This window comes from Rathayibacter sp. AY1F8, from assembly GCF_002932165.1.
Classification (GTDB): domain Bacteria; phylum Actinomycetota; class Actinomycetes; order Actinomycetales; family Microbacteriaceae; genus Rathayibacter.
The window spans coordinates 1-112,822 of record NZ_PSVB01000011.1 but is presented as its reverse complement, the minus strand read 5'-3'; the positions used below and the strand labels follow the sequence as shown (position 1 = coordinate 112,822).

The following is a 112,822-nucleotide window of genomic DNA, read 5'->3' as shown; positions in this document are numbered from 1 at the left end:
GGAAGACAGGACTAAAGACTGTCGGAGCTGACCGGTACTAATAAGCCGATAACTTGATAATCACTACACTCATACCGTTGTAAAGGCTGGTAGGAGTGGCCAGAGATTGCTTGCGTCCACTTTGTGGTTCCCAGAAGACGGGCACCCCGCATCCTCCTTCGGGAGGAGCGGAACAATTGAATACACGCACGGCGTGTAACCCAGATTTGACCATGTGCCCTCGGGTGCGTGTGTCGCCAGGGTTACGGCGGCCATAGCGAGAGGGAAACGCCCGGTCACATTCCGAACCCGGAAGCTAAGACTCTCAGCGCCGATGGTACTGCAGGGGGGACCCTGTGGGAGAGTAGGACACCGCCGGACACCATTCACGATGGCCACCCAGAAATGGGTGGCCATCGCTGTTTAACCGGTCGGTCTCTGTTCGAGGAGGAACAGGGCCGGCCGGAGCGACGATGACCGTCGTCGCCCGACTCCGGAACGAGGAGCAGCGATGACTCAGCACGACCCGACGCCCTCTCCGGAATCGAGGCCGCTCCAGAACGGCTTCGACGCCGTGGAGGAACACGTCCTGTCAGACGAGCTCCTCCGGATCGAGCAGACTCCGCTCAACGAGAGGGCAGCCGGATACGTCCAGCTGCAGGAGCAGCTGCGCATCCGACTCGAGAACGCCGACCGCGACCGATGACCGAAGACTCGCGACTCGACTCGGCTCTCGCCGAACGGGGCATCGCCCGGTCCCGCACCCATGCCGCTCGGATGATCGCCGACGGTCTGGTGACGGTGGACGGCGTCCCTGCACTGAAGCCCTCGATCCGCGTCCGCGACGATCAGGACGTCGCGGTCGCCGGCCTCGACCACTACGTCAGCCGGGCCGCCCACAAGCTGCTCGCCGCCCTCGACACCTTCGCGACGGTGCGAGTCGCCGGCCGGAACGCTCTCGACGTCGGGGCGTCGACGGGCGGGTTCTCGCAGGTCCTGCTCGAGCGCGGCGCCGCCTCGGTGATCGCCCTCGACGTCGGGCACGCGCAGCTCGCTCCCCGGATCCGGTCCGACGATCGCGTCCACGTGGTGGAGGGGTTCAATGCGCGGGATCTCACCGCCGCCCGGCTCGCCGAAGCCGCCAGGACCGAGATCGTCCCGGACCTGGTCGTGTCCGACGTGTCCTTCATCTCCCTGCGGATGGTTCTGCCTCCCGTCGCCGCCTCCGTGGATCCGCTCGCCGACTTCGTGGTGCTGGTGAAGCCGCAGTTCGAGGTCGGCCGCTTGGGAGTGCGGGAGGGGATCGTCCGGGATCCGGAGCTGCGTCGCGAGGCCCTCTCGGACGTCCTGTGGTCGGCGTGGGACCTGGGGCTCGGCGTCGTCGGGCTGGCCGAGTCGCCACTCCCGGGGGGCGCTGGGAATCGCGAGTATCTGGCGCACCTCCACCGCGACCGCGGAACGATTCCGACAGAATGGAGGGACGCGGTCACCGCGCTCACCACCGGATGACGCGATCGTGTCCGCCGCTGTCGACCGACCAGAAGGACACACCCTCGATGCAGTCCCCTCGTGACGAGCGCAACATCCTCGTCGTCGCCCACACCGGACGGACGGACTCCCTCGATGCGGCGGTCCTCGTCGTCGAGCGCCTCCGGAACTCCGGCGCCCACCCCGTCCTCTGCGCCGACGACAAGGGCGACATCGTCGCGGTCGCTCCGGATCTGAGCGACGTCGCCGTGCTCGGGTCCGACGTCCCGCTCGAGTCCATCGAGCTCGTGTTCGTGCTCGGCGGGGACGGGACCATCCTCCGCGCAGCGGAGATCGTCCGGTCCGGGACGGCCCCTCTGCTCGGCGTGAACCTCGGCCACGTCGGGTTCCTCGCGGAGAGCGAGCGGGACGATCTCGACGACGCCGTCGCCCGTGCGCTCGACGGCGACTACGCGGTCGAGGAGCGGATGACCCTGCAGGTGCGCGTCAAGATCGACGAGGCCGTCGTCTACGAGACCTGGGCGCTCAACGAGGCGACCGTCGAGAAGGGCAGCCGCGAGCGGATGCTCGAGGTCATGGTGGGCGTCGACGGACGTCCGCTGTCGAGCTTCGGCTGCGACGGCATCGTCGTGTCCACTCCGACCGGTTCCACCGCTTACGCCTTCTCCGGGGGCGGCCCCGTCGTGTGGCCGACCGTCGAGGCGATGCTCCTCGTTCCGCTCAGTGCCCATGCCCTCTTCGCGCGGCCCCTCGTCGTGGGCCCGTCGTCGAGCCTCGCCGTCGAGGTCAAGGAGAGGACCGACGGCGTCGGCGTCCTCTGGGCCGACGGCCGGCGCGCCTACGAGCTGCCGCCGGGAGCGCGCGTCGTCTACCGGCGCTCGCCCGTGCCCGTGCGCTTCGCACGCCTGCACGACGCCCCCTTCACCGATCGACTCGTGCACAAGTTCGGTCTCCCCATCCGCGGATGGCGGGGGTCGGCGGAGACGGAGTAAGGCCCGATGCTCGAAGAGCTGCAGATCCGCGACCTCGGAGTGATCGCCGAGGCGACGCTCCCGCTCGGACCGGGCTTCACCGCGGTCACCGGCGAGACCGGCGCCGGCAAGACGATGGTGGTCACGGCGCTCGGCCTCGTGCTGGGCGCGCGCTCGGACGCGTCCGCGGTGCGCTCGGGAGCGAAGCAGGCCTGGGTGTCGGGGCGCTGGCTGGTCCCCGAGGAGGGCCCGGTCGCCGAGCGCGTCCACGACGCCGGCGGCGATCTCGACGGCCCGGAGCTGCTCCTCGCGCGGTCCGTCTCGGCGGAGGGACGCGGGCGAGCCGTCGTCGGCGGCCGGAGCGCACCGGTCAGCGTGCTAAGCGAGCTCGCCGATCAGCTGGTCGTCGTGCACGGGCAGTCGGACCAGATCCGCCTCCGCTCCGCCGCGGCGCAGCGCGAGGCGCTCGACCGGTTCGGCGGACCCGGTCTCGCCGACGCCCTCCGCGACTACGCGAGCGCCTTCGAGCGTTGGCGGGCCAACCGGGAGGAGCTCGACTCGCTCACCGAGGCCCGGGAGACGCGCGCCCGCGAAGCCGAACGGCTCCGCTCCGCCCTCGCCGAGATCGAGGTGGTCGCCCCCCAGCGCGGGGAGGACGTCGAGCTCGCGGCGCAGTCCGCCCGGCTCGGGAGCATCGAGCAGCTCCGGCTCGCCGCCGGCGAGGCCCGCGAGGCGATCTCGTCCGAGGAGCTGGACGGGCGGGACGCGCTCGGGCTCCTCGAGACGGCGCGGCGCGTGCTGGAGCGGGCGGCCGAGCACGACGCCGCCCTGCAGCCGACGGTCCAGACGCTCGGCGAGGCGGCGGTGCTCCTCGTCGACGCCGCCGGCGGGCTCTCCTCCTACCTGGCGGAGCTCGACCTCGACGGCGCGCACGACCTGGAGCTGATCGAGAACCGGCGGGCGGAGCTGTCCCTGCTCGCCCGCACCTACGGACCGACCCTGGACGACGTGCTCGACCTGGTGGACTCCTCCGGACTCCGCCTGCTCGAGCTCGACGGCGACGACGAGAGGATCGCGGCTCTCGAGGCCGACACCGCGGCCGACGCGGACCTCGTCGACCGCCTCGCGACCCGGCTGACCGAGCTGCGGACCGCGGCGGCCGCCGAGCTGGGGGAGCGGGTCAGCGACGAGCTCACCGCGCTGGCCATGGCGGATGCGCGCCTGCACGTGAAGGTGACGGCCGCGGGGGAGCCGAGCGTCCACGGGCGCGACTCCGTCGAGATGCTGCTCCAGCCGCACACCGGGGCCGCACCCCGGCCCCTCGCCCGCGGAGCCTCGGGAGGCGAGCTCTCGCGGGTGATGCTCGCGATCGAGGTCGTGGTCGCCGCCAACGACCCCGTGCCGACGTTCGTCTTCGACGAGGTCGACGCAGGGGTCGGCGGAGCGGCGGCGATCGAGATCGGCCGACGGCTCGCGCGGCTCGCCGAGACGTCGCAGGTCATCGTGGTGACCCACCTCGCGCAGGTCGCCGCATTCGCCACGAACCACCTCCGCGTCGAGAAGGGCTCGGACGGCGCGGTGACCTCGAGCGCCGTGACGCAGCTCGACTCCGAGGAGCGGGTGTCCGAGATGGCGCGCCTGCTCTCGGGGCTCACCGACTCCGCCAACGCTCTCGCTCATGCGCGGGAGCTCCTCGAATCGAGTCGGCGGGGCTGATCGCGAGCGGCCCGGGACGACATCGATCCGTCCCGGGCGGTCCGCCGCCGCCGTTCTGCTGTTACGGTGGAACCCCGTGGTGGACTTTACGAACGCGGGCCTTTCCTCTTCTTCTCCCTCGGATCCCGAGGGCTCCTCCGGGTCCTCGACCCGGAACGCTTCGACGGCCGGGCAGGACGCCCCCTCGAAGATCACGAAGCACATCTTCGTCACCGGCGGTGTCGTCTCCTCGCTCGGCAAGGGACTCACGGCCGCGAGCCTGGGCAACCTGCTGACCGCGCGCGGGCTGCGCGTCGTCATGCAGAAGCTCGACCCGTACCTCAACGTGGACCCGGGGACGATGAACCCGTTCCAGCACGGCGAGGTCTTCGTGACCGACGACGGCGCCGAGACCGATCTCGACATCGGCCACTACGAGCGCTTCCTCGACATCAACCTGAACCAGGCCGCGAACGTCACGACCGGCCAGATCTACTCGCGGGTCATCGCGCGCGAGCGCGCCGGCGAGTACCTCGGCGACACGGTCCAGGTCATCCCGCACATCACGGACGAGATCAAGCGGCGCATGCGCCTCCAGTCGGAGGACGACCCGCAGCCGGACGTCATCATCACCGAGATCGGCGGCACCGTCGGCGACATCGAGAGCCAGCCGTTCATCGAGTCGGCCCGCCAGGTCCGCCACGAGCTCGGCCGCCGCAACGTCTTCTTCGTGCACGTCTCGCTGGTGCCCTTCATGGGCGCCTCCGGCGAGCAGAAGACCAAGCCCACCCAGCACTCCGTCGCGGCGCTGCGCTCGATCGGCATCCAGCCGGACGCGCTGGTGCTGCGGAGCGACCGGCCCGTCTCGGAGTCGAACAAGCGCAAGATCGCGCTGATGTGCGACGTCGACGAGCAGGCCGTGGTCAACGCCAAGGACGTCGCGTCGATCTACGAGATCCCGCAGATGCTCAACGAGCAGGGCCTCGACGCCTACATCATCGACCAGCTGGGCCTCCCGGCCGGCGAGGTCGTCTGGGACGGCTGGTCGCGACTGCTCGAGGCCGTGCACGAGCCCAAGCACGAGGTCACCATCGGCCTGGTCGGGAAGTACATCGACCTGCCCGACGCCTACCTCTCCGTGACGGAGGCCCTGCGAGCCGGCGGCTTCGCGCAGCAGACGAAGGTCGCCATCCGCTGGATCGCCTCCGACGGGCTCGAGGACCCCGAGGCTGCGGCAAAGGCGCTCTCCGAGCTCGACGGCATCTGCGTGCCCGGCGGCTTCGGCATCCGCGGTATCGAGGGCAAGCTCGGCGCGCTGCGCTTCGCGCGGGAGAACGGGATCCCGACGCTCGGGCTCTGCCTCGGCCTGCAGTGCATGGTCATCGAGTACGCCCGCAACGAGGCCGGCCTCGAGGGGGCCTCGTCGTCGGAGTTCGATCCGGAGACGGAGTTCCCCGTCATCGCGACGATGGCCGAGCAGGTCGAGATCCTCGCGTCCGGGGACATGGGCGGCACGATGCGCCTCGGCCTCTACACGGCCGAGCTCGCCGAGGGCTCGATCGTCGCCGAGGTGTACGGCGCACCTGAGGCTGCCGAGCGCCACCGTCACCGCTACGAGGTCAACAACCGCTACCGCGACCGGATCGCCGAGGCGGGGCTCTGGTTCTCGGGCCTCTCGCCCGACGGCCACCTCGTGGAGTACGTCGAGCTGCCCCGCGAGAAGCACCCCTACTACGTGGGCACGCAGGCGCACCCGGAGCTCCGCTCGCGCCCGAACGCCGCGCACCCGCTCTTCCGCGGCCTCGTGACCGCCGCCCTCGAGCGCCAGGAGGCCTCGCGCCTCTTCCCGGCATCGGAGGCGGGCGCCGATGAGTGAGCCGCTGTCGGACGAGCTCGTCGAGCCGGAGGTCCTGACCAGTGAGCGCGTCTTCGACGGGATGGTCTGGGGCGTCCGCGCGGAGACGTTCCGCTACGGCGGCGGCGAGCTGCGCCGGGAGTTCCTCGATCACACGGGAGCCGTCGCGGTGCTGGCCCTCGACGACGAGGACCGCGTCGCCCTGATCAAGCAGTACCGGCACCCGGTCCGCACCCGCGAGTGGGAGATCCCGGCCGGCCTGCTCGACGTGGAGGGCGAGGATCCGCTGGTCGCCGCTCAGCGGGAGCTGGGCGAGGAGACGGACCTGCAGGCCGAGCGCTGGGACCTGCTCTCGGAGTTCGCCACTTCGCCGGGCGGCAGCGACGAGGTCATCCGGATCTACCTGGCCCGCGGGCTCTCGTCCACAGGCTCCGCCTTCGACCGCGAGGCGGAGGAGGCCGACATGGAGCTGCGGTGGGTGCCGCTGGACGAGGCGGTCGAGGCGGTCCTCGCCCGCCGGGTGCAGAACCCCTCGCTGACGATCGCGGTGCTCGCGGCGCACGCGTTCCGCTCGCGCGACTGGGAAGGGCTGGGCGACGCGTCCTCGCCGTGGACGCGCCACCCGCGGGTCCGCCACCCCCGGGGGTGAGCCCCCGCGCCTGCGCCGAGGCGTACCTCCGGCAGGCGAGCGTGGAGCGCGGGCTCTCGGCGCACACGCTCGCGGCCTACCGGCGCGACCTGGAGCTCTACCTCGGCTGGCTCGAGGAGCGCGGGACCGTCGATCTGGCGCAGCTCGGACGGGTCGACGTGGGGGAGTTCTCCTCCTGGCTGGCCGCACGCCCGGAGCGGCCGCTCGCGGCGAGCTCGCGCGCACGGATCCTCTCGAGCGTCCGAGGGCTGCACCGCTTCGCCCTCGAGGAGGGGGTCGTCGCGGACGACGTTGCCCGGGACGTGATGCCGCCGAAGGTCCCGATGACCCTGCCGAAGGCGGTCACGGTCGAGCAGATGGCGGCACTGCTCGACGCGGCGCGCGGCGAGGAGCTCGCGGACCTGCGGGACCGGGCCCTGCTGGAGCTGCTCTACGCGACGGGCGCGCGCATCTCGGAGGCGGTGGACCTGAACGTCGACGACGTGGTCGCCGCGGAGGTGGTGCGGCTGACGGGCAAGGGGTCCAAGCAGCGGATGGTGCCGCTCGGCCGCTTCGCCCGCGAGGCGGTCGACGAGTACCTTGTGCGTGCGCGGCCCGAGCTCTCGCGGAGGGGACGCGCGACGCCGGCGCTCTTCCTGGGGGTCCGCGGGAGCCGCCTGTCGCGGCAGAGCGCCTGGCTGGTCATCCGCGCCGTCGCCGAGAAGGCCGGGCTGGACCGGGAGATCTCGCCGCACACCTTCCGGCACTCGTTCGCGACCCACCTGCTCGCGGGCGGCGCCGACGTCCGCGTAGTGCAGGAGCTCCTCGGGCACGCCTCGGTGGCGACGACGCAGATCTACACGCTGGTGACGGCGGACACGCTCCGGGACGTCTACACGTCCGCGCACCCGCGAGCGCGGCGCTAGAGCCGCGGACCCGCGCGGCGGGGCGCGGCGGCCGGGGAGCGGGGCGCCGGTACACTCGTCGGAGGCCGCGCGGGAGCGCACGCCGCCACGGAAGCGAGGACGACGCAGGTGACACGCAAGACGGACGACAAGGCCGAGCTCACCGGTCTCGAAGCCCCGACGCTCGGCCCGACCGGCCGCCCCCTGCGCGACTTCCCGCTGCCGGTGGAGCTCACCGGTCACGGCCCCGCTCGGATCATCTCCCTCTGCAACCAGAAGGGCGGCGTCGGAAAGACGACGACGACCATCAACCTGGGCGCGACCCTCGCCGAGTACGGCCGCCGTGTGCTGGCCATCGACTTCGACCCGCAGGGCGCCCTCTCGGCCGGCCTCGGGGTCACGACCTACGACGCCATCACGATCTACGACCTGCTCCTCGGCACCGTGAAGGACCCGGCCGAGGCGATCCGGAGGACCCGCGTGCCGGGCCTGGACGTCATCCCGGCCAACATCGACCTCTCCGCCGCCGAGGTCCACCTCGTCAACGAGGTCGCGCGCGAGCAGATCCTCGCCCGGGTACTCCGCAAGGTGAGCGCGGACTACGACGTCATCCTGATCGACTGCCAGCCCTCGCTGGGCCTGCTCACGGTCAACGCGCTCACCGCGAGCCACGGCGTCCTCATCCCGCTCGAGTGCGAGTTCTTCGCGCTGCGCGGCGTCGCCCTGCTGATCGAGACGATCGACAAGGTCCGCGACCGGCTCAACCCGGTGATCGAGCTCGACGGCATCCTGCCCACGATGTACGACTCCCGCACCCTGCACTCGCGGGAGGTGCTCGACCGGGTGGTCGACGCCTTCGGCGACAGCGTGCTCGAGACGGTGATCGGCCGCACGGTGAAGTTCCCGGACGCCAGCGTGTCCGGCGTCCCGATCACCCAGTTCGCGCCCGAGCACAACGCCGCGAAGGCGTACCGCAAGCTCGCCAGGGAGCTGATCTCGCGTGGCGCGGTCGCCTGAGGTCCTCCTCGAGGAGCGCACCGCTCCCACCGGGTTCCACCTCGCGCTGACCAACTTCGAGGGTCCGTTCGACCTCCTGCTGAGCCTCATCGCGAAGCAGCAGGTCGACATCACCGAGATCGCGCTGAGCGCCGTGACGGACGAGTTCCTCTCGTACCTGCACGGGATCGACTCGCTCGAGGGGCTGGACCGCGCGTCGGAGTTCCTCGTCGTCGCCGCGACGCTCCTCGACCTGAAGATCGCCGGACTCCTGCCCCAGGGCGAGCTCGTGGACGCGGAGGACGCGGCGCTGCTGGAGGCGCGAGACCTGCTCTTCGCCCGGCTCCTGCAGTACCGGGCCTTCAAGCAGGTGTCGTCGTGGTTCGCCGAGCGGATCGCGATCGAGACCGCCCGTCATGTGCGCGACGTGCCTCTGGAGGAGGAGTACCGGTCCGCGAAGCCGGAGCTCGTCTGGACCCTGTCGCCCGCCGACTTCGCCGCCCTCGCGACCGTCGCCCTCGCTCCGCGCGAGCTGCCGACGGTGGGCCTGGACCACCTGCACGCCCCGCAGATCAGCATCCGGGAGCAGGCCGCCCACGTCGTGGCGATGCTGCGCGCCCGCGGGAGGGCCACCTTCGGCGAGCTGATCGCGGACGCCGACGAGAAGGGCGTGATCGTCGCGCGCTTCCTGGCCGTGCTCGAGCTCTACCGGCACGCTGCGATCTCGTTCGACCAGCCGGAGCCGCTCGGCGAGCTCACGCTGCGCTGGGTCGCCGAGCAGTGGAGCGATGCGAGCCTCGCCGCGCTCGGAGCCGACTATGACTCCTGACGCCGGCCCCGGGACCGTCGCGTTCGAGATCGACCGGGCGATCGAGGCGATCCTGATGGTCGCGGACGAGCCGCAGCCGCTCGCCTCCCTCGCGACCGCGCTGTCGAGGCCGATCGCCGTGGTCCGCCAGTCGATCGAGCGCCTGGTCGCCGACTACGACGGCGCCGACGGGGCGACCCGACGGGGCTTCGAGCTGCGCGAGGTCGGTGCCGGCTGGCGGATCTACGTCCGCCGCGAGTACGACCCGGTGGTCAAGGACTTCGTCCTGACGCAGAACCCGACGCGGCTCTCGCAGGCGGCGCTCGAGACGCTCGCCGTGATCGCCTACAAGCAGCCGGTCTCGCGCGGTCAGGTCGCGCAGATCCGCGCGGTCAACGTCGACTCCGTCGCGCGCACCCTCCTCGGCCGCGGCCTCATCGCGGAGGTCGGCCACGACCCCGAGACGGGCGCGGTCCTCTACGGCACCACCGAGCAGCTGCTCGTGCACCTCGGCCTCACCTCGCTCGACGAGCTGCCGAAGATCTCCCCCCTACTGAGCGACGGAAGAGACGGATTCGATGAGCGCGCCTGACAGCGGCCCCGACGGCGAACGACTGCAGAAGGTCCTCGCGGCAGCGGGGGTCGCCTCCCGACGAGTGGTCGAGGAGATGATCGTGGCGCGGCGGATCCGCGTCAACGGCGAGGTGGCGGACGAGCTCGGCCGCCGCATCGATCCGGCGACCGACCGGATCGAGGTCGACGGGGTCGCGGTGCAGCTGGACACCTCGCGCCGCTACGTGATGCTCAACAAGCCGATCGGCGTCGTCAGCTCGCTGGCGGACGAGAACGGACGCACCGACCTCAGCCTCTACACGAAGAACTTCGAGGAGCGGCTGTTCAACGTCGGGCGCCTCGACGCCGAGACCTCGGGCCTGCTGGTGCTGACCAACGACGGCGAGCTCGCCCACGTCCTCGCGCACCCGTCGTTCGGAGTGACGAAGACCTACATCGCGAAGGTGCACGGGCAGGTGCTCCCGCAGACGATCGCGACGCTGACCTCCGGGATCGAGCTCGACGACGGACCGGTGGCCGCCGACAAGGCGCGTCTCCTCGGCCGGCCGGAGGGCCGCTCGAACGCCTCGCTCGTCGAGATCACCCTGCACTCCGGTCGCAACCGGGTCGTGCGCCGGATGATGGCGGCGGTCGGCCACCCGGTGATCGAGCTCGTCCGGCGCCAGTTCGGGCCGCTGCACCTGGGCACCCTGCGCTCGGGCGATCTGCGCGACCTGACCCGGGAGGAGCTGGGCGCGCTGCTCACGATCGCGCGGCAGGGCGGCGAGGCGGTGGCGGCCGCTCCCGCGGTCCCCTCGAAGAAGGCGAGCGCGGGTGCGCGGCGGCCCCGGCCTGACAGCGGCGAGCGCGTCGCCCCGGCGGAGCGCGGCTCGGCCGGACGGTCGTCCGACCGCGGCGGATCGGCCGGACGGTCGTCCGATCGCGGCGGCTCGGCGGGACGGTCGTCCGATCGCGGCGGCTCCGCCGGCGGCGGGCGGAGCGACGGTCCTCCGCGCCGGTCCGGCGCCGACAAGCAGCGCCGCGCCGATCGCTAGGCTGTCGGGGTGAACGAGCTCCTGCACCCCGCGCCGCCCGCGATGCGGACGACCGGGACGGTGCGGGTGGTCGGCTCCGGACTGCTCGGCGCCTCCATCGGCCTCGGCCTCGCCTCCCGCGGGATCGACGTCGTCCTCGACGACGCCTCGCCCGCGAGCCTCTCCCTCGCCATCGACTACGGGGCCGGCCGCGCCGCCTCCGCCGACGACCGGCCCTCCGTCGTCGTCGTCTGCGTCCCCCCTGACGTCACCGCGAGCGTCGTCGAGCGCGAGCTCGCGGAGCACCCCGGAGCCGTCGTCACCGACGTGGCGAGCGTCAAGACCCAGCCGCTGCGCGAGCTGCGCTCCCGCGGCGTCGACCTCGCCCGCTACATCGGCTCGCACCCGATGGCCGGCCGCGAGCGCGGCGGACCGGTCGCCGCGCGGGGAGACCTCTTCGTCGGCAGACCCTGGGTGATCTGCCGCGACGGCGAGACCGCGCCCGACGCGCTCGCAAGGGTGGAGGGCCTCGCTCTCGACCTCGGCGGCACCATCGTCGAGATGGACCCGGAGGAGCACGACCTGTCGGTCGGCCTCGTCTCGCACGCCCCGCAGGTGATCTCGTCACTGCTCGGCCAGCGCCTCCTCGACGCCCCGAACGCGGCGCTCCGCCTCGCCGGGCAGGGCGTCCGCGACGTCTCGCGCCTGGCGGCCTCGGCCCCCGAGCTCTGGATGCAGATCCTGGCCGCGAACCGCGAGCACGTCGTCGCGGTGCTCGACGCCTTCCGCGACGATGTCGCCGCGGTGGCCGACGCGCTTCGCGACCTCGAGGCGCCCGGCTCGCGCCGCGTGCTCGCCGAGCACCTCGCCGCGGGCAACGCCGGAGTGGCGCGCCTGCCCGGCAAGCACGGCCAGGACCAGCGCTTCTCGACCCTGATCGTCCTCGTCGACGACTCTCCCGGAACCCTCGCGCGGCTCCTGGTGGAGATCGGCGAGGCGGGCGTCAATCTCGAGGACGTGCGCCTCGAGCACGCGCAGGGGCGCCGAGTGGGTCTCGCCGAGATCTCGGTCGTGCCCGAGGCGGTCGCGCCGCTGACCGAAGAACTGACCATACGCGGCTGGAGGATCGCCGGATGAGCACCGAGCAGAACAGGCAGGAGGGCGGCCTGAACAGGATGACGCCCGCCCGCCGGGCACAGCAGAGCATCCCGGAGGACGGGGGCGCGGCTCCCGAGCGCGAGGCGCGCTCCGAGGCCGCCGAGCAGGGCGACTTCGGCGAGGCCGTCGTGGTCGCCATCGACGGCCCGGCCGGCAGCGGCAAGTCCAGCGTGTCGAGGGCTGCCGCCCGCCGCCTCGACTTCGAGTTCCTCGACACGGGAGCGGCCTACCGCGCGCTCGCCTGGCACGGGCTCGACCGCGGCCTCGACTTCGAGGACCAGGACGCGATCGTCGACGCGCTCGACGGCTTCGACTACTCCATCGGCACCGACCCCGAGTCGTACTCGGTGTGGGTCGGTCCGACCGAGGTGACCGCCGCCATCCGCGAGCCCCGGGTGACCGCGCGCGTCTCGGCCGTGGCGAAGGTCCCCGAGGTCCGTCGGAGGATCACCCTGCTGTTCCGGAGGATCATCGGCGAGACGCGTCGGGAGGGCATCATCGTCGAGGGCCGCGACATCACGACGGTCGTCGCACCGACCGCTCCGGTCCGGATCCTGCTGACGGCGAGCGAAGAGGCTAGAATGGCCAGGCGTTCGCGCGAGGTCACCACGGAATCCGCCGAGGCGACGGGTCAGGCGCTGCGGTCGAGGGACCGCGCCGACTCGCAGGTGGTCGACTTCATGAACGCCGCAGAAGGAGTCACTCTTCTCGACTCCACTCATCTCGACTTCGAGCAGACCGTCGACGCGGTCGTCGCCGAGGTCCGAACTTCGAGAGCAAGGGCCGGTCATGGCACAGGACACGCACGTCGGTGACGACGAGCTGAACTTCGGAGACGACGACCTCGTCGAGCGCCTCGGCGACCTCGACGAGCAGCTCGCCTCCTCACGCGCGCAGGCGCTCCGGAGCGGACTCGAGGACTACGACCTCGACGAGGAGGACCTCGACCTCCTCGAGTTCGCCGGGGAGGACTCGGACGAGGTCCGCTACCTCCCCGCCCTCCCGGTCGTGGCGATCGTGGGCCGCCCCAACGTCGGCAAGTCCGCGCTGGTGAACCGCATCCTCGGCCGCCGCGAGGCCGTCGTCGAGGACACCCCGGGCGTCACGCGCGACCGCGTGTCCTACAAGGCGGAGTGGATCGACAGGGCGTTCACCATCGTCGACACCGGCGGCTGGGAGCCCGACGCCCGCGGCATCGACGCCTCCGTCGCCATGCAGGCCGAGATCGCCATCGACCTCGCCGACGCCGTCATCTTCGTCGTCGACGCGAACGTGGGCGCGACCGCGACCGACGAGCACGTCGTGAAGCTGCTGCGCAAGACGAAGAAGCCGGTCTTCCTCGCCGCCAACAAGGTGGACGACGCCCGCCAGGAGCCGAACGCCGCCTCGCTGTGGTCGCTCGGCCTGGGCGAGCCCCGCCCCGTCTCGGCCGTCCACGGCCGCGGCGTCGCCGACCTTCTCGACGCGGTGGTCGAGAAGCTCCCTCTGGAGTCGGCCGTCGCCAAGCGCGAGGTCGGCGGGCCGCGCCGCGTCGCGATCCTCGGCCGCCCGAACGTCGGCAAGTCCAGCCTGCTCAACAAGGCGGCGGGGGAGGAGCGGGTCGTCGTCAACGAGCTCGCCGGCACCACGCGCGACCCGGTCGACGAGCAGGTCGAGATCGCCGGCAAGGTCTGGCGCTTCGTCGACACCGCGGGCATCCGCCGCCGCGTGCACCTCCAGCAGGGCGCCGACTTCTACGCGTCGCTGCGCACCTCGACGGCGCTCGAGAAGGCCGAGGTCGCCGTCGTCGTCCTCGACGTCTCGCAGCCGATCTCGGAGCAGGACGTCCGCATCATCGACCTGGTGCTGGAGTCGGGCCGGGCGCTCGTGCTCGCCTTCAACAAGTGGGACCTCCTCGACGACGAGCGCCGCCGCTACCTCGAGCGCGAGATCGAGACCGACCTCGCCCACGTGGCGTGGGCGCCCCGCGTCAACATCTCGGCCCGCACCGGCCGACACCTCGAGAAGCTCGTGCCGGCGCTCGAGCTCGCCCTCGAGTCGTGGGACACGCGCATCCCGACGGGCAAGTTCAACGCGTTCCTCGCCGAGCTCACCGCGGCGCACCCGCACCCCCTCCGCGGAGGCAAGCAGCCCCGCGTGCTCTTCGGCACGCAGGCTTCGTCGCGCCCGCCGACATTCGTCCTCTTCACGACCGGGTTCCTCGACCCGGGCTACCGCCGCTACATCGCGCGCCGCCTGCGCGAGATCTACGGCTTCCAGGGGTCGCCGGTGAACGTCAACATGCGCGTCCGCGAGAAGCGCGCGCGCTGAGCGCAGCCGTACCGTGTCCGGCCCGTGGGAGCTCCTCCCGCGGGCCGTCCGCGTCTCCGGGAGGAGCGGTCGTCGAGCCGAGGGGGCGGATGCTGCTGCCGAGGCGTCACGGCCGAGCGGGACAGCTCTCTCGAGAGGGAGCGAGGAGCCGCGCGGTCCGGCTTGCGGAGTTGCGGCCGCCCTCGAGCCGAGCGGTCGACTCTCTCGGCGAGCGTCTGCGCAGCGGCGCCCGACGAGGCCGGTCAGTCGCCGGTGGCGAAGGGCCACCACGGCGGCAGGAGCCGTCGGTAGGCGGCGAGGTAGCTGCCGGGATCGCGGGGCGCGGGCAGACGGAGCCACTGCTCCATCAGGCCGACGGAGCCCGCCGCGAGGAACGAGGCCGTCGCGTCCTCGAGGAAGCCGAGCGGTGCGTCCGCGGCCGGGACGTCGAGGATCCCCGTGTCGAGCGTCGCGGAGACGGCGGTGCGGAAGTGCCCTGCCAGCATCGCGCGGAGGCCCGAGTCCCCGCCGGGGGCGTCGAAGGCGCGGAGGTAGAGGTCGCGGTGGCCGTCCAGGTGGCCGAGGACGCGGGAGGTGCCCTCGCGGATGCTCGCGTCGGTCGCGGCACCGCTCCGGAGCTGCTGGAGGTAGCCCTCCCGGATCGCGTCGAGCTCGTCCTGCAGGGCGGCGCAGAGCAGCTCCGCGGCGGACGAGGCGTGGGCGTAGAAGGTGGAGCGGTTCACGCCGGCGAGATCGGTGATCTCGGAGACGGTGAGGGTGGCGACGTCGCGGCCGGTCGCGAGTTCGACGATCGCCCGGTGCAGGGCCACCTGTGATCGCTTCTGCCGCGCATCCACTGCTGACGCCTCCCGAGCTGCCGACGGCGCGTCGACCCGTGCCGACGCGTTCCGCCCAGCGAGTCTACGGGGCCCGCTCGTTTTCACTTCCGGCGTCGGCATCCGCTAAGGTAGTCGAGTTGCCCGGGCCTCGGCCCGGTCTGCCACGGGCTGTGGCGCAGCTTGGTAGCGCACTTGACTGGGGGTCAAGGGGTCGCAGGTTCAAATCCTGTCAGCCCGACGGAAAGCCCTGATGAGACCACTGGTCGTCGTCAGGGCTTCCGTCGTTTCCGGGCCTCGTCGTGACGCTGCGGACCGCTCACCGGAGCGCTGCGGCGACCTCGGCGAAAGCCACGCGACGTCGAGCGGAGCGCGCCTCCCGCTCGGCGGGATCCCGTGCCCAGAGCGCCTGTCGCGACGGATGGAAGGTGCGGATCACCGTGAGGCCGCGCTCGCGCTCGATCGCCGGGTGCCGCCTGAGGAGGCGCCGCCAGCCGTGATCGGCGTCGCCGCCCTGCAGGAGGACCACCTCGACGTCGGGGGCGAGCGCGAGCAGATGCAGGACGGTCTCGACGCCGGCGTCGAGCTGCTCGGCGTTCGGGGCCCGGTTGATGTACCAGGGGTAGGCGTTCCACGGCAGCAGGTCGGCGGGGGCGAGGCCCACCTCGTCCATCAGCCCGGCCATGAGCTCCGCCGTCGGGTCGTCGTTCTCGGTGCAGAGGAAGCCGCTTCCGATGCCGTCCTGAGTGGCGGGGCCGGGATCGCGGAGGACGCTGAGGACGCGCGCCTCCACTCCGCCGTGCAGGGGCGCGACGTAGGGCAGCCAGCCGCGTCCGTAGGGGTTCCGCAGCTCGTCGACCCAGCGGTTCACCCAGCCACGTGCGGTGCGTAGCGCTGCTCCCACTGGGCGCGGCGGAAGGAGAGGTCGGCCATGGAGCGGGGCATGTCCGCACCCTAGAGGGTGACCGGGGCGGCGCGGCACCCTTCCTGGTCGTCGGCCGTGCCGGCGGCGTCCGGACTGAGAGGCCGGAGCGGCATGCACGGCGTCTCCCCGACCGCCCGCAAGGGCGGCGGCAGGCCGGCTCCCTAGCGTCGGTGGACGTGACCCACTCCGCTCCGCTCGCCCGCTGGTGGCGCGAACGCTGGTGGGCGCGGCTCACGCTCCTCGCGATCCTGTGCGGTTCGACGGCCCTCACCGGCTGGAATCTCGCCCGGGGCGGAGACGCCGTCTTCTACGAGGCGGCGGCACGGTCGATGTCGGAGTCGTGGCACGCGCTGGCGTTCGGAGCCTTCGATCCCGCCGCCACGGTGACGCTGGACAAGCTGGCGGGGTTCGCGGTGCCGCAGGCGCTGAGCATCCGGCTGTTCGGCATGTCGACGTCGTCGATCGCGCTGCCGCAGCTGATCGAGGGGCTGATCACGGTCGCTGCGTGCTCGGTCGTCGGGCTCCGGTGGGGCGGCCGGGGGCTCGGGCTGGTCGCGGCGGCAGCGGCGGCGAGCACGCCGATCCTCGTGTCGATGTTCGGGCACCCGATGGAGGACGGGCTGCTCACGGCGGCACTCGCCGTGGCGCTGGTGTGGTGGCAGCGCGCGGTGCTGACGGAGCGGTGGTGGCCGCTGCTGATGACCGGGCTGTCCATCGGGATCGGCTTCCAGGCGAAGATGATGCAGGCCTGGTTCGTCCTGCCGGCGCTCGTGGTGGCGACTCTCGTCGGGGTGCGCGGGTGGCGCCGAGCGCTCGCCTGTGCGGGCGGGCTCCTGGCCGTCGCGGTGGGCGCCTCGGTGGCGTGGATGGTCGCGATGCAGGCGGTGCCGGCAGGGGACCGGCCCTACATCGACGGGTCGACGGGGAACGACGTCTTCGCGATGGTGTTCGGGTTCAACGGGCTCGACCGGCTGATCCCAGGAGCGGTGCCCGGCGCCGTCGTCGCTTCCGCCCACGTGGCGACGATGGGCGGAGCAGCGGGGTCTTCGCCGGCCAAGCTGCTGCTGGCGCAGTACGCGACGCAGGTCGGCTGGCTGTATCCCGCGGCGCTCGCCGGGCTGGTGCTCGGCGCCGTGCGCTGGTGGCCGCGGCGGGGGAGGCGGGGAGGTGCCCGCGGTGCCTTCGCCCTCCTGGTCTGCCTCGCGGTGTGGCTGGTGACAGCGGCGGGCGTGCTCTCGGTGGCGACGGTGCCGCACATGGCGTACGTCGCGGCGATCGGCGTGCAGCTGGCGCTCCTCGCCGCGCTGGGCTGGGCGGAGGGGGTGCGGCTGCTCGCGTCGCCCCGGGTCGGCGCGCGGCTGGTGCTGCCGCTCCTCCTGGTCGGGCAGACGGCGTGGAGCGCGGCGCTCGCCGTGGGCGGGCAGCTGCCGTCGGTGCTGGGCCTGCCGCTCGCGGCGCTCGCCGGAGCAGGGCTCGTCGTGGTCGCGGTGGCGGCCCGGTGGAGTAGGGGCGGTGCGGCGGCGAGCAGAGGCGCGGCCCGGCATCGTTCGATCGCGCTCGCAGCGGCCGTCGTGATCCTGGCAGGGCCGATCGCGTTCAGCCTCCAGGTGCTCGACGCGTCCCTCGACGGGTCGGGCGGGGACGCGCTCGTCGGCCTGCGCTTCCCGCAGAGGGCCGAGACCTCGGCTCCGTTCGCGGTCTCGTCGCCGGACGCGGTCGGCGGGCACGACTCGATGACCGCCGACGAGACCGCACTGGTCGCCGCTGCTCGTGCCGCCGGCGGCGGGGTGGACGGAGCGCCCCTGTTCCTCACCGACTCCTGGGCGATCTCGGCGCCGATCATCACGGCGACCGGCGCGAGCGTGCTCACCGACGGCGGCTACTCCGGCCAGGCGCGGGTCTTCACCGAGCAGGACGTCGCCGGGATGATCGCGGCAGGACGCACGCCTCTGCTGGTTCTGAAGAACTCGGCGCCACCGACCGAGTCGGTGCGGAAGGCCGTGGTGGCGGACGGATGCACACAGCTGCAGGAGTGGGGGCCGGCGGCGACGGAGTCGGGAGAGCACGCCTCCGCGGTCACCGGGTTCTCGTTGTGGCGGTGCGTGGCGATGCCGCACGGCTCGGCGGGCGGGGTGTCGGGTGCCGGCCAGTGACGCCGTAGGGCAGTTCTCGCCTGGACGAGATCGGCTCCCGCCGGAACGATCGCCCTCGTCCTTGCGCTCGACGGGTCAGGCCAGGCCGAGGAGGTCGAGCGTCCAGGCGTGAGCGAGGACGTTCTCCTGGTGGGACTCCTCGGGCGTCAGTCCGCTGAGGTGACCGCCCGAGGTCGCACGGAGGACGACGTGCGCGGGATCGTCGCGCTCAGCCACTGCCCGGTAGGCGCTTGCGAATTCCGCGATCGCCGACGCGTCGACTCGGGCATCGCGGAGACCGGCTCGAATCCACGCGCGCGGAAGCGGTCGGCTCCGCCCCACCATTGTGGCGATCGTCGCGAGTGGAGATAGCCCGCTCGCGAGGATCCAGTCAGGGTCACCGAACTCCTCACGGTCGGACGCCGCCGCGGCTGCGGAGCGATCATCGAGCGCGCCGACGGGATCGAGGAAGGGATGCACGAGGTGGAGGCCACGGAGTTCTGCGGGGCGACGGAGGCAGACCGTCGCAGCGACCAGCGCGCCCGCGCTCGCCGCGGTGAGAAGGAGCCGGTGCGAGTCGATCCCTGGAAGCTCACGAAGCAACGCCAGGCAGGCGAGGAGGTCCTCGATCGGGCGCTCGCGGCCGAGGCCGGTCGCCTGCCGATGCCACTCCGGGCCGTTCTCTCCGCCCCCGCGGACATGGCAGTAGGCGATCGCGGCTCCGCGCGCGAGGAGGTCGTCCGTGAAGGGATCGAACGGCCCCTCGAGGCTGATGCCGTAGGCGCCGTAGACGTGGACGACGACGGGACAGCTGTCGGCGCCGTCAGGAGTCATCAGGGTGAGCGGGACGAGGGTGCCGTCCCGGCTCGGCGCAGTGAGTGACGTGACCTTCATCCGTTCTGTGACCTCGGTGGCGAGTGCCTTACCCGGTACACGGGTGACGCAGTGGGCGCGGTGAGCAGGGGAGGAGACGAGCATGATCGGGTGGCGGGTGATCGGATCGACGGCGGGAACAAGGGTCCCGGCCGCCGGCGCGAGCCAGAGCGCGTCTGCCCCGCCGCCGGGCAGCCACACCGCTCTCCTGCCGGACGACCGACCGAGTACGAAGAGCTCACCCTGGGCCTCCTGCAGGTGCTCCGCCTGAAGGGCCTTCGGAACGGGAACCTCGAGAGGACGCGTCGAGCCGGTCATCCGGACGACTCCGTGCCGTCGATACAGGACCGCGAGGCCGCCCCTGCAGGCGGAGACATCCGCGTTCTCCGTGCCGAGGTCGAGGCGACGGCACGTCGGGGGACTGCTCTCCTCTCCGGTCAGCACCCAGTACCGGGAGTCGCGCGCCCCTCTCGATGCGAGTACAGCGATCGCCCCGGCGACGCTGCGCAGATCGAGCCTCCGAGCCTGATCGGGCTCTTCGAGCAGCACGTGGGGAGTCGTCAGGCTGCGATGCCACCAGACCGCCTGCCAGGGCCGACCCGCGTCGTTCCGCCTTATCCAGAGGAATCCGTCCGAGAACGATCGGATGCGCGGGGAGACGGGGCGCTCGTCCTGAACGATCTCGACGGCTCCGCTCCTGGTCGCGACGGCGACGCGGATGCGGTGATGCTCATCACCGTCCTGATCGCTCACAAGTGCGAAAGCGGCGGCGCCCGGCGAGAGCACCAGAGACTCCTGCGGTGCGATGACGAGGGTGTGCTGCACGGGGCGCCCGTCGGGATCCCGGAGGAGCACCTGCCGGGGGCCTGTCGGCTCCGCGGCTGCGCTCGACGGCTGCAGAGCTGCGAGATGTCGCAGCCGTCCGGCGATCGCAGAAACCCGAGGCGGCAGTGCGTCGCGACCCGTGATCACGTCAGACACCCTGCTCACGCAACCTCGGTCCAGGGGGACGGCGAAGCCGAGCCTGCGCGGGAATCAGGAGGATCAGCGAGAGCACGATCCACGAGCCGATGAGGCCGAGAACGACGCTCGGGACCGGCCAGATCACTACCCCTTCGCCCAGTGCTGCGCGACTGACGAGCCAGCAGACCGCGCCGGTGGCGGCGACGGGTGCGGCAGCTGCTGTGGAAGCGGCGAGGGACATCGCGAGGCTCTCGGAGACGACGAGCCCGATGATCTGTCGGCGCTGCAGGCCCGCTGCCTGGAGCAGGGCGATCTCGCGCTCGCGGTTCTGCGCAGAGAGAGCGACGACAGTGGCGCTGGTGGCGAGCATCGACACGGCTACGACTGCGACGATCGTCAGAACATCGGTGAGATCGGCGCGGGTCCCGGGCCGGACCGCCGTCGTCATGGCGACGACGGACTCCACCGCGCACAGGAGCACGGCGATCGCCCCCAGCCCTGCCGTGAGCGGCGCGATCGTGGCGGTGCTGACCTGCACCCGGGCTGCTGCCGCGCGGATTCCGAGAGCCGCGACGACGAGACCCGATCGGGCGGAGAGCGCGTGCAGAGCCCGGAAGACGAGCGCGATCACCTCCGGGCAGAGGAGGTAGACGGCCACGAGGACGCTGCCTCCCACGTCGACGGCCAGGTTGAACATCGGCGCCGGTCCGGTCGCTCCGAGTTCTCGAGCAGAGGCGGATGCCGTGACAAGGCCGGAGGCGATGAGGAGGAGGGCGATGCCGCAGCCGATCCGCACCGCGCGCATCGCCGTACCCGGTCGACCGCTCCCGACTTCACGCAGCGCGGCGCTCGGCGGCGTGCGGGCGGCGCGGCGCGCGGGCAGGACTCCGCCCGCCAGAGCGGTGAGCGTGCCGAGCGCCAGCGTGACCACCGGAGCCCAGGGCGCGAGCGAGAAGCTCGGAAGATCGACCTCGGACGAGACGGCACCGTTGAATGCGGGAACCGTCCAGAACGCCAGCAGTGTCGAGAGGAGCGCTCCGATGCCGGCGCCGAGGAGACTCGCGATGCCGAGCACGAGGAGAGTGACGACGAACACCTGGGCTCGGGAGGCGCCCAGCAGGAGCCAGAGCGCGTGCGTGCGTCCTGTGGCCAGAACGCTCGCTCGGCCGACGATCGTCAGGGCGACCCAGCCGACGAGCGCCACGACAGTGTAGATCGTGATCGAGAGGATCCGGAACTCCCCGAGCGCGACGCCGGCCTCCGTGACAGCGGCGGTGAATGCGGGGTCGCCGGTCCAGGCGAACTGCTGAACGCACAACCCGATCAGCGTCGCCATCAGGGCGACCACAGCGATCGCGGGAGACCATCGGCGCCACTCGTCGGCGAACAGGCGTACGACGTAACGGGACACGAGTCAGGCCCCGGCCTCTTCGAGGATGCTCAGCAGCTCATGGCTGGTGCAGCGTCCGGTCGTCCGCACGGTCCGACCATCGTGCATCACCACGACCGTGTCCGCGAGGGCTGCGGCGTCGAGATCGTGCGTGACCATCACGATCATCTGGCCCTCGTCCGCCATCGTCCTCAGAGTCGACAGGACGACCCGCGAGCTCTGCGAGTCGAGGGCGCCGGTCGGCTCGTCGGCGAAGACGATGCCGGGCCGCCGTGCAAGGGCGCGGCAGAGAGCGGTCCTCTGCTGCTCACCTCCCGAGAGCGTTCGCGCCGGCGCACGGCGCCGGTCGCGCAGGCCGAACGATTCCACGAGTCCACCGATCAGGTCGTGCGGCACGGGTGATCGGTCGAGCCTGAAGGGGAGCGCGATGTTCTCCTCGACATCGAGGAAGGGCACGAGGTTGTACTGCTGGAACACGAACCCGATCTGGGCGCGGAGCATGCGAGCGCGATCGGCCGCTGACAGCCTGTTCACGTCCCGGCCGTTGACCTCGACGACGCCGGACGTCGGCCGGTCCAGTCCGCTGAGGCACATCAGGAGAGAGGACTTGCCGGAGCCGGAGCGGCCGACGACAGCGGTGAGCCCGCCCCCTTCCAGATCGATGTCGCAGCCCCGCAGGACGGTCGTCCGCTGCCGGCCTACGGTGATGACCTGCTCGACGGCTCGAGCCTGGAGAGTGGGGATCATGAGCGTTTCTCCTCGACGAAGGTGGGGACGTCTTACTCGTGAGACGCCCGCGATCCACGTCATGCTGGATCGCGGGCGCCCGGTAGCGACTATCAGCAGTTGCCCCACGTGATCGAGCTGGGCCAGCCCGGGCACGGCGAGATGACGCTGAAGGTGCTGACGCGCGCGGCGTCGTGCGCGTCGGCCTCACCTTCGAGGGTCTGGAAATCGAGGATCCGGTTCATGTGATCACCTCCTCTCCTCGTCTCGGGCCGACTCGGTCAGAGTCCGAACGGCAGGGCGGAGCGTCCGGTCTCGAGCTCGTCGAGCGCTGCGAGCACTCCGAGCGAGCCGGTCAGGTAGTCCGACGAGAGTCGGAGGTTCTGGTTGCCGCGGAAGAAGACGCCGGTGTCGTCGAGCACGGCGTGCAGGCGCAGCGACCGGACGTGCGAGCGGAGGACCTCCTCGAGTTCCGCGCTCGGGCGGTGCAGTACGCGGCGGCGGAGGTAGACGAGGAATCCGGACAGACCGTGGGCGAGTGAGGCCTGCGCGCACTGCTGGTAGGACGCGGCGGCGTCAATGGACGCGAGGGGATCGGCGAAGAGCTCCTCGCCCGTGACCCGCCGCAGCTCCAGGATCGCCAGGCCGGGCCCGGTCGAGCCGATCCCCAGGTAAGGAAGAGTCCTCCATCCCTCATCGAACTCGAGAGTGTTGTTCCGGGTGATCGCACAGCGCGCCAGATCGGCGTCGACGGCTCGTATCGCGAGCGTGATGTACAAGTCGTCGCCAGTGGCTTCGTGGAGTCGGGCGAACAGGATCGCGGCCGCAGACCATCCGTGCAGGAGGCCGACGGAGGCTCCTCGGACGTCCTCATCGAGCAGCGTGGTGAGATGGTGGGCCGCCTCCGACGGGTCCCCTCCGTCTGCGAGCTCGGCGAGCCCTGCACCGGCCCACCCCGACCACAGCGTCGGACCTGAAGGGGCGGCCGAGGGCCTGCGGTCGAGGACCTCGAGTGTGCGCGCGAGTCCTGCCTGGCGAGCCGCGTAGCGAATTCCCTCGCGTCCGCAGAGACCACGCGACCGCACCTGGGCCACGTGAGCGGCGAGCCAGTGATCGGCGGCCTCGAGGTCGACATCTCCGGATCGTCCTAAGACAGCGACGACTCCAGCCGCGCCGTAGGGGAATCCGGCACGGTGGTCCGCGCTGTCGCGGGCGAGGACAGGGATGTCTCCGGGAACGACCGGCGAGTCGTCCGTCCACTGAAGCACCGATGCGACACCGCGGGCGATCTGGCCGCGCAGCTGGTCGTCCGAGAGGGCGGCGAGTCGACCGACGTCTTCGTCGATCGACCTCTGACCGGAGGCGGGGAGTACGTCGAGGGTGGAGGTCCTGATCGACCGCAGCACGGCGGGCGGAACGGCGAGATCGTCTGCGGCTGCTCGGAGGAGCTGCTCGATCTTCGCGACGTTGCCCTGGTCGGCGATCGTCGCTTGGGGGAAGAGGAGATCGAGTTCGAGGATGCCGAGCGACCACTCGTCCGCTTCCGTCCCCTTCAGGCCTTCCAGGGGCTCGTAGCCGGGCGCTCCCTGGCGACAACGCCACTCCGGATCCATTCGATGCGCGAACTCGAAGTCGAGGAAGCACGGGTGCGTGCCGTTCCGCATGATGACGTTCTTCGGGTGGATGTCGCCGAGCAGCCACCCTGCGCGGTGCACGGAGGCGAGAGCGGCGTCGAGGCGAGCGACGGTCGTGGTCAGCCAGGAGGTGTATGCAGGGTCACCGACGCGCCACGGTGCTGGTCGGAGCAGCGGAGTCCTCGTCATCCATTCGCGCTTCAGATCGTTCCCCTCGATGTACTCCATGACCAGGTATCGGTGCTCCCAGGCCGTGAAGGATCCGTAGAAGACGGGTACGCAGTCCAGGGACTGCAGATCGACGAGCACCTCCTCCTCATGAGCCAGGCGAGTCACGGCGTCGACTCCGTCGGCGTCCAACCCGGCGTGCGGGCGCGCCTCCTTGAGGACCACGATCGTCCCGATCGGCACGAATTCGTCGGTCGTCGCTTCAGCGAGATAGACACCACCACCGTTCGAGAAGTGCAGCGCTGAGAGCATCGTGAAGCCGAAGGCGACCTCTTCCTCGTTCTCCGCCCCGACAGTGACGGACTCCGGTAGTGAAGCCCACGGGGGAGGTGTGAACGTCGGCCGCCGGACGTCCTCCACCTCGTTCCCGTCCGGGTCGAGCACCGTCGAGACGAAGCCGCTCTCCGTCTCGGACGGGACGAAGGCGCCGTAACGGAAGTGCACAGGCCCGGACTTCCACCGCCGGTCGGACAGTACGTACGGGCCTCTGAACCCGCGAAGACGGACGTCGAGGTCCTCCAGCGCTCGGGCGAACTCGTCGTCCGAACCGGGATACACGGTGATGAACTTCCCAGCTCCCGCTCGATCGGCGTACTTGCCGTTCTGCATCAGAAGGTGAGAGGTGGTCGAGAGATGCTTGAAAGGCAGTCGGGAGGCGAAGCAGTAGCGTGCAGCAGCGGCGAGGACCTTCTCCGCGTCATCGAGTGTCGACGAGAGGTGGAGCTTCCATCCCTGACGAGGGAGGAGGCAACCGTCCGGCATCCAGTTCCGCCACGGCCGCGACTCCCTCACCTGCCAGTCCTCCGGAGCGAAGGACGCGACGTCGAAGGCGTCGCCATCGATGTCGTCCCCCTCCTCGGCGACCGCGTAGAACGGGTTGCCCGGGCGGCAGTACCGGAGATATTCGAGGTCGAGCGGCATCGCTTCCCTTTCCTGTCCGACTTGTCTGGCGGTGCGGGATGCGGCTCCCGGCGCTGACTTCGAGGCTAGGAAGGTCCGCAGTCGACCACCTCCCGCCGAAGTCACGGATGAGGATGACCGGAGTCACGGTGAGGGCGTGACTGCGGTCACGGGTCGGCATCCCGGAGTCGGAGCTACAGTTGTCGACATGGGCTCAACTCCGGAGACGGCGGCGGAGATCTCTGCGCCGTCAGCGGCAGGACACGAGCGGGTCGCGGTCGCGCCGTCCCTGTCGAGCACCGTGGACAGGACCGTCATCGCACTTCAGGCGATCGCCCTGTGCTGCCTCGTCCTGGCAGGGATCCTGGGCGTCGTGGACTCCGCGCAGAGAGGCACGGGTGCAGCGGTCGCGGTCACATGGCTCGCGCTGGTGCCTGTGATCGCCGGGCTCTGGGCCGTCCGGCCCCGACTGATCCGAGCGGGACACGGGGTCGCCGTGACGACGGTGTCCATCGTCGCGGCGACGCCGGTCGTCGTCTTCGGCCGGCTCGATTTCACGATCCCGGTCCTCCTCCTCGTCGTGGCGTTCGCGGTGGTCGACGTCTCGCTCCGCGCAGGGGCGCACGCGATGATCTGGATCGCCTCCGTCGGACTGGCCCTCCATGTCGGGGGCGCCGTCGGCTCGGGGAGGGCGCTGCTCTCCGGAGTGCTCGACGGTCTGCTCAACGTGGTGCCCGTGGCCGTGCTGATGTGCTTCGGGATCGCCCTGGGACTCTCTCTTCGCGGCTTCGAGAGCGAGCGATCCGCCGACCAGCGTGTGATCAGGCGGTTGCATCGCGCCTCCGAGACGGAGAAGGAGCTGCTGCTGTCGGACGAGCGCGCCCGGAGCGCACGCGAGCTCCACGACGGCCTCGGGTACAAGCTGACCCTCGTCTCGATGAGTCTCGAGCTCGCTGATCGCCTGCGCTCCGCCGATGCCGAGCAGGCGTGGGCCGAGGTCCGCACCGCCCGATCCACGTCGAGCGAGGCTCTCGCGGACATGCGGATGTGGGTACGAGCGCTCAGTCCCTTCCGGGACGCGGGCGCCCGCGGCCTGGCTGCGCTGGAGTTGATCGCGGAGTCCTTCCGCGGCACGGGCGTGACCGTGGATGTGGTCGGCGACGAGGCGTCGGACCGTGTGCTCACCAGCGACGATGAGACCGCGCTCGTCGTCTACCGAGGCGTGCAGGAAGGGCTGACGAACGCTCTGCGGCACGGCGCTGCCCGCAGAGTCCGCATCGATATCGAGACGGACGACGTCCGGCTCGAGCTCTCGCTGCTCAGCGACATCGGCGCGGGAAGGAGCAACGGGATCAGCGACGGCGAGCCTGTGCTGGGGTTCGGGCTGCGCGGCCTCGACGATCGCGCGACGGCTCGCGGAGGTCGGTTGACGGCGCGGCGCATCGGCGACCGGTTCCTCCTGCGCCTCTCGATCCCTCTCGGAGGCGCCGACGGGGAACGGGAGAGCCGCGCCTCGTGACGGAGACGACACCGAGGCGAGTGCTGCTGGTGGAGGACCAGCAGATGATCCGCCGTGGGCTGGTCATGCTCCTCTCGACGGTCGAGGGTGTCGTGGTCTCGGCCCAGGCCGAGAACGGACAGGCTGCTCTGCACATTCTGCGCACGACGGAGGTGGACGTCGTCGTCACCGACGCGCGGATGCCGGTCATGGGCGGCGTGGAGCTCGCCGCCGAGTGTGCGCAGCTCCATCCGCGTCTGCCCGTCCTCCTTCTGACGACCTTCGACGACGACGCGCTCGTGCAGGCGGCCCTCTCGGCCGGCGCTTCCGGATTCCTCCTGAAGGACACCTCGGTGGAGGGTCTCGTCGTGGCCCTCGACGCGGTGATCGCCGGCGGGATGGTGATCGATCCGCGCGTCGCCCGGCCGGCCGTCCAGCCGGGTCGCACCGGCGAGAGCCCGCTGACGCTGCTCACGCGGAGCGAGCGGGTGGTCGCCGAGCTGGTGGCCGAAGGGCGGAACAACAGGGAGATCGCGGCCGCCCTCGTGCTCGCCGAGGGCACCGTGAAGAACCACGTCTCGGCGCTGCTGCGCAAGCTCGGCCTCCGCGACCGCACCGCCCTCGCGCTCACGCTCTACAAAGGCTTCCGCCCCGACGGCGCCTGAAGGCGCTGGTCGGATTGCGGCCCAGGCGCGGCCGTCCTCGGGCGCCCGACCCGCCGCCTATCCTTGAGGGCGATGTCGAACTCCCGCGCCGAGGCCGCCTACCTGCGCTCCCTCGGCGCCTTCCGGACGCCGACCCTGGATCTCCTCCACGGCCGGTACGCCCCGTTCGTCGTCGCCGCCCTGTCGCTCGTGTTCACCGTCGACCGGCAGGCCGTGGCGGTCGCCGACGCGCACGCCGAGGTGGGGGAGCTGCTCGAGGAGCTGCGCTCGGCCGGGTACGACGAGGGCGAGCGCGCTCTGCCGAGCGGCACGGCGCGCGAGGTGTGCCGCTACTGGGTCCGCGTCGGCTGGCTCGTGCCGCAGATCGAGGGCGAGGCCGAGGTCTACCGGCTGAGCGCCCACGCCGTGAGCGCCCTCGAGATCACCGGGCGCACCGGAGGTGGACGCACGCGCGTCTCGAACTCGCGGGTGCGCACCCTGCTGGAGGCGGTCGAGCGGCTGGCCGCGGACGTCGATCCCGACCCGGAGGCCCGCCTCTCGCGGCTCCGCGAGGAGCGGGCGCGCCTGGACGCCGAGATCGCCGCACTCGAGGAGGGCGCCGGTCTCGAGCCGGCCGACGACGAGCAGCTCCTGGAGGAGGCCGAGAACGTGGTGCACCTCGCCCGCGAGCTGCCGGCCGACTTCGCGCGGGTGGCGGAGTCGATCAAGGCGATGCAGCGCGACGTGGTCGCGGACCTGCGCCGCGACGTCCGCCCGACCGGCGAGGTGCTGCGGGAGTACCTCGAGCGAGGTCAGCACGTGATGCAGGCCACCAGCGAGGGCCGTGCGTTCGCCGGAGCCCTCCGCCTCCTGGGCGACCCCGAGCGGATCGACGCGCTCGCCGATCAGCTGCACACCGTGCTCGTGCAGCCGTTCTCCCGCCTGATGGACCCCGCCCAGCGCGCGGAGCTGGCCGCGATCGGCCGCCGGGTGGAGCTGGGCGTGCAGGAGGTCCTGACCGCGCAGCGCCGCGCGTCCCACGTCATCACGGGCCAGGTCCGCACCCACGACCCGGCTCGCGACCGCCAGGTGGACGAGCTGCTGCGCGACGTGATGGCGGGGCTCCAGGAGTGGACGGGCGGGATCTCGCCGGACGCGCCGGTCGCGCCGCTGCGGCACCTGCCCGTCGCCGGGATCGGCCACCTGCGCCAGACCCTGGGAGACGTGCGTCCGGCCGGCGGGCCGGCGCCCCTGGCCGGAGACGACGGCGACGCCGAGTTCGTCGGCGACGACAGCCGGGCCTGGGGCGGTCCCCGCTACGCGGAGCTGGAGGCCTACGTGGCGGAGCTCGGCGACGAGTTCGATCTGGCGGACGCGTTCAGCGCGGCTCCGGAGGACACGCGACGGCCCGTCGACCTGCTCGGGCTGCTCGAGATCGCGCACCGGACGGGCCTCGTCGACCGCGAGGGCTACTCCGTCGTGAGCACGCGCCGACCCGACGGGACCGTGCGCCGCTTCGCCTTCGGATCCGTGACCGCCCGCACCGAGGAGGAGACCGACGATGAGTGACACCCTGGCGACCGACGGGACCGCCGCCGATCCGTTCATCGCGCCCGTGTCGATGGAGGAGGACCCCGACGAGCTCTTCCCCGGCGACCGCGGCGTCCTCGACACCGAGGTGCGCCGGGTGCTCGTGCACGTGCTGCAGCGCCGCTTCCTCCTCGCCGACCGCCACCGCGAGCAGTGGGCCGTGCTCCAGGAGCACCGGCAGCTGATCGAGTCGCGGCTGAACGACCTGTTCGTGCGGCTCGTCGTCGACCACGAGCGCGGGGTCGCCTACAAGCAGCAGGTGCGCTCCGACGAGGTGGAGATGCCGGTGCTGCTGCGCGACCTCCCCTACACCCGCGCCGAGACGCTGGTGCTGGTGCACCTGCGCACGGTCCATCAGCGGGAGTCGGCGGCCGGCGAGGCGTCGGCGCGCGTGGACGTCGAGGAGGTCGAGCAGACGGTGCTCAGCTACTTCGCCGACGCCGAGCGCGACACCGCCCGCCGGCAGCGCATGGTCCGCAAGGCGCTGGAGCGGCTCGGCCGCGACGGCATCGTCGACGAGGAGTCCGCAGGGCGGTACCGGATCAGCCCGATCGTGGAGATCGTGCTGAGCGCGCCGAAGCTGCGGGAGCTGAGCGACTGGCTGCGCGGGCGGGCGGGCGAAGACGCTTCCTCGGTGGTCGCAGAAGCGGCGCCCGCCGAGGAGCCCGGCTCGGACGATCCGGAGCAGGCTGACGACGACGCGCTCGAGGACGACGGCCTCGACGAGGACGCGGACCCGCCCACGGACGGCGTCCTGCCCGGGACCGATGTCGCGGACGACGAGCCGGCCGACGACGAGCCGCTGGACGACGAGCCGACCGACGACGACACCCCCGACCCGGAGGACGACCCCCGATGACGATGCTCGACACCCTCTTCGGCCTGATCCCCGCCGCCTCCCGCGGTCAGCAGTGGCTCGCCGAGGACCTGCAGCTGGTCAACTGGGGCGGCTACGACGGCGCGCACCGGGTCCGCTTCTCGCCGGGGGCCACACTGCTCTGCGGCGGCTCCGGCTCCGGCAAGTCCACGCTGATGGACGCCTACATCGCCCTGATGATGCCGCACACCACGCCGTTCAACGGCGCCTCGAACGGCGGAGTGACGGGCCGTCCGCGCGGCGAGGACCAGCGCAACATCCTCTCCTACGCGCGCGGCAAGCTCGACGAGTCGCGCACGGACGAGGGCACGACCATGCGCGTCCTGCGCGGGGACGGAGTCGACACCTGGACCGCCGTCGCGATGACCTGGGTCGACCACGACGGCTCGCGCTTCAGCGCGGTCCGCGCCTGGTACGTCCCGGCCGGCTCCCGGGTGCTCGAGGAGACCGTGCGGATCCGCGCGAGCGCCGAGGGCCCGGTCGACCTCGCCGCGCTCGACCGGGCGGCGGCGCACCGCTTCTCCGACGCGTCGCTGCGCGCGGCGGGCCTGGATCCGCTCGGCACCGATCGCGAGTTCTCGGCGCGTCTGCACGCGGTGCTCGGCATCGGAGCGGCGGGAGCCGGATCGAAGGCGATGAGCCTGCTCGCCCGCATCCAGGCCGGTCAGCAGATCACGACCGTCGACGACCTCTACAAGCGGCTCGTGCTCGAGGAGCCCGAGACCCTGGCCTCCGCCGACGCGGTCGTCGCCCACTTCGACGAGCTCGAGAGCACCCGGCAGCGGATGCTCACCGCGCGCCAGCAGGTCGCGGCACTCGAGCCGTTGCGGGGCCTGCGCCTGCGCATCGCCGCGTCCGCGGAGCGCGTGCGCCTCATCGACGCACTCGGGGAGTTCGATGCCCCGGTGTCGCCGGCGGCTCTGTGGCGCGCTGAGCAGCGCCTCGGCCTGCTGCGCGACGTCGAGGCCGAGCTGCGCGAGCGCACCCGCGCCGTCGACGCCGTGCTCCGCGAGAAGCGGGCCCTCGCCGAGGCGGCGGAGTCGGAGCGGGACGGGCTCGCCGAGGTGCTGCGGGCCTCCGGCGGCGACCGCCTCGAGACGGCCCAGCGCGAGCTCCGCGAGGTGGAGCGGCGGCTGGGCGCGGCGCGCGAGAACCGCGCCCGGCTCGAGGAGGACCTGCACGCTCTCGGCGAGCCGGAGACCACCCGCGAGCGGTTCGAGGCGGTGCTCGCCCGGGCGGCGAGCGCGGCCGACGCCAAGCGCAGCACCCGTGCGGCCTGGTCGGACGCGGTCGCCGAGCGGAAGGCCGCGGCGCGCGAGCTCGCCGAGCTCGAGGCGGAGCAGCGCTCGGCCTCGGACCGTCGGGACAGCATCCCCCGGCCTCTGCACGAGGCGCGGGAGCGGATCGCGGAGGCAGCCGGCCTCACCGCCGACGACCTGCCCTTCGTCGGCGAGCTGGTCGAGGTGCGTGCCGAGTTCGAGCCCTGGCGCGAGGCGTTCACGCTCGCCCTCGGCGGCTTCGCGACGACGCTGATGATCGACTCCGCCCACCTCGACCGCTTCCGCCGCGCCATCGACTCCCTCCGGCTCCCGGTCCGGCTCCGCTACGAGGGCGTGGAGACCGGGCTCGAGGAGGTGCGGGGCCTCGACCCGCAGTCGCTCCCCGGGCGCCTCGACTACCGCGCCACCGCCTTCACCGGCTGGCTGCAGGACCGGCTCGAGGACCGCTTCGGCTACGTGTGCGTCGACAGCGCTGCGGAGCTCGGACGCCACCGGCTCGCCCTGACCCTCGCCGGTCAGCTCTCGCAGGGGCAGCGCGGTGCGCACGGCGGCCACGGCGCCGCGAACGTCCTCGGCTTCTCCAACACCGGTCGTCTCCGCGAGCTGAACGCCCTGGTCGAGGCGGCCCGGGCCCGCAGCGCGGCGGCCGTCTCGGCGGCGTCGGCGGCGGAGGAGGCCCTCGATGCGCTCGACGACCGGATGACGCGCCACGCCCGCCTCGCGCTGGTGAGCTGGGAGACGGTCGACGTCGAGTCGCTGCTCGCCGAGCAGGAGCGCTGGGAGGCGGTCGGCGCCGAGGCGGCGGAGGCGAACCCCGAGCTCGCCGGCCTGCAGGAGCAGATCGACGGGCTGCGCGGCCGCCTCGAGCGCCTCCGCCAGGAGATCGCGCGCGCCGGTGTGGAGCGCGAGCGGATCGAGGCGGAGTGGGCCGTCGTGGTCGACGACGTCGACGCGAGCCAGGCGGTTCTCGATGCGGCGGAGCAGGCAGGACGCGAGCTCGACGACGACCAGCGCGCCTTCCTCGACGCCCGGTTCACGCTGACCGAGGCCGCGGCGTCCGGCAGCGCCTCGGACGTCCTGGTCCGCTTCGACGCAGCACTCGCCACGGCGGCGCAGCGACTGGCGGAGGACCGCCGCTCCGCGGCCGAGGCGCACGAGCAGCAGCGCGAGAGCGCCGGCCGGATCATGGCCGGCTTCCTCGAGCGCTGGCCGAATCCCAACCTGCTCGCGGACCCCGAGGCGTCCGCGGGCGACTTCGAGCGGCTGCTCGACGCCCTCGAGACCAGCGGCCTGCACCGGCTCGAGACCGAGTGGCGCGACAGCCTGCTCACGCTCTCCGGCAACGACCTCACGAGCTTCGACTCCACGCTCGGCCGCTCGCTGCGGGAGATCCGCGAGCGGATCGAGCCGATCAACGTGATCATGCAGGATCTGCCGTTCTACGACGACGGCCACCGCCTGCAGATCACGACGCGCGAGAACCAGTCGGAGGTGCGCCGTCGCTTCCGCCGCGAGCTCCGCGAGGTGCGCGCGCAGATCCAGGCCGTGTCCGCGGAGGAGGAGCGCGAGCAGGTCTACCGGCGGATGTCCCGGCTCATCCAGCGGCTGCGGCGCACCGCGCCCGACTTCGGCGACCTCGTCGACGTCCGCAACCACGTCCGGGTCAGCGCCGAGCGCGTGGACGCCGTCACCCGAGCGCACGTGGCGCTGTACGACCACATCGGCGAGAAGTCCGGCGGGGAGTCGCAGGAGCTGATCGCCTTCATCGTCGGAGCAGCGCTGCGCTACCAGCTCGGCGACGCGGGAGCAGACCGCCCCCGGTACGCCCCGGTCTTCATGGACGAGGCGCTGATCAAGGCCGACGCCCACTTCACCAAGCGGGCGATCGGTGCGTGGCGCGGTCTCGGCTTCCAGCTCGTGATCGGCGCCCCGAACGACAAGTACAGCGCGATCGAGCCGCACGTCGAGGTGGAGTACGACATCCTCAAGGACACGCGCGGACGCTCCTGGGCCAGGCCGAAGGTGGGCCTGGCCCCCTAGGGCTGCGTGCCGATCTTCGCGTGGCTGCGCGAGTAGGCGAAGTAGATCGCGAAGCCCACGGCCAGCCAGATCAGGAAGCGCAGCCAGGTCTCGATCGAGAGGTTGAGCATCAGGTAGGTGCAGATCAGGGCCGAGAGCAGCGGGAGCCACGGGTTCAGCGGGACCCGGAAGCCGCGCTTCAGGTCGGGCCGCTTGCGGCGCAGCACCACGACGCCGACCGAGACCAGCACGAACGCCGAGAGCGTGCCGATGTTGACCATCTCCTCGAGCACGCCGATCGGAGTGAGCCCGGCGAGCAGCGCGACGACGATGGTCACGACCACGGAGGTGAACCACGGCGTGCGCAGGCGCGGGTGGACGGTGGCCAGGCGCCGGGGGAGGAGTCCGTCGCGCGCCATCGCGAAGATGATGCGCGTCGCTCCGATCAGCAGCGTCAGCACGACGGTGGTCAGACCGGCGACGGCGCCGGCCGAGATGACCGTCGCCATCCAGGTCTGCCCGTGGTAGGCGAACGCGTTGGCGAGCGCGGCCGACGGGTCGAGCTCGCGGTAGGGGACCATGCCGGTCACGACGAGGGCGACGGCGCAGTACAGGACCGTGCAGATGATCAGCGAGGCGATGATGCCGATGGGCAGGTCGCGCTGGGGGCGGCGGGTCTCCTCCGCGGTCGTCGCGACGACGTCGAACCCGATGTAGGCGAAGAACACCAGGGAGGCGCCGGCGATGATGCCGCCGACCCCGAACGTGGCCGGCTCGATGCCCGAGAGGAACTGGAGCAGCGGCTGGGTCAGACCGGACGCGGACTGCGAGGGCTCGGCGGCGGGGACGAACGGGGTGTAGTTGGCAGTGTTCACGAACTGCAGGCCCGCGATGATGACGAACAGGACGATGAACAGCTTGATCGCGACGAGCACCAGGTTGACGCGCAGCGATTCCTTGATCCCGAAGGTCATCAGCGCGCCGAGCGCGAGGACGAGCAGGATCGCCGGCACGTCGACCACGCCGCCGTAGGTGAGCGCCGGCGGGAGGGTCACTCCCAGCTGCTGCAGCAGCGACCCGAGGTACGCGCTCCACCCCTGCGCGACCACGCTCGCTCCGAGGAACAGCTCGAGGATCAGGTCCCAGCCGATGATCCAGGCGAAGAGCTCGCCGAGGGAGGCGTAGGAGAAGGTGTAGGCGGAGCCCGACACCGGGACCGTGGAGGCGAACTCGGCGTAGCACATGGCCGCGAGGGCGCAGGCGAAGGCGGCGACGACGAAGCTCAGGACGATCGCCGGTCCGGCGATGTCGTGGGCGGCGCGGCCGGTGAGGGTGAAGATGCCGGCGCCGATGACGACTCCGACGCCGAAGACCGTGAGATCGAGCGCGGTCAGCGACTTCTTGAGCTTGTACTCGGGCTCATCGGTGTCGGCGATCGACTGCTCGACGGACTTGGTGCGGAGGAGGCTCACGGTGGTTCTCTCTGTGGGCTGCGGGGTGGAGGCGCGAGGGCCACTGGGGAGGATAGCGGGGCGGGCGCCTCTGCCGCGCCGGGCGTCGCGCGAGTACGCTTCCCGGCCATGAGCAGGATCTTCTCCGTGGCGTTCGCCGACGTGCACCCCCTCTACGTGGCGAAGGCGGAGCGCAAGGGCCGGACGAGGGAGGAGGTCGACGAGGCGGTCCGCTGGCTCACCGGCTTCTCGGACGAGGAGCTGGCCCGGCACCTCGAGAGCAGGACGACCTTCGAGGAGTTCTTCGCGGCGGCGCGCCTGCCTCCGGAGGCCTCGGCGATCACGGGGGTGATCTGCGGCGTGCGGGTCGAGACGATCGAGGATCCGCTGATGCAGCGCATCCGGTACCTCGACAAGCTGATCGACGAGATCGCGAAGGGACGGCCGATGGCGAAGGTGCTGCGGGCTCCCGCGGCCGGCTGAGCCGCCGGACCCGGGCGCTCCTCCACAGGCGCCGATCCGCTCCGGTTCTCCCCGGTCCGGGCCGGCGGGATCCTGCGCCGCCGGCGACGCGAGCAGGGTGTCGGGCATGACATCCACACAGCGAACCCCTGCTCCTCCGTCCCGCCGCCGCGATCCCGAAGTCCTGCGGGCGAGCGCGATCCAGGACCTCCTGGCGGCCGTCCCCTCCATCATCGGCATCCGTCCGGAGGAGTCCGTCGTGGTGGTGCCGTTCCTCGGCACGCGCGCCGGGGGAGGCTTCCGGATCCCGCTCCCGGAGACGCTGCGCGGGATGGAGGCGGAGGCGCTGGCGGGCGGCTGCGCGGCCATGATGGAGACGATGCCGCGGGCCACCGGTGTGCTGGTGGTGGTCTGCACCCGTGCGGGCTACGCCGAGGAGCGGGGGATCCCGCATCTCGACCTCGGCCGCGCGGTGCTCCGGCGCCTGGAGCGCACGCGCCTGGACATCATCGCCGTGGCCTGCATCGCCGCCGACGGATGGGGGCGCTACACGGACGCCGAGGAGTGCCGCAGGCCACGTCCGCTCCTCGAGATCGAGCGGAGCGAGACCGGCGTCCTCGCCCGAGCGGTGGCCGACGAGCCACTGGACATCGACGCGCTCTCCGTGCTGCCGCCGGTCGCCGAGGAGGATCGCGCGCTCGTCGCGGAGGTGCTCCGCCGGCCGCCCCTGGTCGGCGACACGGAACGGCTCGTCGAGCGCTGGCTCAGCGGACCGCGGGACGTCCGCCGCGAAGGACTGATCGTGCGGACCCTGCAGTCGCCGCCCCTCCGCGACCGGGTGACCGTGCAGATCGCGCGGAGCCCGCAGGCAGGAGTGGGAGTGCCGCCCGGCGCGGTGGGCGACGCCCGCGCCGGAACGGACGACGACCACGACCTCGAGCTGTCGGCCCTGCTGCTCGGCAGCGGGCGTGCTCCGGAGCGCGGCCGTCTGGCGCGGGCGACCGGGCTCCTCGCCCGCGCCGCCGCGCTGGCGCCGGAGGAGGCGCGCTCCTCCGTGCTCACCGTTCTCGCGTGGTGCTGGTGGGCGAGGGGAGTCTCGAGCCTCGCGGGGCTCCACCTCGACGAGGCGCTGCGGCTCGACCCCGACGACTCGATGGCCCGGCTCTACGCCTCGCTGTTCGCGGCCCGCCCCCTGCCGGACTGGGTGCTCGCGGCCGCTGCCGAGGCCCTCGATGCCGCGAGCGCCTGAGGTCGGGCGCGGGCCGGTGCGCTCGCCCGGAGACGGATGCTCTTGCGCGGGGGAGGGGACGGCCCTAATGTGCAACCACATGGTTGTACGAATGGACGCCGACATCGACCTGCTCTTCCGGGCGCTGGCCGACAGCACCCGCCGCGACATCGTCGCCCGGGTGATGGTCGGCGAGCAGTCCGTCTCCGCACTCGCGGCGCGCTACGAGATGTCGTTCGCGGCGGTGCAGAAGCACGTGACCGTCCTCGAGCGGGCGGCACTCGTCCGCAAGCGGAGGAGGGGGCGGGAGCAACTGGTGCAGGGCGAGGTCGCCGCAGTGCGGCGGGCGTCGCGCCTGCTCGACGCCTACGAGCAGCTGTGGGCGGGGAGGATCGACCGCATGTCGGACCTCCTCGACGAGGAGTGACACCCGCGAGCCGACCGGCGCGCGGGATCTGCTGGAGGGAGAGGCGCGATGAGCGTGCTGCAGTCCGTGAAGGACATCGAGGAACTGACCCTGACCGTGACCGCCGAGTTCGACGCGGGGATCGAGCGCGTCTGGCTCCTCTGGACGGATCCGCGCCGCCTCGAGCGCTGGTGGGGGCCGCCGACCTGGCCGGCGACCTTCGAGCGGCACGAGCCGGTCGAGGGCGGACGGAGCGTCTACGTCATGACGGGACCGGACGGCGAGCAGGCGCGCGGCTGGTGGCGCGTGACCCGGGCGGAGGAGCCGACGCGGTTCGAGTTCGAGGACGGCTTCGCCGACGAGCGCGGCGACCCGGTCGACGCGCTGGGGATCACCCGGGCCACGGTCACCCTCGACGAGATCGAGCCGGGGCGCACGCGGATGGTCCTCAGCAGCCGTTTCGAGTCGGTCGAGCAGCTCGAGCAGATGGTCCAGATGGGCATGGAGGAGGGACTCCGCCAGGCGATGGGGCAGATCGACGCGATCCTGCTCGAGGACTGAGTCGGCGCCGTCGCCCCGGAGGCCTCGGCGCTCGCCGCGCCGAGCCTCCGTGTGGAGGGGCCGCCCGCGCTACTGCTCGGGGTCGGTGAGGGCGGCGGCGTAGGCGCGGACGGAGCGCTGGTACCGGGGGAGCCCCGGAGCCAGCGCCTCCAGCGCGATCCGCAGGGCCTCGTCGACGCGCCCGCCGCTGTGCAGGGCGAGTGCGAGGAACACCTCCCGCGCGGAGCCCACCGCGGGGTGCGCGGCGGCGCCGGCGAGGAGGTCGATCGCCTCATCGGTGCGGCCGAGGTTCCGGAGTGTCGAGGCGTACTGGATCGTCAACCGCGCCCGCCGCTCGTCATCCAGGCCGGCTGCGAGGGCGCGCTCGTACTCGACCGCCGCCTCCGCCTCGTGTCCCGCGCTGTCGAGGGCGCCGCCCAGCTCGAAAGCGGCGACTCCGTCGTGTCCCGGGTAGCGGGCTGCGAGGACGCGCATCCGCTCGACGACGCCGTCCGGGTCGTCCTGAGCGTCGAGGCGCTCGACCGCCGCGAGCCAGAGGGCGAGCGCGTCGGTCTCGGGGCGATCGGGGTCGGAGGCGCGTGTCTCGATCACGCCTCCGACGCTACCGCGCCCGCACAGTGCGGCGGAGCGGGGCTACGAGGCGGTCGAGTCGGCGCCGTCGTCGTCCGACCCGCCGTCGTCGGAGCCGGAGGTGCCCGCTCCGACCGGCGCGGCGCGTCGCCCGGCCTCGATCAGGGCGGTCGACGCAGCCGCTCCGCCGATCAGGGCGAACAGCGCCCAGCCGGCTCCCCACTTGCGCTTGCCGATCAGGGCGTCGAACGAGAGCGCGCCGGGGCCGTCCGCGACGATCGCGGCCGTCGCCGCGACGAGGACGGCGTTGTACTCCCACCCGCCGCCCGCGTTCCACAGGCCGTTGCTCCAGTGCACCTTGCGCACGGCGGTGACCATCGTGGCGACGAGTCCGGCGGCGGCGAGCGGAGTCGCGGCGCCGAGGGCGAGAGCGGCGCCTCCGGCCGTCTCGGTCACCGCTGCGGCGACGGCGTTGCGCCGGGCCGGATGCATCTCCAGGCTCGACATCATCTGCTCGGTGCCGTCGAGGCCGGGGCCGTCGAACGAGCCCCGCAGCTTCTGCAGACCGTGTCCGACGAAGAGCCCGCCGACGGCGAGACGGAGAACGAGTGAGCCGACCTTCATGGTGACCTCCGGGGTGGGGTGGGGACGTGTAGTGCGAGGGTCCCGGCTGCGCCGCGCCCGGTCAAGGGGTCGCGCCCGGTGAGCGGGCCGCGCGGGAGGCGTGCGCGCTCGGGGAGGGCTCAGAGCAGCGCGTAGGCGGAGGCGTCCATCATCACGGTGCCGTCGGTGCACACCTGGAGCTCGGCCGGGGCGCGGACCGCGCCGTCCGGGGCGTCGAGGACCTCGGCGACGAGGAACGCGGAGGTCCCGACCGCGCAGCCGTAGGCGCCGGGGGAGTGCCAGGCGACCCGGACGTCCGCCCGGGCGCCGGGGACGAGGATCACGGGAGCATCGGGGTTCGGGCCGGACGCGTCGGCGACCGCGCTGATCCGGTTCCCGTCGGCGTCGGTCGCGTAGACGCCGGGGATGCCCGCGAGAGCGCAGTCCGAGGAGGAGGTGCTGGTGAGCACGAGGTCGAAGGCGCTGTTCCCGGCACCCGACGCGTCGGGGTCGGGGCGGTACTCCATCGTCAGGTCGGAGCCCGTGCAGCGCGCCGCCGCCGGATCCGCGGCGGGAGAACCGGTCGACGAGGGCTCGGGGGTCGCCGTGACCGTCACGGTCACGGTGGGAGTCGGCGTCGGAGCGGGAGTCGGCGAAGAGGTCGCGGTCGCGGTCGGCGTCGGGAGCGGCGTCCGCGCGGACGGGGCTCCGCCGCTGCCCGCGCAGCCGGAGAGGACGAGGACGAGTGCTGCTGCTGCCAGCGCGGAGGCGCCGGTCCGGTGCGAGAACGTGCTCATGTCCGCAGTCTGCCACCGCCCGGACCGATCGGCCCCGCGGATCCGCGAGCATGCTCGGAGGTCCCGGTCAGGGAGGCGGAGGACGGATGCGGCGGGCGTCCGGAGGTGCCCCTCCTCGCGCCCGCCGCACCGGGGTCGGCGCTAGACGCGGACGACCATCTTCCCGGTGTTGCCGCCGCGCATCATCGAGAGGAACGCGTCCACGGCGTGGTCGATGCCGTCGACGACGGTCTCGTCGTAGGCGATCTCTCCGTCGGCGAACCAGCCGGCCATCAGCCGGTTGAACTCCGGCGCGTGGTCGAGGTAGCCGGACAGCGTGAATCCGCGCAGCGTGAGACCGCGGGTGATGATGTTCGCCATGTTGTCGGGGCCGGGCGTCTTCTCGGTGCTGTTGTAGCCGGCGATCGCTCCGCAGAGCGCCGCGCGGCCGCCGTCGCGGAAGGCGTCGAGGGCCGCTTCGAGGTGGTCGCCGCCGACGTTGTCGAAGTACACGTCGATCCCGTCGGGCGCGGCCTCGGCCAGCTGCTCGCGGACCGGGCCGGAGTGGTAGTCGAAGGCGGCGTCGTAGCCGTACTTCTCGGTGAGCAGGGCGACCTTCTCGGCCGAGCCCGCGGATCCGACGACCCGCTCGGCTCCGAGGAGGCGCGCGATCTGACCGGCGGCCGAGCCGACGGCTCCCGCGGCGCCCGAGACGAAGACGGTGTCGCCCTCCTTCATGCCCGCGATGGCGGTGAGCCCGACGTACGCGGTGAGTCCGGTCATCCCGAGGATGCCGAGGCGGAGCGAGAGCGGCACTCCGGGGATCTCGGGGACGACGCGGAACTGCGACGACTCGGCCTGCACGACGTCGCGCCAGCCGAGCTGGTGCAGGACCGCGCTGCCGACGGGGAACGCGGGGTCGTCGGAGACGGTCACCCGGCCGACGGCACCGCCGGTCATGGTCTCGCCGAGGGCGAAGGGCGGGGTGTAGCTCTTCACGTCGTTCATGCGGCCGCGCATGTAGGGGTCGACCGAGAGGAAGGCGTTCTCGACGCGGATCTCGCCCGCAGCGGGATCGCCGTACTCGACGGTCGCGGTCCGGAAGTCCTCGGCGACGGGCCAGCCGTCGGGGCGGCGGACGAGCTGGATCTGGGTGCTGGTGACGGTGCTCATAGGACCTTTCGTGGTGGATGAGGGGATCAGAGTGAGAGGCCGACGGCGAGCGCGATCACCGCGAGCAGACCCGGGGTCATCTGGGTCAGCGCGGCGCGGCGCTTGGTCGGAGCGGAGAGGAGCAGGACGAGTGCTGCGGCGACCATCGATCCGGCGCCGGCGAACACGAGGGCCGCGCCGACGGCGGTGGCGCCGATCGCGACGGCGACGATGCCCGCCACGGTGACGACGGCGAGGAAGAGGTTGTAGAAGCCCTGGTTGTAGGCCATCTCCTTCGTCGCCTCCGCCTCGCCGGCGGTCGTGCCGAACGTCGAGCGGGCGCGCGAGGTCGTCCAGAGGACCGACTCGAGCACGAAGATGTAGACGTGCAGCGCCGCGGCGAGAGCGGCGAGCACCAGTCCGAGAACGATCACGGCGGGCCTCCAGGCGATGGTCGTGATGCGGAGGGCTCCGCACCGATTGTGTAACGACCAGTCCACAATATACTGGAGCGAGCGGTCCGCGCCAGTGCGGCGCCGCAGCTGTCACCCCTCAGGAGGAGCACCGTGGGTCGCACGCAGGGCTTCGACACCGAGCAGGTCGTCCGCGCCGCCCGCGCCGTCTTCTGGGAGAGCGGCTTCGAGGAGGCGTCGCTCCCGGACCTGGAGTCCGCGACCGGACTGCGCCGCTCCAGCCTCTACCACGCCTTCGGCAGCAAGCGCGGGCTCTTCGACGCTGCCGTGCAGAGCTACCTCGACGAGGTGGTGCGGCCCCGGCTCGCCCCGCTCGTCGATCCGCGAGGGGCGTCGCCGACGGCGCTCGAGGAGTACTTCGCCGGGCTGCGGGCGGCGCTCGCCGACTCCCGCACGCTCTCGGCGAGGAGCGGCTGCCTGCTGCTCAACGCCGCGGGCGCGCCGATCGCGCGCGACGACGCCGTGCGCGAGGTGATCGCCGACTACCGGGCCGAGCTGCTGGGCGCACTGCGCACCGGAGCGCTGGCCCGCTGGCCCGACGCGCAGGCGTGGGCGTCGGCTCAGGCGGACGTCCTCGTGTCGCTGCTGGTGGCCGCGCTCGTGCTGGCCCGCGTCGATCCGGCGCAGTCGCTCGCCACCGTGGACGCCGCGCTCGCGCTCGTCCGGTCCTCCGCGCCCTGACGGCCGGCGCGACGAACGCCGGAGCACCGCTCTCGCGCCGGGCCCGCCCTCGCACCCGGCGCGCCGGGTCGGTCCGCACAGCACGACGCCCCCGTGCGCCTCGCGTCCCCGTGGGACGGATGCGCGCGGGGGCGTCGGGCGGGCGGGTTCAGTCGGTTCCGGCGTCGAACGCCGCACCCTCCGAGGCCAGGTCGGTGGCGCGTCCGAGCGCATCGGCCGCTGCGGACCCGCCGCCCTCGGTGATCGCGTCGGCCTCGCCGATCTCGAGCTCGCCGACGAGCTCGGCGGTCGGACCGCCGACGAGGCCGGCGGCCGCGTACTGCTCGAGCCGCGAGCGGGAGTCGGCGATGTCGAGGTTGCGCATCGTGAGCTGCCCGATGCGGTCCTCGGGGCCGAAGGCGGCGTCGCCGACCCGCTCCATCGAGAGCTTGTCCGGGTGGTAGCTCAGCGCGGGGCCGGTCGTGTCGAGGATCGTGTAGTCGTCGCCGCGGCGCAGACGCAGGGTGACCTCCCCGGAGACGGCCGAGCCGACCCAGCGCTGGATGGACTCGCGCAGCATCAGCGACTGCGGGTCGAGCCAGCGGCCCTCGTACATCAGGCGGCCGAGACGGCGGCCCTCCGAGTGGTACTGGGCGACGGTGTCCTCGTTGTGGATCGCGTTCAGCAGGCGCTCGTAGGCGATGTGCAGCAGCGCCATGCCGGGGGCCTCGTAGATGCCGCGGCTCTTGGCCTCGATGATCCGGTTCTCGATCTGGTCCGAGACGCCGAGCCCGTGGCGTCCGCCGATCGCGTTCGCCTCGAGCACGAGCGCGACGGCGTCCGAGAACTCGACGCCGTTCAGCGCGACGGGGCGGCCGGCCTCGAAGCGCACCGAGACGACCTCGGAGGCGATCTCGACCTCGTCGCGCCACGACGCGACCCCCATGATCGGCTCGACGAGCTCGAGGCCGCTGGAGAGCTCCTCGAGGCGCTTGGCCTCGTGGGTGGCGCCCCAGATGTTGGCGTCGGTCGAGTAGGCCTTCTCGGTGGCGTCGCGGTAGGGGAAGCCGCGGGCGACCAGCCACTCCGACATCTCGGTGCGGCCGCCGAGCTCGTTGACGAACTGCACGTCGAGCCAGGGCTTGTAGATGCGCAGGCGGGGGTTGGCGAGCAGGCCGTAGCGGTAGAACCGCTCGATGTCGTTGCCCTTGTAGGTCGAGCCGTCGCCCCAGATGTCGACGCCGTCCTCGCGCATGGCGCGGACGAGGAGGGTGCCGGTCACGGCGCGGCCGAGGGGGGTGGTGTTGAAGTAGGTCTTGCCGCCGGAGCGGATGTGGAAAGCGCCGCACTGCAGGGCGACGAGCCCCTCCTCGACCAGCGCGCTCTTCGCGTCGACGAGGCGCGAGATCTCGGCGCCGTACTGGGCCGCGCGGGACGGGACGCTCTCGATGTCGGGCTCGTCGTACTGGCCGATGTCGGCCGTGTACGTGCAGGGCACCGCGCCCTTCTCGCGCATCCAGGCGACGGCGACGGATGTGTCGAGGCCTCCCGAGAATGCGATTCCGACACGCTCGCCCACGGGCAGACTGCTCAACACTTTCGACATGCCTCCGATTTTAGGAGGAACGGGGACCTCCTCCGTGCCGCGGGAGGTCCGAGCCGCCTCCCGGGGCGCCCGCGCGGGGTGCGCTCCGGCCGTGGGAGCACGTCCTCCGTCGATCCGCGTCGATCGCCGCCGCCCCCGACCGGGGCGCGCGAGCCGGGCGGAGGCTCCGTGGTCCGGAGGCGGCGCCCGCGCAGCCGGCGCGGATCGCCCGCTCCGGCTGAGTGGTTCCGCGCGGCCCGGATGGACGGCCGTGGCGAGCGCGTGCCAGGCTCCGCTCGACCCCGGCTTCCGCCGCCGCCGCCTCCGAAAGGGCTCTCCGTGCCACGACCTCCTCATCGCCTCGCGGCGATGGCCCTCGCCTGCCTGCTCGCCGCGGGCGGTTCCGCCGCTCTGGCGCCGTCCGCCCTCGCGACGCAGGCCGTCGCCGAGACTCCGACCGCCTTCGTCCCGGGGGAGACTCCGCCCGCAGAGGCGCGCGGATCGCAGACCTACACGAACGCCCTCCTCGGCGGCGACTCGCTCGACGCGGGCGAGCGCATCTTCTCGAACGGAGACTCCGCGAGCTTCGAGATGCAGGCGGACGGCAACGCCGTGATCTACGACGCCGGGCGCCGCCCCGTCTGGAGCACCAGGACCCAGGGCACCGGAGCGACCACGGTGCGGATGCAGGAGGACGGCAACCTCGTCGTCGTGACCGGCTCCGGCACGCCCGTCTGGGCGTCCGGGACCGCGGGAGAGACCGGCGCGCTCGCCCTCATCCAGGACGACGGGCAGCTCGTGCTCGTCCGCCCGAACGGGGACACGGCCTGGTCCTCGGCCGACGAGCAGGAGCCCGAGCCGGAGCCGATCGCCGACGTCCTCGACAGCGGGCGCGAGCTCTCTCCGGGACAGCAGCTGACCGCCTCCGACGGCCGCTCGCGCGCCGCGATGCAGAGCGACGGCAATCTCGTCGTCTCCGTGGACGGATCGCCGCGCTGGAGCTCCGTCACCACCGGAGCGGGCAACCGCCTCGCGATGCAGACCGACGGGAACGCGGTGGTCTCGGCCCCCGGGTCCGGCGTGCGCTGGCAGGCGGGAACGCCCGGGAACCCGGGCGCGCGGATGCGGATGCAGAACGACGGCAACCTGGTGATCACCGCCGCCTCCGGACGGCCGCTCTGGGCGAGCTCGACCTCGCGCGCGCCTGAGATCCGCGACGTCCTCTCCTCCGGCTCGCGGCTCAGCCGGGGACAGCAGCTCACCTCGCCGGACGGCCGGTCGCGCGCCTCCCTGCAGGGCGACGGCAATCTCGCGGTCTACTCGCGGGGGGACGTCCGCTGGGGCGCCGGCACCCAGGGCGAGGGCGAGACGCTCTCGATGCAGTCCGACGGCAACGCCGTGGTCACCTCCGCCTCGGGCCGACCCCTCTGGGCCTCGGGTACGGCGGGCAACCCGGGATCCCGCCTGCAGATGCAGAACGACGGCAACCTGGTCGTCTACTCCGCCTCGGGCCGCGCGCTGTGGGCGAGCGACACCCCTCCGGCGTCGCCCGCGCCCGCCGTCCGGGACACCCTCTCCTCCGGGAGCCGGCTCACCTCCGGACAGCTGCTGCGCTCCTCCGACGGAGGGAGCGAGGCGGTCATGCAGGGCGACGGCAACCTCGTCGTCTACTCGCGCGGCTCGGCCCGCTGGGCGGCCGGCACGTCCGGAGGCGGCAACCGGCTCGAGATGCAGTCCGACGGCAACGCCGTGGTCTACGCGGGCTCCGGAGGAGCACGCTGGCAGTCCGGCACGGCGGGCAGCCCGGGCTCCCGGATGGTCATGCAGAACGACGGCAACCTGGTGATCTACTCGCCGCAGGGCCGCGCACTCTGGGCGAGCACGCAGGCCGCGGCACCGGCGCCGGCACCGGCGCCCGGCCCGGGACGACCTGCTTATCCCGGCGACGCTGTGAACTGCGACGACTTCCCGGACCAGGCCTCAGCTCAGCGGTACTTCGACCTGTACTACCCGTACTACGGCGATGTCGCAGGGCTCGACAGGGACGACGACGGGTTCGCCTGCGAGTCCAACTGAAGGCAGCGTAGGTCCGCCCCTGCCGGAGGGGCCAGGCCCGAGCGGTCCCCTGCAGGCCTCCGGGCCGCGCCCGCGGGTCTCGAGTGGTGAACACGACCCGCCTGCGCGAGAGGCTCTCCGGCGGACGACCATCGACAAGGCGCCTCGCGCACTGATGCTCCGCTGCCGCCCGAGCTCCCGCGCCGCCGGGCGACCCGGCATGCTGGGGCAGGACTCCGCCGACGACGCGGATCGGAAGGACGCCATGACCCCGACGACCCCCTCCAGCCGCGAGAGCCTGCTGGTCACCCCTGACGAGCTCGCCGAGCTGATGGCCTCCACCGAGCCGCCGCTCGTCCTCGACGTGCGCTGGCGCCTCGACCGGCCCGACGGCCGCCCGGAGTACCTCGCGGGTCACCTGCCCGGCGCGGTGCACGTCGACCTCGATCACGAGCTGGCCGCCCACGGCGAGCCGGAGGAGGGGCGCCACCCGCTGCCTCCGATCGAGGTGCTGCAGGAGGCGGCGCGCGGCTGGGGGCTCCGCCGGGGCCGGTCCGTCGTCGTGTACGACGACGCGCGTAGCGTCCCGGCCGCGCGGGCCTGGTGGCTGCTGCGGGCGACGGGAGTGGAGGACGTCCGCCTGCTCGACGGGTCGCTCGCCGGCTGGATCCGCTCGGGGCGGGAGCTCGAGACGGGCGACGTCCCGCGCGAGCGGGGCGACGTCGAGCTGGCCTACGGTCGGCTCCCGGTGCTGGACATCGACGAGGCGGCGGCGCTGCCCTCGGCGGGCGTCCTGCTCGACGCCCGCGCCCCTGAGCGGTACCGCGGCGAGGTCGAGCCGATCGACCCGCGGGCGGGCCACATCCCCGGCGCTCGGAACGCTCCGGCGTCCGCGGCGCTCGACTCCGAGGGGCGGTTCCGGCCCGCCTCCGACCTGCGCGCGGGATTCGAGGCGCTCGGCGTACGGGAGAACGCCCCCGTCGGCGTGTACTGCGGCAGCGGCGTCTCGGCCGCGGTCGACGTCGTCGCGCTCACGCTCGCGGGCTTCGCGCCGGCGCTCTACCCGGGCTCCTGGTCGCAGTGGTCGAGCACGCCGGGCCGGACGGTGGCGACCGGGTCGGAGGCCTGAACCGCCTTCTTCGGATCGCCCGCGGAGCTCAGCTGAGGCGGGAGTGCTCGCCGAGGTGGTGCCAGGTGCGGTTGTGGTAGACGAGCGGCGCCGTGGTCTCGGAGTCCTCGGGCACGTGGGCCTCGAGGGCGTGCACGGCGACGATCGTGGACGATCCCGCCTCCATGCGGTTGATCACCGTGCCGCGGATCCAGGCGGCGGCGCCCGGGAAGAACGGCTCGCCCGTGGGCAGCCGCGACCAGAGCGACGTGTCGGCGAAGCGGTCGATGCCGCTGGTCGAGCCCAGGCGCGCCAGGTCGAGCTGCTCCGCCCCGAGCAGGTGCACGACCAGCGTCTCGGACGCCTGGATGGCCGGAGAGCTGGACGAGGCGGACGAGAGTGAGAAGACGAACAGCGGCGGCTCGGCGCTCACCGAGAAGACGGAGGTCGCGGTCAGGGCGACCGGGCCGGTGCCCGGGTCGGCGGTGATCAGCGCGACTCCGGCGGCGTGGTTGCGGAACGCGAGCTTGAAGTCCTCCGGGGAGAGTCCGGCGAAGGCGCGGTGCTCCGGCTCGCGGTCCGGGGTGGTGGCGAGGTTCTCGCGGCTCATCGGAGACTCCTGATCGATCGAGGGTGCGGCATGGGGTGGTGGCCCGCCGTCGCGCCGCAGCACGGCTCCTCCAGACTGGCGCACCGGCCGGGGGAGGGCCGCCCCATTGCGGAGTATGACGCCGCCACCTCGGGGAACGCCGATCCGCCGCTCCCTGTTCCCGATCACGCCGGATCGGGTGCGCGTCGTCGGCGCCGGCGTCCGCGCACCCGTCGCTCGCCCTCAGCGCAACCCGTCGTCGCGGCCGCGGTCTGCGCGCAGACTCGAGGGCATGGCCCACCGTCAGCGCACGTCCACCGCGCACCCCGAGAGCAAGACCTGCGCCTCCTGCGGTCGCGAGATCGAGTGGCGCGCGAAGTGGGCACGGGACTGGGAGGACGTCCGCTACTGCTCGGACGCCTGCCGCCGTCGCGGAGTCGGACCGGAGGAGGCGCGCCTCGAGGAGGAGATCCGCACCGTCCTGCTCGCGCGAGCGGCGTCGTCGACGGCGTGCCCGTCCGAGGTCGCGCGCCGGGTCGGCGGCGAGGAGTGGCGGCCGCTGATGGAGCCCGTCCGCCGGGCCGCGCGCCGCCTGGTCGACCGGGGCGAGATCGACATCGTGCAGGGCGGACAGGTCGTCGACCCCTCGCGGGCGAAGGGCCCGATCCGGCTGCGGCGACGCCCCGGAGGACCCCTGTCGCCGGGCGGCGCCGCGGGCTAGCCTCAGCAGATGCCCAGCAGCGACGCCGTCGTCCTCACCGTCCCCGGACCGCACGGCGACCGGGAGGTGCGGATCTCGAGCCCCGAGCGCGTGCTGTTCCCGGAGCCGGGCATCACCAAGCGCGAGGTCGCGGAGTACCTGATCGCCGTCGGCGAGCCGTTCGTCGCGGCGAACGGCGGCCGCCCCGTCTCGCTGCAGCGGTTCTCCTCCGGGATCGAGGGCGAGCAGTTCTTCTCGAAGAACCCGCCCAAGGGCGCGCCCGAGTACGTCCGGTCCGTCCCGGTGACGTACCCGAGCGGGCGGGTGCATCCGCAGCTCGTGATCGACGAGCCCGCGGCCGCCGTCTGGGCGGCGCAGATGAACACCGTCGTCTTCCACCCGTGGGCGTCCCGCGCCGATGCGCCCGACCTGCCCGACCAGCTCCGGATCGACCTCGACCCGCAGCCCGGCACCGACGTCGCCGACGCGGTCGTCGCCGCGCACGCGCTGCGGGAGGTCCTGCGGGAGGCCGGCCTCGACCCGTTCGTGAAGACGTCCGGCAACCGCGGCCTGCACGTCTTCGCGCCGATCGTCGCCGAGCACGAGTTCCTCGACGTCCGCCACGCGGTGATCGCCGCGGCGCGCGAGCTGGAGCGGCGGATGCCCGAGCAGGTCACGACGGCGTGGTGGAAGGAGGAGCGCGGCGAGCGGATCTTCGTCGACTTCAACCAGGCCAACCGCGACCGCACGATCGCCGGTGCCTACAGCCCGCGGCCGCTCGCGCACGCTCCCGTCTCCACTCCGCTGGACTGGGACGAGCTCGACGGCGTCGACCCGCGGGCCTTCACGATCCGCACGGTCCCGGCGCGCCTCGCCGAGCGCGGTGATCCGTGGGCCCGGATGCACGACGCCCCCGGTCACCTCGACGCCCTGCTCGGCTGGTGGGAGCGCGATGTCGCCGCCGGCCTCGGCGAGCTGCCGTTCCCGCCCGACTTCCCCAAGATGCCGGGCGAGCCGCCCCGCGTGCAGCCCAGCCGCGCGAAGAAGGCCTAGCCGAGGACGTCGCCGAGGTCGTACGCGGTCGGCTGCTCCAGCTGCTCCATGGTGCAGGAGGCGGCGTCGCGGTCCGGGCGCCAGCGCTCGAACTGCACGGTGTGCCGGAAGCGGTCGCCCTCGCGCTGGTCGTAGCGGACCTCGAGCACGAGCTCGGGACGCAGACGCACGAAGGAGGTGTCGCGGCCGCTCGAGAACCGGCTCCGCTCGCCCTCGCCGCGCACCGGCGCTCCCCCCGCGTCGCGCTCGACCGCGGGTGCGAGCTCCTCCAGCAGCTGCACGCGACGCTCGTCGCTGAAGGCCGAGGCCCCGCCGACCTGGCGGACCTCTCCGTCGTCGCCGTGCAGGCCGAGCAGGATCGAGCCCACGCCCGGCTTGGAGGCGTGCTCGCGGTACCCGATCGCGATCACGTCGGCCGTGCGGTGGTGCTTGACCTTGAGCACGGCGCGCTTCCCGGGGGAGTAGGGCGCGGCCAGGGGCTTCGCCACGACGCCGTCCAGTCCTGCGCCCTCGAAGCGCTCCAGCCAGTCGCGCGCCAGGGCCTCGTCGTCGGTGGCGCGGCCGAGGTGCAGCGGATGCGGGACGCCGGCCATCACCGCGGCGAGCGCCTCCCGCCGCGCCGAGTACGGCTCCTCGAGCATGCTGCGCCCGTCGACGGCGAGCAGGTCGAAGGCGACGAGCATCGCCGGGGTGGTCTCCGCCAGCATCTTCACGCGGCTCGCGGCCGGATGGATGCGCTGCGAGAGCAGGTCCCAGTCGAGCCGCTGGGCACCCGGCTCGCCGGTCGCCAGGACGATCTCGCCGTCGAGCACGCAGCCGTCGGGGAGCAGCCGGAGGAAGGCCTCGACGAGCTCGGGGAAGTACCGGGTCAGCGGCTTGGAGCCGCGGCTCCCGATCTCGCACTCCCCGCCGGAGACCGAGACGATCGCGCGGAACCCGTCCCACTTCGGCTCGTAGGAGTATCCGCCCGCGACGGCGGTCTGCTCCGGCACCGCAGGAACGGCCTTGGCGAGCATCGGGGCGACGGGGAGCGCGAACGGGAGGTCCATGCCCTGATCATCCCGGCCGCGGTCTCGGACCGCACCCCCTTCCGGAAGGCTGTGGACCGGGACGTTCCCGGCCCGCCGCGGAGGTTCGAGGCGTAGCGTTCCCGGCATGAGCATTGACTGGAAGCGCTGGACGCCCGTCGCCGTCGTCCCCGCGGTCGTCGTCGCCGCGGCCGTCGCCCTCCCCCTCTCGGCGAGCGCCGCGGGAGACCTCCCCGAGAAGTCCGCCGCCGACCTCCTCGCCTTCGTCGCCGAGAGCGACACCACGGCGTTCTCCGGCGAGATCCGGCAGACCTCGGACCTCGGCCTGCCCGACCTCTCGGCGCTCGGCGGCTCGGCCGGCTCGGCGTCCGCCGACCCCGCCGACTCCCTCGTCGAGCTCGCCACGGGCTCGCACCAGGCGCGCGTGTACGTCGACGCCGAGAAGGGCGCGCGCCTCCAGGTGCTCGACCGGCTGGCCGAGCGCGACGTCGTCGCCTCGACGACCGACGGAGTCTGGATCTACGACTCGAGCGCGAACACCGCCACCCACCTCGTGCCTCCCGCGGGCGGAGCCCCCGAGGCCTCGCCGGGCGATCAGGTCGTCACGCCGTCGTCCGCCGCCGAGCAGCTGCTCGCCGCGATCGACCCGACGACCACGGTCGCGGTCGGCTCGGACGTCAGCGTCGCCGGGCGCGACGCGTACGAGCTCGTGCTCACGCCCCGCGACGGCGGCACCCTCGTGGGCTCGGTGACCGTCTCGGTCGACGGCGAGACGGGCCTCCCGCTCGGAGTGGCGGTGACGGCCCGCGGGGGCACCGCGCCCGCGTTCAGCGTCGCGTACACGAGCATCGACTTCTCGACGCCCGACGCGTCCCTCTTCTCCTTCACGCCCCCGGCCGGCGCCGAGGTGACGGAGCAGGCCGCTCCGGTCGACGACGCGGCGGACGCCTCCGACGCGCCCGCCGCGGGCACGGCCGAGCACTCCGACGTCGCCACCACGGGCTCCGGCTGGACGAGCGTCGTCGAGCTGCCCGCCGGTGACGCCGACGCGCTCTCCTCGCTCGACGCGGTCACCACGCCGGTCGACGGCGGCCGCATCCTCTCCTCCGCCCTGCTGACCGTCCTCGTCACCGACGACGGACGCGTCCTCGCCGGAGCGGTCCCGGCCGAGACGCTCCGCGACGCGGCCTCCGCTCGGTGACGGCGGGCGAGCTCGCCGTCGAGACGCGGGGCCTCACCAAGCGCTTCGGGCGCCAGGAAGCGGTCTCCGGTCTCGACCTCGCCGTTCCCCGCGGCGCCGTCTTCGGCTTCCTCGGCCCGAACGGCTCGGGCAAGACCACGACGATCCGGATGCTGCTCGCCCTCGCCGCGCCGACCGCGGGCAGCATCACCGTCCTCGGGCAGGCCATGCCCCGGCGCGCGGCCGAGGTCCTGCCCCGAGTGGGGGCGCTGGTCGAGGGGCCGGGCTTCTACCCGTTCCTCTCCGGAGCGGCCAACCTCCGGCGCTTCGACGCCGCGGAGGCGGGCACCTCGTCCCGCACCCGCGACGCCCGCGCGAAGGAGGCCCTCGCCCGCGTCGGCCTCTCGGCCGCGGCGCGCAAGAAGGTCGGCTCCTACTCCCTGGGCATGAAGCAGCGGCTCGGCATCGCGGTCGCCCTCCTCTCGCCGCGCGACCTGATCGTGCTGGACGAGCCCACGAACGGCCTCGACCCGCAGGGCACCCGCGAGGTCCGCGCCCTTGTGCGCGGACTGAACCAGGACGGCACGACCGTCCTCGTCTCCAGCCACCTCCTCGCCGAGATCGAGCAGCTCTGCACCCACGCCGCCGTCATGCGCACAGGGCGCCTCGTCGCCCAGGGCGGGCTGGACGAGCTGCGCGGGGACGCCGCCTCGGTCGAGCTGCTGACGCCCGACCGCGAGCGCGCGATCGTGGCCCTGCACACCCGGGGTCTGGAGCCGCGCACCGCGCCGGGCCCGCACCCCGCCGATCCGCCGCTGGTCGTCGCCGCTCTGCCGCCCGGGCTCGCGGCCGAGGCGCTGGTCGCCGACCTCGTGCGGGCCGACGTCCGCGTCCGCGGGTTCTCCGTCCGCCGCCCCTCGCTCGAGGAGCGCTTCGTCGAGCTGACCGGGGAGGGCTTCGATGTCGAGCGCTGACGCGACCGTCCGCCGCGCAGGGATCGGGTCCCTGCTCGCCTCCGAGCTCGCCCTGCTCTTCCGCCGGCGCCGCACCTGGGCGCTGCTCGCGGCCCTGGCCGCCATCCCGATCCTGCTCGCCGTCGCAGTGCGGCTCTCGGGCGGGGACGGAGGCGGGCCCTCTTTCGTGGGCGCGATCGCCGGCAACGGCCTCTTCACCGGCTTCGCGGCCATCACGGTCGCCGTCCCGCTGTTCCTCCCGCTCACGGTCGGGGTCGTTGCCGGCGACGCGATCGCGGGCGAGGCCTCGCTCGGGACGCTGCGCTACCTGCTGGTCAGCCCCGTCGGCCGCGTGCGGCTGCTCGCGGTGAAGTTCGCCGCCTCCCTCGCCTTCTGCCTCGCCGCAGCACTCACCGTCATGGTGGTCGGGATCCTGATCGGCCTGGCACTCTTCCCGGCGGGACCGGTGACGCTGCTCTCCGGCAGCACCGTCCCGCTCGGCGACGCGATCGGCCGGGCCCTGGCGATCGCCGTGTACGCGGCGCTCTCGCTGGTCGGGCTCTCGGCGATCGGCCTCTTCATCTCGACGCTGACCGATGTGCCGGTCGGCGCCATGGCGGCCACCGTCGTCGTCTCCATCGCGGCGCAGATCGTCGGCTCGCTCTCGCAGCTGGACGCCCTCCACCCGTTCCTGCTGACCGACCGGTGGTTCGACTTCGCCGACCTCCTGCGCGACCCGATCGCGTGGAGCTCCTTCGGCGAGAACGCGCTGCTCCAGCTCGCCTACGTCGCCGTGTTCGGGTCGCTCGCGATCGGCCGCTTCACCACCCGCGACATCCTCTCCTGATCCTGGGACGACGGAGGCCGCCCTCCCGCACTGCGGTGGGGGCGGCCTCCGATGTCGACGGGGTCAGTCCTGGGGAGCGATCCCGAAGCTGATGGAGCCGCCCTCGTCCACCTGCGCGTCGAGGACCTTGTCGCCGAGAGCGACGGAGGCGGCGACGTCGAGGAACACGCGCGCTCCGTCCTGCTCCACGACGGCGTCCGTCGTCTCGGGGGCCGCGGCGACCGCGACAGCGAAGTTGCGGGCGTCGAGATCGGTGCCGCTGATGCGCAGGCCTCCCTCGACGGGGGTCTCGGTCTGCCCGGTGATGGTCTTGACGACGGTGCTGGCGTTGTCGGTGAGCGTGAGCATCGGGTCGTTCCTTCCGTCCGTGGTCGATGAGGGGGCCACGTTGCCGGGATCCGGCGGCACCCTCAAGGCGGCGGAGCGGATATGGAGGGGATGCACACCTGGACGGTCCGGGGAGTCACGGCGCTCGCCGGAGCCTCGCCGGGCCGGGGGCGCCGCATCGCCTGCCACACTGGCCGGATGCATCCCGCCGACTCCTGCCCCTGCGGAAGCCGCCGCCACTACGCCGACTGCTGCCGCCCCGCCCACCTCGGCGAGGAGCCCTCGCCGACGGCGGAGCGCCTGATGCGCAGCCGCTACAGCGCGAACGTCCTCGGCAGCGCCCCCTACCTGCTCGCGAGCTGGCACCCCTTGACCCGGCCGCGCCGCATCGACCTCGATCCCGACGTCCAGTGGCGCCGGCTCCAGATCGTCGACATCTCGTTCGGCGGGGAGGGCGACGAGGAGGGCCTGGTCGAGTTCCGCGCCTCCTACCGCTCGCCCGCCGGCCCCGGCCTCGTACACGAGCGCAGCCGCTTCCTGCGCGAGGACGGGCGCTGGCTCTACGTCGACGGCGAGATGCTCGGCGACGAGGCCTGATCCGTCCGGGCCGTCCTACTCTGGAGGCATGGCCAAGGACTTCCGCCGGGCGGACGACGCGTCGCGCTACGAGCTCCACCTCGACGGCGCCCTGGTGGGCGTCCTCGACTACCGCGAGGCGCCCGGCAGCGTCTCCCTCGTCCGCTCCTTCACGACCCCGCCCTTCCGCGGCCGCGGGCTCGCAGGGGAGCTCGTCTCCTTCGCCGTCGACGACATCGAGGCCGCCGGCGGGCGGAGCGTCGTGCCGATGTGCTGGTACGTCGGGCAGTGGTTCGAGCAGCACCCCGAGAAGGCGCACCTCCTCGCTCCCTCCTGAGCCGCTCGCTCACTCGCGGACCGCGGGCTCCACTCCGGCCAGGTCCGGGCCGAGGCCGATGTCGACCAGGCGCAGACGGCCCGCGTAGGAGTCGCCCGGAGGCAGCAGCAGACCGGCCTTGATCGCGCCGAAGGCGACCGTCACATCGGCGCGCAGCACGGTGGGATCGGGGACCGACCCGTCGTCGGGATGGATTCCGCTCGGCAGGTCGACCGCGACGACCACCGGGCGCTCGGCCCGCCGCTCCAGCGCGTCGAGCACCGCCTCGACGACGACGCGCGGCCGCCCCCGCAGCGCGGGCTCCTTCGCTCCGATGCCGAGGATCCCGTCGACCAGGACATCCGCCCGCGCCACCGCCGCGGCGAGGCCGGGCGCGTCGTCGGCCGGCACCTGCCCGCAGCCCTCGTCGAGCGCCACGGCGAGGCCCCGGCGGTGCACCCGCTCGGCCGTGAGGACGAGGACGACGTCGGTTCCGGAGGAGGAGAGCTCGGCGGCCGCGTAGAGCGCGTCACCGCCGTTGTCGCCCGGACCGACCAGGACGAGCACCGAGCCCGGACGGGAGCGGTCGGAGCGCCCGGCGAGCACGAGGCGAAGCTCGCGGGCGAGGCCGTCGGCGGCGCGCTGCATCAGCGGCTCCCGCCGGGCCAGGTGCGGAGCCTCGGCGGCCCGCACCTGCGCGGACGTGTATCCCTCGACCATGCGCTCCACTGTGCGCGCGGCGCTGCGGGCGTGCAACCCCGTCAGCTCTCCTGGACCGCCCGGTCCGACTCCTCGACGATCGCCCGCATCGCGGCCTCCGCAGCGTCCGCGTCGCCCGAGGCGACGGCGGCGGCCACCGCCCGGTGCAGCCGCACCGCGGTGGAGTCGGCCTCGCGCGGCATGAGCGCGTTGCGGGTGCGGCCGGCGAGGACCTCGGCGACCAGATCGCCCAGCTGCGCGAGCATCAGGTTGCCGGACGCGGCCAGGAGGGAGCGGTGGAAGGCGGTGTCGGCGGCGAGGTAGGCGGACTGGTCGGCTGCACGGGAGTGGGTGGAGAGGGCGTCGCCCGCCTCCGTGAGCGCCCGCCGCTGCTCCTCGGTCGCGTTCGCCGCGGCGAGCCGGGCGGCGAGCGGCTCCACCCCGAGTCGGAGCTCGCTGAGCTGGTGCAGCTGGCGCCGCCGGTCCGGGCCGTCCAGTCCCCACGCGACGACCCGCGTGTCCAGGGCGTTCCAGCACTCCGGAGGCTGGACCCGCGTCCCCGCGCGGCGGCGGGACGTCACGAGCCCGAGCGTCTCGAGGACGCGCACCGCCTCCCGCATCACCGAGCGGGAGACCCCGCGCCGTTCCGCACGCTCGTCGGCGCTGAAGGTGGTGCCCGGCGCGAGCTCGCCGCGCACGATCTGCGAGCCGAGCTCGTCCAGCACCGAGTGGTGCAGCGAGGGCGTCGGCGCGGGCATGCGGTCATCCTGCCATCGCCGGAGTCGCGTCCCGGCCGATCTTCGGGCATGATCGGGACACACGCAGGTTATGTCGGACAAAAGCCGGCCGCTGGCCGTCGGCTCGACCAAGGACGCTCATGACACCGACCCTCCTCCCCGCCCTCCGCGCCGCCGCCGGGGACGCCCCCGCCACCACCGCCGGGCAGGGGCAGCTGATCCTCGCCGCCGTCGTCGGCATCGCCGTGATCGTCGTGCTGATCACCTGGCTGAAGCTGCACCCCTTCGTCTCCCTGCTGATCGGAGCGCTGACGACGGGCCTGATCGCGGGGCTGGCGGCGGCGGACGCGGTCGCCAGCTTCGCGCTGGGGTTCGGCAACACCATGGGCGGCGTCGGCATCCTCATCGGCCTCGGCGCGATGTACGGCAAGCTCCTCGCCGACTCGGGCGGCGCGGACCGCATCGTGGACACCCTCATCGCCCGCTCGAGCACTCGCGCGCTGCCCTGGATGATGGGCTTCGTCGGCGCGCTGATCGGGCTGCCGATGTTCTTCGAGGTCGGGCTCGTGCTGCTGATCCCGGTCGTGATCCTGGTCGCCCGCCGGAGCGGTCTGCCGCTGATGAAGGTGGCGATCCCGACGCTCGCCGGCCTCTCGGTGATGCACGGCCTCGTCCCGCCCCACCCCGGACCGCTGGTCGCGATCGACGCACTCGGCGCGAACCTCGGCGTGACCCTCGCGTTCGGCGTCCTGGTCGCGATCCCCACCGTCGTCGTCGCCGGCCCGCTCTTCGGCCGGGTCGCCGCCCGCTGGGCGCCGGTGGAGACGCCGCCGCTCTTCGGCGAGGGCGCGAGCGAGACGCGCGAGCACCGCCCGGGCTTCGCCGCCGCCGTCGCGAGCATCCTGCTGCCGGTCGTGCTGATGCTGGGCAAGGCGATCGCCGACATCGCGGCCCCGGGCTCCACGGACGCCTGGAAGGGCGCCCTCGACTTCCTCGGCACGCCGACCATCGCGCTGGGGATCGCGCTCCTGGCCGGTCTGGTCCTGCTCGGCCGCGGCGGCCGGATGAACCGCACCGAGCTGCAGGCCTCGCTCTCGAGCTCGCTGCCGCCGATCGCGGGCATCCTGCTCATCGTCGGCGCGGGCGGCGGTTTCAAGCAGGTCCTCGTCGACACCGGGATCGGCGGGGTGGTCGCCCAGCTCGCGGAGGGGAGCGGCGCCTCGGCGCTGCTGCTCGCCTGGCTCGTGGCCGTCGTGATCCGCGTCGCCACCGGCTCCGCGACCGTCGCCACCGTGACCGCCGCAGGGATCCTCCAGCCGCTGACCGAGACCATGGACGGGCCGATGGTCGCCCTCATGGTGCTCGCGATCGGCGCCGGCTCGGTGTTCCTGTCGCACGTCAACGACGCCGGGTTCTGGCTGGTGAAGGAGTACCTCGGGCTCAGCATCGGCCAGACGCTCAAGACCTGGACCGTGATGGAGTGCCTGGTCTCGGTGACCGGGCTCGCCGGGGTCCTCCTGATCGGTCTCTTCGTAGGAGGTATCTGATGACCGCTCTTCCCACCGTCCCCGTCCGCGCCGTCGTCGTCATGGGCGTCTCCGGCAGCGGCAAGTCGACCGTCGCGTCGCTCCTGGCGCGCCGACTGGGCTGGGAGTTCCTCGAGGGGGACGACCTGCACCCGCAGGCGAATGTCGACAAGATGCACGCCGGCATCCCGCTGACCGACGAGGACCGGGCGCCCTGGCTGGCCGAGATCGCCCGCGTGGTGGACCAGCGGATCGCCGCGGGCGGCTCGGTCGTCGTGACCTGCTCTGCCCTGCGCCGCCGCTACCGCGACGTCCTGCGCCGCGACGACCTCGTCTTCGCGCACCTCGCGGGATCGAGAGACCGTATCGCCGGGCGGCTCGCCTCGCGGGTCGGCCACTTCATGCCGACCACGCTGCTCGACTCGCAGTTCGAGGCGCTCGAGCCCCTCGGCGACGACGAGCTCTACGTCACGGTCGACGTGGGCGGCGCTCCGGAGGAGGAGATCGCCGAGATCCTCGGGGGGCTCGGCCTCGCGCCCGCGGGCGCCTAGAGCAGCAGCGACTCCACCGGCACGGCCGGGAGGTCGAAGGCCGCGGCGACGGCGGTGTTCGTCACCCGGCCGTCGTGGGTGCTCAGGCCGCGGGCGAGCGCCGGGTCGGCGGCCAGGGCGGCCCGCCACCCGCGGTCGGCCAGCGCGAGCGCGTAGGGGAGCGTCGCGTTGGTGAGCGCGCGGGTCGAGGTCTCGGGGACGGCGCCGGGCATGTTCGCGACGCAGTAGTAGACGCTCCGGTGCACGGGGAACACCGGGTCGTCGTGCGTGGTCGGACGCGAGCCCTCGAAGCAGCCGCCCTGGTCGATCGCGATGTCGACCAGCACCGAGCCCGGCTTCATCGTGGCGACCATCTCGTCGGTCACCAGCTTGGGCGCCTTGGCGCCCGGGATGAGGACGGATCCGATCACGAGGTCGGCGTCGGCCAGCTGCGCGGCGATCTCGTAGGCCGAGGAGGCGCGGGTCTGGATCGCGCCCTGGAAGCGGTTCTCGAGCTGCGCAAGGCGGGGGAGCGAGAGGTCGACGATCGTGACGTCGGCCCCCATGCCGAGGGCGTTCGCCGCGGCGTGCTCGCCGGCCGTGCCGCCGCCGATCACGACGACCTTCGCCTTCGGAGTGCCGGGGACCCCGCCGAGTAGCGTGCCCCGTCCGCCGACGGCACTCATGAGGTGGTAGGCGCCGACCGTGATCGACAGGCGCCCGGCGACCTCGCTCATCGGCGAGAGCAGCGGCAGCCGCCGGTCGTCCAGCTGGACCGTCTCGTAGGCGATGGAGGTCGTCCCCGCCGCGAGCAGCGCATCGGTGCACGGGCGGGAGGCGGCGAGGTGGAGGTAGGTGAAGAGCACCTGGTCGCGGCGCATCCGCGGGTACTCGGCCTCGATCGGCTCCTTGACCTTGAGGACCAGCTCGGACTCGCCCCAGACCTCGTCGGGCCCGTCGACGACGCGGGCGCCGGCGCGGCGGAAGTCGTCGTCCGACACGCGCGAGCCCAGGCCCGCGCCGGCCTCGACGAGGACCTCGTGGCCGCGGCGCACCAGCTCGTGGACGCCGGCCGGAGTGGCGGCGACCCGGTTCTCGTTGTTCTTGATCTCGGTGGGGATCCCGACGCGCACGGCGGCTCCTTCGCTGCGGCCCGCGGGGCGGGCGGTGGGCGCCGATCCTGCACCGGCTCTGCCCCCATCGTGCGAAGATCGTGCCCGGAGCGGAGGAACTCCGCAGGATCGGTCGGAAGTCACCGCACGGGCCGAAGGTTCGTCGGCGGAGTGAGGGAGCGGGCGCATGCCACCGAAGGATCTGCACGACCTCGACGACCTGGATCCGGTCGATCGGACCCTGGTGCGCCTCCTCCGCGCCGACGCGCGGACGCCCAACAGCCGGCTCGCCGAGCGCGCCGGCATCGCCCCGTCGACCTGCGTCGCACGCGTCCGGGGCCTCGTCGAGCGCGGCGTCATCACCGGCTTCACCGCCGAGCTCGACCCGGCGGCGCTCGGCCTGACCCTGCAGGCGCTGATCAGCGTCAGCATCCGCGTCGGCCAGCGCCAGGCGATCACGCGCTTCGCGGAGGAGATCCGCGCGCTGCCCGAGGTGGTGCAGGTGTTCTTCCTCGGCGGCTCGGAGGACTTCATCATCCACGTCGCGGTCCGCGACTCCAGCGACGTGCGGGACTTCGTGGTCTCGAACCTCTCGGCGAATCCGGCGGTGGCCTCGACGCGCACGAGCCTGGTGTTCGACCACCACCGCAAGGGCCCGGCGGTCCCCGAGTAGCGCGAGCCGGCGCGGCCCGAGCGGCCGCTCGGCCCGCGCCCGTCCCCCGGGGCTAGTGCGCCCCGGGGTTCACGTCGCCGCCCCCGCGCTGCATGAGTCCGGGGATGCGCTTGGCGAGCCCCGGGATCGCCTCGTCCGAGATCGAGATCCGCGTGTCGCGCAGGCGCTGGCGCAGCAGGGTCTCGACGTCCTCCTCCGGTCGCAGCTCGGCGTCGCCGGCGACCTGCAGCAGCACGCCGCGAAGCTTCTCGTCGAGCTGCGCGTCGTCGCTGCCGTGCTGGATCGGGTGGTCCTGGGATGCGTTCGTCATGCCTCCATGCTGGCACCGGCGACCCCGTGCCGAGAGGCCTTGCGCCGCGGCAGGATGGTCGCATGCCGTTCACCCGCGCCGAGCTCGCAGCGTTCCAGGACCGCACCGTCGAGGACCTGCTGGGCGACGACGTCCGGCTCCTCTTCGTCGGCATCAACCCGGGACTGTGGACCGCCGCCACCGGCGCGCACTTCGCCCACCCCGGCAACCGCTTCTACCCGGCGCTCGTCGCGGCCGGGATCCTCGAGCGCGCGCCGCGCGTGTCCGAGGGGATGGGCGCCGCGGACCGCGCGGAGCTCGTCTCCCGCGGCGTCGGCATCACCAATCTCGCCTCCCGGGCGACCGCCCGCGCCGACGAGCTGACCGCGGAGGAGCTGCGCGAGGGCGCTCAGCGGCTGGTCGCCACCGTGGGGCGGGTGCGGCCCCGGGCCGTCGCGGTCGTCGGCATCACCGCCTACCGGATCGCGTTCGGACGCCGCAGGGCGGTGCAGGGCAGGCAGGAGGAGGACGTGGCGGGCGCGCCGCTCTGGGTGCTGCCGAACCCGAGCGGCCTGAACGCGCACGACACCGTCGCCTCGCTCGGGCGCGCCTACCGCGAGCCGGCGCTCGAGGCGGGGATCGTCTCTTCCGACGCGCTCCTGCCCGGGGACGTCGGACCCCGCCCGCAGGAATAGCCGTCGACCCCCGGAGGTTGCAGAAGTCCATGAGTATGCATGAAGTCAAGTTCGGCGTCGACACGTTCGGCGACGTCACCGCCGGCCCCGACGGCGCCCCGCTGCCGCACGGCCAGGTCCTCCGCGACGTGGTCGAGGAGGGAGTCCTGGCCGACCGGGTCGGCATCGACTTCTTCGGGATCGGCGAGCACCACCGCGCCGACTTCGCCGTGAGCGCACCGGACGTCGTGCTCGCCGCCATCGCGGCCCGCACCGAGCGCATCCACCTCGGCTCCGCCGTGACGGTCCTCTCCTCGGACGACCCGGTGCGCGTCTACCAGCGCTTCGCCACCCTCGACGGACTCTCCGGCGGCCGGGCCGAGGTCATCCTCGGCCGCGGCTCCTTCACCGAGTCCTTCCCGCTCTTCGGCTACGACCTCGCGCAGTACGAGGTCCTCTTCGAGGAGAAGCTCGACCTCTTCCACGCCCTGATCCAGGGCGGCCCGGTCACCTGGCAGGGCACGACCCGCCCCGCGCTCACCGAGCAGAGCGTCTACCCGACCCTCGACAACGGCACCCTCCGCACCTGGATCGGCGTCGGCGGCAGCCCCGAGTCGGTCGTCCGCGCCGCCCGGTACGGCTTCCCGCTCGTCCTGGCGATCATCGGCGGCTCGCCGGCCCGCTTCCGCCCCTACGTCGACCTCTTCGGCCGCGCGCTCGACCAGCTCGAGCAGCCCCGCCTCCCGGTCGCCGTGCACTCGCCCGGCTTCGTCGCCGACACCGACGAGGAGGCGCGCGAGCTGTACTTCCCGCACCACAAGGCGATGATGGACGCCATCGGCCGCGAGCGCGGCTGGTCCCCGATGACCCGCGAGCGCTTCGAGGAGGAGGCCGGCCCCGACGGCGCCATCCACCTCGGCTCGCCCGAGACGGTCGCCCGGAAGATCGCGCGAACGGTCGAGGCCCTGGGCATCGACCGCTTCGACCTCAAGTACAGCGCCGGGACGCTGCCGCACCCGGCGATCATGCGCAACATCGAGCTCTACGGCACGCAGGTCATCCCGCGGGTGCGCGAGCTGCTCGCGCACTGACCCCCGCCGGGCGCCCATTCCCCCGCTGGGCGCTCGGCGCGTTCCGAGCCGACGCGGTGCGCGCTCCCACCGGGCGCCCGGCCCGCGTCGATACACTCGGAACCCCCCGCCCCGACCCTCCCGGAAGCACATGCCCGACAGCCACGCCGCCCGCACCCCCTACGAGGTGCTGGGCGTCGCCGCCACCGCGTCCGACGACGAGCTCCGCCGGGCGTACCGGCTCCGCCTCCGCGAGACCCATCCGGACACGGGAGGCGACGCCGCGTCGTTCCACGCGGTGCAGCTCGCCTGGGAGCGGATCGGCAGCGCCTCCGCCCGCGGCGACTACGACCGAGGCGCTCCCGCCCCCGGGAGGTCCTCCCCGCAGTCGCCGTACACCGGCTCACCGCGCCCGCAGACCGCCTCGGCCGTGCGCGCCCGCTCCTACGGTCACCCGGGAGGCGCGGCGCGCGAGTACTACCTGCGCCTGGTGCGCGAGTGGCTCGGCCGCGGCGTCGAGACCGAGGACCCCTTCGACCCGGCGATCGTCCGCTCCGCTCCTCGCGAGGTCCGCTCCTGGCTCGCGAAGGCTCAGGCCGAGGAGGCGACGGCCGCGCTCGTCGGCGCGCTCGGCATCGCCTACACGATCTGGAACGACGTCGCGGTCGGCGACGGCGGGCTCAAGATCGACCACCTCGTGCTCGGGCCGGCCGGCCTGCTCGCGCTGACCTCCGCCGACTGGGGCGACCCGGTCCGCCTGAGGAAGGGCGAGCTCGAGGGCCCCGGGATCGCCGAGGACGAGAAGCCGATCGCCTCGCTCGCGAAGGCCGCGCGCCGTCTCGGCCGCGAGCTGGGCGTCCGCTTCTCGACGAGCGTCGTGGTCGTGCCGGACGACGCGCTGGAGCAGCCGTTCGAGCAGGTCGAGCGCGGCAGGCACCAGGGCGCCGTCGTCATCCGCCGCTCGCTGCTGCCGCAGCTGCTGCGCTCCGGCACGGACGACCCGCGGCTCGGCGGGTACGGCGAGTCGTTCGAGGTCCGCACCCGGGTGCAGAACCGCATCCGCTTCGTCTGACGCCGCGCTAGCCGCCGCTCGCAACCGGGGCAAGGGGTTAGCGCGCATCCGGCGCCCCGCCCACCATGGGACGTGCCCCCGGGCATCCCACGACGAGCGGAACGAGGACGGACCATGGTGCGATTCGGATACACCCTGATGACCGAGCAGAGCGGACCCAAGCAGCTGGTGGGCTACGCGGTCGACGCCGAGAGGCTCGGCTTCGAGTTCGCAGTCTCGAGCGACCACTACTCGCCGTGGCTGACCGAGCAGGGGCACGCCTCCTACGCCTGGACGCTGCTCGGAGCGGTCGCGCAGGCCACGTCGACCATCGACCTCACGACCTACGTCACCGCGCCGACCATCCGCTACCACCCGGCCGTGGTGGCGCAGAAGGCCGCGACGCTCGCGATCCTCTCCGACGACCGCTTCACGCTCGGCCTCGGCTCGGGCGAGAACCTCAACGAGCACGTCGTCGGCGAGGGCTGGCCCTCGGTCGCCGTGCGCCAGGACATGCTCGAGGAGGCCGTCCACCTCATCCGCGAGCTGCACACCGGCGAGTTGGTGACCTGGGAGGGCGAGTACTTCCGCGTCGACTCCGCCCGCATCTGGGACCTGCCGGACACGCCGGTCGAGATCGGCCTGGCGGTCTCGGGGGAGAAGTCGATCGCCCGCTTCGCGCCGATCGGCGACCACCTCATCACGACCGAGCCCGACGCCGAGCTGATCTCGCAGTGGACCGCGGTCCGCGGTGCGGACGCCGCCCCCTCGCGCACGATCGGCCAGATCCCGATCTGCTGGGCGCCGGACAAGGAGCAGGGAGTGGCGCTGGCCCACGAGCAGTTCCGCTGGTTCGCCGGCGGCTGGGCGGTCAACTCCGATCTGCCGACCCCCGCCGGCTTCGCCGGAGCGAGCCAGTTCGTGCGCCCGGAGGACGTCGCCGAGCAGATCGCCTGCGGCCCCGACCTCGACGAGCTCGCCCAGAGCTTCGTGCCCTACATCGAGGCGGGCTTCACCGACATCGCCCTCGTCCAGGTCGGCGACGAGCTGCAGCAGCGGTTCCTCGACGAGGCGGCGGAGGGGCTCCTGGAGCGCCTGCGCGCGCTCGCCCCCTGAGGCCGCTGCCGGGTCGCGCGGTCAGAATCCGCGGAGGCGCTCGATGTCGCGCCGGTCGCGCTTCGTCGGGCGGCCCGCTCCGCGGTCACGGACGATCACGCCCGGCGCGGACTCCCGGGGCGGCGGCGGGGGTGTCCGGTCCTCCATGCACTCGGCGGCCACCGGCGCACCGACCCGCTTGACCACGAGTCCGCGGACGATCAGCTCCCGGTCGAAGCCGCCGATCCGGGCGCGGACCTCGTCGCCGACCCGCACGGTCTGCGCCGCCTTGGCCCGCTCGCCGTTGACCCGGATGTGGCCGGCCCGGGCCGCGGTCGTCGCGGCGGAGCGCGTCTTGTAGATGCGCACCGCCCAGAGCCACGCGTCCACCCGCACGGCACCGGTCACCGGGATCTGCATCCCCCCAGTCTACGAACGGCGCCCGCTCGCCACCCACCCCGCGGTCCTACACTGGCCGCCGACAAGGAGGTTCCCATGAACCGAGACGACAGCATCTACACCGGAGCGGACGACGCGCTGCGGAGCAGCGACGACCGCATGGTCGCGGCGAACGACAGCTCCGGAGCCGGCGGAACCCGCGGCGACGTCGGCATGAGCACGACGAGCGGCGAGGGCACCGGGGTCCCCACCCGCGGCGCGCCCCCGCAGAGCGGATCCCCGTCCGAGCTGCGCCCCACCGGCTTCCCGCACGCGGGCCTGGAGTTCTCGCTCGTGCCGTCCGGGCACGAGGAGTGGCGGATCGAGCACCCGGGCGGTCGCACCGTCGGCGTCCTCGCCGTCATCTCGCACGCGGGCGAGGAGTCGGAGGCCGTGTTCGTCACGCGCCGCGTCGGCTCCGAGGACGCCGTGGCCGAGGGCACCGACTGGCGCGGCATCGTGTCGGCCGTGATCAACGACGAGGCGGCGGACGAGCGCGAGCCGGTCCAGCTCGACCCCACCGTCGAGCACGTCCGCGGCGGACTGATCAGCCGCGGCCCCGCGGACGTCGACGGCCTCTCCTGAGCCCTCTCTCCTCCGGGACGCCGTCCGCGCTCGGCGCGGGGCGTCCCAGGGAGAGGATCGGAGTCTCAGCGGGCGAGCAGCGCGGCGTTGATCCGGGCCGAGAGGTCGGCGTCGACGCGGCGGTCGGTCCCGTCGACGGCGCGGACGGGAGCGGCGTTGCGCGCGCTCGAGACCAGCCACGCCGCGTCCGCCGCCTCCAGATCGCCCGAGCGCAGCGGACGCACCGCCGTCCCGAGGCCGAGGCCCGGCGCGAGCGCGAACAGGTCGGCCTGCGTGGTGCCGGGCAGCAGCCCAAGGCTCGGCGGAGGAGTCACGAGCTCCCCGCCCGTCAGCAGCACGAGGTTCGAGGTCGGCCCCTCGAGCAGGTAGCCGTCGCTCGACACGAACAGGGCGTCGTCGGCACCGCGCCGGGCGGCCTCCCGCGCGGCCGCACGGTTCACCGCGTACGAGAGCGTCTTCGCGCCGGCGAGCAGCCAGGGGGACGTCGACTGCACGTCCGAGCGCAGCCCGCGGTCCAGGAGCACCACGCGCACGCCGTCGCGGCGGGCCGGGCCGAAGTCCGGGCTGGTCTGGACGAAGACGACGCCGGTGGGCCGCCCGCCGCCCTCGACGCCGCGGGTCAGGATCGTCTTCACCATCGCCTCGGCGACGGGCGGGTGCGCGGCCACCGCCGCTCCGATCGCCTCGAGCCAGGCGGGCCGGTCCGGCCGGGGCAGGTCGAGCATCCGGGCCGAGCGCTCGAAGCGGTCCAGGTGCGCGTCGAGCGCCTGCAGCCGTCCGTCGACCAGGTTGATCGTCTCGAACACGCCGTCGCCGCGGGTGAAGCCGAGGTCGGTGACGTCCAGATCGCCGCGCCCGCTCGGATCGATGCGGTGCGCGGGACCTCCCGGCGAGTGCGCCTCGGCGTCGAGGGAGGGTCGGTCGAGCACGACGAGGGTCTCAGCGGGCATGGGCGGTGCGGTCCTTCCGGGAGCGGCGGCGGGGGGAGAAGCGGAGCAGCGCGATCGTCAGCAGGGCGCCGATCAGGGAGCCGCTGCCGTTCGAGACGAGGTCCTGCACGTCGGAGACGCGGGTCGGCAGCCACAGCAGCTGCGCGGTCTCGACGGCCGCCGACACCCCGAGCCCGATGGCGGCGGCCCACAGGCGGCGCCCCGCCGGCAGTTGCGCGGCGATCAGCGCACCGAGCGGCACGAAGAGCAGCACGTTCGCGGTGAACTCCGCCACGTCGAAGTCGAACCAGCCGGTGAGCGGCGTGGAGGCGAGGAACGCGATGAGCCCGCGGATCAGCGCGTTGGGCTCCCCGGCCGGGTAGGGCGCGGGCGTCAGCGTGATCAGGGCGATCAGCGCGAGCCAGGCGAGCGTCGCGAGGCGGAGAGGTCTCGAGCGGCGCATCGTCCGATTCTGCCAGCCCGTCGGGGTCGGGCGCGGCGGGCGCGGTGTGGGAGGCTGGAGGGCATGACCAGCGAGGACCCCGGCGCGGACGCCGTGCTCCCGCGCCACCCCTTCGACGCGTCGCTCGGCGACGGCTGGGTCGAGATCGGCGACGGACGCCGCTTCTGGGGACGCTTCGGCGCCGCCGGCCTCCTCCTGCGCGATCCGTCGGGACGCGTCCTGCTCCAGCACCGCGTCAGCTGGAGCCACTTCGGGGACACCTGGGGGCTGCCCGGCGGCGCCCGTCACCCCGAGGAGACGGCCTTCGAGGCGGCCCTCCGGGAGTCGGAGGAGGAGGCGGGCGTCCCCGCCGACCTGATCCTGCCCGTGCTCTCCAGCGTCGTCGTGATCGGACCGTGGAGCTACTCCACAGTCCTGGCCGAGTCCCGCGAGCACTTCACTCCCCGCATCAGCGACGCCGAGAGCACCGAGCTGCGCTGGGTCGCCCCCGACGAGGTCGACTCCCTGCCGCTGCACCCGGGCTTCGGAGCGGCCTGGCCGGGCCTGCGCGCGCTCGGCTCCTCGATCCCGGTGCTCGTCGTGGACGCCGCCAACGTGGTCGGCTCACGCCCCGACGGCTGGTGGCGCGACCGAGCCGGCGCCGCGGAGCGCCTCCTCGCCTCCCTGGCCCGCCTCGCGGAGGCCGGCGTTCCCGGCCGTCTCCTGGGGATCGACGCCGACACGGTCTGGCCGCGCATCGCCGTGGTGCTCGAGGGAGCGGCGCGCGCCGCCCGTCCGGAGCCGGGCGCTCTCATGGAGCGGCTGACGGTCCACGCGGCCGACGGCTCGGGCGACGACGCGATCGTCGAGCTGGTCGGCGCGCTCGAGACCGCGGTCGTCGTGACGGCCGACCGTGGACTGGCCGCCCGCGTCGAGGCGCTCGGGGCCGCCGTGGTCGGTCCGAGGTCGCTGCTCGACCTCCTCGATCCCGCCCGGGAATAGGCCGCGGGGGCACCCGGTTGCATCCCCCATGGCTACGACTGCGATGACCCTCGACTCCCACGACCAGACGATCGCCGACGGCATCGTCCTCATCGACTTCTGGGCCGACTGGTGCGGCCCGTGCAAGCAGTTCGCTCCGGTCTTCGAGGCCACGAGCGAGAAGAACGCCGACATCACCTTCGCGAAGGTCGACACGGAGGACCAGCAGCAGCTCGCCGCGAGCTACGGCATCTCCTCCATCCCCACCCTCGTGGTGTACCGCGACGGGATCCCGCTGATGGCTCAGCCCGGCGCCCTGCCCGCCCCCGCGCTCGACAACCTGATCGAGCAGGTCCGCGGCCTCGACATGGTCGAGGTGCGCCGTCAGTACGAGGAGGCGAAGGCCGCTCAGGAGGCCGGCGTCGCCCCGCAGGCCTGATCCGCCCGGCGCCTCGACCCGCTCCGCAGGCGGGAGGCGCCCGCAGACGCACGAGAACCCCCGGCAGCCGTGAGGCCGCCGGGGGTTCCGTCGTTCCGAGCCGGGATCAGCCGGTGTTCTGCAGACCCGCCGCGACTCCGTTGACCGCGAGCAGGAGCAGCCGCTGGTTCTGCTCCGTCCCGGATCCGCCCGGGTCGGTGCGGAGCGCCTTCAGTGCGCGCAGCTGCAGGAGCGAGAGCGCGTTGACGTACGGGGTGCGCAGGCGCACGGCACGGCCGAGCACGCGGTGGCCCGTGAGCAGGCTCTCCTCGCCGGTGATCGAGAGCACCCACCGGCGGGTGAGCGCCATCTCGTCGAGCACGAGTCCGGCGAGGTCGTCGCGGGAGTCGAGGGCGAGGTAGCGGCGGGCGATGCCCTCGTCGGTCTTCGCGAGCGACATCTCGACGTTGTCGACCATCGTCGTGAACAGCGGCCAGGAGGCGTAGGCCTCGCGGAGCAGGTCGAGGTCGCCGACGGCCTCGAGCGCGCTGCCAAGCCCGAACCAGCCGGTCAGGTTGACGCGGGCCTGGGTCCAGGCGAAGACCCACGGGATCGCTCGCAGGTCCTCGAGCGACTCGACCGAGAGGCCGCGGCGGGCCGGACGCGAGCCGAGGGCGAGCAGGCCCACCTCCTCCTGCGGGGTGACCCGGGCGAACCACGGCGCGAAGCCGTCGGCCTTCACGAGCTCGAAGAAGCGGCGGCGCGACTCGCGGTCCATCGTCGCCGCCACCTCGGCGAAGCGCTCCGCGGCGCCCGCGTTGCGCTCGCCGACCGCGGGGGAGGAGGCGAGCAGCGTCGCTCCCGCCACCTGCTCGATGTGCCGGGTGGCGATGTCCGGGTTGCCGTAGCGGGCGAAGATGACCTCGCCCTGCTCCGTCAGCTTGAAGCGGCCGTCCACCGATCCGGGCGGCTGCGCGAGGACGGCCCGGTTGGCCGGCCCGCCGCCGCGGCCGAGCGCTCCGCCGCGCCCGTGGAACAGCGTGAGCACGATGCCCTCGTCGGCCGCCCACTGCGCGATGCGCGCCTGCGCGTCGTAGAGCGCGAGCGTCGCCGAGACCGGTCCGACGTCCTTCGACGAGTCGGAGTAGCCGAGCATCACCTCGAGCCGGTTGCCGGTGGCCGCGAGGCGCGCCTGCACCTGGGGGAGGCGGATCATCTCGGCGAGGATGTCGGTCGAGGCGTCGAGGTCGGCGAAGGTCTCGAAGAGCGGGACCGCGTCGATGATCGGCGGCTTGCCGTCGGTCGCCGCCTCGGCCAGTTCGAAGACCGTCCGCAGGTCGTCGGCCGACTGCGTGAAGGAGACGATGTACCGCCTCGCCGCGTCGGTGCCGAAGCGCTCCTGGACCTTCGCGATCGCCCGGAACACCGACAGGACCTCGAGGCCGCGCTCGTCGAGCTCCTCGCCGGCGCGGATCGCGGCGATCGTCTCGCGGTGCACCTTCGAGTGCTGGCGCACCTCGATCTCGGCGAGGTGGAAGCCGAAGGTCTCGAGCTGCCAGACGAAGTCCTGGAGGTCGCCGTAGGCGGCGCGGACGTCCTCGGCCTCGACCAGGGACTCCTGGAGGGTGCGCAGCTCGGCCAGCAGCTCGGCGGCGGCGGAGTAGGCCAGCGGCCCCTCGGACCGGGTCGCGGCCAGGCGCTCGGCCGCGAAGAGCAGGACGCGGCGGTGCGCCTCGTTGGGCGAGCGCTCGGCGATGTCGGCGGCGAGCTCGGGAGCCCGCTCGACGCAGGAGGCCCAGAGCGCCTCGACGGCGGCCGACGGGGGAGTGGTCGACGCGTCGAGGGTCAGCGCGCGGCCCACGCGGCGGGCGACCCGCTCGAGGCCCATGAGGACGTGCTCGGAGGCGATGTCCACCGCAGCGAGGGTCGTCTCGGCGGTGACGAAGGGATTGCCGTCGCGGTCGCCGCCGATCCAGGTGCCCAGGCGGACGAAGGCCGGTGCGACCGGAGCCCGGGTGCCCGAGCCCTCGCCGAGCAGAGCGTCGTCGAGGCGGCGGTAGACGCGGGGGAGCACCGAGAACAGCGACTCGTCGAAGACGCTCATCGCGGTGCGCACCTCGTCGAGGGGAGTGGGCTTGGACTCGCGCAGCGGAGCGGTGCGCCACAGCGTGTCGACCTCGGCCAGCAGCTTGCGGCGGATCTCCACCAGCACGACGCCGCCCATGCGCGGGTCGTCGCGCTGCTCGAGCAGGTCGCTGATGCGGCGGATGGTCGAGGCCACTGCGCGGCGGCGCGCCTCGGTCGGGTGCGCCGTGAGGACCGGGCGGAACTCCAGTCGGGACAGGCGCGCGAACGCCTCGTCCTCCCCGAGCTCCCCGGTCAGCCGGCGCATCGAGGCGAGGATCGAGTCCTCGGGCGACTGCGCGCCGGCGTCGGCCTCGCGCCGGCGCAGCACGCGGACGCGGTGGAACTCCTCCGCCACGTTGACGAGGTGGAAGTAGCAGGTGAACGCCCGGGCGACCTCCTCGGCGCGCTCGAGCGTGAGCGAGGCGACGAACTCCTCCGCCTCCGCGGTCCCGGCGGCGTCGCCGCTGTCGTAGGCGCTGATCGTGAGCGCGCGCAGGCGCTCCACGTCCTCGTAGAGGGAGGGCTCGCCCGACTCGCGGAGCACCTGGCCGAGCAGCTCGCCCAGCAGGTGGACGTCGGCGCGGATCCTCTCGTCGAGCGGAGGCGCGGTCGTCCCGTCGGCGGAGGAGGGGGCGGTGGCGGAGGCGGGTGCTGCGGTCGCGGCGGACGCGTCGGAGAACGGATGCACGGGAGAGACCTTAGCGGCGGTGCGTATCAAGCACATGACGCCTGCGTCACGATCCGAACTGGAATGATCGAGGGGTGACCGTGACAACCGCACCCCCCGCTCCCGCCGTCCAGACCGAGCAGGCGGCACCCCATGTCGTCGTGCTGTTCGGCGCCGTCGGCGACCTGGCCCGGCGCAAGCTCATCCCGGGGATGGCCCACCTCGCGCTCTCCTCCCTCGCACCGGACCTGCAGATCGTCGGCACCTCGCTCGAGGAGCACGACGACGCCTCGTTCCGCGCCTTCGCGAAGCTGGCCTACGACGAGTTCGGGAGCCGCTCCCTGACGCCGGCGCAGTGGGACGAGTTCGCGTCCAAGCTCCGCTACGTCCCGCAGTCCGCCGGTCCGGCCGCGCTGGCCGCCGCCGTGACCGACGCCGAGGCGGTCCTCGGCCCGGACGTGAGCCGGCTGCACTACCTCAGCGTCCCGCCCAGGGCAGCTCTCTCCGTCGTGCGGATGCTCGCCGAGGCCGGGCTGGTCGAGCGCTCGCGGATCATCATGGAGAAGCCGTTCGGCGTCGACCTCGAGAGCGCGGTCGTCCTCAACGCGGAGCTCCACGAGACCTTCAGCGAGGAGCAGATCTTCCGGATCGACCACTTCCTCGGCAAGGAGCCGGCGCAGAACATCCTCGCCTTCCGCTTCGCCAACGGCCTCTTCGAGCCCATCTGGAACCGCAACTTCATCGATCACGTCCAGATCGACATCCCCGAGCGCCTCACGCTCGACCGTCGCGCCGAGTTCTACGAGTCCACCGGCGCGTACAAGGACATGGTCGTCACCCACCTCTTCCAGGTGCTGGCGTTCATGGCGATGGAGCCGCCGACCGCGCTGGAGCCCCAGGCCATCAGCGAGGAGAAGAACAAGGTCTTCCGCTCGATGCGTCCGCTGAACCCCGAGAACGTGGTGCGCGGCCAGTACATCGGCTACCGCGACGAGCCGGGCGTCGCCGCCGACTCCGAGACCGACACCTTCGTCGCGCTGAAGTGCGAGATCGACAACTGGCGCTGGGCGGGAGTGCCGTTCTACCTCCGCACCGGCAAGCGGATGGCCGAGGGTCAGCGCATCATCTCGATCGCGTTCCGCGAGCCCCCGAAGAGCATGTTCCCGCAGGGCTCCGGAGTCGGTGCCCACGGCCCGGACCACCTCACCTTCGACCTGGCGGACGCCTCGAAGGTCTCGCTCTCGTTCTACGGGAAGCGCCCCGGTCCCGGCATGCGGCTCGACAAGCTGAGCATGCAGTTCGCGCTCCAGGAGACCGACCGCGCGGGCGACGCGCTCGAGGCCTACGAGCGCCTGATCCTCGACGCGATGCGCGGAGACCACACGCTGTTCACCACCGCGGAGGGCATCGAGCGGCTCTGGGAGGTCTCCGCGCCGCTCCTGCAGGATCCGCCGCCCGTCCGTCTCTACGCGCCCGGCTCCTGGGGGCCGAACGCGATCCACCAGCTGATCGCGCCGCACGCCTGGCGCCTGCCGTTCGAGCGGGTCTGGCGCGACAAGCGCTGACCACGCCGCCGTGCGCCCCGCCTAGGCTGGGCGCATGGCGCGCACCGGTGAGGACCGGATCTGGACGGTCCCGAACGTCCTCAGCATGGTGCGTCTCGCGCTGGTGCCGGTGTTCCTCGTGCTCGTGGTCCTCGGCGAGGACGCGCTCGCGCTCCTGACCCTCGTCGTCTCGAGCCTCACCGACTACCTCGACGGCTGGATCGCGCGCCGCTTCGACCAGATGACGCGCCTCGGCCGCGTCCTCGATCCGGCCGCCGACCGCCTCTACATCTTCGCCACCGTCCTGGGCCTCGCGGCCCGCGGACTGGTGCCCTGGTGGCTGGTCGCCGTGCTGCTCGCCCGCGACCTGATGCTCGTGGTCCTGGCGGTCGTCCTGGCGAACAACGGCTACGGACCGCTTCCCGTGCACCACCTGGGGAAATTCGCGACCTTCTGCCTCTTCTACGCGCTCCCGCTGATCATGCTGGGGCAGGCGTTCCCGGCCCTCGCGCCCGCCTCGCTCCCCATCGCCTGGGCCTTCGCGCTGTGGGGCGCATTCCTCTACTGGTGGGCCGGGATCGTCTACGCCGTCCAGACGCGGGACCTCGTCCTGGGGGTCCGCACAGGTGCTCAGGGGTCCGACGAGGGTCACGATTCGGATACGCTGACCTGATAGGAGGTACGTCTTGGTCGAGCCCGTCGGTGGAGCATCATCCGCCCAGCACAATTCCGTTCCCGGTGAGCCGTCGACGGAGACGACTCTGACGTTCACCGACGACATCGGTGCCCAGCTCGCCGCTCTCGACAACCGCGCGTCCCGCGAGGAGGCCGAGGCCGTCGGGGCTCTGCCCTCGGGATCCGCGCTGCTGGTCGTGCGCCGCGGACCGAACACCGGCGCCCGCTTCCTCCTCGACACCGACTCCACGACGGTCGGCCGTCACCCCGACGCGGGCATCTTCCTCGACGACGTCACGGTCTCGCGCCGGCACGCCGAGTTCGTCCGCCGCGGCACGGCGTTCGAGGTCCACGACCTCGGCTCCCTGAACGGCACCTACTTCGACGGGGTCCGGATCGAGTCCGCGATCCTCACCGACGGCTCCGAGGTGCAGGTCGGCAAGTTCCGACTCACCTTCTACGCGTCCCGCGCCGACCTCGTCGCCGCTCCGGACGCGTGAGCCGTGGGCCGCTCCTCCGCGCGCGCCCTCCCCACCGGCTCCGCCGCTCTGCTGAGCATCGGGCAGGTGCTGGCCAGGCTGACCAGTGAGTTCCCGGACGTCACCCCGTCCAAGCTGCGCTTCCTCGAGGAGCAGGGGCTCGTCTCGCCGGCCCGCACCGACTCCGGCTACCGCAAGTTCTCGGGCTCCGACGTCGAGCGGCTCCGGATGATCCTCGCTCTGCAGCGCGACCACTACCTCCCCCTCAAGGTCATCCGCGGATACCTCGACGACATCGACGCCGGACGCGAGCCCGCCCTGCCGGCCGGTGTCGGGGGTCCGAGCGCCTCGCTCCTCGGCCCCGCCACGCGGTTGACCCGCGAGGGCCTCGCGGCCGAGTCCGGTGCCACGCCCGCTCTCGTCCAGGAGGCCATCGCCGCCGGGCTCGTGCGGGGCGGCGACGTGTTCGGGGACGAGGCCGTGACGACGCTCAAGGCGCTCGTCGACCTCGGCCGATCCGGTATCGAGCCCCGCCATCTCCGACCGCTCCGCGTCGCCGTCGAGCGCGAGATGTCGCTCATCGAGAGCGTCGTCGCCTCCAGCGCCCGCCGCGGGGAGGCGTCCGGCTCCGCCGGCGCTGCCGAGAACGCGGTGGGGCTCGCGACCCAGCTGGGCACGATCCGCGGGGCGATGGTGCGCAGCGCCCTCTCGCGGATCGCCCGCTCGTGAGGGCCGCGCCGCCGGCCGTCGGGCGGCCCGTGCGACACGCCGCGGCGCCGAGGCCGATGTCGTTTACTCGGCCTGCGCCGGTCGGTACGGTAGGGAGCGCGTTCGGAGGATCCGGCGTCCGGATCCGAGAGGCACAGGGATGAGAGAAGTCAGCCGCGACGTCAGCGGCCAGCGCGACCTCGTCCTGTTCACCGACGGACTGCCCGAGCTTGACGCCGACGCGGGCTACCGCGGGGCCGTCGCGGCGCGCGCCGCGGGGATCACCTACCGGCAGCTCGACTACTGGGCGCGGACCGAGCTCGTCGAGCCCACCGTGCGCGGCGCGTCCGGCTCCGGAACGCAGCGCCTCTACGGCTTCCGCGACATCCTCGTGCTGAAGCTGGTCAAGCGCCTGCTCGACACCGGGATCTCGCTCCAGCAGATCCGCACGGCGGTCAACCAGCTCCGCGAGTCCGGGGTCGACGACCTCGCCCAGACGACCCTGATGAGCGACGGCGCGAGCGTCTACCTCTGCACCTCGAACGACGAGGTCATCGACCTGCTCAGCCGCGGCCAGGGCGTCTTCGGCATCGCCGTCGGCAAGGTCCTCCGCGAAGTCGAGTCGAGCCTCGTCGAGCTCGACCATCAGTCGGTCGACCCGGGCGACGAGCTCGCCCAGCGCCGCGCCTCCCGCCGCGTCGGCTGACCGCCCACCCCTCGCGGGTCGGCCGCGGCCCCGGGGACTCCGGGGTCTCCTCCGCGCGCTCAGCTGATCAGGAGCGGACCTGCCTGCAGCCGTGCTGAGCGGGCAACGGGCGGCACCAGAGTCTCACCGAGCTGGTCGAATGGCGGGCCCCGCCCGCGTGATCCGTCCGCCGGACGCGAGCTCCCCGCCGATCACGCCCGCTAGCATGCGGGTCCGATGACGGGCTCCGTCCGTGTCCCGCCCTGCGGATCCGACGATGGGCTCCGCCCGCGCATCGAGAGTCCGCGCTGAACTCCGACGCCGAGCGTCCGCCGGCGCCGTCCCTGGCACTCCTCGGGCACCGAACATCGCCCGCGTCCCGAGACCTCGAGCCGGAGAAGTCCGGCGGACCCGCCGGCCCTAGGTCGCGGCGGGGACCTGCTCGCCGATGCGACCGGTGCGGATCACGCGGTCGAGCAGCAGGTCGAAGTTGTGCGCCATCTCCTGAGCGCTCTCCCCGGGCCAGACATGCACGGGCTTCGCCGCGCCCTGCGCCTGCTGGAGGGAGGTGCGCTCCGGGAGCTGCGGGCTGAGCACGAGCGGTCCGAACATGTCGCGCAGCTCCTTGATCCGGAACTGGTGCTCCAGCGACTGGACGCGGGCGCGATTGACGATGATGCCCAGCGGCTGGAGGCGCGGACTGAGTCCGCGGCGGATCTCCTCGATCGCCCGGAGCGCTCGGTCGGCGGCGGCCACCGAGAACAGGCCCGGCTCCGTGACGACGGCGACGCGGTCGCTCGCGGCCCACGCCGTGCGGGTCAGGGCGTTGAGCGAGGGGGCGCAGTCGATCAGCACGAGGTCGTAGTCGGCCTCGACGCTCGCGAGGGCCTCCTCGAGCTTCCAAATGTCGCGGATGCTGGGGTGCGGCCCGTCGAAGTTGATCGCGGAGGGGCTGCCGATCAGCACGTCGATCGTGCCGTGGTGCTCCTTGGTCCAGCCGGAGGGGGCGATCGCCGAGCGGACGATCTTCTCCTTCGGCGACGTCAGGACGTCGGCGATGTTGAGGTGGCCGGCGACGTTGATGTCCATTCCGGTCGACACGTCGGACTGGGGATCGAGGTCGACGACCAGCGTTCGCAGGCCCTTCGAGAACGCCGCGGATGCAAGGCCGAGCGTCACCGTGGTCTTGCCGACGCCGCCCTTGAGGGAGCTCACGCTGAGTACATGCATGGCTGACTACTTTACGTTCCTCCGGGCGGCAGAACCTAACCGTTCGCTGCACGCGCCGTCTGCGCCGCCTCCGGAAGCGGGCCGCACTAGCAGTCGGAGCGCGCTCCGACCAAGCCGCCCGGCGCGATCCGGGCCCGCCGGTACACTCGTCCTGAGCGGAAGGAGGCTCGTTCGCATGGATGAGCGCAACGACGAACAGCCCGACACCGGCACCGGTCCCACGCCGCGGACCGCCATGGACGCGGCTCGGGAATCGGGTCAGTACTCCCCGCGAGCGAGCGACACCGCTCCGACCCTCCTGCCCGACGGCGTGCGGATCACCCCGCCCGGCCCGCGGCGCCGCTCCACCGCCCCCGCTCCGGTCGAGGACGAGGACGCGATCGACGTCGGCCGCCTCGGCCTGCCGCCCTCGCGCTCGCACGCTCTCGTGCCCCCGGAGCCGAGTCCTGCTCCGACCCCCTCACCGGCTCCCGCTCACCCGTCCGGCGCGAACGGACCGGTCTCGGCGGGGATCCCCGCCCGAGCGGAGTCCGCCGAGAAGCCCGCGGCGTCCGAGTCCGCGGGGGAGCCCGCCGCCGTCCCCACGCGCCGCGACCGCCTCCGCGCCGAGTCCTCGAGCGCCGCTCCCGCCCCGTCCGCGCCGAGCGCCGCCGTCCCCGAGTCGGCGTCGATGCTCACCCCGGACAGGCTCCTGGAGGTCAACCGCAAGACCCGTCCCGCTCCCACGGGCGGCTGGCACCGCTTCCTCTACGGCCTGACCTTCCACACGGTCAACCTCGGCGACTCCGCGAAGGTGAAGGCGTGGAAGGCGATGGACGAGCGGATCGGCCGGCAGTTCGAGGGCGGCACCCGCTTCGTCCCGGTCATGACCCGCAAGGGCGGCGTCGGCAAGACCACGGTCACGACGCTCCTGGGCATGGCCCTCGCCGACGCGCGCGAGGACCGCATCATCGCGGTCGACGCGAACCCCGACCGCGGCACCCTGGCCGAGCGCGTCCCCAAGCAGACGCGGGCGACCGTCCGCGACGTCGTGAACCGCGCGGCCGGCGTGACCGGGTTCACCGAGTTCTCGACGATGGTCTCCCGCGACGAGACCCGCCTCGACGTCCTCGCCTCCGACACCGACCCGCAGCTCTCCGAGGCCTTCGACGAGGACGACTACAACGTGGTCGCCGACCTGGTCGAGCGCTTCTACTCGATCATGCTCACCGACTGCGGCACGGGCATCGTGCACTCGGTGATGCGGCCCACGCTGCAGCGCGCCGACACGGTGGTGATCGTCTCGGGCGGCAGCGTCGACGAGGCCCGCCTGGCCTCCGAGACCCTCACCTGGCTGGACGCGAACGGCTACGGCGCCCTGGTGCGCAACGCGGTCGTCGCGCTCAACACGGCGACGCAGGGCACGAGCCTGGTGAAGCTGGAGGAGATCGAGTCGCACTTCCGCTCCCGCGTCCGCGACATCGTCCGGATCCCCTACGACCCGGTGCTCGCCGCCGGCTCCGTGGTGAAGTGGGAGCAGCTGCGCGAGGGCACGAAGGACGCCGCGCGCCTGCTCGCCGCGCTCGTGGTCGAGGGCATGCCGGTCCGACGTGTCTGAGCCCCGGGCTTCCGGGGCGGCGTCCGCCGCGCACCAGGACCGCACCGACGGGCCCGACGCGTCCACCGACGCCTTCGACCTGATCGTCATCGGGGCCGGCTCCGGCAACTCGATCGTCGGTCCGGAGTTCGACGGCCTGCGGGTCGCGATCCTCGACGACGGGGAGTGGTTCGGCGGCACCTGCCTCAACGCCGGCTGCATCCCGACCAAGATGTTCGTCCACGTCGCCGACGTGGTCACCGACGTCGACCAGGGCGGCCCGATCGGCGTCCACTCCCGCCTCCGCCGCCCCGAGTGGGCCGAGGTGCGCAACCGGGTGTTCGGCCGGATCGACGCGATCAGCGAGGGCGGTTTCGAGTACCGCGATCAGCGCTCCCCGAACGTGACCGTCCTCCGCGAGAGCTTCGGCTTCGAGTCGCTCGGAGACGGCGACCGCCCGCACGTCCTCGTCAGCGCCAGCGGTGCCCGCATCAGTGCGCCGCAGGTGGTCGTGGCCGCCGGTTCGCGGCCCAGGCCGCTCCTCGCCGCGTACGAGCCGGACCCCCGCATCCAGGACTCCTCCTCCGTCATGCGGCTCGACGAGCTCCCCGAGCGGATGCTGATCCTCGGCGGCGGCGCGGTAGCCGTCGAGTTCGCCCACGTCTTCTCCTCCTTCGGCACGGCCGTGACCGTCGCCGTCCGCGGCGACCGCCTCCTCCGCGCCCTCGACGAGGACGTCTCGCGCCGGTTCACCGGGATCGCCGCCGAGCGGTACACGGTGCTCACCGGAGTGAGCGCCGAGAGCGTCGACGCCCGCCCTGACGGGCTCCGCGTCGCCCTCAGCGACGGCACGACGGTCGAGACCGACCTGCTCCTCGTCGCCCTCGGCCGCGACCCCAACAGCGACACGGTCGCCGCCGCCTCCGTCGGGATCGATCTGCACGAGGACGGCCGGATCAGCGTCGACCCCGAGCAGCGCGTCCTCTCCGGCGGACGCCCCGTGCCCGGCCTCTTCGCCCTCGGCGACGTGTCGTCCCGCTGGCAGCTCAAGCACGTCGCCAACCACGAGGCGCGCCTCGTGGCGCACAACCTCCTGCACCCGGGCGAGATGCTCTCCGACACCCTCTCGCCGGTGCCCGGCGCGATCTTCGCCCACCCGCAGATCGCCCACTTCGGGCTCACCGCGGCCGAAGCGCGGGACCAGGGCCTGGACGTCGTCACCGTCACCCAGGAGTACGGCTCCACCGCCTTCGGCTGGGCGCTCGAGGACGACTCCAGCGCCTGCCTCCTGGTCGTCGGACTCGACGGCGCCCTCCTCGGCGCGCACATCATCGGGCCGCAGGCCAGTATCCTCATTCAGCCGCTCGTCCAGGCCGCCAGCGCCGGCACCGGCATCCGCGGACTCGCCCGCAGCCAGTACTGGCCGCACCCCGCAGCGAGCGAAGTCGTCGAGAACGCCCTCCTGAGCGCGGAGGAGGCCCTGAGGGAGCGCACCACATGACCGAACGCCAGATCCGCATCTTCGGGGACCCGGTGCTGAAGACCCCGTCCACGACCATCGAGACGGTCGACGCCGGCGTCCGCGGCCTCGTCGAGGACCTCGTCGACAGCGTCCGCCCGCCCGGACGCGCCGGCGTCGCAGCCCCCCAGATCGGCGTCAACCTCCGCGCCTTCAGCTACAACGTCGACGGCGTCATCGGCTACATCCTCAACCCCGAGATCATCGAGCTCAGCGGAGACCCGCAACCGGTCGACGAGGGCTGCCTCTCCGTCCCGAACCTCTGGTACCCCGCGATCCGCTACCCGCACGCGAAGGTCCGCGGCACCGACCTCGACGGCAACGAGATCGTCCTCGAAGGCGACGGCCTCATGGCCCAGGCCCTCCAGCACGAATGCGACCACCTCGACGGACGCCTCTACCTCGACCGCCTCTCCCAGGACGACCGCCGCGCCGCCATGAAGGCCGTCCGGGAATCCGACTGGTTCTGAGTTGGATTCCGAGCCGGTCCTTGCCCGGCTCGGCGCGGTCGGCTTTTCGAGGTGGGCGCGTTCGGTGGAGCGTCCTGCGTTCCGCCGACGGGAAAGCGCTGGGACGCGCTTTCCCGGATACGGCTGTGTCGAGGGGGGGGCCGGTCCCTGCCCGGCCCGGCGCGGTCGGCTCAGCGAGGTGGGGGCGTTCCGTGGAGCGTCGTGCGTTCCGCCGACGGTGAAGCGCTGGCACGCGCTTCACCGGATACGGCTGCGTTGAGGGGGGAGCCGGTCCCTGCCCGGCTCGGCGCGGTCGGCTCAGCGAGGTGGGGGCGTTCCGTAGAGCGTCGTGCGTTCCGCCGACGGGAAAGCGCTGGGACGCGCTTTCCCGGATACGGCTGTGTTGGTGGGGAGCCGGTCCTTGCCCGGCTCCACGCAGTCGGCCGCTCGAGGTGGGCGCGTTCCATGGAGCGTCGTGCGTTCCGCCGACGGTGAAGCGCTGGCACGCGCTTCACCGGATACGGCTGTGTTGAGGGGGAGCCGGTCCTTGCCCGGCTCCGCGCGGTCGGCTTTTCGAGGTGGGCGCGTTCTGTGGAGCGTCGTGCGTTCCGCCGACGGGAAAGCGCTGGGACGCGCTTTCCCGGATACGGCTGTGTTGAGGGGGAGCCGGTCCTTGCCCGGCTCCGCGCGGTCGGCCTTTCGAGGTGGGCGCGTTCTGTGGAGCGTCGTGCGTTCCGCCGACGGGAAAGCGCTGGGACGCGCTGTCCCGGAGGCGGCTGCGATCGGGACGGCCTGCTGGTGACGGCGGGAGAGCGCGGGGTCAGCGGAGGGAGATGCCCTCGGTGGCGGGGGCGGCGGAGTAGACGGCGGCGATGGTGTCGGCGAAGTCGGCGAGGATGACGTTTCGCTTGATGCTCATCTTCGGAGTCAGGTGACCGCTCGCCTCCGTGAACTCGGTCGGGAGGATCACGAACTTCCGGATCGACTCGGCGCGGGACACGCGCTCGTTCGCCGCATCGACGGCCCGCTGCACCTCGGCCAGAACGACCGGGTTCACGGCCGCGTCCTCGAGTGAGAGGCCCTTGTCCTGCCCGTTGTTGGCGAGCCACGTCGGCAGCATCTCGGAGTCGAGCGTGACCAGAGCGGCGATGAACGGGCGCTGATCGCCGACGACGACGACCTGGCCGACCAGCGGGTTCGCGCGGATCGGATCCTCCAGCGCCGCCGGAGCGACGTTCTTGCCGCCGGCGGTGACGATGATCTCCTTCTTCCGCCCGGTGACGCGCAGGTACCCGTCCTCGTCCAGAGTTCCGAGGTCGCCCGTGCGGAACCACTCGCCGTCGAACGACTCGGCCGTCGCCGCCTCGTTGTTCCAGTAGCCGCCGAAGACGTCGATGCCGCGCACCTGGATCTCGCCGTCGCCCGCGATCCGGATCGAGACGCCGGGCATCGCCGGGCCCACCGAGCCGATCTTGAAACGCTCGGTGCGGTTGACCGTGGCGGGCGCCGTCGTCTCCGTGAGGCCGTAGCCCTCGAGGATCTTGATGCCGAGGCTGTGGAAGAAGTGCCCGAGCCGGTCTCCCAGCGGCGCCGAGCCGGACACGGCGAAGCGGACGTTCCCGCCCATGGCGGTGCGCAGCTTCGAGTACACGAGCCGGTCGAAGAGGAGGAACTGCAGCTTCAGCGCAAGCGGCACCGAGCCCGCCTCGAGCGCCATCGAGTGGGCGACGGCGACGTCGGCCGCGCGGCGGAAGATCTTCCCCTTCCCCCCGGCCTCGGCCTTCTGCTCCGCGGAGTTGTAGACCTTCTCGAACACGCGCGGCACGGCCAGGAGGAACGTCGGCTTGAAGGACGCGAGCGAGGGGAGCAGCTGCCTGGTGTCGGCCTGGTGCCCCACCTTCACCCCGCCGTGCACGCAGAGGATCGCGATGAAGCGGGCGAACACGTGCGCCGTGGTGATGAACAGCAGCGTCGACGCGCCGGGCTGGTGGATCAGCTCCGTCAGGGCGACCGCCGAGTTGCGGCTGAGCTCGACGAAGTTCGAGTGCCGGATGATGCAGCCCTTGGGGCGGCCGGTGGAGCCGGAGGTGTAGATGATCGTCGCGATGTCGGTGCCGGTCGCCAGCGAGCGGCGGCGCTCGATCTCGGCGTCCGGCACGTCGACGCCGCGCGCGACGAGCTTGTCCAGATCGCCCAGCCCGATCTGCCAGGCGAGTCGGACCTCGGGAAGGTCGGCGCGGATCTCGTCGAAGCGGGCGAAGTGCTCGGGAGTCTCGACGATCACGGCGTGCGCGCCGGAGTCGGTGAGGTTCCACTGCACCTGCGCGGGGGAGGAGGTCTCGTACACCGGGACGAGGATCCCGCCGGCGAACCAGACGGCGAAGTCGATCAGCGTCCACTCGTAGCGCGTCTTGCAGATCAGCCCGACCTTCTCGCCCGGCTCGAGGCCGGCGGCGACGAAGCCCTTCGCGAGGGCCGTGACCTGGTCGAGGAACTCCTGCGCCGTCACATCGCGCCAGCCGTCGCCGTCGGGCAGCGCGAAGAGCGGGCGATCGGGCGTCTCGCGGACGCGGTCCAGCAGGAGGGCGGTCGTGTTGGCCTGGGGATCGGCCGGAACCACCAGGGGGGAATCGAACTGGTCCACGGCAACTCCTTCGGTACCTGAATGAACGTCGTCTCCACCCTACCGGCGCGGCGCAAGCTGTGGATCCGTTCAGGGTAACGATCCAGGGGTGGCTCCGCGAGGAGGGCCGACACGCGTCGCCGGGTCTCGCCGCTGAGCCGCATCGGAGCGCTCGCGGTCACTACACTCGTCCTGGCCGCCGCTCAGGGCGGCCCGCCGACGCTGCCGCGCCGGTGGCGACGGGAAGGCGGTTCGCGTGCACGCGATCGGGATCGACATCGGCGGCACGAAGATCGCCGGAGCCCTGGTCGACGAGTTCGGGGGGATCCTCCGCGAGGACCGTCGGCCCACTCCTGCCGGGCACCCCGAGCTGATCGTCGACGTCGTGGTCGAGATGGTCGAGCATCTGCGCTCCGGCCTGCTCCCGGGAGACGTCTCCGCGGTCGGAGTCGCCGCCGCCGGCTTCATCGACGCCTCGCAGTCGATCGTCTACTACGCCCCGAACATCAACTGGCGCAACGAGCCCTTCCGCGAGAAGCTCTCGGCCCGCATCGACCTGCCGATCATCATCGAGAACGATGCGAACGCCGCCGGCTGGGCCGAGTTCCGCTACGGCTCGGGCCGCCTCGTCAGCGACATGCTGATGCTCACCATCGGCACCGGAGTGGGTGGCGCGATCGTCATCAACGACCGGCTCCTGCGCGGCGGCTTCGGCGCCGCGGCCGAGATCGGGCACATGCGCGTCGTCCCCGGAGGCCTGCCCTGCGGCTGCGGCGCCCGCGGCTGCATCGAGCAGTACGGCTCGGGCCGCGCGCTCCAGCGCTTCGCCGGCGAGCTGGCCGACGCGGGCGGGATCGGCCAGGGCATCGCCGACGCCCGCGCCCGCAACGGCGGCGAGCTGAACGGCCACCTCATCTCCGAGCTGATCACCGCTGGCGACCTCGGCGCCCTCGCGGCGCTGCGACAGCTCGGCCACTGGCTGGGCGAGGCGGCGGCCAGCCTGAGCGCCGTCCTCGACCCGCAGATGTTCGTCATCGGCGGCGGAGTGGCGCAGGCGGGCGACCTCCTGCTGGACCCCATCCGCCAGGCCTACCTCGACAACCTCCCCGCCCGGGGCTACCACCCCGAGCCCGAGTTCCGCATCGCGGAGCTCGTCAATGACGCCGGAGTCGTGGGGGCCGCCGACCTGGCGCGCCTGCACGCGAGCTCCCTCTAGCGGCACCCGCCGCACCCGATCCGCCGCACCGCCGAGGAGCCCGATGTTCTACTGGTTCATGAAGCACATCGTCGCGGGCCCGCTCCTGAAGACGATCTTCCGGCCGTGGGTGGTCGGCGCCGACAAGGTGCCGCAGAACGGCGGCGTGATCCTCGCGAGCAACCACCTCTCCTTCATCGACTCCGTGATCCTCCCGCTGGTGATCGAGCGGAACATGGTCTTCCTCGCCAAGAGCGACTACTTCACCGGCAAGGGCCTCAAGGGCTGGGCGACGCGGACGTTCTTCACCGCCACGGGGATGCTGCCCATCGACCGCTCCGGTGGCAAGGCGTCGGAGGCCTCGCTCAACACGGGCCTCCGCGTCCTCGCGGGCGGCCACGCCCTGGGCATCTATCCCGAGGGCACGCGCAGCCCCGACGGCCGCATGTACCGCGGCCGCACCGGTGTCGCACGCATGGTCCTCGAGGCCCGCGTGCCCGTCATCCCGGTCGCCATGATCGACACCGCGCGCATCATGCCCATCGGCAAGCGCCTGCCGAAGCTGGGCCGCATCGGCATCGTCTTCGGGGAGCCGCTCGACTTCAGCCGCTTCGAGGGCATGGAGGGCGACCGGTTCATCCTCCGCTCGATCACCGACGAGATCATGTACGAGCTCCTCGCCCTGAGCGGCCAGGAGTACCTCGACGTCTACGCGACCTCGGTCAAGGAGAAGCGCGCGGCCCTCACCCGCTGAGCGCCCGCTCGACGCCGGGGGCCCCTCCCGGCCGAGCGCCCTGCCAGGCTATAAGCTCGTCAACCGCTGCCGTCCGTCCGGACGGCGGCCCTCCGCGCGCCGCTGGCGCCCGTCAGAACCGGGAACACCCTCGTGGTCATCGATCCGAACGAACCGTACGTCCTCGCCGCCCCCTCCGTGGTCGCCGGCCTGGACTATTGGCGCGAGCTCGAGATCAAGCAGCAGCCGCAGTGGCCCGATGCGGAGGCCGTGCGAGCGGCGTCCGCCGAGGTGGCCGCGCTCCCTCCGCTGGTGTTCGCCGGCGAGGTGGACCAGCTGCGCGAGCGTCTCGGAGCCGCGGCCCGCGGCGAGGCGTTCCTCCTGCAGGGCGGCGACTGCGCCGAGACCTTCGCCGGAGCGACCGCCGAGCAGATCCGCAACCGCGTCAAGACCGTGCTGCAGATGGCCGTCGTCCTGACCTACGGCGCGAGCATGCCCGTCATCAAGATGGGCCGGATGGCCGGCCAGTTCGCGAAGCCGCGCTCGAGCGACCTCGAGACCCGCGGCGACGTGACCCTGCCCGCCTACCGCGGCGACATCGTCAACGGCTACGACTTCACCCCGGAGTCGCGCGCCGCGGACCCGCGCCGCATCGTGCAGGGCTACCACACCGCCGCCTCGACGCTGAACCTCATCCGCGCCTTCACGCAGGGCGGATTCGCCGACCTGCGCCTCGTCCACTACTGGAACAAGGGCTTCACCGAGAACCCGCAGAACCAGCGCTACGAGCAGCTGGCCCGCGAGATCGACCGCGCGGTAAAGTTCATGGTGGCGTGCGGGGCCGACTTCGAGGGCATGAAGCGCACCGAGTTCTACACCGGCCACGAGGGCCTGCTGATGGACTACGAGCGCCCCATGACGCGCATCGACTCGCGGACCGGCACGCCGTACAACACCTCCAGCCACTTCATCTGGATCGGCGAGCGCACCCGCGAGCTCGACGGTGCGCACGTCGACTTCCTGTCGCGGGTGCGCAACCCGATCGGCGTGAAGCTCGGCCCGTCGACCACGCCCGAGACGATGCTCGAGCTGATCGACAAGCTCGACCCCGAGCGGGAGCCCGGTCGCCTCACCTTCATCACCCGCATGGGTGCCGGGAGGATCCGCGACGCCCTCCCGCCGCTGCTCGAGGCCGTCAAGCGGAGCGACGCCCTGCCGCTGTGGGTGACCGATCCGATGCACGGCAACGGGCTGACGACGCCGACCGGCTACAAGACCCGTCGCTTCGACGACGTGGTCGACGAGGTCAAGGGCTTCTTCGAGGCGCACCGCGCCGCGGGGACGCACCCCGGCGGCATCCACGTCGAGCTCACGGGCGACGACGTCACCGAGTGCCTCGGCGGCTCGGAGCACATCGACGAGGCGACGCTCGCCACCCGGTACGAGTCGGTCTGCGACCCGCGCCTCAACCACATGCAGTCGCTCGAGCTCGCGTTCCTCGTGGCGGAGGAGCTCCGGGGCCGCGCGATCTGATCCGACCCCGACCGCCGGTCGAGTCCTCGTTGAGGGGCTCGACCGGCGGCGTCAGGTCGTGATGGTGATCGACAGCTGGATCGTCGTGCCGCGCTGCACGAGATCGCCGGCCTTGTTGGACTGGTTCGTGACCTTGGTCAGCTCGTTCGGCGCCGCGTCGATCAGCGGGCCGAGCGTCGTCAGGGAGTAGCTCCACGACAGGTCCGCCGCCTCGAGGGCCGCCTTCGCCTCGTCGCGGTTCATCCCCACGACGTTCGGCACGGCGACGGGCTCGGGCCCCTTCGACACGATGACCGAGACGGTGTCGCCGGTCACGGCGGGCGCCTCCGGGTTCGCCTGCGTGAGGACGACGCCCGCGGCCACGGTGTCGCTCCAGTCCTCGCCGCTGCGGTCGAGGGCGAGACCGGCCGCCTCCGCCTTCGCCGTCGCGTCGTCGATCGAGAGGCCGACGACGTTCGGGATCGGTCCGAGGCTCACCACCATCGCGATGGTGCTGGTCTCGGACATCGTCTCGGGCAGCGCCGATCCGTCCGGCAGCGAGGCGGAGACGACCACACCGGCGTCGACGTCGGCGTCGAAGATCTTCGAGACGTCGCCGACGGTGAAGGAGCCTCCCGTCACCGCGGCGGCAGCGTCGGCCTCCGAGAGGCCGGCGAGAGACGGGACCGGCAGCTGGCGCGGCCCGCTCGAGACGGTCAGCGTGATGACGGAGCCCTTGTGCACCCCCTGCCCGCCGGGCGGATCGGAGCTCACCACCGTCCCCGCGGGCACGGTGAGGTCGGGCGTCTCCTGCGGCTGCACCTCGAAGCCCTGCGCCTGCAGCTGGGCCGTCGCGTCCTGCTGCGACTGGCTGACGACGTCCGGGATCGACACGATCGCGCCGGGTCCCTCGCCGAACCACCAGGCCGTCCCGCCGCCGATGAGCGCCAGGAGGAGCACGACCACCGTGAGCAGGACGCCGCGACGCCGTCGGACGCGGCGCCTGCTCGCGAGCCGGGCGACGGTGTCGTCGTCCTCGTCGACCACGAGTACCGCTCCGGGCGCCGGCGCCGGGTCGAAGACCGAGGTCTGCCCGGGCTCCGCCGGATCGAAGACGGCCGTCGCGGGCGCCGGATCGGCGACCGGCGCCGGGAGCGGGGTGACCGCCTGCGTGTCGCCGCGGCGGTCGCTCGGTGTGATGCCCATGAGCCGCTCGGCCTCGAGCAGCTGCGCGAGCATGACACCGGCGTCGCGGGGCCGCATGTCCGGGTCGCGCTCGGTCGCCCAGAGGACGAGCTCGTCGAGCGAGGTGGGGACGGAGGCGACCGTCGCGCTGGGGTACGGGACGGAGTCGTTCGCGTGCTGGTACGCGATCTGCATCGGCTGCTCGCCCGTGAAGGGCTGCTCTCCGGTGAGCATCTCGTAGATCATGATCCCGATGGCGTAGATGTCGCTGCGGGTGTCGGCGGTGCCCCGCGTGACCAGCTCGGGGGAGAGGTAGGCGATCGTGCCGAGGAGGGCCTGACCGGAGGCGGTGTTGGCGGAGGCGGCGCGCGCGAGGCCGAAGTCGCCGATCTTGATCCGGCCGTCGTCGGCGAGGAGCACGTTCTCGGGCTTGAGGTCGCGGTGGAGGATCCCGGCGCGGTGCGCGGCGGCGAGACCCGAGAGCACGGAGTGCATGATGTCGACGACCTGCTGGGCGGTCAGCCGGCCGCGCTCCTTGAGCAGGTCGCGCAGGGTGATCCCGGGGAGGTACTCCATCACCAGGTAGGCCATGTCCGAGTCCTGGCCCTGGTCGAAGACGCTGACCACGTTCGGGTGGGCGAGACGGGCGGCGGAGCGTGCCTCCTGGACGAAGCGGCTCTTGAACGTCGCGTCGTCGGAGAGGTGGCCGTGCATGACCTTCATCGCTACGCGGCGCTCGAGGCGCTGATCGTGCGCGAGGTAGACCGTCGCCATGCCGCCGCGGGCGATCCTCGAGCGCACCTCGTACCGGCCGTCGACGAGACGGCCGAGGAGAGGGTCGAGCTGGCTGGTGGTCACGCGACGAGTCTAGGCAAGACCCCCGGGGGAACCGGTGAGCGACGCCCGGGCGGCGCAGGACGGGCCCGACTCCTTCTCCGGGGCGCCCGCAGTTGGCGGCCCTCCGGGCTCGTGGCAGTCTTGACGCGTGACCGACTCGTCCGCTTCCCCCGCCACCTCGACCGATTCCGAGCTCGAGTGGCTGACCGTCCCCGACCTCGTGGAGCTGACCGGGCTCGGCGCCGGCCGGGTCCGCCGCCTCCTCGAGGAGCGCCACCTGCTCGGCACCCGCCGCGACGGCGTGCTGAAGGTCCCCGCCCTCTTCCTCCGCGACGGGGAGCCGATGAGCGAGATCCGCGGCACCGCGATCCTGCTCGCCGACTCCGGCTTCACCGACGACGAGGCGGTCGACTGGATGCTGACGGTCGAGGAGAGCCTGGGCACGAGCCCGATCGTCGCCCTCCGCGCCGGCCGCAAGGCCGAGGTCCGGCGGGTCGCCCAGGCCCTGGCCTGATCCCGCCCGTCCGCTCCTAGGAGGTGCGGACCGTGACCTGGGCGGCCAGCTCGCGCAGCTCCGCCACGCCCTCCGTGCGGAGCGGCGCGTCGGGGAGGACCGCGACCGCCGCGGCCACCTCCTGGTCGATGCGCTCCTCGAGCCGCTCGAGGGCGCCGCTGCCCGCGATGATCTCCTGCGCCCGCGCGATGGACGCCGCGTCGGCGTCGTTCCGGCCCACGACCGCGTCGAGCTCGGCCCGCTCGCCCGGCGAGCACGCGCCGCGGGCGAGGCCGAGCAGCACGGTGCGCTTGCCCTCCCGCAGATCGTCGCCGGCCGGCTTGCCCGTCACTGCCGGGTCGCCGAAGACTCCGAGGACGTCGTCGCGCAGCTGGAAGGCGATCCCGACCGGGAGCCCGAAGCGGCGCAGGGCGTCCAGCTGAGCGTCGTCGCCGCCGGCGAGGGAGCCGCCGATCACCAGCGGCGCCTCGATGCTGTACTTCGCGCTCTTGTAGACCACCACCCGCTCCGCCCGCTGCAGGTGCTCGTGCTCGGGGTGCTGCACCCACGCGCTCTCCTCGAGGATGTCGAGGTACTGGCCCAGCGTGACCTCGGTGCGCATCAGGTTGAACTCGGCGCGCGCGCGCTCGGCCGCGACTCGATCCCCGAGCGACCACTCCGCCGCGGCGAAGATCTCGTCCGACCAGACCAGGAGGAGGTCGCCGAGGAGGATCGCGGAGGAGCGGCCGAACTCGTCGCGGTCGCCGGTCCAGCCGCCGTCGGCGTGGAAGGAGGAGAAGCGCCGGTGCGCCGCGGGAGCGCCGCGGCGGGTGTCGGAGTTGTCGATCACGTCGTCGTGGACGAGAGCGGCGGCGTGGAACAGCTCCAGGCCGGCGCCCACCCTCGCGATCGGATCGGAGCCGCTCGGATGGGCCTCGCTCGAGGTGCTCGACACGGCGTTCCAGCCCGCCTCGCAGAAGCGCGCGCGGAACCGCTTGCCCCCGCTGAGAAAGTCCCGCGAAAGGTCGCCGAGGGCGGAGACGTCCTCTCCTATGGAGCGCAGAATTGGCGTGCGCCCGGTGAGGAATTCATCGATTCGGAGCTGGACGCGATCGACCAGTCGAGAGCTGTGGTTCACCCGACCAGCCTATGCACCGAAGGTGCCTGGTGCCTGCGTCGGGCTCGGTCTACACTGAAGCGCCGCCCGACCGGTCGAGCCCAGACGCCGCCTATTCCGGTGCCGATCCCCGAAAGGGTCGACGCCGCACCCTGAAGGGGTCACGATGCCGCTTTCGGAACACGAGCAACGGCTCCTCGATGAGATGGAGCGGAACCTCTACCAGAACGACGCCGATTTCGTGGCGGCGGTCGGCAAGGGACGCGGCGGCACCAACTACCGGGCCCTCGTGCTCGGCATCCTCCTCGGCATCCTCGGTCTCGCCGTGCTCGTAGCGGGAGTGGTCGTGCGCCAGCCCCTCGTCGGCATCCTCGGGTTCGCCTTCATGCTCGGCGGCGTGATCGTGGCCATGCGCCCGGCCGCCGGCGGCTCCTCCGAGCCCGGCCTGCCCGACGTCGGCCGTCCGTCGAAGCCCCGCTCGGGCAACCGCCAGGGGTCCGGCTTCATGGACCGTCTGAACGACAGGTGGGACAACCGCGGAGACGGGCGCGGCTAGCCTCCCCTCCGCTCCACCACAGGGTCGATCCTCACGGATCGGCCCTTTTTTCGTGCCCGCGGCCTCCCTCCCGCGGCATTCCCCCTCCACTTCGCCCCACTGTCGAGATTCCGCGGAAACACGCGGATGACCGGGGCCTCTCCGGCGCGCCCCGCGCTGCGCCGGGGTTGTGAGTGGGGGGAAGTGGAGTACTGTGGAGGACACACCATCCTTGGCCGGAAGAAGTGGGGGGCAGTCCGTGTTCCTCGGCACCTATTCCCCCAAGCTCGACGAGAAGGGCCGCGTGATCCTCCCCGCCAAGTTCCGCGACGAGCTCTCCTCCGGAGTCGTCGTCACGCGCGGCCAGGAGCGGTGCCTGTACGTGTTCAGCCAGGCCGAGTTCGAGGTGATGCACGAGAAGATCCGGCAGGCGCCGGTGACCAGCAAGCAGGCGCGGGACTTCCTCCGGGTGTTCCTCTCGGGCGCGAGCGCCGAGACGCCGGACAAGCAGAACCGCGTGACCCTTCCGGCTCCGCTGCGCTCCTACGCCGGCCTCGACCGCGACCTCACCGTCATCGGAGCGGGCAACCGCGCCGAGATCTGGGCGCAGGGCGCCTGGGAGACCTACCTGCAGGAGCAGGAGTCCGTGTTCTCCGACACCCAGGAGGAGGTGATCCCCGGCCTGTTCTAGGTCCTGTCGCGCGACTCCCAGCCACTCGGCGCCCGGACGCACCTTCCCCGGTGTCCGGACGCGAGGTGGATGGGGATCGGACGACAGGAACGGGAACGGCGGGACCGCCATGGCAGAGAACACTCCGAAGGACGCTCCGCGCCCGACCGAGGAGCGGCACCTCCCGGTGCTGCTCGAGCGCTGCGTCGAGCTCCTCGCTCCGGCGCTGGAGCGCGACGGGGCGGTCGTCGTCGACGCGACGCTCGGCATGGGCGGGCACTCGCTCGCGCTGCTCGAGCGCTTCCCCGGCCTGCACCTCGTGGGCCTGGACCGCGACCCCGAGGCGCTGCAGCTCGCGGGGGAGCGGCTCTCCGCCCACGCCTCCCGGATCGACCTCGTGCACGCCGTCTACGACGAGCTGCCCGACGTGCTCGACGAGCTGGGCATCGACACGATCGACGGTGCGCTCTTCGACCTCGGCGTCTCCTCGCTCCAGCTCGACGAGACCGAGCGCGGCTTCTCCTACTCCAAGGACGCGCCGCTGGACATGCGGATGGACTCGACCGCCCCGCTCACGGCGGCGAGCATCCTCGCCGACTACGACGAGACCGCCCTGCGCCGCATCTTCCACGAGTACGGCGAGGAGCGCCTCGCCGCGCGCTACGCCAAGAAGATCGTGGAGGCCCGCCGCGAGGCTCCGCTGGAGCGCTCCGGCCGTCTCGTCGAGATCATCCAGGCGGCGACCCCGGTCGCGATCCAGCGGAACGGCCACCCCGCCAAGCGCGTCTTCCAGGCGCTGCGGATCGAGGTCAACCAGGAGCTGTCCGTCCTCGAGCGGGCGATCCCCGCCGCCCTGGGCCGGATCAACGAGGGCGGGCGGATCGTCGTCGAGGCGTACCAGTCGCTCGAGGACCGGATCGTCAAGCGCGCGCTCCAGGCCGCGTCCTCCTCCACCGCCCCGGCCGGCCTCCCGATGGAGCTGCCGGAGCACCGACCCGAGTTCCGACTCGTCATCCGCGGAGCCGAGCTCGCCTCCGACGACGAGAAGGCCCGCAACCCCCGAGCGACACCCGTGCGTCTGCGCGCGGCCGAGAGGATCAGGAGCACCGCATGAGCGCCACCGCCGTCATCGACCCCGCCGTCATCGACACCGCCCGCCGAGCACGCCCCGAGGAGGAGGCGCCCCGCCCCCGCATCGAGGCCGTCCCGGCCGGTCAGGCGCAGTCGCGCCCGAAGCTCGTCTACGGGATCGTCGCCGTCGCCGGCCTTTTCGCGATCATCGTCGTCCAGCTCCTGGTGAGCGTCGGCCTCTCGCAGGGGGCCTACCAGATCTCGGCACTGCAGACCGAGCAGAAGTCGCTCACCCGCAGCAACGCGGAGAAGCAGGACGCCGTCGACACGCTGAGCTCGCCGCAGAACCTCGCCACCGCCGCACAGGGCCTGGGCATGGTCGCCAACACCGCGCCGGTCTACCTCCGCCTCTCGGACGGCGCCGTGCTGGGCGACCCCTCCTCCGCCGCGTCGAGCGAAGTCGCGGGCACCGCCTCCGCGCCGCTCGTGCCCAACGCCCTCGTCCCGGCTCTCCAGCCCGGCGCGAGCGCGTCCTCCCCGGCTGTCGACGGTGCGGCCGTACCGTTGCAGGGCGAGCTGCCCGCGCCCATCACGCACTGACGCACGGCGTCGCGGTCCGCCTCCGTGCGGGCACCCGCCCCGCGGGGCGCACGACGACCATCCGGACCCGACGAACGGCGGCCCGCCCGCCCGGAGCAAGAAGGACACCGCCGCAGTGAGACACCACCGCTCGAGCAGACGCCGCACGGCCGTCACGTTCGTCATCATCGTCGCCGTCGTCGGACTCTTCATCGGCAAGCTGGTGGACATCCAGATCGTGCGGGCGAACGAGCTCACCGATGCGGCCGCCCAGAACCAGTCGAACAGCGTCGTCACCTACGGTCAGCGCGGCCCCATCGTGGACCGCTCCGGGACGGTGCTCGCGGACACCACCACGCGCTACCGGCTGACCACCTCGCCGAAGAACGTGGCCGAGTTCCCGCGCGAGCTGGGCGAGGACCAGAAGGTCATGGTCAGCGTGCAGCAGGCCGCCTCCGAGATCGGCGCGATCACCGGGCAGTCGGTCGAGCAGATCACCGGAGCGGTGGACGCCGCGCTCGCGAAGGACGCCAAGGCCAACTACCTGATCCTCTCGGAGGGGCTCGACCTCGAGGCCTACCAGAAGCTCGTCGCGCTCGACATCCCGTGGACCTACTTCGAGACCCAGCAGGGACGCAGCTACCCCAACGGCGCGGTGGCCGGCAACCTCGTCGGCTACGTCGGGGCGGACGGAGCGGCCCAGGAGGGCATGGAGTACGCGGAGAACACCTGCCTCGCGGGGCAGAACGGGTCCGAGAGCTACGAGCGCAGCGCCGACTACGTCCGGATCCCGGGCAGCACCGTCTCGGAGACCCCGGCCGTCGACGGCGGGACGCTGAAGCTCACCATCGACTCCGACCTCCAGTACTACTCCCAGCAGGTCCTCTCGCAGCGCGTCGCCGAGGTCGGCGGCAGCTACGGGATCGTCGTGGTGCAGGAGGTCAAGACCGGCAAGCTGCTCGCCGTGGCCGAGACGCCGACCGTCGACCCCAACAACGTCGAGGCGAGCGCCTCCGCCGACCGCAGCTCGCGCGCGTTCCGCGCGCCGTTCGAGCCGGGCTCGACCTTCAAGCCGATGACGGCCGCGATGCTGATCGACCAGGGCCAGGCGGGCCCGACGACCCAGGTCGTCGTCCCGGACTCCTTCGAGAAGGACGGCGCCTCGTTCAGCGACGACTTCGCGCACACCCCGACGAACTACACGCTGACCGGCATCCTCAAGGACTCGTCGAACGTCGGCATCTCGATGCTCGGCTCCCGCCTGTCGGCCCAGACCCGCTACGACTACCTGCAGAAGTTCGGTCTCGGCACGCCCACTACGAGCGGCTTCCCCGGCGAGGAGGGCGGCCTGCTCGCCGACTACCAGGACTGGGACAACCAGACGAACTACACGACGATGTTCGGCCAGGGCGTCTCGGCGACCGCGGTGCAGGTCGCGAGCATCTACCAGACGCTCGGCAACGGCGGAGTGCGGCTCCCGTCGCAGCTGATCGACGGCTGCACCACGGCCGACGGCTCCGTCGTGGACGTCCCCGATGCGACGGGCACCCAGGTGGTGTCGAGCTCGGCCGCGAAGCAGGTCGTCGACATGCTGCAGACGCACTACAACGAGGGCTGGCTGGCGAACGACATCCACGTCGACGGCTACAACATCGCCACCAAGACCGGTACCGCGCAGCAGCCCGACGGCAAGGGCGGCTACTCGAAGAGCTACACCGTCTCGCTCGCCGGGCTCGCGCCGGCGGAGGACCCGGAGTACGTCGTGACGGTCACCATCGCCGATCCGGTTAAGATGAACACGTCCCAGGCGACGGCTCCCGTCTTCCAGCAGGTCATGACCCAGGTGCTCAAGACCAACCGGGTGGAGCCGTCCACGGTGCCGCCCGTCGAGTACCCGACGACGTGGTGAGCCCCGCCGGGACCACGATCCACGCACCAGAACGAGAGAAAGAGCGGGCAGTGCACGACCCTCGCCCGCAGTCCTCCCTCCGCCCCGAGCACCCCGTGCCGCGGAGCCTCTCGCAGCTCGTGGCCGAGTTCTCCCTCGGCCCGGTCCGCGGCCTCGAGGGCGTCGAGGTGAGCGGAGTCACGCTGGACTCGAACCAGGTCGAGTCCGGGGACCTCTACGTCGGTGTCGCAGGACGCCGTGCCCATGGCGCGGCCTTCGCGTCGGCCGCCGCGGCGTCCGGAGCCGTCGCCGTGCTGACCGACCCGGCCGGAGCGGAGCTCGCCGCCGACAGCGGCCTGCCCGTGCTGGTGACCCCCGACCCGCGGGCCGCCCTCGGCGACGTCGCCGCGTGGATCCACCGCACCCGCGAGGACGTCCCGACGCTCTTCGGCGTGACGGGGACCAACGGCAAGACGAGCGTCGTCTACATCCTCGACGCGCTGCTGCGCCGGCTCGGAGTCGTCTCCGGCCTCAGCTCCACCGCCGAGCGCCGGATCGGCGACGTCGCCGTGGTCAGCTCGCTGACCACTCCCGAGGCGAGCGAGCTGCACGGCCTGCTCGCGCGGATGCGCGAGTCCGCCGTCCGCGCGGTCTCCATCGAGGTGTCGGCGCAGGCGCTCACGCGGCACCGGATCGACGGCCTCGTCTTCGACGTCGTCGGCTTCACGAACCTCAGCCACGACCACCTCGACGACTACTCCGATCTGCGCGAGTACTTCGAGGCCAAGGCCGACCTCTTCGAGCCGGAGCGCGCACGCCGCGGCGTCGTCACGGTCGACAGCGCCTGGGGGCGCGAGCTCGCCGAGCGCAGCCGCATCCCCGTCGCGACGCTCGCCGGCTCTCCGGTCGTCGGAGTCGCCCCGACGACGCCCGCCGACTGGTCGATGACGGTGCTGGACGCGACGCCCGACAGCACCACCTTCCGCCTGGAGGGGCCCGAGAACCGCTCCGTCGTCGTCACCGTCTCGCTGATCGGCTGGTACATGGCGTCCAACGCCGCGCTGGCGATCGTGATGCTGGTGGAGTCGGGCTTCGACCTGGACGCCGTCGCGCACGCGCTCGAGGACAGTCGTCTCGACGTCTACATCCCGGGCCGCGCGGAGCTCGTCTCGGGGGAGCGCGGACCGCGCGTCTACGTCGACTACGGCCACACCCCCGACGCGTTCCAGAACGCGCTCGAGGCGCTGCGGACCATCACGCCCGGCCGCCTGTTCATGGTGTTCGGGGCGGACGGGGACCGCGACACGACCAAGCGGAGCGACATGGGCGCCATCGCCGCCCGCCTCGCCGACGTCGTGGTCGTCACCGACTTCCACCCGCGCTGGGAGGATCCGGCCGCCATCCGCGCCGCGCTCCTCCAGGGCGCCCGGGCCGCCGTGCCCGACCGGGAGATCCACGAGATCGCCGACCCGCGCGCCGCCGTGCGCGCCGCCGTCGCCCTCGCGCGCGAAGGGGACTCGATCCTCTACGCCGGGCCCGGCCACGAGGACCACCAGGAGATCGCAGGAGTGCACATGCCGTATTCGGCCAGAGACGACGTCCGTCACGCGCTGCGCGAGGCGGGCTGGCTGTAGATGATCGCCCTCACCCTCACCGAGATCGCCGAGGCCGTCTCCGGACGCCTCCACCTGGCCGGCTCGTCCGCCACGGCCGCCACCGTGATCGACGGAGCGACCGAGACCGACTCCCGCGAGATCGCGCCCGGCGGGATCTTCGTCGCCAAGCGCGGCGAGCACACCGACGGCCACCTCTTCGCTCCCGCCGCTCTCGAGCGCGGTGCCGCGCTCCTCATCGTGGAGCGCCCGCTCGACCTCGACGTGCCGCAGGTCCTCGTCGACGACTCCGTCGAGGCGCTCGGAGCGCTGGCGACCGAGGTCGTCCGGCGCGTCCGCGCGAAGGGCGGGCTCACCGTCATCGGCGTCACCGGCTCGAACGGCAAGACGACGACCAAGAACCTCCTCCGCACCGTCCTCGAGCGGGTCGGAGAGACGGTCGCTCCGCGCGGATCCTTCAACAACGAGGTCGGCGCGCCGATCACGATGCTCCAGGTGTCCGAGTCGACGCGCTTCCTCGTCGCCGAGATGGGCGCGAGCGCGGTCGGCGAGATCCGCCGCCTCGTCCGGATGGCCAGGCCCGACGTCGGCGTCGTCCTCGCCGTGGGCCTCGCGCACGCCGGCGAGTTCGGCGGGATCGAGCGCACGCTCGAGGCCAAGACAGAGATGGTCGCCGACCTCACCGCCGACGACGTCGCCGTGCTGAACGCCGACGACGGCCGGGTCGCCTCGATGGCGGGCCGCACCGCCGCCCGGGTCCTCTGGTTCGGCCGCGGCGAGAGCGCGGACGTCCGCGCCGTCGATATCGACGCGACCGCCGACGGCACCCGCTTCGCCATCGAGGTCTCGGCGGGGGAGGGCCGCGAGGCCGCTCGCGCCGAGCTCCTGCTGCGCGTCCTCGGCGAGCACCACGTGATGAACGCCCTCGCGGCGACCGCCGCCGCGCTCTCTGTCGGAGTGGCGCTGCCCGCGATCGTCGAGGCTCTCGCGACCGTCACCCTCGCCGAGCGCGGCCGCATGGAGGTCCTGGGCGGCGAGGACGTCCGCATCATCAACGACGCGTACAACGCGAGTCCCGACTCCACCGCGGCCGCCCTGCGCACCCTCGCTCAGATCGCGAAGCCCGGGGGGCGCACCGTCGCCGTCCTGGGAGAGATGAGCGAGCTCGGCGAGTGGGCCGACGAGGAGCACGAGCGCGTGGGCTTGCTGGCCGTGCGCCTCAATATCTCCCAGATCGTGGTGGTGGGCCGAGGCGCCCGCCGGATCCACGTCGCGGCCGAGCGCGAGGGGTCGTGGAGCGGCGAGTCCGTCTTCGCGGAGACCTCCGACGAGGCGTTCGACCTCCTCGAGGACTACCTGCGACCCGGCGACACCGTGCTGGTCAAGTCGTCCAACTCCGCGGGGCTGCGCTTCCTCGCCGACCGTCTCGGGGAGCGTCACCGATGAGGGCACTCCTCCTGTCCGGCGCGTTCTCGGGAGCCTTCACGCTCCTGATGACGCCCCTGTTCATCCGCCTCTTCCACCGCCTGCAGTGGGGCCAGTTCATCCGCGAGGACGGACCGAAGTCGCACCACGTCAAGCACGGGACGGCGACGATGGGCGGCATCGTCATCATCATCGGCACCGTGGTCGGCTACTTCCTCGGGATGCTGTTCGGCAACCGGGCGATCGCGCCGTCGGCCCTGCTGGTGCTCTTCATGATGGTCGGGCTCGGACTCGTCGGCTTCGTCGACGACTTCCTGAAGACCCGCAACCAGCGCAGCCTCGGCCTCGGCGGCTGGGCGAAGATCGCCGGCCAGGTCATCGTCGCCGCGGCCTTCGCGGTGATCGCGATCATGGTCCGCGACTCCAACGGGCTCACCCCCGCGTCCACCTCGATCTCGTTCATCCGCGACCTGCCGTTCGACTTCGCCTCCCTCGGCTGGATCGGCATCGGCCTGTTCGTGCTGTGGATCTGCATCATCGTCACCAGCACGTCGAACGGCGTGAACGTCGCCGACGGGCTCGACGGACTCGCGACCGGGTCCTCGATCCTCGCGATCGGCTCCTACGTCATCATCGGGTTCTGGCAGTCGAACCAGTGGTGCTTCGACCAGCACCTCAACCCCGAGGTCGTCGACAAGTGCTACCAGGTGAGCGACCCGTTCGACCTGGCCATCATCGCGGCGGCCGTCTCCGGTGCCCTGGTGGGCTTCCTCTGGTGGAACACCTCGCCGGCGCAGATCTTCATGGGCGACACCGGCTCGCTCGGCCTCGGCGGCGCGCTCGCGGCCCTGGCGATCCTCACCCGCACCGAGCTGCTGGTCATCCTCATCGGCGGCCTGTTCGTCATCGTGACCGGCTCGGTCATCCTCCAGCGGATCTACTTCAAGCTGACCCGGGGCAAGCGCATCTTCCTGATGAGCCCGCTCCACCACCACTTCGAGCTCAAGGGCTGGGCCGAGATCACCGTCGTGGTCCGGTTCTGGATCATCGCCGGCATCTTCGTCGCCGCCGGAGTCGGGCTCTTCTACCTGGAATGGCTGTCGCTGGCATGACCGATCCCGCCCGTCCCGACTCCCTCCGCAGCTGGCACTCGGACTGGCGCGGCCTGCGCGTCGCCGTGCTGGGCCTGGGCGTCACCGGGTTCTCGGTGGCCGACACCCTGACCGAGCTCGGCTCCGAGGTGCTGGTCCTCGCCGACCGCGCCGACGAGGAGCGCGAGCGCCTGCTCGAGGTGATCGGCGCCCGCCTGCACCGGGCCGACCGCCTCGACTCCGCTCCGGAGGAGCTGCACGCGTTCGCACCGGAGCTGGTCGTGGTGTCGCCCGGCTTCCGGCCGACGCACCCGATCCTCGTGTGGGCGGCGGAGTCCGGGATCCCCGTGTGGGGCGACGTCGAGCTCGCCTGGCGCGTCCGCGACAAGGTCGTGCGCGCCGACGGCACTCCGGCGGAATGGGTGGCCGTCACCGGCACCAACGGGAAGACCACGACCGTCCAGCTCACGGCGACGATGCTCGTGGCCGGCGGCCTCCGCGCCGCCCCCTGCGGCAACATCGGCGTGCCCGTGCTCGACGCGGTCCGCGACCCGCAGGGCTTCGACGTCCTCGTCGTGGAGCTCTCGAGCTACCAGCTGCACTACCTGGGCGCGATCGAGCCGATCGCGAGCGCGTGCCTCAACATCGCCGACGACCACCTCGACTGGCACGGTTCGTTCGACGCCTACCGCGCGGCCAAGGGCAAGGTCTACGCCGGCACCCGCGTCGCCTGCGTGTACAACCGCGCCGACGCGGCGACCGAGCAGATGGTGCTCGACGCCGAGGTGGTGGAGGGCGCCCGGGCGATCGGGTTCGGCCTCGGCGTGCCCGGCCCGAGCGACTTCGGGATCGTCGACGGCATCCTCTGCGACCGCGCCTTCCTCGAGGACCGCCGCACCAGTGCCCTCGAGATCACCACCGTGGACGAGCTCGCCGCACGGAACCTCGCCGCTCCGCACATCGTCCAGAACGTGCTCGCCGCGGCAGCGCTCTCCCGAGCGTGCGGGATCGAGGTCACGGCCGTCCGCACCGCGCTGGCGTCCTTCGAGCTCGACGCCCACCGCATCCAGGTCGTCGCCGAGCACGACGGGGTGACCTGGGTGAACGACTCCAAGGCCACGAACCCGCACGCCGCCGACGCCTCGCTGCGCGCGTACCCGTCGGTCGTCTGGGTCGTCGGCGGCCTGCTCAAGGGCGTCGACGTGGACGCCCTCGTGGCCGCGCACGTCGGCCGCCTGCGGGGCGCCGTGGTGATCGGCGCCGACCGCTCGGCGCTGCTCGCGGCATTCCGACGACACGCGCCCGCCCTCCCCGTGAGCGAGGCGGTGCCGGACGACACTGGTGCGGTGATGCAGGCGGCCGTCGAGGCGGCCGCGACGCTCGCCCGCTCGGGGGACGTCGTCCTGCTCGCACCCGCCGCGGCCTCGATGGACCAGTTCCTCGACTACGCGGCTCGGGGCCGCTCCTTCGCGGCCGCCGTGGCGACACACCTGGGAGGGGGAGCCGATGACCGCTCCGACGACGAGCCGCCCCGCGGGCCGCTCGCGCACTGAGCCGCGCGGGAAGGACCGGAGCGGGGCGCGCTCCGCGCGGATCGTCCTCTCGAAGGTCTTCGCCTCCCACTCGCCGAACTTCTACCTCCTCTTCGGAACCACGCTCTTCCTGGTGCTGTTCGGACTGACGATGGTGCTCTCCTCCTCGTCGGTCACCTCCTACGTGTCGAGCGACGACTCCTTCGGGGGCTTCCTGCGCCAGGGCGGGTTCGCCCTCCTCGGGATCCCGATGATGCTGGTGGTCTCGCGGCTGCCCCTCGGCGTGTGGAAGCGCGTGACGCCGATCCTGCTCATCGCCGGCTGCGTCCTCCAGTGCCTCGTGCTCTTCACACCGCTCGGCGACTCCGTCGGCGGGAACCGCAACTGGATCCGCCTCGGCGCCTTCAGCATGCAGCCCTCCGAGATCATCAAGCTCGCGCTCGCCCTCTGGCTGGGGCTCCTGCTCGCCCGCCGCTACCGGTCGCCGAAGGACTGGAAGGACGCGCTCATCCCCGTCCTGATCGTCGGCGGCGCGGCGATCGGACTGGTCCTCATCGGAGGCGACCTGGGCACGGTCGTGATCATGGCGGGCATCGTCCTCGCCGCGCTCTTCTACGCGAACGTCCAGATGAAGGTCCTCGTGCCGATCGTGGTGGTCGGTGCGATCGGAGCGGTGCTGTTCGCCGTCTCCAGCGACAACCGCCTCACCCGGATCATGTCCTTCCTCGGCGACTGCTCCAACGTCGAGGAGTACCAGAACTCGTGCTGGCAGCCGGTGCACGGCACCTGGGCGATGGCCTCCGGCGGGATCTTCGGCGTGGGCCTCGGCAACTCCAAGGCCAAGTGGTCCTGGCTGCCCGCCGCGGACAACGACTACATCTTCGCCATCATCGGCGAGGAGCTCGGGCTGATCGGAGCGATCGTCGTCCTGGCGCTGTTCGTGGTCCTCGCGGTCGCCTTCTTCCGCGTCATCCACGCGTCCTCCGATCCGTTCGTGCGGATCAGCACCGGCGCGATCATGGTCTGGCTGATCGGCCAGGCGTTCGTCAACATCGGCGTGGTCCTGGGGGTGCTCCCGGTGCTGGGAGTCCCGCTGCCGCTGATCTCCTCCGGAGGCACCGCCCTGCTCAGCTCGCTCCTCGCCATCGGCGTCGTCCTCTCCTTCGCCCGCACCCAGACCGCGCCCCTGCCCGGCGCGGGCGTGCTGCGCCGCAGGAAGGCGGCGGCGGAGTGACCCGCTACCTCCTCGCCGGCGGCGGCACCGCCGGCCACGTCAATCCGCTGCTCGCGACGGCCGATGAGATCCGCAGGCGGAACCCGGACGACGAGGTGCTCGTGCTCGGCACCGCCGAGGGGCTCGAGGCCCGCCTCGTCCCCCTCCGCGGCTACGAGCTCTCGGTGATCCCGCGGCTGCCGTTCCCGCGCCGTCCGAACGCGGCGGCGCTGCGGTTCCCCGGAGCCTTCCGTGCGACCATCGCCGGCATCGTCCGGACGATCCGCGACCGGCGGATCGACGCGGTGGTCGGCTTCGGCGGGTACGCGGCAGCACCCGCCTACCTGGCGGCGCGCCGCGCCGGCGTCCCCTTCACCGTCCACGAGGCCAACGCGCGCCCCGGGCTCGCCAACCGTCTCGGCGCGCGCGCGACCCGCTCGGTCGGCGTGGCCTTCGAGGGCACGCCCCTGCCGCACGCGCGGGTCGTCGGCATGCCGCTGCGCCGCGAGATCGCCGAGCTCGACCGGGCCGCGCGCCGCGACGAGGCGATGGCGGCGCTGGGCCTCGACCCGTCCCGGCAGACACTCCTGGTGACCGGCGGCTCCCTCGGCGCTCGACGGATCAACGCGACGGTGCACGCCGCCGCCCGGGATCTCGTCGCCACCGGCTTCCAGGTCCTCCACATCACGGGCGACCGCGCCGAGATCACGGACCCGGGGGTGGCCGGCTACCACCTCCTCGCCTACTGCGACCGGATGGACCTCGCGCTGTCCGCCGCGGACGTGGCCGTCTCCCGCGCGGGGGCAGCGACGGTCAGCGAGCTGACAGCCCTCGGCCTGCCCGCGGTCTACGTCCCGTACCCGGTCGGCAACGGCGAGCAGCGCTACAACGCGCGCGGCGTCGTCGACGCCGGGGGAGCGGTCCTCGTCGAGGACGCCGCCTTCCTCCCCGGCTGGGTCCAGCGGGAGCTCGTACCGCTCCTGGGCGACACCGCCCGTCGCGACGAGATGGCGCGCCGGGCCGCCCGCGTGGGAGTCCGCGACGGCTCCGGGCGGCTCGTCGACCTGATCGAGTCGACCCTCTCCGAGCCGCGCTGAGCCCGCTCCGCGCGGCTCGGGAGAGCACTCCCGCCCACCGTCTACACTGATCCGGCGCACCGCGGGAGACCCCTCCCGCCCGCCGCGACCCACCCGAAAGCGAGAGCCCCGTGATCAAGCCCGACCTCGGCATCACCGTCCCCGACGAGCTCGGCTCGGTCCACTTCATCGGCATCGGCGGCTCCGGGATGAGCGGGATCGCCCGGCTGTTCCACCACGCCGGGCACCGGGTCACCGGGTCCGACGTCCGCGAGTCCCACCCCATCGAGCAGCTGCGGGAGCTCGGCGTCCCGGTCGCCATCGGCCACGACGCGGCGAACCTCGGGGACGCCGAGGCGGTCGTCGTCACCTCCGCCCTGTGGCCCGACAATCCGGAGTACCTGCTCGCGAAGGAGCGCGGCCTGCCCGTGCTGCACCGCTCGCAGGCCCTCGCCTGGCTGGTGCGCGGCAAGCGCCTGGTCGCGGTCGCCGGAGCGCACGGCAAGACCACGTCGACCGGGATGATCGTCACCGGCCTCCTCGGCGTCGACGCCGACCCCAGCTTCGTCAACGGCGGCATCATCGAGAGCCTCGGCACCTCCTCCGCCGCCGGCTCCGGCGAGGTCTTCGTCGTCGAGGCCGACGAGTCGGACGGCAGCTTCCTCCTGTACGACACCGCGGTCGCCCTCATCACGAACGTCGACCCGGACCACCTCGACCACTACGGATCGCTGGAGGCGTTCGAGGAGGCCTTCGTCACCTTCGCCTCGTCCGCGAGCGAGCTCGTCGTCATCTCCTCCGACGACCCCGGCGCCGTCCGCGTCGCCGAGCGGCTGGACGGCGGACGGGTGCTGACCTTCGGCGAGGCCGAGGGGGCGGACGTCCGCGTCGTCGACCTCGACCTCGTCGGCCCCGTCGGCTTCTCGGTCGAGTACGAGGGCAGGCGCTACTCGGCCCGCCTCCGCATCCCCGGCCGGCACAACGCGATCAACGCGGCCGGCGCGTTCGCAGTGCTGGTGGGCCTGGGCTTCGATCCGGCCGTCTCGCTCGAGGCCGTGTCGGCGTTCGGAGGCACGGAGCGCCGCTTCGAGCTGCACGGAGCGGTCCGCGGAGTCAGCGTCTACGACGACTACGCCCACCACCCCACCGAGGTGGCCGCCGCCCTCTCCGCCGCGCGCACCGTGGTCGGCGAGGGCCGCATCATCGCCGTGCACCAGCCGCACCTCTACAGCCGCACCCGCCTCTTCGCCCGCGAGTTCGCCGAGACGCTCGAGCGCTACGCCGACGAGACGATCGTCCTCGACGTCTACGGGGCGCGCGAGGATCCGGAGCCCGGAGTGACCGGAGCGCTGGTCAGCGAGAAGTTCGCCGACCCGTCGCACGTCTCGTTCGTCCCGGACTGGGCGGAGGCGGCCCGCCTCACGGCCGGCATCGCGCGCGAGGGCGACTTCGTCATCACCCTCGGCTGCGGCGACGTCTACCGGATCATCCCGCAGGTGCTCGAGTCGCTCGGCGCGAGCGAGGCCGCGCCGGTCGCACGATGACCGCGGTCCTCGCGCCCGAAGCGGGGGAGCGGCCGTGAAGCGGCCCGACGGCGGACGCCCTCCGGCGCCCGGTCGGAGCGTCACCGCGCGCGGCGGCGAGCCGGAGCCGGACACCGAGCCGATCCGGATCGTCACCGCGATCCGCGTGGACCCGGAGTCGGCCGAGCGCACTCCGTGGCGCGCGGGCGCGGTCCGCCGCACCCTCTCGGGCCTGCGCCTGCCCGGAGCCGAGAACCGGGCCGTCTCCCGGGCCGCTCGCGAGCGGAGGCGCTACGAGCGGGGGGAGGTCCGCCGCTTCACGAAGCGCGCGCGTCGGCGCCGCCTGATCGCCCTGGTCGTGGCCGGGTCGCTCGTCGCCCTCGCCCTGATCGTCGGGGTCGCGGCCTTCTCGCCGCTCATGGCCGTGCGCACGATCGAGATCTCGGGCACCCAGCGCGTCGACGCCGCCGCCCTGCAGAGCGAGCTCGACGACCAGCTCGGCGTCCCGCTCACCCTGGTGGACCGGGACGAGGTCGGCCGCGTGCTGGGCGCGTCCCCGCTCATCCAGAGCTACTCGGTGCAGACCCGGCCGCCGAGCACCCTCGTGGTGTCGATCGTCGAGCGCAAGCCCCTCGGCGTGATCGCGGCGGGGGGCCGCTTCGAGCTCGTGGACGCGGCCGGAGTCGTCATCGAGACGGCGGACTCGGCGCAGCCCGGCTACCCGGTCCTCACCACCGCGTCCGGCGACGCCTCGGGAGCCGGCTTCCGCGCGACCGCACGGGTGCTGCGCTCCCTGCCCGCGTCGCTCGCTCCGCAGGTGACGGCCGCCACGGCCACGACCGGCGACGACGTCTCGCTCACCCTGCAGAACGGCACGGAAGTCGTCTGGGGCGGGTCGGACGAGTCGGCGCTCAAAGCCGTCGTGCTCGAGAAGCTGATGGCCGCGACCGACCCCGCCGTCGTCGGCACCTACGACGTGTCCTCGCCCCAGGCCGCCGTCGTGGCGCCCCGGCCCTGACCGGCGGCGGATCCGCGTGTTCTTTCGAGCGTTGCGGGCGTGTCTGCTGGGAGCGCGACCGGACTCCGCCTACCGTCGGAGCCGAACCCCAAATGCATACTCAGCATAACTTTAAGCCTCAACTACAGGTTTAAGGTTCAGCCCGGAGGCCGGAGACGTGACTTCAAACCAGAACTACCTCGCCGTGATCAAGGTCGTCGGCATCGGCGGTGGCGGCGTCAACGCCGTCAACCGCATGATCGAGCTCGGCCTGCGCGGTGTCGAATTCATCGCGATCAACACGGACGCCCAGGCGCTCCTGCTCAGCGACGCCGACGTCAAGCTCGACGTGGGCCGCGAGCTGACCCGCGGACTCGGCGCCGGCGCCGACCCTGAGGTCGGCCGCCGCGCCGCCGAGGACCACGCCGAGGAGATCGAGGAGGTCCTAGCGGGGGCCGACATGGTCTTCGTCACCGCGGGCGAGGGCGGCGGCACCGGCACCGGCGGCGCGCCCGTCGTCGCGCGGATCGCCAAGTCGATCGGCGCCCTCACCATCGGCGTCGTGACCAAGCCCTTCGGGTTCGAGGGACGCCGTCGGCAGACGCAGGCCGAGGCCGGCGTCGCGACGCTGAAGAACGAGGTCGACACGCTCATCGTCGTCCCGAACGACCGCCTGCTCGAGATCAGCGACCGCGGCATCTCGATGCTCGAGGCCTTCGCGACCGCCGACCAGGTGCTCCTCGCCGGCGTCCAGGGCATCACCGACCTGATCACCACGCCCGGCCTGATCAACCTCGACTTCGCCGACGTGAAGTCGGTCATGCAGGGCGCGGGCTCGGCGCTGATGGGCATCGGCTCGTCGCGCGGCGCCGATCGCGCGATCAAGGCGGCCGAGCTGGCCGTCGCCTCACCGCTGCTCGAGGCCAGCATCGACGGCGCGCACGGCGTGCTCCTCTCGATCCAGGGCGGCTCGAACCTCGGCATCTTCGAGATCAACGACGCGGCGCGCCTCGTCCAGGAGGCGGTGCACGCCGAGGCGAACATCATCTTCGGTGCCGTGATCGACGACACGCTCGGCGACGAGGTGCGCGTCACCGTCATCGCCGCGGGGTTCGACGGCGGAGAGCCGGGCGGAACCGCTCAGGCCGCGATCGCTCAGCCGCGCCAGCAGCAGAGCTCGGCGAGCGAGTCGGCCGCCGAGGCCGTCCCGGCTCCCGCCGCCGCCCCTGCGGCCGGCTCGATCTGGTCGAGCACCCCCGTCGCCGCCCCGGCCCCTGTCGCCGACCCGTCCTTCGACGACGACGACAGCGACCTGGACATCCCCGACTTCCTCAAGTAGTCGTGCCGGATCCGGAGCTGGCCGCGCGCTGGGCCGAGGTCTCCGAGCGGGTCGCCGACGCGACCCGCTCGGCCGGTCGCGAGGCGTCCTCGGTCACGACCATCGTGGTGACCAAGTTCCACCCCGTGTCGCTGCTCCGCGACCTCCGCGCGCTGGGCGTCGTCGACTTCGGCGAGAACCGGCACCAGGAGGCGCAGGAGAAGTCGGCCGAGCTGGCGGGGACCGCTGCGCGCTGGCACTTCATCGGGCAGCTCCAGAGCAAGAAGGCGCGCCAGGTGCGCCGCTACGCCGACGCGGTCCACTCCGTCGACCGGCTCGCGCTCGTCCCGCTACTCGAGGCGGGGGAGGAGCCGCTCGACGTGTTCCTGCAGGTCAACCTCACCGAGGATCCCGACCGCGGGGGAGCGTCGCCCGCCGACGTCGAGCCCCTCGCCGAGGCTCTCGCCGGGGCGCCCGGCCTCACGCTGCGCGGCGTGATGGCGGTCGCCCCGCTGGACGAGGAGCCCCGTCCGGCGTTCGCCCGGCTCCGGTCCATCTCCGACCGCGTGCGCGCCGTCGAGCCCTCCGCCACGGCGATCTCGGCGGGCATGTCGAACGACTTCGCCGAGGCGATCGCGGAGGGTGCGACACACCTGCGAATCGGATCGGCAATCACCGGAGAACGCCCCGCCCGCACCTAACCTCGTGGTGACCCACCTGTGGGAGCACACACGACACGGAGGACACCCCATGGCCAACCCGCTGAAGAAGACGATGGTCTACCTCGGACTCGCCGACGAAGAGGTCGAGTACGAGCGCGCAGAGCCCGTCGAGGCGGCCCCGGCGACGGCCCACCGCGCACCGGTCTCCCCGGTGCAGCCCGTCCCTCCCGTCGAGCCGGTGCAGCAGCCCCGCGCGACGGTCACCCCGCTCCGCAAGCCCACCCCCCAGACCCCGAAGGCGACGGCACCCGCCGAGATGAACGAGATCCTCACCGTCCACCCGAAGCAGTACCGCGACGCGCAGGTCATCGCGGAGAACTTCCGCGACGGCATCCCCGTGATCATCAACCTCTCGCAGATGAGCGATGCGGACGCCCGCCGCCTCATCGACTTCGCGAGCGGACTCTCGCAGGGCCTCTACGGCCGCATCGAGCGCGTGACGAGCAAGGTCTTCCTGCTCTCGCCGTCGCACATCACCGTCGCCGGCGACTCCGCCTCCGCCGAGAGCGACGCCGACGCGTCGTTCTTCGCGAAGTCCTGATCCCGGGGAGCCCTGGCCCCCGGTGACCTCCGTCGTCTCGCTCCTCGGGAGCGTCCTGTACTTCGTGCTGCTGCTCTACTTCTTCGCGATGTGGGCGCGGTTCGTGCTCGACCTCGTCCGCGTGATCCGACGCGACTGGCGCCCCCGCGGTGCCGGCCTCGTCGCCGCTGAGGGCGTCTACACCGTCACGGACCCGCCGATCGGCTTCTTCCGACGCCTGATCAAGCCGGTCTCGATCGGTCCGATCGCCCTCGATTTCGGCTGGAGCCTCACCATGCTCTGCGTCATCGTGGGCATGTACATCGCCACGTGGCTCCAGCGCGCCTGACCGTCCCTGTATCGTTGGCACGTCCGGACGTTCCCCGCGGTGTCAGCACTGCGCCGTGCGCCTGAAGTTGCTAGCTTTAGTCGCGCGTTGTTAAACGTGTACCTACTTGAAATCGAAGGTGGAAAGCCATGGCGCTCACTCCCGAAGACGTTGTCAACAAGCGGTTCCAGCCGACCAAGTTCCGTGAGGGATACGACCAGGACGAGGTCGACGACTTCCTCGACGAGGTCGTCGTGGAGCTCCGCCGCCTGAACCAGGAGAACGAGGAGCTTCGTCAGCGCCTCTCCTCCGGCGACAGCCGCCCCTCGGACGCCCGAGTCTCCGACGCCCCGCGCGAGAGCACTCCTGCTCCCGCCCCGGTGGTCGACGAGGCACCCGAGCCGGAGCCGCAGCCCGAGCCCGAGCCCACCCCGGCTCCCGCACCGGTCGTCGCTCCCGTCAGCTCCTCGCAGTCGGCCCCGGTCGACGAGGCCGAGAGCTCCAGCGGACTCCTGCAGCTCGCCCGCCGCCTCCACGAGGAGCACGTGCGCGAGGGTGCCGAGAAGCGCGACGCGCTCGTCGCCGAGGGTCGTGCCACGGCCGCCCGCATCGTCGCCGAGGCCGAGGCCAAGCAGCGCCAGCAGGTCGCGAAGCTCGAGGAGGAGCGCGCGACGGTCGAGCACCGCATCGACGAGCTCCGCACCTTCGAGCGCGAGTACCGCCAGAAGCTGAAGAGCTACATCGAGGGCCAGCTCCGCGACCTCGACACCCAGCCGGCGTCGACGGAGTCCTCGCTGTCGGGCTTTGGGGCGTAGTCCCGCCGCAGCGGACGTCAGGCCGAGGGTGCTCGTCACCCTCGGCCTCGTCGCGCTCGCGGTCTTCGCGATCGATCAGACCGCGAAGTTCCTGGTCACGACGAACCTGACCCTGGGCGAGGACGTCCACGTCCTCGGCGACGTCCTGATCCTGCACTACGTGAAGAACCCGGGCGCCGCCTTCTCCCTCGCGAGCGGGTCGACCTGGATCTTCTCGATCATCGCGGCGTGCGTCGTCGTCGCCGTGATCTGGTTCTCGCGCCGGATCCGCTCCACCGCGTGGGGCGTCTTCTTCGGCCTGCTGCTCGGCGGCACCCTCGGCAACCTCTTCGACCGGCTGTTCCGAGAGCCCTCCTTCGGGCTCGGACACGTCGTCGACTTCCTCTTCACGCCGTGGCTGCTCCCGGCGATCTACAACGTCGCCGACATCGCGATCTGCACGGCGATGGCGCTGTTCGTCCTCCTGAGCGTGCGGGGCGTCGGCCTCGACGGCACCCGCGAGCGCGCGGGACGCGACGAGCAGGTCGCGTCCGAGGACGGCGCTCCCGCCGCCCCCGGAGCGGGCGCCCCCGCAGCGGCCTCCTCCGTCGAGGAGGCGGCCCGCGACGCCGACCGCCCCGGCGGACGCTGATGGCGCAGTCCCGAGAGCTGCCGGTCCCGGACGGGCTCGACGGCCTCCGCGTGGACGCGGCCGTCGCGAAGCTGCTCGGCTTCTCGCGCACCTTCGCGGCCGAGGTCGCCGAGGCGGGCGGAGTGAGCGCCGACGGACGGGTCCTCGACAAGAGCGACCGCGTGCACGCCGGCACCTGGCTGAGCGTCGAGTGGAGCCCGCGCGAGGAGCCGCGGATCGTGCCGATGGCGGTCCCCGGCCTCGGCATCGTGCACGACGACGACGACATCGTGGTGATCGACAAGCCCGTCGGAGTGGCCGCGCACCCCGCCGTGGGCTGGGAGGGACCGACGGTGCTCGGCGCCCTCGCCGCCGCGGGCTTCACCGTGACGACCTCCGGTGCGGCCGAGCGCGCGGGCATCGTGCACCGGCTCGACGCCGGCACGAGCGGCCTCATGGTCGTCGCGAAGTCCGAGCGCGCCTACACGCACCTCAAGCGCGCGTTCCACGACCGCACGGTCGAGAAGGTCTACCACGCGGTCGTGCAGGGCCACCCCGACCCGCTCGCCGGGACGATCGACGCCCCGCTCGGCCGCCACCCGTCCTCGGACTGGAAGTTCGCGGTCCGCGCCGACGGCAAGCCCTCGGTGACCCATTACGAGACGATCGAGGCCTTCCCGTTCGCCTCCCTCCTCGAGATCCACCTCGAGACCGGCCGCACCCACCAGATCCGCGTGCACATGGCCGCCCAGCGCCACCCGTGCGTCGGCGACGCGATGTACGGCGCCGATCCGACCCTCTCAAAGCGGCTCGGCCTCACCCGCCAGTGGCTCGACGCGGTCCGGCTCGGCTTCACCCACCCGGGCTCGGGGGAGTGGGTGCAGTTCGAGGCGTCCTACCCCGAGGACCTGGTGCACGCCCTCGAGGTGCTGCGCGCGGAGTGATCCGCGCTCTCCCGGCCGGACCCGCGTCCGGCGCGGTTAGACTTCTTCCCGCCGTGTCCACGGGCCCTCCCGGGTCGCCGGCCATCCCTCCCCTGCCCGCAGTCCGCCGGAGGCGCATCCTTGCCGAGTAACGATTCCTTCGTCCACCTCCACGTGCACAGCGAGTACTCGATGCTCGACGGTGCAGCGCGGGTGAAGCCGCTGATCGACGCGGCGGTCGAGGAGGGCATGCCGGCCATCGCCGTGACCGACCACGGGAACGTGTTCGGCGCCTTCGACTTCTGGCGCACCGCGACGGCGGCGGGGATCAAGCCGATCATCGGCACCGAGGCCTACCTCACCCCGGGGACGCACCGCTCCGACAAGACCCGCATCCGCTGGGGCGACGGCGGAGGGGACGACGTGTCCGGCTCCGGCGCGTACACCCACATGACGCTGCTCAGCTCGACCACGACGGGCATGCACAACCTCTTCCGCCTCTCCTCGCGCGCGTCGATCGAGGGCTACTACTTCAAGCCGCGCATGGACCGCGAGATCCTCTCGCAGTACTCCGAGGGCCTGATCGGCACCACGGGCTGCCCGAGCGGCGAGGTCCAGACGCGCCTGCGCCTCGGCCAGTACAAGGAGGCCCGCCAGGCGGCCGCCGACTACCGCGACATCTTCGGCAAGGAGAACTTCTTCGCCGAAATCATGGATCACGGCCTCGACATCGAGCGGCGGGTGATCGGCGACGTCATCCGGCTCGCGAAGGACCTCGACCTCCCGCTGGTCGCCACCAACGACCTGCACTACACGCACGCGCACGACGCGACCTCGCACGCGGCGCTGCTCTGCGTGCAGTCCGGGACCACCCTCGACGACCCCAAGCGCTTCAAGTTCGACGCGGACGAGTTCTACCTCAAGTCGCCGCGCGAGATGCGCCAGGTCTTCCGCGACCACCCCGAGGCCTGCGACAACACGCTCCTCATCGCGGAGCGCTGCGACGTCCAGTTCGACACCTCGGCGAACTACATGCCCCGCTTCCCGGTGCCGGAGGGCGAGACGGAGGACACCTGGTTCGTGAAGGAGGTCGAGGCCGGACTGCGCGAGCGCTACCCGGACGGCATCTCCCAGGAGGTGCGCGACCGGGCGGACTACGAGACCCGCGTCATCCTGCAGATGGGCTTCCCCGGCTACTTCCTCGTCGTCGCCGACTTCATCAACTGGTCCAAGCGCAACGGAATCCGCGTCGGTCCCGGCCGCGGCTCCGGTGCCGGCTCGATGGCGGCCTACGCGATGAAGATCACCGACCTCGATCCGCTGCGCCACGGCCTGATCTTCGAGCGCTTCCTCAACCCCGACCGCGTGTCCATGCCCGACTTCGACGTCGACTTCGACGACCGTCGCCGCGGCGAGGTCATCCGCTACGTCACCGAGAAGTACGGCGACGAGCGCGTCGCGCAGATCGTCACCTACGGCACCATCAAGGCGAAGCAGGCTCTCAAGGACGCCTCGCGCGTCCTCGGCTTCCCGTTCGGGATGGGCGAGAAGCTGACGAAGGCCATGCCGCCCGCGATCATGGGCAAGGACATCCCGCTCAGCGGCATCAACGACCCCGCCCACGCGCGCTACAAGGAAGCGCTCGACGTGCGCAACGTCATCGCCGAGGATCCGCAGGCCAAGCTGGTCTTCGACACCGCGCTCGGGCTCGAGAACCTCAAGCGCCAGTGGGGCGTGCACGCGGCCGGCGTCATCATGTCCAGCGATCCGCTGCTGGACATCATCCCGATCATGAAGCGGGAGCAGGACGGCCAGATCGTCACGCAGTTCGACTACCCCGCGTGCGAGTCGCTCGGGCTGATCAAGATGGACTTCCTGGGGCTGCGGAACCTCACGATCATCGACGACGCCCTCGACAACATCCGCGCCAACCGCGGACAGGACCTCGTGCTCGAGGACCTCGAGCTCGACGACCAGGCCGCCTACGACCTCCTCGCCCGCGGCGACACGCTCGGCGTGTTCCAGCTCGACGGCGGCCCGATGCGCGGCCTTCTCCGACTGATGAAGCCCGACAACTTCGAGGACATCTCCGCAGTCCTCGCGCTCTACCGGCCGGGCCCGATGGGCGCCGACTCCCACACCAACTACGCGCTGCGGAAGAACGGCGTGCAGGAGATCACCCCGATCCACCCGGAGCTCGAGGAGCCGCTCTCGGAGGTGCTCGGAGGGACCTACGGCCTGATCGTGTACCAGGAGCAGGTCATGTCGATCGCGCAGAAGCTAGCGGGCTTCACGCTCGCGCAGGCCGACCTGCTGCGGCGCGCGATGGGCAAGAAGAAGAAGTCCGAGCTGGACAAGCAGTTCGAGGGCTTCTCGGGCGGCATGATCGCCAACGGCTACTCGATGGAGGCCGTCAAGACCCTCTGGGACATCCTGCTGCCCTTCTCCGACTACGCCTTCAACAAGGCGCACTCGGCGGCGTACGGCGTCGTCTCCTACTGGACGGCGTACCTCAAGGCGCACTACCCCGCGGAGTACATGGCCGCGCTGCTCACCAGCGTCGGCGACTCCAAGGACAAGATGGCCGCCTACCTCAACGAGTGCCGGCGGATGGGGATCAAGGTGCTCCCGCCGGACGTCAACGAGTCGATCGGCTTCTTCACCGCAGTCGGCACCGACATCCGCTTCGGCCTCGGCGCCGTCCGCAACGTCGGCATGAACGTCGTCGAGGGCATCCGGGCCGCCCGCGAGGAGAAGGGGCGCTTCGAGACGTTCCACGACTTCCTCCGCAAGGTGCCGCTGCAGGTGACCAACAAGCGCACCATCGAGTCGCTCATCAAGGCCGGCGCCTTCGACTCGCTCGGCTCGACCCGCCGCGCCCTGGTCGAGGTGCACGAGGACGCCGTCGAGGCGGCGGTGGGGGAGAAGCGCAACGAGGCGAACGGCCAGGTCGGCTTCGACTTCGACAGCCTCTGGGACGAGCCGCAGGCCGCGATCCAGGTGCCCGAGCGGCCCGAATGGGCCAAGCGCGACAAGCTCGCCTTCGAGCGCGACATGCTCGGGCTCTACGTGTCCGACCATCCGCTCGCCGGACTCGAGACCGAGCTCGCCAAGCACTACAGCACCACGATCGCCGACCTGCTGATCTCGGAGACGATCGCCGACGGCGAGACCGTGGTCGTCGCGGGCCTCGTCACGAGCGTCCAGCACCGCATGGCCAAGGCCTCCGGCAACCAGTACGGGATGATCCAGGTCGAGGACTTCGGCGGCGAGATCACCTGCATGTTCATGGGGAAGGCGTACCAGGAGTTCGCCCCGGCGCTCACGAACGACTCCATCGTCGTCGTCAGAGGCCGCGTCAGCATGCGCGACGACGGGATGAATCTGCACGCGTTCAGCCTGTTCGCCCCCGAGATGAGCCAGGACGGCGACTCGGGACCGCTCACCGTCTCGATGCCCGAGTCGCGCGCGACCACCGACACGGTCTCGCAGCTCAGCGACGTGCTCATCCGCCACTCCGGCCAGACCGAGGTGCGCCTGAAGCTCATCAAGGGCGACACGGCCCGCGTGTTCGAGGTGCCGTTCCCCGTGCGCATCACCCCGGACCTCTTCGGCGAGCTGAAGAGCCTGCTGGGGCCGAACTGTCTGTATTGAATTCCGAGCCGGTCCCTGCCCGGCTCGGCGCGGTCGGCTGGGGAGGGTGGCCGGGTTCGTGAGAGCGTCGTGCGTCCGGCTACGACGATCCGCTGGCACGCGGATCGCCGGTTCGCCGGGCCTGTGGCGAGCCGGTCCCCGACTGGCTCGGCGCGGTCGGCTGGGGAGGGTGGCCGGGTCGGTGAGAGCGTCGTGCGTCCGGCTACGGCGATCCGCTGGCACGCGGATCGCCGGTTCGCGGTGCCTGTGGCGAGCCGGTCCCTGCCCGGCTCGGCGCGGTCGGCTGGGGAGGGTGGCCGGGTCGGTGAGAGCGTCGTGCGTCCGGCTACGACGATCCGCTGACACGCGGATCGCCGGTTCGCCTCGGAGGGTGCGGCGAGAGGGTGGCGGATCGGAGGGCGAGCCTGCGGCCGCCGGTGTCCTCCTGGTGGTCGAGTAGCCGCGCGGCGGCGTATCGAGACCGGGCGAGCGCCCGTAGATGCTGGTCGAGTAGCCGCGGAGCGGCGGATCGAGACCAGGGCGATGGAGGCGACTCCGGCGGCCTGCGCGGGCACGGCGTTCATGACGACGCTCGACGGGTAGAC

At 72.4% G+C, this 112,822-nt stretch carries 105 protein-coding genes, 1 tRNA gene, 1 rRNA gene and 1 pseudogene; 79 read left to right on the top strand and 29 right to left on the bottom strand.

The genetic code is table 11. The features are described 5' to 3' along the window. The first annotated feature begins 243 nt into the window (after nt 1-243). From rrf to der, 15 genes and pseudogenes are all read left to right on the top strand, one after another. Nucleotides 244-360: ribosomal RNA gene (rrf, locus tag C5C35_RS10175) — 5S ribosomal RNA — on the top strand. Between the two features lie 130 nt (nt 361-490). Continuing rightward, complete coding sequence (locus C5C35_RS10170) at nt 491-685, top strand: hypothetical protein (RefSeq protein ID WP_104225427.1); 195 nt, start codon at nt 491-493, stop codon at nt 683-685. Further along, nucleotides 682-1,488, top strand: a complete 807-nt coding sequence (locus C5C35_RS10165; RefSeq protein WP_104222497.1) for a TlyA family RNA methyltransferase — start codon at nt 682-684, stop codon at nt 1,486-1,488. The genes C5C35_RS10170 and C5C35_RS10165 overlap by 4 nt, the downstream gene beginning before the upstream one ends. A gap of 47 nt (nt 1,489-1,535) precedes the next feature. Next, the gene (locus tag C5C35_RS10160) at nt 1,536-2,459 is read left to right on the top strand and encodes an NAD kinase (RefSeq protein ID WP_104222498.1); all 924 of its coding nucleotides are present in this window, start codon (nt 1,536-1,538) and stop codon (nt 2,457-2,459) included. A 6-nt stretch (nt 2,460-2,465) separates the two neighbouring features. Then, nucleotides 2,466-4,154: a DNA repair protein RecN gene (gene recN / locus C5C35_RS10155; RefSeq protein ID WP_104247183.1), complete on the top strand. Its 1,689-nt coding sequence runs from the start codon at nt 2,466-2,468 to the stop codon at nt 4,152-4,154. A 190-nt stretch (nt 4,155-4,344) separates the two neighbouring features. Continuing rightward, nucleotides 4,345-6,009 carry a CTP synthase gene (locus C5C35_RS10150; protein WP_104222604.1) on the top strand — a complete coding sequence of 555 codons (1,665 nt, stop codon included), beginning with the start codon at nt 4,345-4,347 and terminating at the stop codon, nt 6,007-6,009. Then, the gene (locus C5C35_RS10145; protein ID WP_104225423.1) at nt 6,002-6,637 is read left to right on the top strand and encodes an NUDIX hydrolase; all 636 of its coding nucleotides are present in this window, start codon (nt 6,002-6,004) and stop codon (nt 6,635-6,637) included. Before C5C35_RS10150 ends, C5C35_RS10145 begins: the two co-directional genes overlap by 8 nt. Next, entirely contained in the window at nt 6,634-7,542 is a 909-nt protein-coding gene (gene xerD / locus C5C35_RS10140) for a site-specific tyrosine recombinase XerD (protein WP_104225422.1), read from the top strand. Before C5C35_RS10145 ends, xerD begins: the two co-directional genes overlap by 4 nt. Nucleotides 7,543-7,650: 108 nt before the next feature. Next, nucleotides 7,651-8,538, top strand: a complete 888-nt coding sequence (locus C5C35_RS10135) for a ParA family protein (RefSeq protein ID WP_104222502.1) — start codon at nt 7,651-7,653, stop codon at nt 8,536-8,538. Continuing rightward, a complete protein-coding gene (locus tag C5C35_RS10130; RefSeq protein WP_104255454.1) occupies nt 8,522-9,346 on the top strand; it encodes a ScpA family protein in 825 nt (274 codons plus the stop codon). Before C5C35_RS10135 ends, C5C35_RS10130 begins: the two co-directional genes overlap by 17 nt. Continuing rightward, nucleotides 9,336-9,917 carry an SMC-Scp complex subunit ScpB gene (gene scpB, locus C5C35_RS10125; RefSeq protein WP_104247181.1) on the top strand — a complete coding sequence of 194 codons (582 nt, stop codon included), beginning with the start codon at nt 9,336-9,338 and terminating at the stop codon, nt 9,915-9,917. Before C5C35_RS10130 ends, scpB begins: the two co-directional genes overlap by 11 nt. Then, a pseudogene (locus C5C35_RS10120) lies at nt 9,904-10,674 on the top strand (pseudouridine synthase); the annotation flags it as partial. The gene scpB and the pseudogene C5C35_RS10120, both read left to right, overlap by 14 nt. Nucleotides 10,675-10,974: 300 nt before the next feature. Further along, a complete protein-coding gene (locus C5C35_RS10115; RefSeq protein ID WP_104247189.1) occupies nt 10,975-12,048 on the top strand; it encodes a prephenate dehydrogenase in 1,074 nt (357 codons plus the stop codon). Then, nucleotides 12,045-12,884 (top strand): (d)CMP kinase, encoded by an 840-nt coding sequence (gene cmk / locus C5C35_RS10110; protein ID WP_244229618.1) that lies wholly within the window; start codon nt 12,045-12,047, stop codon nt 12,882-12,884. Before C5C35_RS10115 ends, cmk begins: the two co-directional genes overlap by 4 nt. Next, the gene (gene der, locus C5C35_RS10105; protein WP_104263035.1) at nt 12,859-14,379 is read left to right on the top strand and encodes a ribosome biogenesis GTPase Der; all 1,521 of its coding nucleotides are present in this window, start codon (nt 12,859-12,861) and stop codon (nt 14,377-14,379) included. The genes cmk and der overlap by 26 nt, the downstream gene beginning before the upstream one ends. Before the next feature lie 242 nt (nt 14,380-14,621). On the opposite strand, the gene C5C35_RS10100 is transcribed toward der, so the two are convergent. After that, nucleotides 14,622-15,188, bottom strand: coding sequence for a TetR/AcrR family transcriptional regulator (locus C5C35_RS10100; RefSeq protein WP_104225419.1), 567 nt, complete (start codon nt 15,186-15,188; stop codon nt 14,622-14,624). A 173-nt stretch (nt 15,189-15,361) separates the two neighbouring features. Between C5C35_RS10100 and C5C35_RS10095 the strand changes: the two genes are divergently transcribed. Then, nucleotides 15,362-15,435, top strand: a tRNA-Pro gene (locus C5C35_RS10095). Nucleotides 15,436-15,513: 78 nt separating this feature from the next. Here the strand turns inward: C5C35_RS10095 and C5C35_RS10090 are convergent. Beyond that, a complete protein-coding gene (locus C5C35_RS10090) occupies nt 15,514-16,065 on the bottom strand; it encodes a uracil-DNA glycosylase (RefSeq protein WP_219814163.1) in 552 nt (183 codons plus the stop codon). A 230-nt stretch (nt 16,066-16,295) separates the two neighbouring features. Between C5C35_RS10090 and C5C35_RS10085 the strand changes: the two genes are divergently transcribed. Beyond that, the gene (locus C5C35_RS10085) at nt 16,296-18,272 is read left to right on the top strand and encodes a glycosyltransferase family 39 protein (protein ID WP_104263039.1); all 1,977 of its coding nucleotides are present in this window, start codon (nt 16,296-16,298) and stop codon (nt 18,270-18,272) included. A gap of 75 nt (nt 18,273-18,347) precedes the next feature. On the opposite strand, the gene C5C35_RS10080 is transcribed toward C5C35_RS10085, so the two are convergent. The 5 genes from C5C35_RS10080 to lanKC form a co-directional block, all read right to left on the bottom strand. Continuing rightward, on the bottom strand, nt 18,348-19,145 hold the full coding sequence (locus C5C35_RS10080) for a prolyl oligopeptidase family serine peptidase (protein ID WP_181065470.1): 798 nt from the start codon (nt 19,143-19,145) through the stop codon (nt 18,348-18,350). 952 nt (nt 19,146-20,097) lie between these two features. Next, nucleotides 20,098-21,498 (bottom strand): FtsX-like permease family protein, encoded by a 1,401-nt coding sequence (locus C5C35_RS10075; protein WP_104247176.1) that lies wholly within the window; start codon nt 21,496-21,498, stop codon nt 20,098-20,100. Nucleotides 21,499-21,501: 3 nt separating this feature from the next. Continuing rightward, entirely contained in the window at nt 21,502-22,224 is a 723-nt protein-coding gene (locus C5C35_RS10070; RefSeq protein ID WP_104225415.1) for an ABC transporter ATP-binding protein, read from the bottom strand. Between the two features lie 92 nt (nt 22,225-22,316). Beyond that, nucleotides 22,317-22,448: a hypothetical protein gene (locus C5C35_RS17250; protein WP_258059251.1), complete on the bottom strand. Its 132-nt coding sequence runs from the start codon at nt 22,446-22,448 to the stop codon at nt 22,317-22,319. Between the two features lie 36 nt (nt 22,449-22,484). Continuing rightward, nucleotides 22,485-24,986, bottom strand: a complete 2,502-nt coding sequence (lanKC, locus tag C5C35_RS10065) for a class III lanthionine synthetase LanKC (protein WP_104263033.1) — start codon at nt 24,984-24,986, stop codon at nt 22,485-22,487. A 187-nt stretch (nt 24,987-25,173) separates the two neighbouring features. Between lanKC and C5C35_RS10060 the strand changes: the two genes are divergently transcribed. From C5C35_RS10060 to C5C35_RS10040, 5 genes are all read left to right on the top strand, one after another. Beyond that, entirely contained in the window at nt 25,174-26,484 is a 1,311-nt protein-coding gene (locus tag C5C35_RS10060) for a sensor histidine kinase (protein ID WP_104222531.1), read from the top strand. After that, nucleotides 26,481-27,128, top strand: coding sequence for a response regulator transcription factor (locus C5C35_RS10055; protein ID WP_258063688.1), 648 nt, complete (start codon nt 26,481-26,483; stop codon nt 27,126-27,128). Before C5C35_RS10060 ends, C5C35_RS10055 begins: the two co-directional genes overlap by 4 nt. Before the next feature lie 72 nt (nt 27,129-27,200). After that, nucleotides 27,201-28,676, top strand: a complete 1,476-nt coding sequence (locus tag C5C35_RS10050) for a DUF3375 domain-containing protein (RefSeq protein WP_104247174.1) — start codon at nt 27,201-27,203, stop codon at nt 28,674-28,676. Next, nucleotides 28,669-29,556, top strand: a complete 888-nt coding sequence (locus C5C35_RS10045) for a DUF4194 domain-containing protein (protein WP_104247173.1) — start codon at nt 28,669-28,671, stop codon at nt 29,554-29,556. Before C5C35_RS10050 ends, C5C35_RS10045 begins: the two co-directional genes overlap by 8 nt. Next, on the top strand, nt 29,553-32,894 hold the full coding sequence (locus tag C5C35_RS10040) for an ATP-binding protein (RefSeq protein WP_104263032.1): 3,342 nt from the start codon (nt 29,553-29,555) through the stop codon (nt 32,892-32,894). The genes C5C35_RS10045 and C5C35_RS10040 overlap by 4 nt, the downstream gene beginning before the upstream one ends. Here C5C35_RS10040 and C5C35_RS10035 read toward each other — a convergent pair. Next, nucleotides 32,891-34,345, bottom strand: a complete 1,455-nt coding sequence (locus C5C35_RS10035; RefSeq protein WP_104247171.1) for an amino acid permease — start codon at nt 34,343-34,345, stop codon at nt 32,891-32,893. The two genes, C5C35_RS10040 and C5C35_RS10035, sit on opposite strands and share 4 nt — an antisense overlap. A 108-nt stretch (nt 34,346-34,453) precedes the next feature. Between C5C35_RS10035 and C5C35_RS10030 the strand changes: the two genes are divergently transcribed. The 4 genes from C5C35_RS10030 (at nt 34,454) to C5C35_RS10015 (ending at nt 36,981) form a co-directional block, all read left to right on the top strand. Beyond that, complete coding sequence (locus C5C35_RS10030) at nt 34,454-34,807, top strand: DUF2200 domain-containing protein (protein ID WP_104247170.1); 354 nt, start codon at nt 34,454-34,456, stop codon at nt 34,805-34,807. 106 nt (nt 34,808-34,913) lie between these two features. Beyond that, entirely contained in the window at nt 34,914-36,035 is a 1,122-nt protein-coding gene (locus tag C5C35_RS10025) for a DUF4192 family protein (RefSeq protein WP_104263031.1), read from the top strand. A gap of 79 nt (nt 36,036-36,114) precedes the next feature. Next, complete coding sequence (locus tag C5C35_RS10020; protein WP_104247186.1) at nt 36,115-36,441, top strand: helix-turn-helix domain-containing protein; 327 nt, start codon at nt 36,115-36,117, stop codon at nt 36,439-36,441. Nucleotides 36,442-36,489: 48 nt separating this feature from the next. Beyond that, on the top strand, nt 36,490-36,981 hold the full coding sequence (locus tag C5C35_RS10015; RefSeq protein ID WP_104247168.1) for an SRPBCC domain-containing protein: 492 nt from the start codon (nt 36,490-36,492) through the stop codon (nt 36,979-36,981). A gap of 69 nt (nt 36,982-37,050) precedes the next feature. Here C5C35_RS10015 and C5C35_RS10010 read toward each other — a convergent pair whose 3' ends face one another. The 5 genes from C5C35_RS10010 to C5C35_RS09990 all read right to left on the bottom strand — a co-directional run bounded on the left by C5C35_RS10010 (nt 37,051) and on the right by C5C35_RS09990 (nt 40,516). Further along, on the bottom strand, nt 37,051-37,572 hold the full coding sequence (locus tag C5C35_RS10010; RefSeq protein ID WP_258066346.1) for a tetratricopeptide repeat protein: 522 nt from the start codon (nt 37,570-37,572) through the stop codon (nt 37,051-37,053). A gap of 42 nt (nt 37,573-37,614) precedes the next feature. Next, nucleotides 37,615-38,175, bottom strand: coding sequence for a DoxX family protein (locus C5C35_RS10005; RefSeq protein ID WP_104222539.1), 561 nt, complete (start codon nt 38,173-38,175; stop codon nt 37,615-37,617). Nucleotides 38,176-38,294: 119 nt separating this feature from the next. After that, on the bottom strand, nt 38,295-38,951 hold the full coding sequence (locus C5C35_RS10000) for a DUF4232 domain-containing protein (protein ID WP_104247167.1): 657 nt from the start codon (nt 38,949-38,951) through the stop codon (nt 38,295-38,297). 141 nt (nt 38,952-39,092) lie between these two features. Next, nucleotides 39,093-40,103 carry an NADP-dependent oxidoreductase gene (locus tag C5C35_RS09995; RefSeq protein ID WP_104222542.1) on the bottom strand — a complete coding sequence of 337 codons (1,011 nt, stop codon included), beginning with the start codon at nt 40,101-40,103 and terminating at the stop codon, nt 39,093-39,095. Nucleotides 40,104-40,129: 26 nt separating this feature from the next. After that, the gene (locus C5C35_RS09990; RefSeq protein ID WP_104222543.1) at nt 40,130-40,516 is read right to left on the bottom strand and encodes a DUF1304 domain-containing protein; all 387 of its coding nucleotides are present in this window, start codon (nt 40,514-40,516) and stop codon (nt 40,130-40,132) included. Between the two features lie 132 nt (nt 40,517-40,648). Between C5C35_RS09990 and C5C35_RS09985 the strand changes: the two genes are divergently transcribed. Further along, complete coding sequence (locus C5C35_RS09985; protein ID WP_104247166.1) at nt 40,649-41,236, top strand: TetR/AcrR family transcriptional regulator; 588 nt, start codon at nt 40,649-40,651, stop codon at nt 41,234-41,236. A gap of 148 nt (nt 41,237-41,384) precedes the next feature. Here the strand turns inward: C5C35_RS09985 and argG are convergent, their stop codons facing one another. Then, nucleotides 41,385-42,821, bottom strand: coding sequence for an argininosuccinate synthase (argG, locus tag C5C35_RS09980; RefSeq protein WP_104222545.1), 1,437 nt, complete (start codon nt 42,819-42,821; stop codon nt 41,385-41,387). A 348-nt stretch (nt 42,822-43,169) separates the two neighbouring features. On the opposite strand from argG, the gene C5C35_RS09975 reads away from it, so the two are divergent. Together C5C35_RS09975 and C5C35_RS09970 are read left to right on the top strand one after the other, a co-directional pair. Then, nucleotides 43,170-44,876, top strand: a complete 1,707-nt coding sequence (locus C5C35_RS09975; protein ID WP_181134098.1) for an excalibur calcium-binding domain-containing protein — start codon at nt 43,170-43,172, stop codon at nt 44,874-44,876. Nucleotides 44,877-45,120: 244 nt separating this feature from the next. After that, nucleotides 45,121-45,984, top strand: coding sequence for a sulfurtransferase (locus C5C35_RS09970; protein ID WP_104263037.1), 864 nt, complete (start codon nt 45,121-45,123; stop codon nt 45,982-45,984). A gap of 28 nt (nt 45,985-46,012) precedes the next feature. On the opposite strand, the gene C5C35_RS09965 is transcribed toward C5C35_RS09970, so the two are convergent. After that, a complete protein-coding gene (locus C5C35_RS09965; RefSeq protein ID WP_104222547.1) occupies nt 46,013-46,573 on the bottom strand; it encodes a flavin reductase family protein in 561 nt (186 codons plus the stop codon). Between the two features lie 271 nt (nt 46,574-46,844). Here C5C35_RS09965 and C5C35_RS09960 point away from each other — a divergent pair, with 271 nt between their 5' ends. Further along, the gene (locus tag C5C35_RS09960; RefSeq protein ID WP_104233370.1) at nt 46,845-47,273 is read left to right on the top strand and encodes a DUF2256 and DUF3253 domain-containing protein; all 429 of its coding nucleotides are present in this window, start codon (nt 46,845-46,847) and stop codon (nt 47,271-47,273) included. A 9-nt stretch (nt 47,274-47,282) separates the two neighbouring features. Next, nucleotides 47,283-48,305, top strand: a complete 1,023-nt coding sequence (ligD, locus tag C5C35_RS09955) for a non-homologous end-joining DNA ligase (protein WP_181027141.1) — start codon at nt 47,283-47,285, stop codon at nt 48,303-48,305. Here the strand turns inward: ligD and C5C35_RS09950 are convergent. Then, nucleotides 48,302-49,354: an ATP-dependent DNA ligase gene (locus C5C35_RS09950; protein WP_104257304.1), complete on the bottom strand. Its 1,053-nt coding sequence runs from the start codon at nt 49,352-49,354 to the stop codon at nt 48,302-48,304. The genes ligD and C5C35_RS09950 overlap by 4 nt on opposite strands. Before the next feature lie 106 nt (nt 49,355-49,460). On the opposite strand from C5C35_RS09950, the gene C5C35_RS09945 reads away from it, so the two are divergent. Genes C5C35_RS09945 through C5C35_RS09935 form a run of 3 tightly spaced genes read left to right on the top strand, consistent with a single transcriptional unit; the run spans nt 49,461 to nt 52,313 of the window. Next, the gene (locus tag C5C35_RS09945; protein WP_104257305.1) at nt 49,461-50,534 is read left to right on the top strand and encodes a DUF2092 domain-containing protein; all 1,074 of its coding nucleotides are present in this window, start codon (nt 49,461-49,463) and stop codon (nt 50,532-50,534) included. Continuing rightward, a complete protein-coding gene (locus C5C35_RS09940; protein ID WP_104257306.1) occupies nt 50,531-51,487 on the top strand; it encodes an ABC transporter ATP-binding protein in 957 nt (318 codons plus the stop codon). Before C5C35_RS09945 ends, C5C35_RS09940 begins: the two co-directional genes overlap by 4 nt. Then, entirely contained in the window at nt 51,474-52,313 is an 840-nt protein-coding gene (locus C5C35_RS09935; protein WP_104247161.1) for an ABC transporter permease, read from the top strand. The genes C5C35_RS09940 and C5C35_RS09935 overlap by 14 nt, the downstream gene beginning before the upstream one ends. Before the next feature lie 63 nt (nt 52,314-52,376). Here the strand turns inward: C5C35_RS09935 and C5C35_RS09930 are convergent, their stop codons facing one another. Continuing rightward, complete coding sequence (locus C5C35_RS09930) at nt 52,377-52,661, bottom strand: hypothetical protein (RefSeq protein ID WP_104263029.1); 285 nt, start codon at nt 52,659-52,661, stop codon at nt 52,377-52,379. Nucleotides 52,662-52,838: 177 nt separating this feature from the next. Between C5C35_RS09930 and C5C35_RS09925 the strand changes: the two genes are divergently transcribed. Then, nucleotides 52,839-53,237, top strand: a complete 399-nt coding sequence (locus tag C5C35_RS09925) for a YchJ family protein (RefSeq protein ID WP_104263036.1) — start codon at nt 52,839-52,841, stop codon at nt 53,235-53,237. A gap of 28 nt (nt 53,238-53,265) precedes the next feature. After that, nucleotides 53,266-53,553, top strand: a complete 288-nt coding sequence (locus tag C5C35_RS09920) for a GNAT family N-acetyltransferase (RefSeq protein WP_104222554.1) — start codon at nt 53,266-53,268, stop codon at nt 53,551-53,553. Between the two features lie 9 nt (nt 53,554-53,562). Here C5C35_RS09920 and C5C35_RS09915 read toward each other — a convergent pair whose 3' ends face one another. Next, nucleotides 53,563-54,252, bottom strand: a complete 690-nt coding sequence (locus tag C5C35_RS09915; protein WP_104233365.1) for an NAD(P)H-hydrate epimerase — start codon at nt 54,250-54,252, stop codon at nt 53,563-53,565. 41 nt (nt 54,253-54,293) lie between these two features. Next, entirely contained in the window at nt 54,294-54,989 is a 696-nt protein-coding gene (locus C5C35_RS09910; RefSeq protein WP_104233364.1) for a FadR/GntR family transcriptional regulator, read from the bottom strand. Nucleotides 54,990-55,108: 119 nt separating this feature from the next. On the opposite strand from C5C35_RS09910, the gene C5C35_RS09905 reads away from it, so the two are divergent. Then, nucleotides 55,109-56,515, top strand: coding sequence for a GntP family permease (locus C5C35_RS09905; protein ID WP_104233363.1), 1,407 nt, complete (start codon nt 55,109-55,111; stop codon nt 56,513-56,515). Then, the gene (locus C5C35_RS09900; protein ID WP_104233362.1) at nt 56,515-57,045 is read left to right on the top strand and encodes a gluconokinase; all 531 of its coding nucleotides are present in this window, start codon (nt 56,515-56,517) and stop codon (nt 57,043-57,045) included. The genes C5C35_RS09905 and C5C35_RS09900 overlap by 1 nt, the downstream gene beginning before the upstream one ends. On the opposite strand, the gene ald is transcribed toward C5C35_RS09900, so the two are convergent. Then, the gene (gene ald / locus C5C35_RS09895; protein ID WP_104233361.1) at nt 57,042-58,157 is read right to left on the bottom strand and encodes an alanine dehydrogenase; all 1,116 of its coding nucleotides are present in this window, start codon (nt 58,155-58,157) and stop codon (nt 57,042-57,044) included. The genes C5C35_RS09900 and ald overlap by 4 nt on opposite strands. A 166-nt stretch (nt 58,158-58,323) precedes the next feature. On the opposite strand from ald, the gene C5C35_RS09890 reads away from it, so the two are divergent. After that, complete coding sequence (locus C5C35_RS09890; protein ID WP_104222560.1) at nt 58,324-58,809, top strand: Lrp/AsnC family transcriptional regulator; 486 nt, start codon at nt 58,324-58,326, stop codon at nt 58,807-58,809. A gap of 52 nt (nt 58,810-58,861) precedes the next feature. Here the strand turns inward: C5C35_RS09890 and C5C35_RS09885 are convergent, their stop codons facing one another. Next, a complete protein-coding gene (locus C5C35_RS09885; protein ID WP_104222561.1) occupies nt 58,862-59,119 on the bottom strand; it encodes a hypothetical protein in 258 nt (85 codons plus the stop codon). 62 nt (nt 59,120-59,181) lie between these two features. Between C5C35_RS09885 and C5C35_RS09880 the strand changes: the two genes are divergently transcribed. The 4 genes from C5C35_RS09880 (at nt 59,182) to C5C35_RS09865 (ending at nt 63,009) form a co-directional block, all read left to right on the top strand. Then, nucleotides 59,182-59,793, top strand: coding sequence for a mismatch-specific DNA-glycosylase (locus C5C35_RS09880; protein ID WP_104257309.1), 612 nt, complete (start codon nt 59,182-59,184; stop codon nt 59,791-59,793). A 35-nt stretch (nt 59,794-59,828) separates the two neighbouring features. Continuing rightward, nucleotides 59,829-60,863 carry an LLM class flavin-dependent oxidoreductase gene (locus C5C35_RS09875; protein WP_104225389.1) on the top strand — a complete coding sequence of 345 codons (1,035 nt, stop codon included), beginning with the start codon at nt 59,829-59,831 and terminating at the stop codon, nt 60,861-60,863. 130 nt (nt 60,864-60,993) lie between these two features. Beyond that, nucleotides 60,994-61,914, top strand: coding sequence for a J domain-containing protein (locus tag C5C35_RS09870; RefSeq protein ID WP_104222564.1), 921 nt, complete (start codon nt 60,994-60,996; stop codon nt 61,912-61,914). A 114-nt stretch (nt 61,915-62,028) separates the two neighbouring features. Then, on the top strand, nt 62,029-63,009 hold the full coding sequence (locus tag C5C35_RS09865) for a TIGR03557 family F420-dependent LLM class oxidoreductase (RefSeq protein ID WP_104222565.1): 981 nt from the start codon (nt 62,029-62,031) through the stop codon (nt 63,007-63,009). Between the two features lie 21 nt (nt 63,010-63,030). On the opposite strand, the gene C5C35_RS09860 is transcribed toward C5C35_RS09865, so the two are convergent. Further along, nucleotides 63,031-63,408, bottom strand: a complete 378-nt coding sequence (locus C5C35_RS09860; protein ID WP_181027140.1) for an RNA-binding S4 domain-containing protein — start codon at nt 63,406-63,408, stop codon at nt 63,031-63,033. Between the two features lie 75 nt (nt 63,409-63,483). Between C5C35_RS09860 and C5C35_RS09855 the strand changes: the two genes are divergently transcribed. Continuing rightward, the gene (locus C5C35_RS09855; protein WP_104263028.1) at nt 63,484-64,011 is read left to right on the top strand and encodes a hypothetical protein; all 528 of its coding nucleotides are present in this window, start codon (nt 63,484-63,486) and stop codon (nt 64,009-64,011) included. A 65-nt stretch (nt 64,012-64,076) separates the two neighbouring features. On the opposite strand, the gene C5C35_RS09850 is transcribed toward C5C35_RS09855, so the two are convergent. Next, nucleotides 64,077-64,961: an aminotransferase class IV gene (locus C5C35_RS09850; protein WP_104247151.1), complete on the bottom strand. Its 885-nt coding sequence runs from the start codon at nt 64,959-64,961 to the stop codon at nt 64,077-64,079. Next, complete coding sequence (locus C5C35_RS09845; protein WP_104263027.1) at nt 64,951-65,403, bottom strand: VanZ family protein; 453 nt, start codon at nt 65,401-65,403, stop codon at nt 64,951-64,953. The genes C5C35_RS09850 and C5C35_RS09845 overlap by 11 nt, the downstream gene beginning before the upstream one ends. A gap of 63 nt (nt 65,404-65,466) precedes the next feature. On the opposite strand from C5C35_RS09845, the gene C5C35_RS09840 reads away from it, so the two are divergent. Further along, nucleotides 65,467-66,384, top strand: coding sequence for an NUDIX domain-containing protein (locus tag C5C35_RS09840; RefSeq protein WP_104250743.1), 918 nt, complete (start codon nt 65,467-65,469; stop codon nt 66,382-66,384). Nucleotides 66,385-66,412: 28 nt separating this feature from the next. After that, entirely contained in the window at nt 66,413-66,802 is a 390-nt protein-coding gene (gene trxA, locus C5C35_RS09835; protein ID WP_104222570.1) for a thioredoxin, read from the top strand. Between the two features lie 106 nt (nt 66,803-66,908). Here trxA and C5C35_RS09830 read toward each other — a convergent pair whose 3' ends face one another. Then, nucleotides 66,909-69,632, bottom strand: coding sequence for a phosphoenolpyruvate carboxylase (locus tag C5C35_RS09830; protein WP_104263026.1), 2,724 nt, complete (start codon nt 69,630-69,632; stop codon nt 66,909-66,911). Nucleotides 69,633-69,676: 44 nt separating this feature from the next. Here C5C35_RS09830 and zwf point away from each other — a divergent pair, with 44 nt between their 5' ends. From zwf to C5C35_RS09805, 5 genes are all read left to right on the top strand, one after another. Continuing rightward, nucleotides 69,677-71,140: a glucose-6-phosphate dehydrogenase gene (gene zwf, locus C5C35_RS09825; protein WP_104225448.1), complete on the top strand. Its 1,464-nt coding sequence runs from the start codon at nt 69,677-69,679 to the stop codon at nt 71,138-71,140. Nucleotides 71,141-71,174: 34 nt separating this feature from the next. After that, nucleotides 71,175-71,792, top strand: a complete 618-nt coding sequence (locus C5C35_RS09820) for a CDP-alcohol phosphatidyltransferase family protein (protein WP_104222572.1) — start codon at nt 71,175-71,177, stop codon at nt 71,790-71,792. A 13-nt stretch (nt 71,793-71,805) separates the two neighbouring features. Then, nucleotides 71,806-72,294, top strand: coding sequence for an FHA domain-containing protein (locus tag C5C35_RS09815; protein WP_104222573.1), 489 nt, complete (start codon nt 71,806-71,808; stop codon nt 72,292-72,294). A 3-nt stretch (nt 72,295-72,297) separates the two neighbouring features. Further along, on the top strand, nt 72,298-73,002 hold the full coding sequence (locus tag C5C35_RS09810; RefSeq protein ID WP_104222574.1) for a MerR family transcriptional regulator: 705 nt from the start codon (nt 72,298-72,300) through the stop codon (nt 73,000-73,002). Between the two features lie 139 nt (nt 73,003-73,141). Continuing rightward, nucleotides 73,142-73,687 (top strand): MerR family transcriptional regulator, encoded by a 546-nt coding sequence (locus C5C35_RS09805; protein ID WP_104222575.1) that lies wholly within the window; start codon nt 73,142-73,144, stop codon nt 73,685-73,687. Between the two features lie 399 nt (nt 73,688-74,086). Here C5C35_RS09805 and C5C35_RS09800 read toward each other — a convergent pair whose 3' ends face one another. Further along, nucleotides 74,087-74,896 (bottom strand): ParA family protein, encoded by an 810-nt coding sequence (locus tag C5C35_RS09800; RefSeq protein ID WP_104222576.1) that lies wholly within the window; start codon nt 74,894-74,896, stop codon nt 74,087-74,089. Nucleotides 74,897-75,071: 175 nt separating this feature from the next. Here C5C35_RS09800 and C5C35_RS09795 point away from each other — a divergent pair, with 175 nt between their 5' ends. From C5C35_RS09795 to def, 3 genes are read left to right on the top strand one after another with little or no spacing between them, the layout of a single operon-like run. Beyond that, the gene (locus C5C35_RS09795) at nt 75,072-76,493 is read left to right on the top strand and encodes a MinD/ParA family protein (protein ID WP_258059940.1); all 1,422 of its coding nucleotides are present in this window, start codon (nt 75,072-75,074) and stop codon (nt 76,491-76,493) included. Continuing rightward, the gene (locus C5C35_RS09790) at nt 76,486-77,973 is read left to right on the top strand and encodes a mycothione reductase (RefSeq protein ID WP_104257313.1); all 1,488 of its coding nucleotides are present in this window, start codon (nt 76,486-76,488) and stop codon (nt 77,971-77,973) included. Before C5C35_RS09795 ends, C5C35_RS09790 begins: the two co-directional genes overlap by 8 nt. Further along, on the top strand, nt 77,970-78,461 hold the full coding sequence (gene def / locus C5C35_RS09785; RefSeq protein ID WP_104222578.1) for a peptide deformylase: 492 nt from the start codon (nt 77,970-77,972) through the stop codon (nt 78,459-78,461). The genes C5C35_RS09790 and def overlap by 4 nt, the downstream gene beginning before the upstream one ends. Before the next feature lie 799 nt (nt 78,462-79,260). On the opposite strand, the gene C5C35_RS09780 is transcribed toward def, so the two are convergent. Beyond that, entirely contained in the window at nt 79,261-81,084 is a 1,824-nt protein-coding gene (locus C5C35_RS09780) for a long-chain fatty acid--CoA ligase (RefSeq protein WP_104257314.1), read from the bottom strand. 235 nt (nt 81,085-81,319) lie between these two features. On the opposite strand from C5C35_RS09780, the gene C5C35_RS09775 reads away from it, so the two are divergent. From C5C35_RS09775 to C5C35_RS09765, 3 genes are all read left to right on the top strand, one after another. Then, entirely contained in the window at nt 81,320-82,279 is a 960-nt protein-coding gene (locus tag C5C35_RS09775; protein WP_104222580.1) for an ROK family glucokinase, read from the top strand. A gap of 43 nt (nt 82,280-82,322) precedes the next feature. Next, nucleotides 82,323-83,012 (top strand): 1-acyl-sn-glycerol-3-phosphate acyltransferase, encoded by a 690-nt coding sequence (locus tag C5C35_RS09770; RefSeq protein WP_104222581.1) that lies wholly within the window; start codon nt 82,323-82,325, stop codon nt 83,010-83,012. 177 nt (nt 83,013-83,189) lie between these two features. Continuing rightward, a complete protein-coding gene (locus C5C35_RS09765; RefSeq protein WP_104222617.1) occupies nt 83,190-84,524 on the top strand; it encodes a class II 3-deoxy-7-phosphoheptulonate synthase in 1,335 nt (444 codons plus the stop codon). 51 nt (nt 84,525-84,575) lie between these two features. On the opposite strand, the gene pknB is transcribed toward C5C35_RS09765, so the two are convergent. After that, nucleotides 84,576-86,546, bottom strand: a complete 1,971-nt coding sequence (gene pknB / locus C5C35_RS09760) for a Stk1 family PASTA domain-containing Ser/Thr kinase (RefSeq protein WP_104257315.1) — start codon at nt 86,544-86,546, stop codon at nt 84,576-84,578. A 127-nt stretch (nt 86,547-86,673) separates the two neighbouring features. Between pknB and C5C35_RS09755 the strand changes: the two genes are divergently transcribed. Next, nucleotides 86,674-87,039, top strand: a complete 366-nt coding sequence (locus tag C5C35_RS09755; protein ID WP_104222583.1) for an Rv2175c family DNA-binding protein — start codon at nt 86,674-86,676, stop codon at nt 87,037-87,039. Between the two features lie 16 nt (nt 87,040-87,055). Here C5C35_RS09755 and C5C35_RS09750 read toward each other — a convergent pair whose 3' ends face one another. Then, nucleotides 87,056-88,156 (bottom strand): polyprenyl synthetase family protein, encoded by a 1,101-nt coding sequence (locus C5C35_RS09750; protein ID WP_104257316.1) that lies wholly within the window; start codon nt 88,154-88,156, stop codon nt 87,056-87,058. A gap of 145 nt (nt 88,157-88,301) precedes the next feature. Between C5C35_RS09750 and C5C35_RS09745 the strand changes: the two genes are divergently transcribed. The 21 genes from C5C35_RS09745 (at nt 88,302) to dnaE (ending at nt 112,238) form a co-directional block, all read left to right on the top strand. Further along, nucleotides 88,302-88,691, top strand: a complete 390-nt coding sequence (locus C5C35_RS09745; protein WP_104233350.1) for a DUF3040 domain-containing protein — start codon at nt 88,302-88,304, stop codon at nt 88,689-88,691. Nucleotides 88,692-88,929: 238 nt separating this feature from the next. Further along, nucleotides 88,930-89,361 (top strand): division/cell wall cluster transcriptional repressor MraZ, encoded by a 432-nt coding sequence (mraZ, locus tag C5C35_RS09740; protein ID WP_104257317.1) that lies wholly within the window; start codon nt 88,930-88,932, stop codon nt 89,359-89,361. 109 nt (nt 89,362-89,470) lie between these two features. Beyond that, on the top strand, nt 89,471-90,454 hold the full coding sequence (rsmH, locus tag C5C35_RS09735; RefSeq protein ID WP_104255491.1) for a 16S rRNA (cytosine(1402)-N(4))-methyltransferase RsmH: 984 nt from the start codon (nt 89,471-89,473) through the stop codon (nt 90,452-90,454). Beyond that, nucleotides 90,451-91,011 carry a hypothetical protein gene (locus C5C35_RS09730; protein ID WP_104222588.1) on the top strand — a complete coding sequence of 187 codons (561 nt, stop codon included), beginning with the start codon at nt 90,451-90,453 and terminating at the stop codon, nt 91,009-91,011. The genes rsmH and C5C35_RS09730 overlap by 4 nt, the downstream gene beginning before the upstream one ends. A 115-nt stretch (nt 91,012-91,126) precedes the next feature. Further along, nucleotides 91,127-92,899 carry a penicillin-binding protein 2 gene (locus tag C5C35_RS09725; RefSeq protein ID WP_244229623.1) on the top strand — a complete coding sequence of 591 codons (1,773 nt, stop codon included), beginning with the start codon at nt 91,127-91,129 and terminating at the stop codon, nt 92,897-92,899. 50 nt (nt 92,900-92,949) lie between these two features. Beyond that, nucleotides 92,950-94,512, top strand: a complete 1,563-nt coding sequence (locus tag C5C35_RS09720) for a Mur ligase family protein (RefSeq protein ID WP_104238697.1) — start codon at nt 92,950-92,952, stop codon at nt 94,510-94,512. Next, a complete protein-coding gene (gene murF, locus C5C35_RS09715; protein ID WP_104247145.1) occupies nt 94,513-95,937 on the top strand; it encodes a UDP-N-acetylmuramoyl-tripeptide--D-alanyl-D-alanine ligase in 1,425 nt (474 codons plus the stop codon). Then, a complete protein-coding gene (mraY, locus tag C5C35_RS09710) occupies nt 95,934-97,028 on the top strand; it encodes a phospho-N-acetylmuramoyl-pentapeptide-transferase (RefSeq protein WP_104222591.1) in 1,095 nt (364 codons plus the stop codon). The genes murF and mraY overlap by 4 nt, the downstream gene beginning before the upstream one ends. After that, nucleotides 97,025-98,560 (top strand): UDP-N-acetylmuramoyl-L-alanine--D-glutamate ligase, encoded by a 1,536-nt coding sequence (murD, locus tag C5C35_RS09705; protein ID WP_104222592.1) that lies wholly within the window; start codon nt 97,025-97,027, stop codon nt 98,558-98,560. The genes mraY and murD overlap by 4 nt, the downstream gene beginning before the upstream one ends. Next, complete coding sequence (ftsW, locus tag C5C35_RS09700; protein ID WP_104222593.1) at nt 98,514-99,773, top strand: putative lipid II flippase FtsW; 1,260 nt, start codon at nt 98,514-98,516, stop codon at nt 99,771-99,773. Before murD ends, ftsW begins: the two co-directional genes overlap by 47 nt. Continuing rightward, on the top strand, nt 99,770-100,849 hold the full coding sequence (murG, locus tag C5C35_RS09695) for an undecaprenyldiphospho-muramoylpentapeptide beta-N-acetylglucosaminyltransferase (protein ID WP_104222594.1): 1,080 nt from the start codon (nt 99,770-99,772) through the stop codon (nt 100,847-100,849). The genes ftsW and murG overlap by 4 nt, the downstream gene beginning before the upstream one ends. Nucleotides 100,850-100,959: 110 nt before the next feature. Next, nucleotides 100,960-102,372 carry a UDP-N-acetylmuramate--L-alanine ligase gene (murC, locus tag C5C35_RS09690; protein WP_104263025.1) on the top strand — a complete coding sequence of 471 codons (1,413 nt, stop codon included), beginning with the start codon at nt 100,960-100,962 and terminating at the stop codon, nt 102,370-102,372. Between the two features lie 34 nt (nt 102,373-102,406). Further along, nucleotides 102,407-103,369 (top strand): cell division protein FtsQ/DivIB, encoded by a 963-nt coding sequence (locus tag C5C35_RS09685; protein WP_104222596.1) that lies wholly within the window; start codon nt 102,407-102,409, stop codon nt 103,367-103,369. A 157-nt stretch (nt 103,370-103,526) separates the two neighbouring features. Next, the gene (gene ftsZ, locus C5C35_RS09680) at nt 103,527-104,687 is read left to right on the top strand and encodes a cell division protein FtsZ (protein WP_104263024.1); all 1,161 of its coding nucleotides are present in this window, start codon (nt 103,527-103,529) and stop codon (nt 104,685-104,687) included. Nucleotides 104,688-104,689: 2 nt separating this feature from the next. Beyond that, a complete protein-coding gene (locus tag C5C35_RS09675; RefSeq protein WP_104263023.1) occupies nt 104,690-105,367 on the top strand; it encodes a YggS family pyridoxal phosphate-dependent enzyme in 678 nt (225 codons plus the stop codon). Nucleotides 105,368-105,416: 49 nt separating this feature from the next. Beyond that, entirely contained in the window at nt 105,417-105,929 is a 513-nt protein-coding gene (locus C5C35_RS09670) for a cell division protein SepF (protein WP_104222599.1), read from the top strand. A gap of 22 nt (nt 105,930-105,951) precedes the next feature. Beyond that, a complete protein-coding gene (locus C5C35_RS09665; RefSeq protein WP_258059242.1) occupies nt 105,952-106,257 on the top strand; it encodes a YggT family protein in 306 nt (101 codons plus the stop codon). Between the two features lie 128 nt (nt 106,258-106,385). Further along, nucleotides 106,386-107,051, top strand: a complete 666-nt coding sequence (locus C5C35_RS09660; protein ID WP_104222600.1) for a DivIVA domain-containing protein — start codon at nt 106,386-106,388, stop codon at nt 107,049-107,051. A 28-nt stretch (nt 107,052-107,079) separates the two neighbouring features. Beyond that, complete coding sequence (gene lspA, locus C5C35_RS09655; protein ID WP_104239385.1) at nt 107,080-107,682, top strand: signal peptidase II; 603 nt, start codon at nt 107,080-107,082, stop codon at nt 107,680-107,682. After that, the gene (locus C5C35_RS09650) at nt 107,682-108,605 is read left to right on the top strand and encodes an RluA family pseudouridine synthase (protein WP_104263022.1); all 924 of its coding nucleotides are present in this window, start codon (nt 107,682-107,684) and stop codon (nt 108,603-108,605) included. The genes lspA and C5C35_RS09650 overlap by 1 nt, the downstream gene beginning before the upstream one ends. A gap of 171 nt (nt 108,606-108,776) precedes the next feature. Then, nucleotides 108,777-112,238, top strand: coding sequence for a DNA polymerase III subunit alpha (dnaE, locus tag C5C35_RS09645; protein ID WP_244229655.1), 3,462 nt, complete (start codon nt 108,777-108,779; stop codon nt 112,236-112,238). Nucleotides 112,239-112,822: the final 584 nt, after the last annotated feature.

What these genes read in the sequence shown, in the direction of transcription:
- C5C35_RS10170 (WP_104225427.1), top strand. Translation starts at nt 491, where the DNA reads ATGACTCAGCACGACCCGACGCCCTCTCCGGAATCGAGGCCGCTCCAG.
- C5C35_RS10165 (WP_104222497.1), top strand. Translation starts at nt 682, where the DNA reads ATGACCGAAGACTCGCGACTCGACTCGGCTCTCGCCGAACGGGGCATC.
- C5C35_RS10160 (WP_104222498.1), top strand. Translation starts at nt 1,536, where the DNA reads ATGCAGTCCCCTCGTGACGAGCGCAACATCCTCGTCGTCGCCCACACC.
- recN (WP_104247183.1), top strand. Translation starts at nt 2,466, where the DNA reads ATGCTCGAAGAGCTGCAGATCCGCGACCTCGGAGTGATCGCCGAGGCG.
- C5C35_RS10145 (WP_104225423.1), top strand. Translation starts at nt 6,002, where the DNA reads ATGAGTGAGCCGCTGTCGGACGAGCTCGTCGAGCCGGAGGTCCTGACC.
- scpB (WP_104247181.1), top strand. Translation starts at nt 9,336, where the DNA reads ATGACTCCTGACGCCGGCCCCGGGACCGTCGCGTTCGAGATCGACCGG.
- C5C35_RS10115 (WP_104247189.1), top strand. Translation starts at nt 10,975, where the DNA reads ATGCGGACGACCGGGACGGTGCGGGTGGTCGGCTCCGGACTGCTCGGC.
- cmk (WP_244229618.1), top strand. Translation starts at nt 12,045, where the DNA reads ATGAGCACCGAGCAGAACAGGCAGGAGGGCGGCCTGAACAGGATGACG.
- der (WP_104263035.1), top strand. Translation starts at nt 12,859, where the DNA reads ATGGCACAGGACACGCACGTCGGTGACGACGAGCTGAACTTCGGAGAC.
- C5C35_RS10080 (WP_181065470.1), bottom strand. Translation starts at nt 19,145, where the DNA reads ATGAAGGTCACGTCACTCACTGCGCCGAGCCGGGACGGCACCCTCGTC.
- C5C35_RS10070 (WP_104225415.1), bottom strand. Translation starts at nt 22,224, where the DNA reads ATGATCCCCACTCTCCAGGCTCGAGCCGTCGAGCAGGTCATCACCGTA.
- C5C35_RS17250 (WP_258059251.1), bottom strand. Translation starts at nt 22,448, where the DNA reads ATGAACCGGATCCTCGATTTCCAGACCCTCGAAGGTGAGGCCGACGCG.
- lanKC (WP_104263033.1), bottom strand. Translation starts at nt 24,986, where the DNA reads ATGCCGCTCGACCTCGAATATCTCCGGTACTGCCGCCCGGGCAACCCG.
- C5C35_RS10060 (WP_104222531.1), top strand. Translation starts at nt 25,174, where the DNA reads ATGGGCTCAACTCCGGAGACGGCGGCGGAGATCTCTGCGCCGTCAGCG.
- C5C35_RS10050 (WP_104247174.1), top strand. Translation starts at nt 27,201, where the DNA reads ATGTCGAACTCCCGCGCCGAGGCCGCCTACCTGCGCTCCCTCGGCGCC.
- C5C35_RS10045 (WP_104247173.1), top strand. Translation starts at nt 28,669, where the DNA reads ATGAGTGACACCCTGGCGACCGACGGGACCGCCGCCGATCCGTTCATC.
- C5C35_RS10040 (WP_104263032.1), top strand. Translation starts at nt 29,553, where the DNA reads ATGACGATGCTCGACACCCTCTTCGGCCTGATCCCCGCCGCCTCCCGC.
- C5C35_RS10030 (WP_104247170.1), top strand. Translation starts at nt 34,454, where the DNA reads ATGAGCAGGATCTTCTCCGTGGCGTTCGCCGACGTGCACCCCCTCTAC.
- C5C35_RS10025 (WP_104263031.1), top strand. Translation starts at nt 34,914, where the DNA reads ATGACATCCACACAGCGAACCCCTGCTCCTCCGTCCCGCCGCCGCGAT.
- C5C35_RS10020 (WP_104247186.1), top strand. Translation starts at nt 36,115, where the DNA reads ATGGTTGTACGAATGGACGCCGACATCGACCTGCTCTTCCGGGCGCTG.
- C5C35_RS10015 (WP_104247168.1), top strand. Translation starts at nt 36,490, where the DNA reads ATGAGCGTGCTGCAGTCCGTGAAGGACATCGAGGAACTGACCCTGACC.
- C5C35_RS10005 (WP_104222539.1), bottom strand. Translation starts at nt 38,175, where the DNA reads ATGAAGGTCGGCTCACTCGTTCTCCGTCTCGCCGTCGGCGGGCTCTTC.
- C5C35_RS10000 (WP_104247167.1), bottom strand. Translation starts at nt 38,951, where the DNA reads ATGAGCACGTTCTCGCACCGGACCGGCGCCTCCGCGCTGGCAGCAGCA.
- C5C35_RS09995 (WP_104222542.1), bottom strand. Translation starts at nt 40,103, where the DNA reads ATGAGCACCGTCACCAGCACCCAGATCCAGCTCGTCCGCCGCCCCGAC.
- argG (WP_104222545.1), bottom strand. Translation starts at nt 42,821, where the DNA reads ATGTCGAAAGTGTTGAGCAGTCTGCCCGTGGGCGAGCGTGTCGGAATC.
- C5C35_RS09975 (WP_181134098.1), top strand. Translation starts at nt 43,170, where the DNA reads ATGGCCCTCGCCTGCCTGCTCGCCGCGGGCGGTTCCGCCGCTCTGGCG.
- C5C35_RS09970 (WP_104263037.1), top strand. Translation starts at nt 45,121, where the DNA reads ATGACCCCGACGACCCCCTCCAGCCGCGAGAGCCTGCTGGTCACCCCT.
- C5C35_RS09965 (WP_104222547.1), bottom strand. Translation starts at nt 46,573, where the DNA reads ATGAGCCGCGAGAACCTCGCCACCACCCCGGACCGCGAGCCGGAGCAC.
- C5C35_RS09960 (WP_104233370.1), top strand. Translation starts at nt 46,845, where the DNA reads ATGGCCCACCGTCAGCGCACGTCCACCGCGCACCCCGAGAGCAAGACC.
- ligD (WP_181027141.1), top strand. Translation starts at nt 47,283, where the DNA reads ATGCCCAGCAGCGACGCCGTCGTCCTCACCGTCCCCGGACCGCACGGC.
- C5C35_RS09950 (WP_104257304.1), bottom strand. Translation starts at nt 49,354, where the DNA reads ATGGACCTCCCGTTCGCGCTCCCCGTCGCCCCGATGCTCGCCAAGGCC.
- C5C35_RS09945 (WP_104257305.1), top strand. Translation starts at nt 49,461, where the DNA reads ATGAGCATTGACTGGAAGCGCTGGACGCCCGTCGCCGTCGTCCCCGCG.
- C5C35_RS09935 (WP_104247161.1), top strand. Translation starts at nt 51,474, where the DNA reads ATGTCGAGCGCTGACGCGACCGTCCGCCGCGCAGGGATCGGGTCCCTG.
- C5C35_RS09930 (WP_104263029.1), bottom strand. Translation starts at nt 52,661, where the DNA reads ATGCTCACGCTCACCGACAACGCCAGCACCGTCGTCAAGACCATCACC.
- C5C35_RS09925 (WP_104263036.1), top strand. Translation starts at nt 52,839, where the DNA reads ATGCATCCCGCCGACTCCTGCCCCTGCGGAAGCCGCCGCCACTACGCC.
- C5C35_RS09920 (WP_104222554.1), top strand. Translation starts at nt 53,266, where the DNA reads ATGGCCAAGGACTTCCGCCGGGCGGACGACGCGTCGCGCTACGAGCTC.
- C5C35_RS09915 (WP_104233365.1), bottom strand. Translation starts at nt 54,252, where the DNA reads ATGGTCGAGGGATACACGTCCGCGCAGGTGCGGGCCGCCGAGGCTCCG.
- C5C35_RS09910 (WP_104233364.1), bottom strand. Translation starts at nt 54,989, where the DNA reads ATGCCCGCGCCGACGCCCTCGCTGCACCACTCGGTGCTGGACGAGCTC.
- C5C35_RS09905 (WP_104233363.1), top strand. Translation starts at nt 55,109, where the DNA reads ATGACACCGACCCTCCTCCCCGCCCTCCGCGCCGCCGCCGGGGACGCC.
- C5C35_RS09900 (WP_104233362.1), top strand. Translation starts at nt 56,515, where the DNA reads ATGACCGCTCTTCCCACCGTCCCCGTCCGCGCCGTCGTCGTCATGGGC.
- C5C35_RS09890 (WP_104222560.1), top strand. Translation starts at nt 58,324, where the DNA reads ATGCCACCGAAGGATCTGCACGACCTCGACGACCTGGATCCGGTCGAT.
- C5C35_RS09885 (WP_104222561.1), bottom strand. Translation starts at nt 59,119, where the DNA reads ATGACGAACGCATCCCAGGACCACCCGATCCAGCACGGCAGCGACGAC.
- C5C35_RS09880 (WP_104257309.1), top strand. Translation starts at nt 59,182, where the DNA reads ATGCCGTTCACCCGCGCCGAGCTCGCAGCGTTCCAGGACCGCACCGTC.
- C5C35_RS09875 (WP_104225389.1), top strand. Translation starts at nt 59,829, where the DNA reads ATGCATGAAGTCAAGTTCGGCGTCGACACGTTCGGCGACGTCACCGCC.
- C5C35_RS09870 (WP_104222564.1), top strand. Translation starts at nt 60,994, where the DNA reads ATGCCCGACAGCCACGCCGCCCGCACCCCCTACGAGGTGCTGGGCGTC.
- C5C35_RS09865 (WP_104222565.1), top strand. Translation starts at nt 62,029, where the DNA reads ATGGTGCGATTCGGATACACCCTGATGACCGAGCAGAGCGGACCCAAG.
- C5C35_RS09860 (WP_181027140.1), bottom strand. Translation starts at nt 63,408, where the DNA reads ATGCAGATCCCGGTGACCGGTGCCGTGCGGGTGGACGCGTGGCTCTGG.
- C5C35_RS09855 (WP_104263028.1), top strand. Translation starts at nt 63,484, where the DNA reads ATGAACCGAGACGACAGCATCTACACCGGAGCGGACGACGCGCTGCGG.
- C5C35_RS09850 (WP_104247151.1), bottom strand. Translation starts at nt 64,961, where the DNA reads ATGCCCGCTGAGACCCTCGTCGTGCTCGACCGACCCTCCCTCGACGCC.
- C5C35_RS09845 (WP_104263027.1), bottom strand. Translation starts at nt 65,403, where the DNA reads ATGCGCCGCTCGAGACCTCTCCGCCTCGCGACGCTCGCCTGGCTCGCG.
- C5C35_RS09840 (WP_104250743.1), top strand. Translation starts at nt 65,467, where the DNA reads ATGACCAGCGAGGACCCCGGCGCGGACGCCGTGCTCCCGCGCCACCCC.
- trxA (WP_104222570.1), top strand. Translation starts at nt 66,413, where the DNA reads ATGGCTACGACTGCGATGACCCTCGACTCCCACGACCAGACGATCGCC.
- C5C35_RS09830 (WP_104263026.1), bottom strand. Translation starts at nt 69,632, where the DNA reads ATGTGCTTGATACGCACCGCCGCTAAGGTCTCTCCCGTGCATCCGTTC.
- C5C35_RS09820 (WP_104222572.1), top strand. Translation starts at nt 71,175, where the DNA reads ATGGCGCGCACCGGTGAGGACCGGATCTGGACGGTCCCGAACGTCCTC.
- C5C35_RS09805 (WP_104222575.1), top strand. Translation starts at nt 73,142, where the DNA reads ATGAGAGAAGTCAGCCGCGACGTCAGCGGCCAGCGCGACCTCGTCCTG.
- C5C35_RS09800 (WP_104222576.1), bottom strand. Translation starts at nt 74,896, where the DNA reads ATGCATGTACTCAGCGTGAGCTCCCTCAAGGGCGGCGTCGGCAAGACC.
- C5C35_RS09795 (WP_258059940.1), top strand. Translation starts at nt 75,072, where the DNA reads ATGGATGAGCGCAACGACGAACAGCCCGACACCGGCACCGGTCCCACG.
- def (WP_104222578.1), top strand. Translation starts at nt 77,970, where the DNA reads ATGACCGAACGCCAGATCCGCATCTTCGGGGACCCGGTGCTGAAGACC.
- C5C35_RS09770 (WP_104222581.1), top strand. Translation starts at nt 82,323, where the DNA reads ATGTTCTACTGGTTCATGAAGCACATCGTCGCGGGCCCGCTCCTGAAG.
- C5C35_RS09745 (WP_104233350.1), top strand. Translation starts at nt 88,302, where the DNA reads ATGCCGCTTTCGGAACACGAGCAACGGCTCCTCGATGAGATGGAGCGG.
- rsmH (WP_104255491.1), top strand. Translation starts at nt 89,471, where the DNA reads ATGGCAGAGAACACTCCGAAGGACGCTCCGCGCCCGACCGAGGAGCGG.
- C5C35_RS09730 (WP_104222588.1), top strand. Translation starts at nt 90,451, where the DNA reads ATGAGCGCCACCGCCGTCATCGACCCCGCCGTCATCGACACCGCCCGC.
- murF (WP_104247145.1), top strand. Translation starts at nt 94,513, where the DNA reads ATGATCGCCCTCACCCTCACCGAGATCGCCGAGGCCGTCTCCGGACGC.
- mraY (WP_104222591.1), top strand. Translation starts at nt 95,934, where the DNA reads ATGAGGGCACTCCTCCTGTCCGGCGCGTTCTCGGGAGCCTTCACGCTC.
- murD (WP_104222592.1), top strand. Translation starts at nt 97,025, where the DNA reads ATGACCGATCCCGCCCGTCCCGACTCCCTCCGCAGCTGGCACTCGGAC.
- ftsW (WP_104222593.1), top strand. Translation starts at nt 98,514, where the DNA reads ATGACCGCTCCGACGACGAGCCGCCCCGCGGGCCGCTCGCGCACTGAG.
- C5C35_RS09670 (WP_104222599.1), top strand. Translation starts at nt 105,417, where the DNA reads ATGGCCAACCCGCTGAAGAAGACGATGGTCTACCTCGGACTCGCCGAC.
- C5C35_RS09660 (WP_104222600.1), top strand. Translation starts at nt 106,386, where the DNA reads ATGGCGCTCACTCCCGAAGACGTTGTCAACAAGCGGTTCCAGCCGACC.
- C5C35_RS09650 (WP_104263022.1), top strand. Translation starts at nt 107,682, where the DNA reads ATGGCGCAGTCCCGAGAGCTGCCGGTCCCGGACGGGCTCGACGGCCTC.
- dnaE (WP_244229655.1), top strand. Translation starts at nt 108,777, where the DNA reads ATGCTCGACGGTGCAGCGCGGGTGAAGCCGCTGATCGACGCGGCGGTC.